The organism is Amycolatopsis halotolerans, assembly GCF_042647905.1.
In the GTDB taxonomy this organism is placed as follows: domain Bacteria; phylum Actinomycetota; class Actinomycetes; order Mycobacteriales; family Pseudonocardiaceae; genus Amycolatopsis; species Amycolatopsis halotolerans.
The window spans coordinates 1-112,306 of record NZ_JBHRWI010000020.1; the positions used below are offsets into that span (position 1 = coordinate 1).

The 112,306-nt window shown below is 68.5% G+C and carries 107 protein-coding genes and 3 pseudogenes (1 of these 110 cut by a window edge); 56 read left to right on the forward strand and 54 right to left on the reverse strand.

Annotated elements, in window-relative coordinates; translation table 11 throughout:
• Positions 1–625 precede the first annotated feature (625 nt).
• A complete protein-coding gene (locus ACFORO_RS14995) occupies positions 626–1,204 on the reverse strand; it encodes a TetR/AcrR family transcriptional regulator (protein ID WP_377868078.1) in 579 nt (192 codons plus the stop codon).
• An 89-nt stretch (positions 1,205–1,293) separates the two neighbouring features.
• Between ACFORO_RS14995 and ACFORO_RS15000 the strand changes: the two genes are divergently transcribed.
• The 3 genes from ACFORO_RS15000 (at position 1,294) to ACFORO_RS15010 (ending at position 4,292) form a co-directional block, all read left to right on the forward strand.
• A complete protein-coding gene (locus ACFORO_RS15000; RefSeq protein ID WP_377868077.1) occupies positions 1,294–2,175 on the forward strand; it encodes an SDR family oxidoreductase in 882 nt (293 codons plus the stop codon).
• 75 nt (positions 2,176–2,250) lie between these two features.
• Complete coding sequence (locus ACFORO_RS15005; RefSeq protein WP_377868076.1) at positions 2,251–2,847, forward strand: class I SAM-dependent methyltransferase; 597 nt, start codon at positions 2,251–2,253, stop codon at positions 2,845–2,847.
• Between the two features lie 50 nt (positions 2,848–2,897).
• Complete coding sequence (locus tag ACFORO_RS15010; protein WP_377868075.1) at positions 2,898–4,292, forward strand: FAD-binding oxidoreductase; 1,395 nt, start codon at positions 2,898–2,900, stop codon at positions 4,290–4,292.
• Between the two features lie 192 nt (positions 4,293–4,484).
• Here the strand turns inward: ACFORO_RS15010 and ACFORO_RS15015 are convergent, their stop codons facing one another.
• The 4 genes from ACFORO_RS15015 to ACFORO_RS15030 form a co-directional block, all read right to left on the reverse strand.
• Complete coding sequence (locus tag ACFORO_RS15015; RefSeq protein WP_354740791.1) at positions 4,485–5,189, reverse strand: DedA family protein; 705 nt, start codon at positions 5,187–5,189, stop codon at positions 4,485–4,487.
• A gap of 141 nt (positions 5,190–5,330) precedes the next feature.
• Entirely contained in the window at positions 5,331–5,909 is a 579-nt protein-coding gene (locus ACFORO_RS15020) for a hypothetical protein (protein ID WP_354740792.1), read from the reverse strand.
• Positions 5,910–5,941: 32 nt separating this feature from the next.
• Positions 5,942–7,132 (reverse strand): N-acetylglucosamine-6-phosphate deacetylase, encoded by a 1,191-nt coding sequence (gene nagA / locus ACFORO_RS15025; RefSeq protein ID WP_344266539.1) that lies wholly within the window; start codon positions 7,130–7,132, stop codon positions 5,942–5,944.
• Between the two features lie 52 nt (positions 7,133–7,184).
• Complete coding sequence (locus tag ACFORO_RS15030; RefSeq protein ID WP_051172562.1) at positions 7,185–7,760, reverse strand: SigE family RNA polymerase sigma factor; 576 nt, start codon at positions 7,758–7,760, stop codon at positions 7,185–7,187.
• Positions 7,761–7,955: 195 nt separating this feature from the next.
• On the opposite strand from ACFORO_RS15030, the gene ACFORO_RS15035 reads away from it, so the two are divergent.
• A complete protein-coding gene (locus ACFORO_RS15035; protein WP_344266529.1) occupies positions 7,956–8,240 on the forward strand; it encodes a YciI family protein in 285 nt (94 codons plus the stop codon).
• A gap of 178 nt (positions 8,241–8,418) precedes the next feature.
• Here ACFORO_RS15035 and ACFORO_RS15040 read toward each other — a convergent pair whose 3' ends face one another.
• From ACFORO_RS15040 to ACFORO_RS15055, 4 genes are all read right to left on the reverse strand, one after another.
• Positions 8,419–9,417 (reverse strand): PDR/VanB family oxidoreductase, encoded by a 999-nt coding sequence (locus ACFORO_RS15040; RefSeq protein WP_377896572.1) that lies wholly within the window; start codon positions 9,415–9,417, stop codon positions 8,419–8,421.
• Complete coding sequence (locus ACFORO_RS15045) at positions 9,414–10,274, reverse strand: metal-dependent hydrolase (RefSeq protein ID WP_354740796.1); 861 nt, start codon at positions 10,272–10,274, stop codon at positions 9,414–9,416. The genes ACFORO_RS15040 and ACFORO_RS15045 overlap by 4 nt, the downstream gene beginning before the upstream one ends.
• Positions 10,271–11,740, reverse strand: coding sequence for a flavin-containing monooxygenase (locus ACFORO_RS15050; protein ID WP_354740798.1), 1,470 nt, complete (start codon positions 11,738–11,740; stop codon positions 10,271–10,273). The genes ACFORO_RS15045 and ACFORO_RS15050 overlap by 4 nt, the downstream gene beginning before the upstream one ends.
• A 75-nt stretch (positions 11,741–11,815) precedes the next feature.
• A complete protein-coding gene (locus ACFORO_RS15055; RefSeq protein ID WP_377868073.1) occupies positions 11,816–12,583 on the reverse strand; it encodes a helix-turn-helix transcriptional regulator in 768 nt (255 codons plus the stop codon).
• A 68-nt stretch (positions 12,584–12,651) separates the two neighbouring features.
• Between ACFORO_RS15055 and ACFORO_RS15060 the strand changes: the two genes are divergently transcribed.
• Complete coding sequence (locus tag ACFORO_RS15060) at positions 12,652–13,701, forward strand: zinc-binding dehydrogenase (protein WP_377868072.1); 1,050 nt, start codon at positions 12,652–12,654, stop codon at positions 13,699–13,701.
• Here the strand turns inward: ACFORO_RS15060 and ACFORO_RS15065 are convergent.
• The 3 genes from ACFORO_RS15065 to ACFORO_RS15075 all read right to left on the reverse strand — a co-directional run bounded on the left by ACFORO_RS15065 (position 13,698) and on the right by ACFORO_RS15075 (position 16,065).
• Entirely contained in the window at positions 13,698–14,171 is a 474-nt protein-coding gene (locus tag ACFORO_RS15065) for a pyridoxamine 5'-phosphate oxidase family protein (RefSeq protein WP_354740804.1), read from the reverse strand. The genes ACFORO_RS15060 and ACFORO_RS15065 overlap by 4 nt on opposite strands.
• 7 nt (positions 14,172–14,178) lie before the next feature.
• The gene (locus ACFORO_RS15070; protein WP_377868071.1) at positions 14,179–15,069 is read right to left on the reverse strand and encodes an SDR family oxidoreductase; all 891 of its coding nucleotides are present in this window, start codon (positions 15,067–15,069) and stop codon (positions 14,179–14,181) included.
• Between the two features lie 81 nt (positions 15,070–15,150).
• On the reverse strand, positions 15,151–16,065 hold the full coding sequence (locus ACFORO_RS15075) for an aldo/keto reductase (RefSeq protein WP_377868070.1): 915 nt from the start codon (positions 16,063–16,065) through the stop codon (positions 15,151–15,153).
• A gap of 62 nt (positions 16,066–16,127) precedes the next feature.
• On the opposite strand from ACFORO_RS15075, the gene ACFORO_RS15080 reads away from it, so the two are divergent.
• The 6 genes from ACFORO_RS15080 (at position 16,128) to ACFORO_RS15105 (ending at position 21,644) form a co-directional block, all read left to right on the forward strand.
• Positions 16,128–16,949, forward strand: a complete 822-nt coding sequence (locus ACFORO_RS15080) for an LLM class F420-dependent oxidoreductase (RefSeq protein ID WP_377868069.1) — start codon at positions 16,128–16,130, stop codon at positions 16,947–16,949.
• Between the two features lie 104 nt (positions 16,950–17,053).
• Positions 17,054–18,085, forward strand: coding sequence for a class II fructose-bisphosphate aldolase (gene fbaA / locus ACFORO_RS15085; protein ID WP_354740812.1), 1,032 nt, complete (start codon positions 17,054–17,056; stop codon positions 18,083–18,085).
• Positions 18,086–18,274: 189 nt separating this feature from the next.
• Positions 18,275–18,592: a hypothetical protein gene (locus tag ACFORO_RS15090; RefSeq protein ID WP_377868068.1), complete on the forward strand. Its 318-nt coding sequence runs from the start codon at positions 18,275–18,277 to the stop codon at positions 18,590–18,592.
• Positions 18,592–20,229, forward strand: coding sequence for an alpha/beta hydrolase (locus ACFORO_RS15095; RefSeq protein WP_377868067.1), 1,638 nt, complete (start codon positions 18,592–18,594; stop codon positions 20,227–20,229). Before ACFORO_RS15090 ends, ACFORO_RS15095 begins: the two co-directional genes overlap by 1 nt.
• A 98-nt stretch (positions 20,230–20,327) precedes the next feature.
• Entirely contained in the window at positions 20,328–20,921 is a 594-nt protein-coding gene (locus ACFORO_RS15100) for a hypothetical protein (protein WP_377868066.1), read from the forward strand.
• Between the two features lie 66 nt (positions 20,922–20,987).
• Positions 20,988–21,644, forward strand: coding sequence for an MBL fold metallo-hydrolase (locus ACFORO_RS15105; protein ID WP_377868065.1), 657 nt, complete (start codon positions 20,988–20,990; stop codon positions 21,642–21,644).
• 278 nt (positions 21,645–21,922) lie between these two features.
• Here the strand turns inward: ACFORO_RS15105 and ACFORO_RS15110 are convergent, their stop codons facing one another.
• Both ACFORO_RS15110 and ACFORO_RS15115 read right to left on the reverse strand, forming a co-directional pair.
• Positions 21,923–23,152 carry an ATP-binding protein gene (locus ACFORO_RS15110; RefSeq protein WP_377868064.1) on the reverse strand — a complete coding sequence of 410 codons (1,230 nt, stop codon included), beginning with the start codon at positions 23,150–23,152 and terminating at the stop codon, positions 21,923–21,925.
• Between the two features lie 150 nt (positions 23,153–23,302).
• Positions 23,303–24,724, reverse strand: coding sequence for an alpha-L-fucosidase (locus tag ACFORO_RS15115; protein WP_377868063.1), 1,422 nt, complete (start codon positions 24,722–24,724; stop codon positions 23,303–23,305).
• A gap of 200 nt (positions 24,725–24,924) precedes the next feature.
• Between ACFORO_RS15115 and ACFORO_RS15120 the strand changes: the two genes are divergently transcribed.
• Positions 24,925–26,676, forward strand: coding sequence for a hypothetical protein (locus ACFORO_RS15120; protein WP_377868062.1), 1,752 nt, complete (start codon positions 24,925–24,927; stop codon positions 26,674–26,676).
• Here the strand turns inward: ACFORO_RS15120 and ACFORO_RS15125 are convergent.
• Together ACFORO_RS15125 and ACFORO_RS15130 are read right to left on the reverse strand one after the other, a co-directional pair.
• Positions 26,673–28,583: a UvrD-helicase domain-containing protein gene (locus ACFORO_RS15125; protein ID WP_377868061.1), complete on the reverse strand. Its 1,911-nt coding sequence runs from the start codon at positions 28,581–28,583 to the stop codon at positions 26,673–26,675. The two genes, ACFORO_RS15120 and ACFORO_RS15125, sit on opposite strands and share 4 nt — an antisense overlap.
• Positions 28,584–28,590: 7 nt before the next feature.
• Positions 28,591–29,760, reverse strand: coding sequence for a hypothetical protein (locus ACFORO_RS15130; RefSeq protein ID WP_377868060.1), 1,170 nt, complete (start codon positions 29,758–29,760; stop codon positions 28,591–28,593).
• A gap of 233 nt (positions 29,761–29,993) precedes the next feature.
• Here ACFORO_RS15130 and ACFORO_RS15135 point away from each other — a divergent pair, with 233 nt between their 5' ends.
• Together ACFORO_RS15135 and ACFORO_RS15140 are read left to right on the forward strand one after the other, a co-directional pair.
• On the forward strand, positions 29,994–30,404 hold the full coding sequence (locus tag ACFORO_RS15135; RefSeq protein WP_354740823.1) for a DUF3151 domain-containing protein: 411 nt from the start codon (positions 29,994–29,996) through the stop codon (positions 30,402–30,404).
• 108 nt (positions 30,405–30,512) lie between these two features.
• Positions 30,513–31,406: a helix-turn-helix domain-containing protein gene (locus tag ACFORO_RS15140; protein WP_354740825.1), complete on the forward strand. Its 894-nt coding sequence runs from the start codon at positions 30,513–30,515 to the stop codon at positions 31,404–31,406.
• Here ACFORO_RS15140 and ACFORO_RS15145 read toward each other — a convergent pair.
• From ACFORO_RS15145 to ACFORO_RS15155, 3 genes are all read right to left on the reverse strand, one after another.
• A complete protein-coding gene (locus ACFORO_RS15145) occupies positions 31,387–31,893 on the reverse strand; it encodes a GNAT family N-acetyltransferase (protein WP_377868059.1) in 507 nt (168 codons plus the stop codon). The genes ACFORO_RS15140 and ACFORO_RS15145 overlap by 20 nt on opposite strands.
• Positions 31,894–32,169: 276 nt before the next feature.
• A complete protein-coding gene (locus tag ACFORO_RS15150; RefSeq protein ID WP_377868058.1) occupies positions 32,170–33,354 on the reverse strand; it encodes a sensor domain-containing diguanylate cyclase in 1,185 nt (394 codons plus the stop codon).
• Positions 33,355–33,677: 323 nt separating this feature from the next.
• A complete protein-coding gene (locus tag ACFORO_RS15155; protein WP_377868057.1) occupies positions 33,678–34,937 on the reverse strand; it encodes an MFS transporter in 1,260 nt (419 codons plus the stop codon).
• A gap of 317 nt (positions 34,938–35,254) precedes the next feature.
• Between ACFORO_RS15155 and ACFORO_RS15160 the strand changes: the two genes are divergently transcribed.
• Positions 35,255–37,132, forward strand: coding sequence for an FAD/NAD(P)-binding protein (locus ACFORO_RS15160; RefSeq protein WP_377868056.1), 1,878 nt, complete (start codon positions 35,255–35,257; stop codon positions 37,130–37,132).
• Here the strand turns inward: ACFORO_RS15160 and ACFORO_RS15165 are convergent.
• The 3 genes from ACFORO_RS15165 to ACFORO_RS15175 form a co-directional block, all read right to left on the reverse strand.
• Entirely contained in the window at positions 37,122–38,021 is a 900-nt protein-coding gene (locus tag ACFORO_RS15165) for a glycosyl hydrolase family 18 protein (protein WP_377868055.1), read from the reverse strand. The genes ACFORO_RS15160 and ACFORO_RS15165 overlap by 11 nt on opposite strands.
• A gap of 48 nt (positions 38,022–38,069) precedes the next feature.
• On the reverse strand, positions 38,070–38,708 hold the full coding sequence (locus ACFORO_RS15170) for an HNH endonuclease family protein (protein WP_377868054.1): 639 nt from the start codon (positions 38,706–38,708) through the stop codon (positions 38,070–38,072).
• Positions 38,709–38,859: 151 nt separating this feature from the next.
• Positions 38,860–39,531 carry a hypothetical protein gene (locus ACFORO_RS15175; RefSeq protein WP_377868053.1) on the reverse strand — a complete coding sequence of 224 codons (672 nt, stop codon included), beginning with the start codon at positions 39,529–39,531 and terminating at the stop codon, positions 38,860–38,862.
• Positions 39,532–39,607: 76 nt separating this feature from the next.
• Between ACFORO_RS15175 and ACFORO_RS15180 the strand changes: the two genes are divergently transcribed.
• Both ACFORO_RS15180 and ACFORO_RS15185 read left to right on the forward strand, forming a co-directional pair.
• Entirely contained in the window at positions 39,608–40,894 is a 1,287-nt protein-coding gene (locus ACFORO_RS15180) for an adenylosuccinate synthase (protein WP_354740838.1), read from the forward strand.
• A 162-nt stretch (positions 40,895–41,056) separates the two neighbouring features.
• Entirely contained in the window at positions 41,057–42,157 is a 1,101-nt protein-coding gene (locus tag ACFORO_RS15185; protein WP_377868052.1) for a pentapeptide repeat-containing protein, read from the forward strand.
• Between the two features lie 9 nt (positions 42,158–42,166).
• On the opposite strand, the gene ACFORO_RS15190 is transcribed toward ACFORO_RS15185, so the two are convergent.
• Positions 42,167–42,664: an OsmC family protein gene (locus ACFORO_RS15190; protein ID WP_377868051.1), complete on the reverse strand. Its 498-nt coding sequence runs from the start codon at positions 42,662–42,664 to the stop codon at positions 42,167–42,169.
• Positions 42,665–42,814: 150 nt separating this feature from the next.
• Here ACFORO_RS15190 and ACFORO_RS15195 point away from each other — a divergent pair, with 150 nt between their 5' ends.
• Entirely contained in the window at positions 42,815–43,717 is a 903-nt protein-coding gene (locus ACFORO_RS15195; RefSeq protein WP_377868050.1) for a TIGR03564 family F420-dependent LLM class oxidoreductase, read from the forward strand.
• On the opposite strand, the gene ACFORO_RS15200 is transcribed toward ACFORO_RS15195, so the two are convergent.
• Positions 43,698–45,335, reverse strand: coding sequence for a Na+/H+ antiporter (locus tag ACFORO_RS15200; protein WP_354740847.1), 1,638 nt, complete (start codon positions 45,333–45,335; stop codon positions 43,698–43,700). The genes ACFORO_RS15195 and ACFORO_RS15200 overlap by 20 nt on opposite strands.
• A 559-nt stretch (positions 45,336–45,894) precedes the next feature.
• Positions 45,895–47,430, reverse strand: a complete 1,536-nt coding sequence (locus ACFORO_RS15205; RefSeq protein ID WP_370933129.1) for an amino acid permease — start codon at positions 47,428–47,430, stop codon at positions 45,895–45,897.
• Positions 47,431–47,731: 301 nt separating this feature from the next.
• Between ACFORO_RS15205 and ACFORO_RS15210 the strand changes: the two genes are divergently transcribed.
• Complete coding sequence (locus tag ACFORO_RS15210) at positions 47,732–49,021, forward strand: integrase core domain-containing protein (protein WP_446681575.1); 1,290 nt, start codon at positions 47,732–47,734, stop codon at positions 49,019–49,021.
• Between the two features lie 98 nt (positions 49,022–49,119).
• On the opposite strand, the gene ACFORO_RS15215 is transcribed toward ACFORO_RS15210, so the two are convergent.
• Positions 49,120–50,463 (reverse strand): FtsX-like permease family protein, encoded by a 1,344-nt coding sequence (locus ACFORO_RS15215; RefSeq protein WP_377868049.1) that lies wholly within the window; start codon positions 50,461–50,463, stop codon positions 49,120–49,122.
• Between the two features lie 284 nt (positions 50,464–50,747).
• On the opposite strand from ACFORO_RS15215, the pseudogene ACFORO_RS15220 reads away from it, so the two are divergent.
• Positions 50,748–50,968, forward strand: a pseudogene (locus ACFORO_RS15220) (nitroreductase/quinone reductase family protein).
• A gap of 51 nt (positions 50,969–51,019) precedes the next feature.
• Here the strand turns inward: ACFORO_RS15220 and ACFORO_RS15225 are convergent.
• A complete protein-coding gene (locus tag ACFORO_RS15225; protein WP_354740854.1) occupies positions 51,020–52,156 on the reverse strand; it encodes a glycerophosphodiester phosphodiesterase in 1,137 nt (378 codons plus the stop codon).
• Positions 52,157–52,397: 241 nt separating this feature from the next.
• On the opposite strand from ACFORO_RS15225, the gene purD reads away from it, so the two are divergent.
• The 9 genes and pseudogenes from purD (at position 52,398) to ACFORO_RS15270 (ending at position 61,102) form a co-directional block, all read left to right on the forward strand.
• Complete coding sequence (gene purD, locus ACFORO_RS15230; protein WP_377868048.1) at positions 52,398–53,657, forward strand: phosphoribosylamine--glycine ligase; 1,260 nt, start codon at positions 52,398–52,400, stop codon at positions 53,655–53,657.
• Between the two features lie 99 nt (positions 53,658–53,756).
• Positions 53,757–54,146 carry a PE domain-containing protein gene (locus ACFORO_RS15235; protein ID WP_037354127.1) on the forward strand — a complete coding sequence of 130 codons (390 nt, stop codon included), beginning with the start codon at positions 53,757–53,759 and terminating at the stop codon, positions 54,144–54,146.
• Positions 54,127–54,729: a DUF3558 domain-containing protein gene (locus ACFORO_RS15240; RefSeq protein WP_354740860.1), complete on the forward strand. Its 603-nt coding sequence runs from the start codon at positions 54,127–54,129 to the stop codon at positions 54,727–54,729. The genes ACFORO_RS15235 and ACFORO_RS15240 overlap by 20 nt, the downstream gene beginning before the upstream one ends.
• A 9-nt stretch (positions 54,730–54,738) precedes the next feature.
• Positions 54,739–56,364 carry a hypothetical protein gene (locus ACFORO_RS15245; RefSeq protein WP_377868047.1) on the forward strand — a complete coding sequence of 542 codons (1,626 nt, stop codon included), beginning with the start codon at positions 54,739–54,741 and terminating at the stop codon, positions 56,362–56,364.
• Complete coding sequence (locus ACFORO_RS15250; protein WP_377868046.1) at positions 56,361–57,119, forward strand: ESX secretion-associated protein EspG; 759 nt, start codon at positions 56,361–56,363, stop codon at positions 57,117–57,119. The genes ACFORO_RS15245 and ACFORO_RS15250 overlap by 4 nt, the downstream gene beginning before the upstream one ends.
• Before the next feature lie 188 nt (positions 57,120–57,307).
• Positions 57,308–57,619 (forward strand): hypothetical protein, encoded by a 312-nt coding sequence (locus tag ACFORO_RS15255; RefSeq protein WP_009084845.1) that lies wholly within the window; start codon positions 57,308–57,310, stop codon positions 57,617–57,619.
• A 22-nt stretch (positions 57,620–57,641) separates the two neighbouring features.
• Positions 57,642–57,878, forward strand: a pseudogene (locus ACFORO_RS15260) (WXG100 family type VII secretion target); the annotation flags it as partial.
• A gap of 1,800 nt (positions 57,879–59,678) precedes the next feature.
• Positions 59,679–59,894 (forward strand): annotated as a pseudogene (locus ACFORO_RS15265) (transglycosylase SLT domain-containing protein); the annotation flags it as partial.
• Between the two features lie 41 nt (positions 59,895–59,935).
• A complete protein-coding gene (locus tag ACFORO_RS15270; RefSeq protein ID WP_377868045.1) occupies positions 59,936–61,102 on the forward strand; it encodes a pyridoxal phosphate-dependent aminotransferase in 1,167 nt (388 codons plus the stop codon).
• Positions 61,103–61,200: 98 nt separating this feature from the next.
• Here ACFORO_RS15270 and ACFORO_RS15275 read toward each other — a convergent pair whose 3' ends face one another.
• Together ACFORO_RS15275 and ACFORO_RS15280 are read right to left on the reverse strand one after the other, a co-directional pair.
• A complete protein-coding gene (locus ACFORO_RS15275) occupies positions 61,201–62,178 on the reverse strand; it encodes a hypothetical protein (RefSeq protein ID WP_377868044.1) in 978 nt (325 codons plus the stop codon).
• Between the two features lie 165 nt (positions 62,179–62,343).
• Positions 62,344–63,519 carry a S53 family peptidase gene (locus tag ACFORO_RS15280; protein WP_377868043.1) on the reverse strand — a complete coding sequence of 392 codons (1,176 nt, stop codon included), beginning with the start codon at positions 63,517–63,519 and terminating at the stop codon, positions 62,344–62,346.
• Between the two features lie 418 nt (positions 63,520–63,937).
• Here ACFORO_RS15280 and ACFORO_RS15285 point away from each other — a divergent pair, with 418 nt between their 5' ends.
• Positions 63,938–64,123, forward strand: a complete 186-nt coding sequence (locus ACFORO_RS15285; RefSeq protein WP_344266394.1) for a hypothetical protein — start codon at positions 63,938–63,940, stop codon at positions 64,121–64,123.
• Between the two features lie 68 nt (positions 64,124–64,191).
• Here ACFORO_RS15285 and ACFORO_RS15290 read toward each other — a convergent pair whose 3' ends face one another.
• Together ACFORO_RS15290 and ACFORO_RS15295 are read right to left on the reverse strand one after the other, a co-directional pair.
• The gene (locus ACFORO_RS15290; RefSeq protein WP_377868042.1) at positions 64,192–64,773 is read right to left on the reverse strand and encodes an HAD family hydrolase; all 582 of its coding nucleotides are present in this window, start codon (positions 64,771–64,773) and stop codon (positions 64,192–64,194) included.
• 16 nt (positions 64,774–64,789) lie between these two features.
• A complete protein-coding gene (locus tag ACFORO_RS15295; RefSeq protein ID WP_377868041.1) occupies positions 64,790–65,806 on the reverse strand; it encodes a threonine aldolase family protein in 1,017 nt (338 codons plus the stop codon).
• Between the two features lie 141 nt (positions 65,807–65,947).
• Between ACFORO_RS15295 and ACFORO_RS15300 the strand changes: the two genes are divergently transcribed.
• From ACFORO_RS15300 to ACFORO_RS15310, 3 genes are read left to right on the forward strand one after another with little or no spacing between them, the layout of a single operon-like run.
• Positions 65,948–66,457, forward strand: a complete 510-nt coding sequence (locus ACFORO_RS15300) for a SigE family RNA polymerase sigma factor (protein WP_354740876.1) — start codon at positions 65,948–65,950, stop codon at positions 66,455–66,457.
• Positions 66,450–67,139, forward strand: a complete 690-nt coding sequence (locus ACFORO_RS15305; RefSeq protein WP_377868040.1) for a hypothetical protein — start codon at positions 66,450–66,452, stop codon at positions 67,137–67,139. The genes ACFORO_RS15300 and ACFORO_RS15305 overlap by 8 nt, the downstream gene beginning before the upstream one ends.
• 37 nt (positions 67,140–67,176) lie before the next feature.
• Positions 67,177–67,788 carry a TetR/AcrR family transcriptional regulator gene (locus ACFORO_RS15310; RefSeq protein ID WP_344266380.1) on the forward strand — a complete coding sequence of 204 codons (612 nt, stop codon included), beginning with the start codon at positions 67,177–67,179 and terminating at the stop codon, positions 67,786–67,788.
• A 6-nt stretch (positions 67,789–67,794) separates the two neighbouring features.
• On the opposite strand, the gene ACFORO_RS15315 is transcribed toward ACFORO_RS15310, so the two are convergent.
• Together ACFORO_RS15315 and ACFORO_RS15320 are read right to left on the reverse strand one after the other, a co-directional pair.
• Positions 67,795–68,208: a RidA family protein gene (locus tag ACFORO_RS15315; protein ID WP_377868039.1), complete on the reverse strand. Its 414-nt coding sequence runs from the start codon at positions 68,206–68,208 to the stop codon at positions 67,795–67,797.
• A gap of 14 nt (positions 68,209–68,222) precedes the next feature.
• The gene (locus ACFORO_RS15320; RefSeq protein ID WP_377868038.1) at positions 68,223–68,879 is read right to left on the reverse strand and encodes an HD domain-containing protein; all 657 of its coding nucleotides are present in this window, start codon (positions 68,877–68,879) and stop codon (positions 68,223–68,225) included.
• Between the two features lie 72 nt (positions 68,880–68,951).
• On the opposite strand from ACFORO_RS15320, the gene ACFORO_RS15325 reads away from it, so the two are divergent.
• A complete protein-coding gene (locus tag ACFORO_RS15325) occupies positions 68,952–69,884 on the forward strand; it encodes a GlxA family transcriptional regulator (protein WP_377868037.1) in 933 nt (310 codons plus the stop codon).
• Here ACFORO_RS15325 and ACFORO_RS15330 read toward each other — a convergent pair.
• From ACFORO_RS15330 to ACFORO_RS15340, 3 genes are read right to left on the reverse strand one after another with little or no spacing between them, the layout of a single operon-like run.
• The gene (locus ACFORO_RS15330) at positions 69,860–70,570 is read right to left on the reverse strand and encodes a FadR/GntR family transcriptional regulator (protein WP_377868036.1); all 711 of its coding nucleotides are present in this window, start codon (positions 70,568–70,570) and stop codon (positions 69,860–69,862) included. The two genes, ACFORO_RS15325 and ACFORO_RS15330, sit on opposite strands and share 25 nt — an antisense overlap.
• Positions 70,567–71,553, reverse strand: a complete 987-nt coding sequence (locus tag ACFORO_RS15335) for a lactonase family protein (protein WP_377868035.1) — start codon at positions 71,551–71,553, stop codon at positions 70,567–70,569. Before ACFORO_RS15335 ends, ACFORO_RS15330 begins: the two co-directional genes overlap by 4 nt.
• Complete coding sequence (locus ACFORO_RS15340) at positions 71,550–72,164, reverse strand: bifunctional 4-hydroxy-2-oxoglutarate aldolase/2-dehydro-3-deoxy-phosphogluconate aldolase (RefSeq protein WP_354740887.1); 615 nt, start codon at positions 72,162–72,164, stop codon at positions 71,550–71,552. The genes ACFORO_RS15335 and ACFORO_RS15340 overlap by 4 nt, the downstream gene beginning before the upstream one ends.
• A gap of 80 nt (positions 72,165–72,244) precedes the next feature.
• Here ACFORO_RS15340 and ACFORO_RS15345 point away from each other — a divergent pair, with 80 nt between their 5' ends.
• The 7 genes from ACFORO_RS15345 to ACFORO_RS15375 all read left to right on the forward strand — a co-directional run bounded on the left by ACFORO_RS15345 (position 72,245) and on the right by ACFORO_RS15375 (position 78,757).
• Positions 72,245–72,925, forward strand: coding sequence for an SDR family NAD(P)-dependent oxidoreductase (locus ACFORO_RS15345; protein WP_354740889.1), 681 nt, complete (start codon positions 72,245–72,247; stop codon positions 72,923–72,925).
• Positions 72,926–72,933: 8 nt separating this feature from the next.
• Positions 72,934–74,082 (forward strand): galactonate dehydratase, encoded by a 1,149-nt coding sequence (gene dgoD / locus ACFORO_RS15350; protein WP_377868034.1) that lies wholly within the window; start codon positions 72,934–72,936, stop codon positions 74,080–74,082.
• 34 nt (positions 74,083–74,116) lie between these two features.
• Positions 74,117–75,544: an adenylosuccinate lyase gene (gene purB, locus ACFORO_RS15355; RefSeq protein ID WP_377868033.1), complete on the forward strand. Its 1,428-nt coding sequence runs from the start codon at positions 74,117–74,119 to the stop codon at positions 75,542–75,544.
• Between the two features lie 145 nt (positions 75,545–75,689).
• Positions 75,690–76,493 carry an ABC transporter substrate-binding protein gene (locus ACFORO_RS15360; protein ID WP_354746064.1) on the forward strand — a complete coding sequence of 268 codons (804 nt, stop codon included), beginning with the start codon at positions 75,690–75,692 and terminating at the stop codon, positions 76,491–76,493.
• Positions 76,494–76,513: 20 nt separating this feature from the next.
• Complete coding sequence (locus tag ACFORO_RS15365) at positions 76,514–77,275, forward strand: ABC transporter substrate-binding protein (RefSeq protein ID WP_377868032.1); 762 nt, start codon at positions 76,514–76,516, stop codon at positions 77,273–77,275.
• Between the two features lie 4 nt (positions 77,276–77,279).
• The gene (locus ACFORO_RS15370) at positions 77,280–78,020 is read left to right on the forward strand and encodes an amino acid ABC transporter permease (protein ID WP_354746060.1); all 741 of its coding nucleotides are present in this window, start codon (positions 77,280–77,282) and stop codon (positions 78,018–78,020) included.
• Positions 78,017–78,757 (forward strand): amino acid ABC transporter ATP-binding protein, encoded by a 741-nt coding sequence (locus ACFORO_RS15375; protein WP_377868031.1) that lies wholly within the window; start codon positions 78,017–78,019, stop codon positions 78,755–78,757. The genes ACFORO_RS15370 and ACFORO_RS15375 overlap by 4 nt, the downstream gene beginning before the upstream one ends.
• Here the strand turns inward: ACFORO_RS15375 and ACFORO_RS15380 are convergent.
• Positions 78,717–79,199, reverse strand: a complete 483-nt coding sequence (locus ACFORO_RS15380; protein ID WP_377896588.1) for an NUDIX domain-containing protein — start codon at positions 79,197–79,199, stop codon at positions 78,717–78,719. The genes ACFORO_RS15375 and ACFORO_RS15380 overlap by 41 nt on opposite strands.
• 14 nt (positions 79,200–79,213) lie before the next feature.
• Between ACFORO_RS15380 and ACFORO_RS15385 the strand changes: the two genes are divergently transcribed.
• Positions 79,214–80,101, forward strand: coding sequence for an MOSC domain-containing protein (locus ACFORO_RS15385; protein ID WP_377868030.1), 888 nt, complete (start codon positions 79,214–79,216; stop codon positions 80,099–80,101).
• On the opposite strand, the gene ACFORO_RS15390 is transcribed toward ACFORO_RS15385, so the two are convergent.
• Positions 79,984–80,778 carry an SAM hydrolase/SAM-dependent halogenase family protein gene (locus tag ACFORO_RS15390; protein WP_377868029.1) on the reverse strand — a complete coding sequence of 265 codons (795 nt, stop codon included), beginning with the start codon at positions 80,776–80,778 and terminating at the stop codon, positions 79,984–79,986. The two genes, ACFORO_RS15385 and ACFORO_RS15390, sit on opposite strands and share 118 nt — an antisense overlap.
• Before the next feature lie 47 nt (positions 80,779–80,825).
• On the opposite strand from ACFORO_RS15390, the gene ACFORO_RS15395 reads away from it, so the two are divergent.
• The 6 genes from ACFORO_RS15395 to ACFORO_RS15420 all read left to right on the forward strand — a co-directional run bounded on the left by ACFORO_RS15395 (position 80,826) and on the right by ACFORO_RS15420 (position 86,682).
• Positions 80,826–81,707, forward strand: coding sequence for a phosphoribosylaminoimidazolesuccinocarboxamide synthase (locus ACFORO_RS15395; protein ID WP_354746050.1), 882 nt, complete (start codon positions 80,826–80,828; stop codon positions 81,705–81,707).
• Between the two features lie 75 nt (positions 81,708–81,782).
• A complete protein-coding gene (locus ACFORO_RS15400) occupies positions 81,783–82,604 on the forward strand; it encodes a helix-turn-helix domain-containing protein (RefSeq protein ID WP_377868028.1) in 822 nt (273 codons plus the stop codon).
• Between the two features lie 30 nt (positions 82,605–82,634).
• The gene (locus tag ACFORO_RS15405; protein ID WP_377868027.1) at positions 82,635–83,471 is read left to right on the forward strand and encodes a patatin-like phospholipase family protein; all 837 of its coding nucleotides are present in this window, start codon (positions 82,635–82,637) and stop codon (positions 83,469–83,471) included.
• 929 nt (positions 83,472–84,400) lie between these two features.
• The gene (locus tag ACFORO_RS15410; RefSeq protein WP_377868091.1) at positions 84,401–84,877 is read left to right on the forward strand and encodes an NADPH-dependent FMN reductase; all 477 of its coding nucleotides are present in this window, start codon (positions 84,401–84,403) and stop codon (positions 84,875–84,877) included.
• A 142-nt stretch (positions 84,878–85,019) separates the two neighbouring features.
• The gene (locus ACFORO_RS15415) at positions 85,020–85,883 is read left to right on the forward strand and encodes a class I SAM-dependent methyltransferase (RefSeq protein WP_377868026.1); all 864 of its coding nucleotides are present in this window, start codon (positions 85,020–85,022) and stop codon (positions 85,881–85,883) included.
• 100 nt (positions 85,884–85,983) lie between these two features.
• Positions 85,984–86,682: a DUF2334 domain-containing protein gene (locus ACFORO_RS15420; protein WP_354746041.1), complete on the forward strand. Its 699-nt coding sequence runs from the start codon at positions 85,984–85,986 to the stop codon at positions 86,680–86,682.
• A gap of 2 nt (positions 86,683–86,684) precedes the next feature.
• Here ACFORO_RS15420 and ACFORO_RS15425 read toward each other — a convergent pair whose 3' ends face one another.
• The gene (locus tag ACFORO_RS15425; protein WP_354746039.1) at positions 86,685–87,320 is read right to left on the reverse strand and encodes an MBL fold metallo-hydrolase; all 636 of its coding nucleotides are present in this window, start codon (positions 87,318–87,320) and stop codon (positions 86,685–86,687) included.
• Positions 87,321–87,519: 199 nt separating this feature from the next.
• On the opposite strand from ACFORO_RS15425, the gene ACFORO_RS15430 reads away from it, so the two are divergent.
• Entirely contained in the window at positions 87,520–89,016 is a 1,497-nt protein-coding gene (locus tag ACFORO_RS15430) for an aldehyde dehydrogenase family protein (RefSeq protein ID WP_377868025.1), read from the forward strand.
• 9 nt (positions 89,017–89,025) lie between these two features.
• Positions 89,026–90,195 (forward strand): lactate 2-monooxygenase, encoded by a 1,170-nt coding sequence (locus ACFORO_RS15435; protein WP_377868024.1) that lies wholly within the window; start codon positions 89,026–89,028, stop codon positions 90,193–90,195.
• A 21-nt stretch (positions 90,196–90,216) separates the two neighbouring features.
• On the opposite strand, the gene ACFORO_RS15440 is transcribed toward ACFORO_RS15435, so the two are convergent.
• Together ACFORO_RS15440 and ACFORO_RS15445 are read right to left on the reverse strand one after the other, a co-directional pair.
• Entirely contained in the window at positions 90,217–90,558 is a 342-nt protein-coding gene (locus tag ACFORO_RS15440) for a hypothetical protein (RefSeq protein ID WP_377868023.1), read from the reverse strand.
• A 53-nt stretch (positions 90,559–90,611) separates the two neighbouring features.
• Positions 90,612–92,729 (reverse strand): S9 family peptidase, encoded by a 2,118-nt coding sequence (locus ACFORO_RS15445; protein ID WP_377868022.1) that lies wholly within the window; start codon positions 92,727–92,729, stop codon positions 90,612–90,614.
• A gap of 207 nt (positions 92,730–92,936) precedes the next feature.
• Between ACFORO_RS15445 and ACFORO_RS15450 the strand changes: the two genes are divergently transcribed.
• The gene (locus ACFORO_RS15450) at positions 92,937–93,662 is read left to right on the forward strand and encodes a GbsR/MarR family transcriptional regulator (protein ID WP_377868021.1); all 726 of its coding nucleotides are present in this window, start codon (positions 92,937–92,939) and stop codon (positions 93,660–93,662) included.
• 58 nt (positions 93,663–93,720) lie between these two features.
• Positions 93,721–94,905: a glycosyltransferase 87 family protein gene (locus ACFORO_RS15455; protein ID WP_377868020.1), complete on the forward strand. Its 1,185-nt coding sequence runs from the start codon at positions 93,721–93,723 to the stop codon at positions 94,903–94,905.
• On the opposite strand, the gene ACFORO_RS15460 is transcribed toward ACFORO_RS15455, so the two are convergent.
• The 3 genes from ACFORO_RS15460 to ACFORO_RS15470 form a co-directional block, all read right to left on the reverse strand.
• A complete protein-coding gene (locus tag ACFORO_RS15460; protein ID WP_377868019.1) occupies positions 94,902–95,714 on the reverse strand; it encodes a class I SAM-dependent methyltransferase in 813 nt (270 codons plus the stop codon). The genes ACFORO_RS15455 and ACFORO_RS15460 overlap by 4 nt on opposite strands.
• Positions 95,711–97,291: a GMC family oxidoreductase gene (locus ACFORO_RS15465; protein WP_377868018.1), complete on the reverse strand. Its 1,581-nt coding sequence runs from the start codon at positions 97,289–97,291 to the stop codon at positions 95,711–95,713. Before ACFORO_RS15465 ends, ACFORO_RS15460 begins: the two co-directional genes overlap by 4 nt.
• 82 nt (positions 97,292–97,373) lie before the next feature.
• Complete coding sequence (locus tag ACFORO_RS15470; RefSeq protein WP_377868017.1) at positions 97,374–98,258, reverse strand: hypothetical protein; 885 nt, start codon at positions 98,256–98,258, stop codon at positions 97,374–97,376.
• Positions 98,259–98,351: 93 nt separating this feature from the next.
• Between ACFORO_RS15470 and purS the strand changes: the two genes are divergently transcribed.
• Together purS and purQ are read left to right on the forward strand one after the other, a co-directional pair.
• Positions 98,352–98,591, forward strand: a complete 240-nt coding sequence (gene purS / locus ACFORO_RS15475) for a phosphoribosylformylglycinamidine synthase subunit PurS (protein WP_037808692.1) — start codon at positions 98,352–98,354, stop codon at positions 98,589–98,591.
• Entirely contained in the window at positions 98,588–99,265 is a 678-nt protein-coding gene (gene purQ / locus ACFORO_RS15480) for a phosphoribosylformylglycinamidine synthase subunit PurQ (RefSeq protein WP_377868016.1), read from the forward strand. Before purS ends, purQ begins: the two co-directional genes overlap by 4 nt.
• Before the next feature lie 63 nt (positions 99,266–99,328).
• Here purQ and ACFORO_RS15485 read toward each other — a convergent pair whose 3' ends face one another.
• From ACFORO_RS15485 to ACFORO_RS15500, 4 genes are all read right to left on the reverse strand, one after another.
• A complete protein-coding gene (locus tag ACFORO_RS15485) occupies positions 99,329–99,748 on the reverse strand; it encodes a pyridoxamine 5'-phosphate oxidase family protein (protein WP_354746017.1) in 420 nt (139 codons plus the stop codon).
• 259 nt (positions 99,749–100,007) lie between these two features.
• The gene (locus ACFORO_RS15490) at positions 100,008–101,357 is read right to left on the reverse strand and encodes an outer membrane protein assembly factor BamB family protein (RefSeq protein WP_377868015.1); all 1,350 of its coding nucleotides are present in this window, start codon (positions 101,355–101,357) and stop codon (positions 100,008–100,010) included.
• 104 nt (positions 101,358–101,461) lie between these two features.
• Complete coding sequence (locus ACFORO_RS15495; RefSeq protein WP_377868014.1) at positions 101,462–103,204, reverse strand: ABC transporter ATP-binding protein; 1,743 nt, start codon at positions 103,202–103,204, stop codon at positions 101,462–101,464.
• Complete coding sequence (locus ACFORO_RS15500) at positions 103,201–104,835, reverse strand: ABC transporter ATP-binding protein (RefSeq protein ID WP_377868013.1); 1,635 nt, start codon at positions 104,833–104,835, stop codon at positions 103,201–103,203. Before ACFORO_RS15500 ends, ACFORO_RS15495 begins: the two co-directional genes overlap by 4 nt.
• A 200-nt stretch (positions 104,836–105,035) precedes the next feature.
• Between ACFORO_RS15500 and purL the strand changes: the two genes are divergently transcribed.
• Positions 105,036–107,318, forward strand: coding sequence for a phosphoribosylformylglycinamidine synthase subunit PurL (gene purL / locus ACFORO_RS15505; protein WP_377868012.1), 2,283 nt, complete (start codon positions 105,036–105,038; stop codon positions 107,316–107,318).
• Between the two features lie 36 nt (positions 107,319–107,354).
• Here purL and ACFORO_RS15510 read toward each other — a convergent pair whose 3' ends face one another.
• From ACFORO_RS15510 to ACFORO_RS15525, 4 genes are all read right to left on the reverse strand, one after another.
• The gene (locus tag ACFORO_RS15510) at positions 107,355–108,017 is read right to left on the reverse strand and encodes a nitroreductase (protein ID WP_354746007.1); all 663 of its coding nucleotides are present in this window, start codon (positions 108,015–108,017) and stop codon (positions 107,355–107,357) included.
• A gap of 16 nt (positions 108,018–108,033) precedes the next feature.
• Positions 108,034–108,975: a pentapeptide repeat-containing protein gene (locus ACFORO_RS15515; protein ID WP_377868011.1), complete on the reverse strand. Its 942-nt coding sequence runs from the start codon at positions 108,973–108,975 to the stop codon at positions 108,034–108,036.
• A gap of 4 nt (positions 108,976–108,979) precedes the next feature.
• On the reverse strand, positions 108,980–109,831 hold the full coding sequence (locus ACFORO_RS15520; protein ID WP_377868010.1) for a hypothetical protein: 852 nt from the start codon (positions 109,829–109,831) through the stop codon (positions 108,980–108,982).
• 189 nt (positions 109,832–110,020) lie between these two features.
• Entirely contained in the window at positions 110,021–110,911 is an 891-nt protein-coding gene (locus ACFORO_RS15525) for a lysozyme (protein ID WP_377868009.1), read from the reverse strand.
• Here ACFORO_RS15525 and ACFORO_RS15530 point away from each other — a divergent pair.
• Positions 110,904–111,038, forward strand: a complete 135-nt coding sequence (locus ACFORO_RS15530) for a hypothetical protein (RefSeq protein WP_344266254.1) — start codon at positions 110,904–110,906, stop codon at positions 111,036–111,038. The genes ACFORO_RS15525 and ACFORO_RS15530 overlap by 8 nt on opposite strands.
• Positions 111,039–111,084: 46 nt before the next feature.
• Here the strand turns inward: ACFORO_RS15530 and ACFORO_RS15535 are convergent, their stop codons facing one another.
• Together ACFORO_RS15535 and ACFORO_RS15540 are read right to left on the reverse strand one after the other, a co-directional pair.
• A complete protein-coding gene (locus tag ACFORO_RS15535) occupies positions 111,085–111,873 on the reverse strand; it encodes a lysozyme (protein ID WP_377868090.1) in 789 nt (262 codons plus the stop codon).
• 119 nt (positions 111,874–111,992) lie between these two features.
• Positions 111,993–112,306, reverse strand: the final stretch of a protein-coding gene (locus tag ACFORO_RS15540; RefSeq protein WP_354745999.1) for a type VII secretion system-associated protein. The gene runs 340 nt beyond the window's last position; the window shows 314 of its 654 coding nt (coding positions 341–654); the start codon falls outside the window, past its right edge; it ends in the stop codon at positions 111,993–111,995.

Genomic DNA, 112,306 nt, shown 5'->3' on the forward strand with positions numbered 1-112,306 from the left:
CAGGCTCCAGCGACAGCTCGACCAGCGAGCCCACCGGCCCGCCGGCGCACAGCGCCGCATCGGCCAGCTCGAACAACGCGTCCGCCCGCGCGGTCAGGCACCCGTAGAACTCCTGCCGGAACTCGGACAGATCCCCCAGCGCGGTGGCCGCGCCGGCATCGTGCACACTGTCCATCGAAGCCCTTGGTCGTGATCTTCCTTCTGTCGCAAGAAGAATGATCAACCAAGGGCTTCACCCATGACCAACCGGGCACCCACTCAGACACCCGGACCTTAAAACTCAAGCTAAGGCGCGCGGGAACGGCGGCCGGGGCGCGGTGGACCTCGGCACCGCGCCGGGCCGGTCGGCAGGGGCGAGAACTTCCGTGCGCTAGTGGGAAAACCTCTCGGTGGGGGCGCGAACTTCCGTGCGCTAGCGGAAAACCTCTCGGTGGGGGCGCGAACCCCCGTGCGCTAGTGGGAAACCCCTCGGTGGGGCCGAGAACCCCCGTGCGCTAGTGAGAAAAGCCCATTGAGGTGCTCGCTGCGCGAAGTTCCTCACTGGCGAGAGGGAGTCGCTTGTCTGGGAGCGGATGCTGTCCGGCCCAAGCCGCAGCACGCGGGCGGGCAGGATCGGCTCCGCCGGTCAGCCCAGCGAAGCGCTGGCCGCGCGAAGCTCCTCCAGCGCGGCCACCAAATACTCCGCCGGATCAGCGTCATCCCCGCGGTCGCTCTCCGACCACTCGAAATAACCTCGCTTGAAAGCCAGCACCCCCAACTCGCTGGCAAGCGCCGCGGTCGCGTCGGGCAGACCGCGGGCGGTCAGGGCGGCAGTCATCGCCGCGGCGAGGCCGACGCTCTTCAGCGCGTCCCGTTCCTGGAGTTCCGTACTGGCCGCGACGGCAGCCTTCAGCCGAGGGGCGAGCTCCCGGTTCATCGGGCCCATCGCGGTCGCGGCGCGGCGCAGACCTCCCGCGACGGCTTCCAGCGGGCTGGCGTCGGCGGGTGCGTCGGCGATGCCCTCAGCGAGCAGTCGGCTCAGCGTTTCCTGTCCGGCCACCAGCAGCTCTCGCTTGTCCGGGAAATGCCGGAAGAACGTGCTCTTGGTGACGCCGGCGCGCTCAGCGATCTGCGCGACCGTCGTGGCGTCGTAGCCCTGTTCGGCGAACAGGTCGACAGCCGCCACGACCAGCCGTTCGCGCGCTCCGGGTTCCCATCGGGCCATAAAAACCATCCTATGTGATGAGACCTTTGTCCCGTCACGCTGGTAGCGTGTGACGGGACAAGAGTCTCATCACTGTGAGGGAGAAATCCATGCGCGTGTTCGTCACCGGAGCGACCGGTTTGATCGGCTCCGCTGTCGTCGCCGAACTGCTGGGCAACGGTCACTCCGTCCTCGCGCTCGCCCGGTCGGAAGCCTCCGCCGCGGCGGCCGAAAAGGCTGGCGCTGAACCGGTGCGGGGTGCGCTGGCCGACTTGGACGTGATCCGCGAGGCCGCGGCCAAGGCCGACGGGGTGGTTCACCTCGCCTTCGCCAATGCGTTCAGCAGCGACGAAGCCCTCGCGAACGCGGTCGCCGAGGAGACGTCGGCGCTCAAGGTGCAGGCTGAGGCGCTCGTCGGAAGCGACCGGCCGTTGGTCACGGTTTCCGGAACGCCGTATGCGCCGGGTCGCGCGTCGACCGAGGCTGATCCGGTTTCGACTGACGGGCCCGTCGGCGGGAGGGGGCGCACGGTCGCCGAGGTGCTGGGGTTCGCGGATCGCGGGGTCCGGACCTCAGCGGTACGCCTGCCGCGCACGGTGCACAACAACGGCGAGGGTGGGTTCGCCGGTCTGTTGACCAATATCGCCCGGCAAACGGGAGTGTCCGGTTACCCGGGCGACGGCACGCAGCGGTGGCCGGCGGTGCACGCGCTCGACGCGGCGGTGCTCTTCCGGCTCGCTCTGGAGAAGGCCGAGTCCGGTACGTCCTGGCACGCGGTCGCCGACGAAGGCGTTCGGGTCGCTGACATCGCGGCGGTGATCGGACGGCGGTTGGGGCTCCCGGTCGAATCGGTGCCGGAGGAGACTTACGGGCCGCTCGGTCCCATTTTCGCGACCGATCAGCCCTCCTCCAGTGCGCACACCCAGCAAGCGCTCGGCTGGGCGCCGAAACACCCCGGCTTGTTGGCGGACCTGGAGAACCTTCAAGGCTGATTTTGCGGTTCCGGCAAAGAACCTTGTCGTTCGACGCGTTCAGCGGAATCGTGAACGGCGGAGGTGGTAGCGAAAATGGCTCCGTCCGGAAAACCCGAAGCACCACAGGACGCGCAGTTCTGGGAAGACCTCTACCGCAGTCGTGAGCAGGTCTTCAGCGGCGAGCCCAACGGCGTGCTCGTCACCGAGGTCGAGGGGCTGCCGCCGGGGCAGGCGTTGGACGTCGGGTGCGGCGAAGGCGGGGATGCGCGGTGGCTGGCCGCGCGCGGCTGGCAGGTGACGGCGCTCGACATCTCGCGCACCGCGTTGCAGCGGGCGGCCGCCGCGCACGCCGGGATCGCCTGGGTGTGTTCGGATCTGGCCGCGAGTCCGGTTCCGGCGAGGGCGTTCGACCTGGTCAGCGTCCAGTATTTCCCGCTCCGCCACGACGACGGGGTGGTGCGGAAGCTGCTCGACGCGGTCGCGCCCGGCGGGACCTTCCTTTTCGGCAGTCACGACCCGCGCGACCTGGGGCCGGAGCACTCCGGCTACTGCCAGCCCGACGACATCGCGCGGGTTCTCGGCGACGAGTGGACCGTCCTCGTCAACGAGAGTCGGCCGCGGGTGTCGCCTGCTCCGCCAGGGACGGGGCACACTCGCGACACCGTCCTGCGCGCCCATCGGACCAGCTAATATCGGAATTAATATTCCGCACTGCGAACATCCCGGTTTACCATGCGGGAATGAGCAACGACGCCCTCCTCCAGCGGCTTCGGGACGACCTCGGCCCGGCCGCGGTGCTCACCGACGCTGACGTCACCGACGCCTACGCGCGCGACATGATGCCGCTCGCTCCCTCGGGGAAACCGCTGGCGGTAGTGCTTCCGGCGGATACCGCGGGAGTGCAGGCGGCTGTCCGTGCCTGTGCCGAAGCGAGAGTCCCCATCGTGCCGCGCGGGGCGGGCAGCGGGCTTTCCGGCGCGGCCAATGCGATCGACGGCTGTGTCGTGCTTTCGCTGACGAAGCTGAACGAGATCGTCGAGGTCGACGCGGGCAACCGGCTCGCTGTCGTGCAGCCGGGCGTCGTCAACCTCGACTTCCGGACCGCCGTCGAGAAGCACGGCCTGTTCTATCCGCCCGACCCCTCCAGCTACGACTGGTGCACCATCGGCGGCAACCTCTCCACCAACGCCGGCGGCCTCTGCTGCGTGAAATACGGCGTGACCACCGATTCGGTGCTCGGCCTCGAAGTCGTGCTCGCCGACGGATCGCTGCTGAAAACCGGCCGCCGCACGGTGAAGGGCGTCGCGGGGTACGACCTCACCAAGCTGTTCATCGGCAGCGAGGGCACGCTCGGCGTCATCACCCAGGCGACCGTCTCGCTGCGGCCGCTGCCGCAGGCCCCGGCCACTTTTGTCGCCGGGTTCAACACCACCGAGGCGGCCGGCGAGGCGGTCGCGCGGGCGGTGCGCGAGGGGCTGGTGCCGTCGCTGCTGGAGATCATGGACGCGGCGTCGATCAAGGCGTCCGAGACCTATCTCAACACCGACCTCGGCGCGGGCTCGGACTGCCAGGCCCTGTTGCTCGGCCAGTCCGACGCGGGCGGCGAGGCGGCTCGGCGCGAACTGGCACTGCTCGAGCAGATCTGCACCGACTGCGGCGCGGACCTCGTCTACGCCACGGACGACCTCGAAGAGGGCAAGATGCTGCTGCAGGCCCGCCGCGTCGTGCTGACCGCGCTGGAGACCTACGGCGTCTGGCTCACCGACGACGTCAGCGTGCCCCGCACCCGGATCGCCGAACTGATCCGCGGCTGCGAACGGATCAGCGAGAAGGTCGGGCTCAAGATCGCCGTCGTCGGCCACGCCGGGGACGGGAACATGCACCCGACCATCGTGTACGCGCCCGATTCCGAGGACGAGTTCGCGCGCGCCCAGCAGGCGTTCGACGAGATCCTCGAGGTCGGCCTGTCGCTGGGCGGCACGGTGACCGGCGAGCACGGCGTCGGCAAGATCAAGCGCGAATGGCTCGCCCGCGAGATCGGCCCGGTCGGGATCCGCGTGCACCGGCAGATCAAAGCGGCCCTCGACCCGGAAAACCTCTTCAACCCGGGCTCGATGTTCTCGATGACCGACTGACCCCCAGCGCGGCCCCGGTGCGCGATGCGGAGGTCCGTGAGGGGAACCCTGAGGAACTCTGATTCCCTCAGGGTTCCCCTCACGGACCTCCGCGGGAGTGAACTCGCCCCATATCGCGCGCTACTGAGAAACCCGGCAACGACGAAGCGGCGTCCGGAAAGTCCGGACGCCGCTTCGGTCAGCCAAGAAAACTCAGTCGCGCACGCGCGGGATCTGCTGCGTGACGTCGGCGGAATCGTCGGCCGGACGAGCCTTCTTCTCGCGGCGGCTCTTCAGGTACTCGATGGCGATCGGCACCACCGACACCAGCACGATGAGGACGAAGATCGCGTCGACGTTGTCCCGGATGAAGCCGATGTTGCCCAGCAGCGACCCCAGCACGGTGATGCCCGCGGCCCAGAGGACGCCGCCGAGGACCGTGTACGTGAAGTAGCGCTTCGGGTCCATCCGGCCGATGCCCGCGATCCAGGTGATGAACGTCCGCACGAACGGCACGAACCGGGCCAGCACGACCGCCTTCGGACCGTGCTTCTCCAGGAAGCCGTGCGTCTTGTCGACGTACTCCTGCTTGAAGAACTTCGAGTCCGGCCTGCTGAACAGCTTCGGCCCGACGAAGTAGCCGAGGTAGTACCCCACGACGTTGCCCAGCAGCGCGGCGACCGTGACCAGCACGCACACCAGCCACAGCGGAGCCTTCAGCGTGCCGTTCGCGATGAACAGGCCCGCGGTGAAGAGCAGCGAGTCGCCGGGCAGCACCGGGAAGATGCTGCTCTCGATGAAGATGATCAAGCACAGCACGGCGATCACGGGCGCCGTCAGCCCGTTCAGCAGATGCTGCGGGTCCAGCCACGACGGCAGCAGGGACATGGTGGTCACTGTGTTCTGGGCGAGAATCACACCGAAAACGGTACAGGGTGACTCACGGTGGCCTCATCGGGCAAGGAATCGCAGGTCATCGGTGTGGGATCGGGGTTAAGAACTCGGCCCGGGAGTGCCCGCGGGAGTGGCCGTCCGGGCAACCGGGGCGGATCAAAGGCCTCAGATCAGCGTAAGCAGGCCGATGACGGACCCGGCGGCCAGTCCCAGCAGCACGGCCAGCAACAGGACCCAGTGCGCGGGCAGGGGGCCGCTCTGCGCCGCCTGGACGGGACGGCGGACGGTCGCGTCGCTGGCCCCGACCGGCGGGATCGAGCCGGTCGTGCCGGGCGAGGTGTAGTCGGCCGCGTCGAGGGCGGCGCGTTCGCGGGCGAGCGAGTCCGCACCCGCACCGGACAGCAGGCCGTAGTTGGGCGGCAGTTCGGTGGTCGGGCCGGTCTGCGACGGCGCGCCAGTCTGGGCCGAGGCGCCGAACGACCCGGTGCCGGACGCCGGAGCGGGACCAGCGGCCGGAGCGGCGTTGAAGGAGCCGGTTCCTACGGCACCAGGGCCGGAAATGCCGGGACCACCGGCCGCGCTGAACGAACCCGTGCCGGAAGCACCAGGCTGGACCGCGCCCTGCGCACCGGTCCCGGACCCAGCCTGCTCGTCGACCGGGTTCGCCACGACGTGCGGAGCGAAGACGGCTTGTGCACGCAGCGCGTCGGCCAGTAACCGTTCCGGGTCTTTCGGCTCGCTCATCCGCTCCGTCCGCCTGTCGAAGTGCTAGCTCGTCACGTACTCAAGGTAGCCCGGCCCGCCTCGGCCACCCATTCGCCCCGGTGCAGCACCCTGGACGGGCGAAGGTCGTCGTCCAGGATCACGGCGTCCGCGGCGAGGCCGGGACGCAGCGCACCGGTGCGGTCGGCGATGCCGAGCAGTTCGGCGGGTCGCGCCGACGTCGCCCGGACCGCGTCCAGTACGTCGAGTTTCGCACCCTTCACCAGGTTGCGGAAGGCGTTGTCCATGGTCAGCGTGCTTCCGGCGAGTGAACCGTTGTCCAAGGTGGCGACGCCGTCGTGGACGTCGACCGCCAGCCTGCCGAGGGTGTAGCGGCCGTCGGCGGCGTCGGTGGCCGACATGGCGTCGGTGATCAGCACCGTCCGGCCGCGGCCCGCGTGCTGCGCGGCCAGCCGCACGACGGTCGGGTGCAGGTGCACCAGGTCGCAGATCAATTCGACCGTCACGCGCTCGTCGTCGAGCAGCACGCCGACCGGGCCCGGCTCGCGGTGGTGCAGCGGGCGCATGCCGTTGAACAGGTGGGTGGCGACCGTCGCACCGGCGTCGATGGCCGGAACCAGCTGGTCGGCGACCCCGTCGGTGTGGCCGATCGCGGCGATCACGCCCGACTCCGCGAGCTGCCGGACCGCCTTGACGCCGCCGTTCAGCTCCGGTGCCAGCGTGACCATCCGGATGGAGCCGTGTCCGGCGCGCAGCAGCTTCTCGACAGTGCCGGTGTCCGGTTCACGCAGAGTGTCCGGATCGTGCGCGCCGCAGCGGGCGCGCGAGATGAACGGGCCCTCCAGGTGGATGCCCGCGAGGTCGCCCTCCTGCACGAGTTCGCGCAGCGCCGCGATCTGCTCGGTGAGCAGGTCGATCGGGTCGGAGACCAGGCTCGCGAGCATGGTCGTGGTGCCGTGGCGGCGGTGGGCGCGGACCGCGGTGCGGATCTCGTCCGGGTCGAGCGTCGAGAACGAGGCGCCGCCGCCGCCGTGGCAGTGGGTGTCCACGAAACCCGGCACGACCAGCGCCCCGGCGACGTCGACCGTCGCGGCGTCCGGGCTGCTCGGGGGCGTGCCGGTGCCTACCGCGGCGATCTGTCCGCCGGACACGGCGAGCCAGCCGTCGTCGAGTACGCGGTCCGGGGCCACGACGCGGCCGCCCGTGATGACGAAGTCTCCGGGGTGCTTCACGCGGTCCAGCATATATTGGTCTGGACCAGAGAGGGCCGACCAGCGCGAGATTGGTCCGCCCAGGTCACTGGGGCGGCTGCATCGCCTTCTGTAACGCCTCAAGCGCTCGGCTGGCGGTTGACTTCACGGTGCCCTTCGAAATGCCCGCGGCTTCCGAAATCTCCGCTTCGCTCAGCCCGCCGTAGTAGCGCAGCACGAGCACCTCGCGCTGGCGCGGCGGAAGCTTCGACAGCGCGTTGACCACGGCCTGGTGCTCGCTGGAAAGCATCGCGAGGCTTTCCGCGGACCGGGCGTTCACCGCGTGCGGGGGCACGTACTCGCGCGCGGTCTTGCGCCGCCGCAGCACGCTGCGCGATCCGTTGACCACCGCGGTGCGCAGGTAGCCGACCGCCGCCGCGGCGTCGCGCAGCCTGCCCCAGTTGCGGTGCAACCCGGTGAAGGCCTCCTGCACGACGTCCTCGGCCGTGGCCGGCTCGTCGACCAGCAGGATGGCGAGCCGCACGAGCCGCATCCGGTGCTGCCGGTAGAGGTCTTCCAGGTTCAACGGGGCGGTCGGCGGCTGCGCCGGGACCGGCCCGTCCATGGTCCGCAGGTGGCCGAGGGTCGCCTCGACGCTGCGTTCCGCGTTCCCCTCCAGCATGTATCCCCGCCTGTCCTCGACGTGTCCGCTCAGCAGGCCCGTTGGCGCGCGATGGGCTCAGCGTGCACACAGGTTCCGCCCGCGCCCAGCCTATCGGGTCGGCGTTGCGCTGCCACCGCTCGCATGGTGCGTCCGCCCGGCGGTCACCGGTAGCGTCTGCGGCGTCACCGTCGTGTTCACCCCGGGAGTAAGCGCATGGCCTGGTACCTCGTCGAAATCCGCTACGTCCAGGAGAAGCTGGCCGACGTCCGGCCGCGGCACCGGGACTACCTGAAAGAGCACGTCGAGGCAGGCCGGGTCGCCGTCGCGGGTCCGCTCGCCGACAACTCCGGCGGCCTGGTGCTCTGGCAGGCCGAGGACGAGGCGGCGCTGGCCGAGCTGATCGACAACGACCCGTACGCGCTCGAGGGCGTCGTGGCCGAGCGCACTGTTCGCGAGTTCAAGCCGGTGCTCGGCGATTGGGTTCCCCCGCAGAACTAAAGCTCCGGATGCCAGGGACTTAAGCCGCGCGGCCTCAGGCCCGGTTCCGCGAGTACGTGAGGGGAACCCTGAGGGAATCAGAGTCCCTCAGGGTTCCCCTCACGTACGACAACACCCCCGCTCCCGGAGCGAGCCGATCTTGCCCGCCGGTCGCGCGGCTTAAATCCTTGGCGTTGGGCTAGAGCTCCAGGACGGCGGGCCCGCGGTCGACGCAGATCCGCACCCGCCCGCCGTCTTCGGCCGTCACCTCGCAGGTGCCGCAGAAGCCCTGTCGGCACGAGTACGGCACGTCCGGCAGCACCTCGCGCACCACGTCGAGCGTGGAGCGGTCGGCGGGCACGTCGAGGGTGTGCCCGCTGCGGCGCAGGACCACGCGGAACGGCTCGCCGTCCACGATCGGCGGCGGCGAGAACCGTTCGAAGTAGACCGAGGCGTTGCCCGTGCGGGCCAGGTCGACGCGGACGCCGGTGATCATCGGCACCGGGCCGCAGCAGTACACCGAAGCGCCGGCGGGCATTTCCTCCAGCAGCTCCGCGCCGGACGCCGGGATGCCGAATTCTTTGTCCGGCCGGATCCGCACCCGCTCGGCCGGGAGCTCGTCGAGGAACGGCATCGACTCCCGGTCGCGGCCGGTGTAAACCAGCCGCCAATCCGCGCCGCTCGCCTCCGCGCGGTGCACCATCGGCAGGATCGGCGTGATCCCGATTCCGCCCGCGATGAAGTGGTACGCGGGCGCGGCGACGAACGGGAAAGCATTGCGCGGACCGCGCACCGTGACGCGAGTTCCGGCAGTGAGCGCGTGCACCTCGGCGGACGCGGAACCGAGGCGCCGCACGGCAATCCGGTAGTGCGACAGGTCCGAAGGCGAGCCGCACAGCGAGTACTGCCGCACTTCCCCTGAAGGCAGCATCAGGTCGATGTGCGCGCCTGGACGCCAAGCGGGTAGCGAAGTTCCGTCCGGACGCACGAGACGCAGGCTGACCACACCGTCGGCCTCGGCGCGCACGGCGTCGACGACCAGCGGCAGCCGCCGGTCGACATCCTGCACCGGCGGACGCCGTCGACCGGAAATCTCCGCCAGCCGCCGGTAAGTCGCGGTGACGGCGACCAAAGTGGACATCAGCCGGTCGCGTCTGCCGCTGCCGTCGAGCCGGGGCGGGAACTGCGGTGCGGTCATCGCGGAGCGTCGGCGGCCTTGGCCGCGGGCGAACTCGCCAGGTACGCCACCGCCTGGTCGGTGTTGCCGGTTTCGGTGGGGTGATAGGACTTCCGGAAGTACGGCCGGATCTCGTGCAGCAGTTCGCGCGGTCCCGGCAGCAGCCCCTGGCGGGCGGCGCGCCGGTAGGCCCGCCAGCTGGTGCGGCCAGGGCGAGTCGGGTCGTTCTTCATCAGAAATCGCGTCCCGCGAAGGAAAACCCACGCCAGCACCGGCGTCACCACGAGCATCGAACGCACTCGCCGACCGTAGCGGCCGTCGAGGTGGCAGAACAGGTCGTAGGCCACCGAGCGGTGCTCGACTTCCTCGGCGCCGTGCCAGCGAAGGAGATCCAGCATCGTCTCGTCCGCGCCTGCCGCGTCGAGTTCCTTCGCGTCGAGGATCCACTGGCCGAGAAACGCCGTGTAGTGCTCGATCGCCGCGACCAGCGCGAGCCGTTCGATCAGCCACTCCCGGCTCGATCCGGGCCGGTCGCCGAGCAGCCGCCGGAACATCCACTCCATCTGCGCGATGTACGGCCGCACGGAAACCCCGGCGGACTCCAGGTGTTCGGCCGCGCCGTCGTGCGCCTCGGCGTGCATCGCCTCCTGGCCGATGAACCCGAGCACGTCCTCCTTGAGCCGCTCGTCGCGGATCAGCGGGACGGCCTGCTTGAACACCTCGACGAACCAGCGTTCGCCTTCGGGCAGCGCGAGATGGAGCACGTTGATGCTGTGCGTGGCCTGCGGCTGCCCGGGAATCCAGTGCATCGGCAGCTTCGACCAATCGAACTCCACGTCACGGGCGTGGAGCACGATCTGTTCGTGGTCGGCACTCATGACCGGCCGCTCAGTTCGTAGTCGCTCGGCTCGACGCGGCGGGTCTCCAGCCAGTACCGCCAGGTGAAGCCCGGCCAGATCGTCCGGTTGACGCCCTTCGCGTCGAGGTACCAGCTCTTGCAGCCGCCCTGGGTCCACACGCCCTTGACGAGCTTGTCCTGGATCTGTTCCTGGAACTCGTCCTGCACCGACGGCCGGACGTCGAGCGCCGCGGCGCCGCGCGAGTCGGCCAGCCGGATCGCGTCGACCACGTAACGGGACTGCGATTCGATCATGAACACCACGGAGTTGTGGCCGAGCGCGGTGTTCGGGCCGAGCAGGAAGAAGAGGTTCGGGAAGCCGGACACGGTGATGCCCTTGTGCGTCTGGATTCCTTCGGTGGACCAGGTTTTCGCGAGATTGCGGCCGCCGACGCCGGTGATGTCGAGGTACTCCAGCGCGTCGGTCACCTTGAAGCCGGTGCCGTAGACGATCGCGTCGACCTCGTGCTCGACCCCGGCGGTGTCGACGATGCTGTGCGCGCGCACCTCGGCGATACCGTCGGTGACGACATCGACGTTCGGCCGGTCCAGTGCGGGGAAATAGTCGTTCGACAGCAGGACGCGTTTGCAGCCCATCGTGTAGTCGGGCGTGACTTTCCGGCGCAGCGCGGGGTCTTTGATGCCCTTCGCGATGTGCCTGCGCGCGAGAACCTCGGCGGCCTGCATGAGTTTCGGATGCCCGTTGAACCCGATCGCGCGGGATTCGAGCATCCAGTACAACGCGTTGCGGTACAGCCGCTGCGTGCCCGGAACGCGCTTGAACAACTGCCTGGCCCAGCCCGGCATCGCGTGGTCCGGCTTCGGCATGATCCACGGCGGCGTGCGCTGGAACAGCGTCAGTTCGCCGACCTCGGGCGCGATCTTCGGCACGAACTGCACCGCGCTCGCGCCGGTGCCGACCACCGCGACCCGCTTGCCCGCCAGGTCGAACTCGTGGTTCCACTGCGCCGAATGCCAGGTCTGGCCCTTGAACTTGGCGATCCCCGGCAGTTTCGGGATCTGCGGGATGTGCAGGCCGCCGACGCCGGCGACGAGGAACTGCGCGGAAAACTCGGCACCGCCCTTGGTCTCGATCGTCCAGCGGCGTTCGCCCTCGTCCCAGTGCGCGCCGGTGATTTCGACGCCGAAGCGAATCCGGTCGCGGAGTCGGTAGGAGTCGGCGACGCCCTTGAGGTAGTCGAAGATCTCCGGCTGCGGCGAGAACGACCGGCTCCAGTCCGGGTTCTGCGCGTAGGAGAACGAGTACATGTGCGACTGCACGTCGCACGCGCAGCCGGGGTACGAGTTGTCCCGCCAGGTGCCGCCGACCTCGTCGGCCTTCTCCAGGATCACGTAGTCCCGGATGCCCGCTTTTTCGAGCTGGATCGCCTGGCCGAGCCCGGAAAACCCGGTGCCCACGATCACGACCTTGAACCGCTCGGTCATCTTGTCGGCCTCCGCTGCGCTGGGGGTCTGGCAGCGTTGATGTTACCTCAGGTAACAGTTACTTGAAAGTACTTCCTACTCGTCAGTACCACTCGGCAGCCGGTAGACCACCAGTGTCTGCTCCGGTCGCTCGGCCACGTGGAACGCGGCGTGCGACGCGGTGACCACGCCGAGCCTGGGGTGTCGAAAGCGCTTGTGACCTGCGTGGCTGAACTGGATTTCGTAGTGCGGCCACCACTCGCGCACCTCGGGGCTGGCCTCGGTCAGCTCGGCCACGAGACGGGTCACGCGCGGGTGCTCGGGATGCCGTCCGGCGATCGCCCGCAGCCGGGCCAGGATGTTGCGCGCCTCCTGCTCCCAGTCGACCAGGACCTCGCGGGCCGCGGGCTCGGTGAACATCCAGCGGACGACGTTCGCCCCCGGGCCGATGTTCCGGAACAGCTCGGCGGCGGCATCGTTGTACGCGAGCAGGTCGTAGCAGATGCCGGTGACGTACGCGGGGTTGTCGCCCAGCATCGCCGGGACGCCCGCGACCTCGGGCGCAGCCTCTTCGGGAGCGTCCTCGGACGTCTTCCCGCCGTCGGCGAGGCGGCGCAGGTGCTCCTGTTCGGCGCTGGTCAGCCGCAGTGCGCGGGCCAGGGCGTCGAGCACCTGGTCGGACGGGCGGACGGCGCGGCCCTGCTCGAGATAGGTGAGCCAGGTGGCGCTGATTCCGGCGAGCAGGGCCAGCTCCTCGCGGCGCAGCCCGGGCGTGCGGCGGCGTCCGGTGATCGGCAGGCCCGCGTCGGCCGGGGCGATCCGCTCGCGGCGGCTGCGCAGGAAAGTGCCCAGTTCGACGCTCACCCTAGAACCTCCAGTACCAGAATAAAGCGATTCTGGATACCAGCTTAACGGCGCGCGAGGCTTGTCGTATGCGAGCTTGGACTGTTGCTTCACAAGACGACGACCTGCGCCTCTCCGAGGTCCCGGAGCCTTCTCTCCAAGGCGGCGGCGTGGTCGTGGAGGTACTCGCCGCGCACCTCCCGGCGTACACAAAGGCGGTGGTGACGGGTGGTCGCGGCGGCCTGCTGACCCCGCTGATCCTTGGCCCCTCGTGCATCGGACGCGTGACCGACGTCGCGCCGGACGTCTTCCATGTCGCGCCCGGCGACGTCGTCCTGGACACGGCGTTGCTCAACGCGGGCGATGGCGACGAGATCCTGGTCGGCTGGGTCGGCCTTGGCGGTTCCGGCGGCAGTGAACGCACGGACCGTATGCGCGAGGTGTGGCGTGACGGGGCCTTCGCGGAGAAAGCGTTGTGTGCCAAGGAAACGATGGTCAAACTGCCCGATGCCGAGAATTACCCGGACCCGGCGCGGCTGGCGTTTTTGCCGTGGCTCTGCGTTGCCGCCGCGGGACTGCGCACGGCAGGTCCGCTGGCCGGGCGGGATGTCGCGGTGATCGGCGCGACCGGTCAGATGGGCGGCGCTGCGGTGATGCTGGCGTTGGCGGAAGGCGCGGCGACGGTGACGGCGGTGGGCCGCAACAAGGTGGCGCTCGACCGGCTGGCCGAACTCGGCCCGCGCGTCCGCACCCACCAGCTGACCGGCGATCGCACGACGGACGCGACGGCGATCGGCCCGGTGGACATCGCCCTAGACACCCTCGGCGCCACGCCCACGGCGGACGCGACGATGGCCGCCTACGACAGCCTGCGCGTACGCGGCACGCTGGTGCTCGTCGGCGGCGTACGTCAGGACCTCACCATTCCGTACAGCGACTTCATGCACCGCAGGCTCACCTTGCGCGGCTCCTGGATGAGCGACGACGAGACGGTGACGAGGGTGTGGAACTTGGTCCGCTCAGGCGTGCTGGACCTGTCCGCAGTGGAGCTGCTGAAGGTGGGCTTTGACGACCCGGAAAGCGCGCTTGACCTGGCAGAACGTACTTCCGGGCTGAGCTTTGTCGCCCTGGTGCCTTAGTAGGTGCCGCCGAGTTTCGAGTGGTCCCAGCTCGCGATCTTCGTCGGACGCAGGATCAGCCCGAGCCGCTTCGGGGCCTGCCGTTCGATGAAGGTCCGCAGCTCGTCGGGCACCGGCGCGCCCGGTTCGGCCCCGGAGTAGCGCATCATCAGCGCGATCCCCATCGCCGTGACCTGGTCGGTGTCCTCGACGAACTCGACGTCCGCCTCGAAGGAAAGCCCGCGCAGCTGGTCGTACGCGTCGCCGCTTTCGATCAGCACCGTCGCCTCGGGCAGCCGGCGCAGGTTCTTCGCCTTCTGCGAGGTGCCATACGTCCACGTCGCGACCCCGCCCTCGTGCGGGTAGTACCAGAGGGCGGTGAGGTGCGGCCTGCCGTTCGGGCCGACCGAGGCCACGTTGATGACCTTCTGCTCGGCCAGGTAGGCCTGCACCTCGTCCGGAGTCATCCGGATCTGGTCGCGACGGGACATGGCGCTCCTAGCTGTGCTTCGTGGCCGCGCGCCCGCCGTGGCCGTTGACCGACGACTCGAACGCGCCGCGCTCCTCGACGTCCTTCAGCGCGGCCCGGTCCGCCGCCGGCACCCGGGTCCGCGCGCCCAGTTCGACGATCGGCGGCAGGAACGAGCGCAGCAGCTTCAGGCCGCCGACCCAGCGTGGCACGTGGATCGTCCTGGCGCGGCGCAGAATCCCGGCCTCCAGGTCGTCGAGCGCGACGTCCAGCGGGTAGGTCTTGCCGAGCAGGCCCGGCATGCCGGAACGCAGCTTGCCGAACACGGGGTGCGCGTCCGCGCTTTCGACCAGGTCGGTGCGGATCCAGGTCGGGTGCGCGACGCCGACCTTCACGCCGAGGTGCGCGACCTCCGCGCGGAGGCTGTTGCAGAACGCCTCGACGCCCGCCTTCGCCGCCGCGTAGTTCGCCATGCCGGGCGCGTGCGTGATCGCCGCGAGCGAGGAAATGCCGAGCAGGTAGCCGCGGCGTTCGATCACGTGCGGGAGCGTGACGCGGAACGTGCGCCACACGCCGAGCAGGTCGACCTCGATCACCCGCTCGAACGCGGCGCGGTCCACCGAGCGCACGAAACCGGCGGTCGCGATGCCCGCGTTGGCGATGACGATGTCGATGCCGCCGAAGTGCTCGACCACGCCCTCGGTGACGCGCTCGAGGTCGTCCCAGCTGGTCACGTCGGCTTCCCAGGACTTCGCGCTCGGCCCGATCCGCTTGGCGACCGCCTCCTGCTCGGCGGCTTCGAGCCCGACGAGCGCGACCTTGGCTCCGCGCGCGGCGAGCCGCTCGGCCAGGCCGGCTCCGATCCCGCGAGCGGCTCCGGTGATGAGCACGACCTTGCCGTCGACCTGCTTCTGAGCCACGGTGCCCTCCTGAGCCGGTTTTGCCTGTCCGGAGGGCACCGTACAACAACCTACCCGCAGTAAGCTACTGTTCGGTAAGTATCAGTTCGACGCTTCGCCCAAAGCGGTGAGTTCGGCGTCGGTCAGGGTCAGCTCGACCGAAGCGAGCAGGTCAACGAGCTGCTCCGGGGTCCGCGCGCTGGCGATCGGCGCGGCGACGGTCGGCTGCTGACGGAGCCAAGCGAGCGAGACGCTGGCGACCGAGGCGTTGTGCGCGGCAGCCACCTCGTCCAGTGCGGCGAGCACTCGTTCGCCGCGGGCGTCGAGGTAGGCCAGTGCCCGCGGAGCGCGCGGCGAGTCGCCCGGCTCGTCCTTCGAGCGGTACTTGCCGGTGAGGAATCCCTTGGCCAGCCCGAAATACGGCAGCGTCGCCAGTTTTTCGCGGGCGACGAGCGGGGCCAACTCTCGCTCGTAGTCGCGTTCGACCAGGTTGTAGTGCGGTTGCAGGGCCACGTATCGAGCGAGGCCATTCTGGTCCGAAATGGACAGTGCGGAGGCGAGGCGGTCCGGCTCGTAGTTGGACGCCGCGATGTGGCGGACCTTGCCGTCGCGCACGAGCTGGTCGAACGCGGCGAGGGTTTCTTCCTGCGGAGTGTCGAGATCGTCCACGTGTGCGTAGTACAGATCGATGTGGTCGGTTCGCAGGCGGCGCAACGATTCCTCGGCTGCCGCGGCGATGTTCTTAGCGGAGAGGCCGGGTCGCTGGTCTCCGCCGCCGACCTTGGTGGCGAGGACGATGTCGTCGCGGCGGCCGCGCTTGGCGAACCAGTTGCCGATGATCGTTTCGGAACCGCCACCGCCGCCATAGGTGTTGGCGGTGTCGAGGAAGTTCCCGCCGGCCGCGGTGTACGCGTCGAGAACAACGAATGACGCGGGTTCGTCCACGGTGTTGCCGAAGACGTTGCAGCCGAGGTTGAGGCCGTGGATGTCCAGTTCCGTAGTACCGAGCTTGGTCATGCTTTCGAACCTAATCCGGCCGGGACGGGAGGAAAACCGGGTTATCGCGCGTTGGGCGGGTTATGGCTATCGAACTGGGCAAGCTAGGCGTTTGGCGGATGTCGACCCAGCTGGACGGCGCGTTCGCCGCCGAGCTGGAGAAACTGGGTTACGGCACGGTCTGGCTCGGCGGTTCCCCCGGCGGCGACCTGGCGATCGTCGACGAACTGCTGGCCGCGACCGAGCGGATCAAGGTCGCCACCGGGATCGTCAACATCTGGGCCGACGAGCCCGAGAGCGCCGCGCGGGCGTTCCGCCGCATCGAGGACAAGTACCCGGGCCGGTTCCTGCTCGGCGTCGGCGCGGGCCACCGCGAGCACACACAGGAGTACAAGAAGCCGTACGCGGCGCTGGTCGAATACCTGGACGCGCTCGACGCGGCCGGGGTGCCCAAGGAGTCGCGGGCGCTGGCCGCGCTCGGCCCGAAGGTGCTCGAACTCGCCCGCGACCGCACCGCCGCCGCGCACCCGTACCTGACCACTCCGGAACACACCCAGGCCGCGCGGGAGATCCTCGGCTCCGGGGCGCTGCTCGCGCCCGAGCAGAAGGTCGTCTTCGACACCGATCCGGAGCGGGCGCGCGAGACCGGCCGCAAGACTGTGCAGTTCTATCTCGGGCTGTCCAACTACACCGCGAACCTGCGCAAGCACGGCTTCTCCGAGGAGGACATCGCCGGGAAGGGCAGCGACCGCCTGATCGACGCGCTCGCCGTCCACGGGGACGGAAAAGCGCTGGCCAAGGGCCTGCGGGCGCACCTCGACGCGGGGGCTGACCACGTCAGCGTGCAGTCGCTGGACGACGATCCGTTCCCTGCCTACCGGGCAATCGCGGCGGAGCTCCTCTGAATCGCTCCAGTCGGTTTCGTCTCGTGTGAGGTAGGACCGGTCGGCGCGACCGGTCCACCTCGTACGATGCCGCTGTAGAAGCCAGTCGTCTCGAGGAGGAACCGATGCCCATCGCCACCCCCGAGGTGTACGCGGAGATGCTCGACCGGGCGAAGGCGAACGAGTTCGCCTACCCGGCCATCAACGTGACCTCGTCGGAAACCGTGAACGCCGCGATCCGCGGGTTCGCCGAGGCGGAGAGCGACGGGATCATCCAGTTCTCCACCGGCGGCGCGGAGTTCGCGTCCGGGCAGAAGGTGAAGGACATGGTTGTCGGCGCGACCGCGCTGGCCGAGTTCGCTCAGGTGGTCGCGGCGAAGTACGACGTCAACGTCGCGCTGCACACCGACCACTGCCCGAAGGACAAGCTGGACGGTTTCGTCCGCCCGCTGATCGAGATCTCCGCCGAGCGCGTCCGGAACGGCGGGCTGCCGCTGTTCCAGTCCCACATGTGGGACGGTTCGGCCATCGACCTCGACGAGAACCTGGACATCGCGCAGGAACTGCTCGCCAAGGCCGCGGCGGCGAACATCATCCTCGAGGTCGAAATCGGCGTGGTCGGCGGCGAGGAAGACGGCGTCGAAGCGGAGATCAACGAGAAGCTGTACACCGCCGAGGGCGACTTCCTGAAGACGATCGACGCGCTGGGCGCCGGCGAAAAGGGCCGTTACCTGCTGGCCGCGACCTTCGGCAACGTGCACGGCGTGTACAAGCCGGGCAACGTGAAGCTCCGCCCGGACGTCCTCAAGGGCGGTCAGGAAGCGGCCGCGAAGAAGCTCGGCCTGGACGCCGGCTCGAAGCCCTTCGAGCTGGTCTTCCACGGCGGCTCGGGCTCCCTCCCGGAGGAAATCCGCGAGGCGGTTTCGTATGGCGTGGTGAAGATGAACGTGGACACCGACACGCAGTACGCGTTCACCCGCCCGATCGCGGACCACTTCTTCAAGAACTACGACGGAGTGCTGAAGATCGACGGCGAGGTCGGGAACAAGAAGGTCTACGACCCGCGCAGCTACCTGAAGGCCGCGGAAGCGGGCATGGCGACCCGGGTGGTCGAAGCTACGCAGGCGCTGGGCTCGGCTGGGCAGAAGCTGGGCTGACGGGGTTTTTCTGGTGGGGAGGCCGTCTCGATCTTTTGGTCGGGGCGGCCTTCTTGGGTTCGCCCGCGAGAAAGCTCTTCGCTGCATTTCTGAAACGGCCATAGGGGTGATTTTCGGGTACTCCGGCGGGCCTTTGCGCTGCACTCCGGTCATAGTGTGATCGGAGGGTCACGGTGTGCAGGGGGTGCGATGAGTGGGTTTGAGGTCGTGATCGATGCGATCGAGAAGTCCTCAGTAGCCGCGAAGCGGTCGGCAGACGGTGCGCAATCGGTTGATCTGGCGGGCACTCTGGTTGGCGTCGCACAGGGATTGCCTGGCGGGACGGCAATCGAGGCGGCGCGGATGCTCGGCGATATGTGGGGGCGCGAGCTGCTTGCCTGGACGAAAAACATGGACGAATACGCCGACCAGCTTATTGCCGCGGCTCGTCGGTACCGCACAGACGATCAGGCGGCAGCGCATGATCTGCGGGTAATCCCTGTACACGGTGGGCCGAGGCCGGTCTGATGGTCGCGTGGGCGGACGTACGGCGCTGGAACACCGCGGCGATCGGCGGAGTCTCCGACGCTCTTAACCAGCGCTGCAACCAGTTGCTCGCGTTAAACGACGATGTGGAGAACGCGGCGAAGTTCGACGGCTGGACAGGCGATGCCGCAGGTGCTGCCTCGGCCAGGGGCAACTCGCTGATCTCGACTCTGGAGCAGCGGGTAGCCGAAGTGTCCGCCGTCCGTCGAGGAGCTCACGAGGCGCAAATCGCGGTCGAGCGCATCGCGGCGGTGGTAGCCGAGACCGACGAGCTGGCCCGGACGAACTCGTGGGTGATCGGAGGCGACGGCGCGGTGGTCGCTCCACCGACATCCGGCCAGCCTCCACCCCCGGACGTTGCGGCGCAGCGAGAGAAGATCCGGGTCGAACTCGTGGACCGGGTCGAGCAGATCCTTCGCCGGGCGAACGACGTAGACGCCGACCTGGCCGCGATCATGACTCGGGCTCTGCGTGGCGAGATAACCGAGCGGGACGCGGGCACGCTTGCTCAGGCAGCCGCTGCGGGCACCGCGCAAAGCGGGCTCTCGATCATCGGCCCGCCCGCAGGCGGAACTCCGGGTGACAACAAAGCTTGGTGGTACAGCCTCTCTGACACCGCTAAGGCTGCCGTTCTGCGGGATTCGCCTGATCTGGTCCGCAACCTGGACGGCATCCCGATCGTGGATCGGGATACGGCCAACCGGGCGGTGCTTCATCGGGAGATCGACAAGCTCCAGGCAGAAGCGACCGAAGTCTCCAGAGCCAATCCGAACGACCCTCGTTCCCCACACCAGGCCGACTGGCCGGGCAAGGAAAAGTTCGACGAGATCGCGGGGAAACTCAATGGCCTTCGTGCGATCGAGGAGCGGCTCAATAACATCGGCCCGGGCGGGAAGCAGACTTTCTTGATCGGCTTGGACGCCAGCGGGGACGGCAAGGCGATCGTCTCGGTGGGCAACCCGGACGCGGCGAAGAACGTCGCCACCTACGTTCCCGGTACTGGCGCGGAACTCGGCAAGATCAAAGGCGAGATGGATCGGTCTGACCGCATGTTCGACTCGGCGGCGAAAGCTGGGTCGCCGTCTACGGCGGTGGTCTCCTGGGTCGGTTACGACGCACCGGACGATGTGGTGCCCAACGCGATGAGCGGTGACTACGCGGACAACGCGAAGAAGGACCTCGACCGCTTCCAGGACGGGCTCCGTGAGACCCATCAGGGTGCGCCGTCACACAACACGATGATCGGCCACAGTTACGGCACTACCGTTATCGGCCATGCCGCGCGCGACGAACACCTCAATGTCGACGACATCGTTTTCGTCGCCAGTCCCGGCGTCGGTGTGAACCAGGCCAGTGAACTCGGGATTCCGGCAGAGCACGTTCACTCCACCGTAGATCCGCACGATCCGATCCAGCTCGCGCCCGTGCACGGCATCGAGCCGCAGAACTTCAGCGATGCCAACACATTCAGCGCGGGACCAAGCAATCCGAAGCAGAGCACCGAAGGGCCGTGGTACGCATTCGGTTACAACGCAGCCGCTCACTCGATGTACTGGGATCCCGGCAACAAGGCGCTCAACAACATGGGACGCGTCATCGCCGGCCAACCGACCTTCTAACTGTGAAGAGCCGCCGGGAATCCACCACTGTGATCTATCTGGCGGCAGTCGCCGTCCTGACGTGGTCTCTGACCGCGTGCGGTACGGGAGGAGACGGAATGCAACCAACGATCACTATCGAGCAGGCCAACCAGCGGGTCGAGGAGTACTCGAAGAAGGCTCGCGAAGCGCTGCCCGCGGAGGCGCGGTACTCGCTGTTCGCATCGGAGCAGCGAGGCGATTGCAACGATCCCAGTGACAACGGTCCCAAGAACAGGGTTCTCGCCAGCCGCACCTACCGGGTCGAGGGGCTGGCAAAGGACAAGATCCCCACGTACTTCGATGCGCTTCGCACTTGGTGGCAGAACCACAACTTCCGCGTGCTCGACAACAATCCGCCGAACGAGTACCTCTGGGTCGAGAACAACGCGGACAGCTTTCGGATGGCGCTTGAAGCGAACCCGCAGGGCGGCTTGTTCCTCACTAGCACCTCGCCCTGCGTATGGCCGAACGGGACACCGATCCCCGAAGCACAGGGTCCCGCCGAACCAACGACCGAGGGCGGCGTAGCTCAGGTCGATTCACCTCCGGCGGGGCCCGCCGCTGGAGCGGAGCCCGGACAACCACGTAAGACCCGCCTACGGCCGCGACCAGTAGCCGATGATGAAGAAGACTTCTCCCAGACCGACTGGACTGACGACAGCGCGTACTGAGCCGCCTGCTCTGGTTGACGCTTCCGCACCTCATCGGTTGGGTGGACCGTGACGAGGGAGGAACCCATGACCTATACCGGAGTGGTGACCACCGGCGGCCCCGCTGATGCGCGGGAGACCAGCGGCCTGATCATCTCGAAAGTCTCAGTCGGCACGATCGACAACAACGCGTACCTGCTGCGCTGTCGTGCCACCGGTGAACAACTCCTCATCGACGCGGCCGCTGACCCGCAAACTCTGCTCGCCTTGGCTGGCGACGACGGTCTCACGTCGATCGTGACGACACACCAGCATTGGGACCACTGGATCGCGCTGGAGGAAGTCGCCGAGGCCACCGGCGCCCGAACCTACGCCGGCCGTGACGACATCGACGGGGTCAAGGCCCGCATTGACGTCCCGGTGGACGACGGCGACACCATCCGCGTCGGCGAGGTCTCGTTGACGGCTCGGCATCTCGTCGGGCATTCGCCTGGCAGCATTGCGCTCGTTTACCGGGATCCGGAAGGGATTCCGCATGTCTTTACCGGGGACTCGCTTTTCCCTGGCGGGATCGGGAACACGGAGAAGGACCCGGTCCGTTTCGCGTCGTTGCTTAAGGACGTGGAGGAGAAGATCTTCGGGGAACTGCCTGACGAGACCTGGTTCTACCCGGGGCATGGCGGCGATTCGACGTTGGGCGCCGAACGCCCGAAACTCTCCGAGTGGCGCGAACGCGGCTGGTGAACGTCGAGTGTCACACAGAACGAACAGGGGTGTTCGGGAGCCGGGTGCCTCCGTGCGGCGTTTCGGCTGGGCCTGAGGCGGTTCACTGTATGCGCAGGTGCCCAACACGCCCGCCTTAGGACGCTCAGCCCCTGCGCGAAAGCGGCCGCAGCTCTGCTTCCTCGACACCATTGCGGGGCGACGTGATCGGTCTCCCCCTCCTCGACTGTATCCACGACGGCGGCGGAGTTGTCGCGAAACTCGCGCTGGGTGATCACCTGCGCATGACTACGACGTTGTCAACTGTCCGATCGCCAGAGCGCGGAGACGGGGACCGCCCAGATACGGTCGCCCAACGGCAAGGTCTGGGAACCGCTGTGAACGACCAACCCGGTGGTGAAGCGGCCGCCCAGCTTGTCCCGCAGCATCATCAAGTGTTTGGCGTGCCGGGCGGTCGGCGTGCTGGTCAGCTTGATCTCCAGGCCTGCGAGTTCTCCGGTCCGCCGGTCTTCCACGATCAGGTCCACTTCGGCCCCGTCACGGTCGCGGAAGTAAGACAGGTCGACGCTTCGCTCGCTCCACGTCGCCTGCTTGAAGACCTCCGTGATGACGAAGGTTTCGAACAGCGAGCCTGCTGCGGTGCCGTCTGCTGTCGGACTGAAGGTTTGCTCGCCGAGCCCGCAGAGGTCAGCCGCGAGCCCGGTGTCCGCGACCACGACCTTGGGACGCCGCTTCGCCCTGTTGGTGATGTTCGTGGACCACGCGGGCAGCAAAGTCACCAAGTGAAGGGCTTCGAGCAGAGTGACGTAATTCGACGCTGTCTCTCGGCCGACTTCGGCGTCGCCCGCGATGCCCGAGACGACGAGTTCCTGGCCGGTCCGAGCGGCAAGAAGCCGCAACAGCCGGCGCAGTTCAGCCTCCAGCCGGACCTCGGCGACAGGGCGAAGCGCCTCCCGTGAAACGACGTCGTGAACGTAGGCTTCGAACCAGTTCCGACGCTGTCGTCCGGACAAACCTTCGGTGACGATCTCGGGATAGCCGCCTTCCAGCAGCGTCCGGATCAAGTCCGCGCGGGGCAGGGCTCCGGTCTTCCCCGGCCAACTGGCCGGCTCGAACAGCAAGTCCAGAAAGGTCTCTCGTACGCCGAGCCGTTCGCCCATCGACAGCGGCCACAGCACCAGCCGCCCGGCTCGGCCAGCAAGTGTCTCCGACAGGCCCCGATCGGCGAGGTAGTTGGTCGACCCGGTCAGCAGCAACTGCCCACGCGTGCGGTCTTGATCAGCTGCCTGCTTCACCGCGAGGAGGAACCCTCGTCCCGCTCTCTGGAACTCGTCGACTGCCGCCGGCCGCGGCAAGGCCTCGACGAACCCGACCGGGTCGTCCGCTGCCCGAGCCAGGACGGCCTCGTTGTCAAAGCTGAACCACGCATGGCCTGGCAGGTCGAGCAGGTCTCGTACCAACGTAGTCTTGCCCGTCTGCCGCGCCCCGCCGAGCAGCACGACACGGAACGACGAAAGCAGTTCGGTCACTCGGGGGGCTGCGTTGCGCTGTACGAGGCTCATCACGCAATCACTCTAGCCGACAAAACGCGAAATTTCTAACCAGCAAAACGCGGAGCTGGTAGCTCGCAGAACGCGGCACGTCTGGCGGAGCGACTGGACGCACCCGCGGTTGAGGGCCTACCGATCCGTCACCGAGAGCACCGCGGGGAACTCCTCCCCGAAGCCATCCGTCCGGTGCTTGGGCAGCTCGATCACGATCCCGTCCGCCGTGCGGGTCCACGACAACGGCTGGGAATGCCCTCTCCGCAAGCGGATTCGCGACCGATCGTTGATCGGGACATCCGCCGGCACGAGAAGCCGCACGCCGGGCCAATGCAGTGGGATCAGGTGGAACGCGCCGCGCGTGCGGGTGTAGCAGAGGTCGCCGTCCATTGCTCTAATCCACGGTGTCGAATCGTAGATCGCGCGGCCGTTGAGGCGTAGCCAGCGGCCCATGTCCAGCAGGCGCGAACTCATCCAGTCCGGGATCGTGCCGTCCTCGCGGGGGCCGATGTTGAGCAGCAGGTTTCCGTTCTTGCTCACCACTTCGGCGAGCAGGCGGATCAGCTGTACGGAGGATTTGATCTTCGCCGGATCCTCGTTTTCGTTGTAACCCCAGGACTTTCCGATGTTCAGGCAGGCTTCCCACGGATCCGGGCGCAGGACGTACTTCTTGTTATCCCCTTCCACAGTAGCGAAATCCGCGTGTGAAGCCTCGAAGCGGTCGTTCGCCAGGACGCTCTTCGGGTGCGGGCGGTCGGCGGCGTTCCGGTAGTAGTAGGACAGGATTTCGTCGCTGCGCCAATCCCACGTCTTCGGCCGGAAGATCGGGCCGCCGCCGAATTCGTGGTAGCCCTGGCCGTCTGCCCATAGTAGGTCGGGGTCGTAGTGGTCGATCAGGGTTTTCAGGTGGGCGTGTTCGTATTGGGTTACGTAGTCGGTGACTGGGCGGTAGCCGGTGTAGGCAATTTCCGTTCCGGTGTAGGGATTTTTCGGTGGGGTGCCGAGCGCGGGGTTGTAGAACTCGCCCAGGGAGTAGTAGAGACCGCGTTTGAGGTGGGAGCGGGCGGCTGCGGAGAAGAGTTCGCCGACTAGGTCGCGGCCTGGGCCTAGGCGGACGGAATTGCGGTCGGAAGCGGTGTTGCGGAACAGTTGGAAACCGTCGTGGTGTTTGGAAGTCAGGACGAAATACCGGGCTCCGGCTTGTTCGAACAGGCGCACCCAAGCGTGCGGGTTGTAGCGGCGGGCGGTGAAGCGCGGGATGAACTGGTCGTACGCGAAGTCCGCGCCGTGGGTTTTCAGGTGGTGGTCCCGGGTTCCGGTCCCGCGTGCGGGATCCGTGACGTTCATGGCGTACAGGTACCACTCCGCGGCGTGTTTGGCGTCGCCCCAAGCCGCGGCTGAGTAAGCGCCCCAGTGGATGAAGATGCCGAATTTGGCGGAGGGGTACCACGGGGTGGCAGTGGGGGTGGCGTGCGCCGGTGTCGCGGTGAGTCCGAGCAGTCCGGCGGCTCCGGCCGCGGCGAGCATGCTGCGGCGGCTGATTCCTGTCTGGTCCATGACGCATCCACTCCCGTTGCGTCGGCGGTCATCGGATGTATCGGTCTTTCAGGGGTACCAGCTCGTCGAGTGACCGGCAAGCATCCTGTCTGGTCGAGACAGTTGTTCACAAGCATGAACGCGACGGTTGGCTGATTGACTCGACGGAAAACCCTTCTTATGGTCGTATGAATACATCAGATCTATTGGGGGTGGCCGTGATGGGAGAAACCAGTCGGCGGACGGCGTTGCGCGGCGGGGTCGCCCTCGCGGCTCTCGCGGCCACCACCGGGACAGCCTTCGCGAAACCTGCCGGGCGACGGTTGCCGTTCCTGCTCGACATGGTCCAGAACAACCCCGGCGAACCGCTGTTTTCCAGTCGCTTCAACGATCCCGCGACGTTGAAGAGCTACGGCTACGACGGTCAGGTGATCAACGAATTCACCCCGCCGCAGACCGCGATCACCTTCGACACATTCGACGAGCGCATTTTCCCCGCGGACTCGCCGGGTCGCGCTTGGGTCGAAGATACGGCGAAAAAGATCGACGCACACATCGCGCGGGCGCACGCGGCGGGTATCGCGGCGTATTTCTTCACTGACATCATCGTACTGCCGAAACGGCTGGTCGAGCTGTACGGCGATCAAATCCTCGACAGTCAAGGCAGGATCAGCTTCGACCGTCCGCTCACCCAGCAAATCCACCGCCTGATGCTGCGTGAGATCTGCACCCGCTTCCCCGGGCTGGACGGAATTGTCGTGAGAACCGGCGAGACTTACGTGCAGAACGTGCCGTTCCACACCGGAAACAACCCGATCACCAACGGCGCCACAAGCCACCTGACGCTGCTCGGCATCCTGCGCGACGAGATGTGCCTGCGCGGCAAGCGAGTCTTCTACCGCACCTGGTCCACCGGCAGCGACAAGCTCACCAGCGACCCGGACTTCTACCGGCAGGTGACCGACCAGGTCGAAACGCACGAAAACCTGGTCTTCTCGATCAAGCACACTGCGAAAGACTTCTGGCGGACCATCCCGTTCAACCGTACCATCGGCGTCGGCAAACATCGGCAGATCATTGAAGTGGAATGCCAGCGCGAGTACGAGGGCAAGGGCGCGTTCCCGAATTACGTAATCGACGGCGTGGTCAACGGTTTCGAAGAATTCCGCGCCCAGCCGCGCACTGGCCCGATCGGGCTGGCCGAGGTAGCCGACAATCCGATCATCGCTGGAATTTGGACCTGGTCCCGCGGCGGCGGTTGGCGCGGGCCGTATCTCCACAACGAACTGTGGTCCGACCTCAACACCTGGGTGATCGCCCGCTGGACCCGCGACACCGGTCTCGGCGAGGAGGGCGCGTTCGATGAATACGCGAGGAGACGGCTCGGCTTGCGCGGCGATCAAGTCCGCCGTTTCCGCCGCCTCGCACTGCTCTCGGCCGCCGCCGTGCTGCGCGGGCATTACAGTGTGGTGCACCCGATGGGCAGGTTGATGTGGACCCGCGACCAGTTCCTCGGCGGCTCCGACAAGGACCTGACCAGCGATTATGACGCAATAATCGCAACGGGCCGGGTCGAGCCAGTGCTCGCCGAGAAGGCCGAAGCGGCCCGGATGTGGGACGAAATCGTCGCGCTGTCCGACACGATCCCGCTGCGCAACCACGCCGATCGGACGTACCTGCGAGTGTCCGCGCGCTACGGCCAATCCTGGCACCGTGTCGTGCACCATGGCTGGGAAGTGATGTTGCGCGGTTACGCCGGTGGGTACGACAAAGCCGTCCTGCGCTACCACCTGGCGCGCTACGACGCGGAATGGCAAGGCTGGCAACGACTTGCCAAGACCGAACCATCCTGCGCGACGCTGTATCAGCCGTACAGTTTCGGTCCGAAGGGGCCGGACGGGCTGTACAACGCCGACCCGAATCACGGCATCAAACCGGCCACCGACTATTACCGCCGCCTGCTGTCCAGTTAGGACGGTACGACGCCCCACCACAGAAAGTCCCGCGCCCGCGTAGCGGCCACGAGCCGTTGCCGGCTGAGCAACTCGCGCTGTTCCTCTTGCTCCGCAGGGTCTTCCGGCGAAGGATGCGGCAACTGGACAACCAGCACCGCCCGAAAGTCGAGCCCCTTCGCGCGGTGCACGGTCCCGACATGCAGCCGATCCTCAGCCTCCCCGACGTAACGTTCGAGCGCGCGTGTAGGGGTCCCGGCCGATTCGAGGAAACGCCGACACAGCTCGGCATCCGCATTGCTGAAGGTGATCAGCGCCGTCTCGCCGTGCGGAATGGTCAGTTCACGAACGGCGGCGGTCAACGCGCCCGGAAGCTCGGCTTGCGTACCGGTCCATGACTGCACAACACCGCCTTCGTTGACCGAATCCGCGTCGCGCAGCGCGACCCCCGCCGCTCCGTCCAAATCGTCCACCGCGTTGATCCGCCGGGCGAAGTCGAGAATGCCCGCGCGGTTGCGGTAGTTGACTCGGAGCACCTCGCCGCGGCCCTGGATCGGAATCCCCGCGTCGGACAGCCGCCAACCGCCCGGATAAACCTGCTGCTGTCCGTCGCCGACGAGCAGCAGCTGATTCGGCCCGTCGCCGGCGATCGTGCGCAACAGCCGCAGGCCGGTCAGCGTCATGTCCTGCGCTTCGTCAACCACGACGGACGCATACGGCTCTTCGAGCGGTCGCCGTTCGAGTTCGGCGCTCGCCCGATGCAACAGGTCGTGGAAGTCGGACAACCCGTTCGCGGCCAGATTTTCCGAGTACGTCTCGTACAGCTCCCAGACCTTCGAACGCTGCCCGCGATCGAGCCGGAGCCCCCGCCGGGCTCGGTGAATGGACTGGTACTTCTCCAGCGTCGCGATGCCCTGGCCCTTGATGATGCGCTGGACCTCGGTCTCCCAGTAGTCGTAGTTCGGCCCCAGCCGCTCAAGGGGTTCCCGGTGCTGCGTCCAAGCACGTGCGAAGGCGTCCTTGATGAGCCGCGGATTGGTGTTCAACTGGATACCGCGCCCGTCGAGGAACGCCCGCGCCCACGCGTGCAGGCTGACGAACTGCGCCCGGTCCGCCAGCTCCGGGGCCAGCCGCCGGAACGTGGTCTCGTTGACCGGCGGCAGGGTGCGCACGAACGTCGTGAACAGCAGCGGACCGGTGCTCCGGCGGCCGACGTGCCGCATCCGGTGCAGCGCGACCACCGTCTTCCCGGTCCCGGCTGGACCGCTGATCCGCGCCGGGCCGGAGTAATTGCGCGACGCCAGCGCGGCCTGGTCGGGATGCAGGAACGTCATCCACGTTTCGAAGGGTCGCTCTACCGCGGCGAGCAGCTGGTCGTCCGCGACGCTCTCCGCCGACAGCAGCTCGAACGACCCGGCCGCCTTCTCCGGAGCCGCGACCTTCAGCCACTCGTAGCCACGCAACCGCGCAGCGAGCCCGGAAGCGATCCTGGCAGCTTGCCGAGCGGTCAGATGCACCGTGTCGCGCCGGAAAAGCTGGTCCAGTTTGGGCGCGGGCAATGACCAGAACGGCCCGGCGGAACCCGCGCCGCCGATCGCGACCAGGGTCACCGCGCTCCGGGCGATGCGCTGCCCGCCCGGGCCGGGCAGTCCGGCGAACCGTTCTTCCGCGTCCCGGGCCACCGCCCGCATCGTCGCTTCGTCCGGCGGCGGATCGGTGACAACAACTGCGAACACCCCGGCGCGCCCGATCAAGAACGCATCGGCGGTCCCCGGCTCCCCGGTGCGCACCGCCAGGTGCCAGCCTTCGGCGGTCCGCTCCAGCAACCCGGCCAACGTGTTGCGCCGCAAGGGATCCCGGAACCGCTCCGCGATCAGCTTCGTGGCTTGCTGCTGGACGTGGCGCCGGGCGTGCGCGCTGAGTCCCACCTCCGCGCTACGCCGCGACCGAGCGTCGCGAAGCCCACCACTCCTTCGCCGGACCAGCCCCAGCCCACAGCGCGAACAACGCCGCCACCGCGACCAAAGCCGTCCAATACGCGACCGGCGGCGCCGACTCCGTCTGCGAGTCCCCGAGCAGCCAAGGTCGCAACTGCGACTGCACCCAGAACGCCCCGTACCCGAGCACGGTCACCAGAACCGCTCCTGCCAGCGCGGGTCGCGGCAACAGGAAGGCCAGATCCACCGCGAGCCCGACAGCCAGCAGATAGAACGGAACCGTCGACACCGGGAAGCCCAGCGCCAGCAGCAGCGGCCACATCACGCACCGGTACGCCACATACGCGCCGGCCACGGTCAGCCCGGCCCAGCGCTTTCCGACGGTCTTGCGCGCCAGCACCAGGATCAGCGCCGAAACCCCGATCCCCCACAGCGGATACACCCACTCCGGGATCGGCATCGTGAAGTGCAGCACCGCGGCCCGGTCGACCGGGTGGCCGATCTGGTTGGCGGCGAAGGAAAGCAGCGTCGGCTCCGCCTCGGGCGTGCCGCGTTCCCAGGCCCGCAGGCCGAGGATGCCGTACTCCTGCTGCCCGTTCGGGAAGAAGGTGTTCTCCAGGAAGAACGTCCACAGCGCGAGCAGCACCCCGGTGCGGAAGCGACCCGGCGGGGCCAGCCGCAGCCAGCCGAGCAGGACGCCCGCCTGCATGATGCCGGTGCCGAGGTACAGCATCAGGTGCGACGGGCTCCACGCGGTCAGGTCGAGGCCGTTCACGCGGTGGTTGATCACGTCGAGCGGCGCGGCGACCAGGAACACGATCAGCCCGGCTTGCATGAGCCGCAGCGAGCGCCGGTCGCAGCCGAGGCCGGTGTAGCTGTGGATCGCCACCAGCACGATGATGATCACCGTGCCGACGGTGTTGATCAGGTGCGGCGGGGCGAGGTCGTCGCGCAGCCACTTGAAGTGCCACGACATGTCCCACGACGACCCGACCAGCTTGAACGCGAACGCGGTCAGCCACATGCCGTAACAGAACCGCAGCACCCACGCCGGAGTCGGCTGTCCCGGTGCGCCGCGGTGCCAGTGCGTCGCGAAGAAAAGCCTGGTCTTGCCCACTGGTCCGCGCGGGACCGCGGGGCCGGCGACGTCTTCAACCGCCTTCGTCATAGGCGCCATCATTCCCTGCCGCAAGAGGACGCGACGGGAGAAGGGGCAAAAATCGGGGTTCACCCCTACGGGTGGCGGACTTGCCCCCGCCCGGCCCGGCACGGCAGGGTGTCGGCCCATGATGCCGAAACGAGCCGTCGCCGCCGTGCTGATCGCAGCCCTCGTGCTGGCCGGCGGAGGCGTGCTGACCAGCCTGTTCCTCTGACCGAGGGCATCGTGGGCACAATGGCGGCATGACGCACAACCTGCTGGGCCCCGAGCCCACGCTGCTGCCCGAGCACACCGACGCGCAGGCCGCGCTCGACTCCGGGACGGACCCGTCCGCCGTGGCCGCCGAACACCCCGACTACAGCGAGGCCTGGGCCACGCTCGCCGAGCGCGCGCTCGCCGACGGCGAGACCGTCGCCGCGTACGCCTACGCCCGCACCGGCTACCACCGCGGCCTCGACCAGTTGCGCCGCGCCGGCTGGAAGGGCTTCGGCCCGGTGCCGTGGGCGCACCGGCCGAACCAGGGTTTCCTGCGCGCGCTCGCCGTGCTCGGCCTGGCCGCGGAGCGCATCGGCGAGTCCGAGGAGTACGAGCGCTGCAAGACGTTCCTCGCCGACTCCGACCCGGCCGCGGCCGAGGCGACCGGTCTGAAGTGACGCGGGCCGCCGGTCGCGCCCCGGGAAACCCGGGCGTGACCGGCCCGTTGCCCACCTTCGGGTGACAGCTAGAGGTGTTCGCATTTGGTGACACCTACAAAGACGGCCATGCGAGGCACGGCCATGCTCACCCCCCGGATCCGCACCCTCGGCACCGCACTGCGCGAGGCCAGGGTCGACGCCCGTTTCGGACTGCGCGAACTCGCCCGGCGAGTCGGCACCAACCCCGCGCTGGTGTCGAACTGGGAGCTGGGACAACGGGTTCCCGCGCTCGAGGACGTCGCGGGCATCCTCGGCGCGCTCGGCGTCGTGGGTGCGGAGAAACAGCGGATCCTGCAACTGGCGCGCGGCACCGCCGAACCGGGCTGGGTCGCCCGAGGCAAACAGTCCGACCCGGACCACCTCGGCGGGCTGCTCGCCTGCGAACGCGCCGCGACGTCGGTCGTCGAATGGCAGCCGCTGCTCCTGCCGGGGCTGCTGCAGATCCCGGATTACGCGCGGGCGTTGTTCCTCGCCGACGGATTGCCGGTGAAGGACGCGGAACGCCAGGCGGAGATCCGGATGATGCGCAGGCCGCTGGTGGTCGGCCCCGGCGCGATCCCGTGCGAGGTGCTGCTGGGCGAGGCGGCGTTGCGCAATCCGATCGGCGGGCCTGCGACGATGGCCCGGCAGCTGCGTTTTCTCGCCGACCTGATGGCGACGTCGGCGAAGCTGTCGGTCCGCGTCGTGCCCGCCAGCAGCGGCGGGCATTCGGGACTGGCCGGTCGGTTTTGCGTGTACCACGTGGAGGTCGGCGATCCGATCGTCTACTTCGAGCACCAGCACTCGGGGGCCTTCCTCCTCGACGAGGGGAACGACACCTACTGCGAGGTCGCGGACCGGATCCGCGATTTCTCCCTGGACTCCCGCCAATCAGCGGCGTTCGTGCAGCGCACCGCACAGCAGTTCCGGGAGCTCGCGAAGGGGAAAACCGCGGAGGGGCCTAGGAATACGTTCGGTTAGCCGGGACGTCGGTCGCGATCCGCAGTTCGCTTTGGAGCAGGTTCTTCGCCACCGAGAATCCGTGCCGCACATAGGCCGGTATCGCGCGATCCGAGGAGTGCACGGTCACCCGCTCCAGCCCGAGTTCCGCGGCCAGCCGCAGGGTCGCCTCGATCAGCAGCCCGCCGACGCCGCTGTCGCGTGCTTCCGGCACGACGTACACGCATTGCACGTCGCCGCAGATCCGCGAAAAGTCGTGCGGCGTCGGCACTCTGGGGGTGAGGGCGAGGAACGCCATCCCGAGCACTTGCTCGTCCCGGACTGCGACGAGGCAGCGATGGGTGTCGGCGTGCGCTTGGGTCCAGGCGGAGAACTCGCGGATGAATTCGGCTCGGTCCTGGTGCGGCAGGCCGTCTTGGTCCGCGACCCACCGCCAGCGCAACGCGGCGACGACGGGGAGTTCGTCGGCGCGGGCTGGGCGGATCCCGGTGACCGGCACAGGAGTCACTTCCGAATTTCCGGACTTCGTGGATGGCTCTCTTGGCATAGTTGCTTGGAGAACTCGCGCACAGCGGGACATCTGGGAGCAGCGGACGGAGTCACGATGGAGCCGTGTGCGATGCCTTGGTCGCCAAAGCGATGGAACGCGAGGTGATCACCTCGAGCCAGGCAGCAGCCAGGAAGCTCCTCTGCGGCGAGCTGGACTGAGCCGTCCTGTGCTGCTGGCGTCGCGAAGGAATGGACCCGGCCAGCCGGGGGAGGGTGCCGGCCGGGTCCGAGGTCTTTAGGCGACCGCCGCGAGTTCCCGGGCTGGGTTGACCGAGCCGACGACCCGGTTGCGGCCGCTGTTCTTCGCCGCATACACCGCGGCGTCGGCCGCGGCCATCACTTCCTCCATGCTTGTCCCGTCCAGCGGGAACGCCGCCACTCCGATCGACGCGGTCCGGTTCTCGATCGAGACCGCCACGCCCTCGTTGGTCTGCGTGGGAATCACCAGCTCGCTGATGCGCTGCCGGATCCGTTCCGCCGTCACGATCGCGTCCTCTTTCGACGTCGACGGCAGCAGCGCGACGAACTCCTCACCACCGAACCGGCCGACGAGGTCGTGCGCTCGGGTCTCCTGTTTCACCACTGCGGCAACGGCTTTGAGCACGTCATCGCCCGCGAGGTGGCCATAAGTGTCGTTGATCCGTTTGAAGTGGTCGAGGTCGATCATCAGCGCACCGAAGCTGCCGTTCTCGCGCTCGGCACGGGAAATCTCGCGCTGCGCACCGTCCTGCCAGGTGGTGGCGTTGAGCAGCTGCGTCTTCTGGTCCGTGGTCGCGAGTTCCTCGAGCCGCTTGATCAGCATCGAGCGCTGCAGCACGTACAGCGGCAGGATCACCAGCACCGACAGCAGCGGTTCGTGACTCAGCACCATCACGAGCAGACCGCCGACGCACAGGGTCGCCAGCTCGATCAGGTTGTCGTCCATCGTGCCGAGGCAGGACTCGGCGGTCGCCTTCGCCGGGTCGGTCAGGTACAGACCAAGGCCGGTCAGGGCGGTGTTGACCAGGAAATAGCCGAGCGCGCCCGCCACCACGGTGGTGACGCTGTGGCCGTCCGCGAGGTGTCCGGCCAGCGCGGCGCCGAAGCCGGACAGGATCATCGTGGTCGCGTTGGCCGCGACGCGGTGCGCCTCACCGGGGCGCGTGCCGTTCCAGCTGCGGAACGCCAGGTAGACGTAGATGATCACGCCCAGCGCGGCCACCAGCTGCGGCGGCACCAGCAGCGCCGCCGGAAGCAGCCACACCGAGGTCACGGTGATGTGCGGGCCCTGGCTCAACATCCGGCGCTGCCGCTCGATCTGCCGCGTGACCTCGGTCTGCGCGATCGCCAGGCCGGCGAGCATGCCGAGAATCCCGATCTGACCGAGGCTGACCGGGAACACCAGCGTGCTCACCACGGTGAGCACCACCGTGACGGCCATGCTCGTCAGCGTGACCGCGACCCACTGCCGCGGTCGGGACCAGAGCGACCACCGGGAAACCGCATCGCGCAGCCCCAGACCAGAAAATTCCCCCAATGTGACCATTCTTCCCCCCGGGTCTTGCGCGGATCTCCAGTGACACTCGCCTTACTCACAGTTTCAGACCGTTTGCCGCCTGTCCACAAGGGCCTTAGGTGTGTACATTTTTCCCGAACACGCCGGATGAAGGGTGACCAGCGATGCGCAGCAAGGAACAGTGACCGCGTAGCAGCACCGCAAGGTCGCGCAGGTCAGAGCCTCACGCGCGGGGCATGTCGGGGTAATCAGGCATGTTCGGCGCGTGTGGCTTCCTTCGCAGACCCCTCTTCGGCCTGCCCGGAAACGGTCCGCTGCCACGCGATCGCGATGGGAATCGTGATGAGCAGCCCGGCCAATCCGAAGATCCCGACTGTCGTCTGCGCGCTCACGTGGTCCGCGATGACCCCGCCGATCAACGGCGTCACGCCCATGGTCGTGGTCAATCCGGTGTTCGACAGCCCCATCGTCTGCGCCCGGCTCTCGTCCGGAACCGCGACCGTCAGCGACGCCGTCGCCTGCAGCAGCGCGATCGTGCCGAAGCCGCCGGAGATCACGAACAGGATCACCGAGACGATCGGACCCGGCTGCAGGAAGCACAGCAGCAGCGGAATCGCGGCGAGCGCGGTCATCGGGCCGATCAGCTTCGGCCGGATCCCGGCGGGCACCCAGCGGGTGTAGATGAACGTGAAGATCACGCTGCCCACCGGGTCCGCGGCCAGCAGGAAGCCGATCATTTCGGACCCGCCGCCCGAGGAAGCGACGTACGGCGCGGCGATGCCCTCGTACACCGGCATCAGGCCGGCGAGCCACGTGAAGACCATCAAGGACCGCAACGCGCTGGTCGCGAAGGCGACCTTGCCGCCCGCGCTCAGCGAGGAGAGGAACGGCTTGCGCTTTTCCCCGCTGGCCGCCGCGGGGCGGGACTTCAGTCCGAAGCGGAGGAAGAGCGCGGAGAGCACGAAGGTGCCCGCGTCGAGCACCAGAGCGAGGCGGGCGTCCATCGCGAGCAGGAGCGCGCCACCGCCGGCGAAACCGAGCAGCTGCGCGGACTGCACCGTCATGCTCCGGATGCCCATGCCGACCACGAATCGGTCGCCTTCGAGCACCTGCGGCAGCAACGCCAGCTGAGACGCCTTGAACGGCGGATTCAGCAGTGAAACACAGCCGACCAGTACGCATAGCGCCCAGAACGGCAATCCGGGAATGGCAACGCACAGAATCAGCGCCGCACGCGTGGCGTCGACGGTGACCATGACTGCCCGGCGAGGGAAGCGGTCGGCGAATCCGGTGAGGAAGATGCCGCCCAGCAGCGACGGGAAGAACGTGAGCGCGTAGGTGAGGCCGGTCAGGGTCGCGGAACCGGTGTTGGCGTAGACGAGAACGGACAACGCGACGCGGGCAAGCTGGTCACCGGCGATCGACAGCAGTTCGCCGAACCACATCGCGCGGAACTCGGCGACTCCGAACACCTCGCGGAACGTGACCCGGTGCGGTGCTGTCGTCATGCGTGTTCTCCCCGCTGCTGTGTGCGGACTGTGCCGCACTAGTGACCAACGGGTGACCCTAGATCCTCCTGGTCACGGGCCGGTCACACGAAGTGAGTTGCCAAGCTCAGTGTCTCGTGACTGTTGGTGATTCTCTAGGTTCTTTCGCCGGTATCCGACAGGTCACGGTCAGTTCGCCACGTGTCCAGACGATAGCGCTCCGCACTCTCTTCCGGGACCGGTTCGCTCTTTGTGGTTTGTGCCACATCCGTTCGGGTCGACCGTCCGCAGAGTGGAACGGCCGCCGCCCGGTCATCCAGCCGCGTAGCTTCGCCCGGGTGACCGCTCTCCCGACGTTCACGCTCGCCATCGTGGGCGCCGGACCTCGCGGGGTCGGCGTCCTCGAACGGCTGTCCGCGAACGCCGCCGAACTGCTCGGCGACCGGCAAGCCGAAGTCCACCTCATCGACCCGTTCCCGCCCGGCCCCGGCCGCGTGTGGCGGTACGAGCAGTCGCCGCTGCTGCGGATGAACTCGATGCCCGAGGACGTCACCGTCTTCACCGACGACACCGTCCGGATCGACGGCCCGGTGCGGCCGGGTCCGTCGCTGATCGAGTGGGTGCGGCAGGTGCGCGCGGGCGCCCTCGCGTATCCGGTGCCGGACGACGTCCGAGCCGAGTTCGATTCGCTTGCCTCCACGGACTTCCCGACCAGGCGGCTGCAGAGCCGGTACCTGGAGTGGTTCTACCGCAAGGTCGTGGCCGAATTGCCGCCCGGGATCACCGTGATCGAGCACCTCGCCACGGCGGAGAGCATCGACGACGACGAGACCGTGCGGCTTTCCGACGGCACGGCCGTGACCGCCGATGCCGTGGTGCTGACGGTCGGCCATCTCGACGCGGTCCCCGATTCCCGGGAACGCGAACTGGAGGCGTTCGCCGAGCACCACGGGCTGGCCTACTATCCCGCTGGCTACACCGCGGACGTCGACTATTCCGCGGTGCCCGCCGGGGAACCGGTGCTAGTGCGCGGTTTCGGGCTCGCGTTCGTGGACCTGATGCTGTTGCTGACGGAAGGTCGCGGCGGCCGGTTCGAGGAGCTGACGTGCGGCGGTCTGCGTTACCACCCGAGCGGTGCCGAGCCGGTGCTGCACGTCGGTTCTCGGCGCGGAGTGCCGTATCACGCGAAAACTGGCTACCGGCTGCGCGGGAAACCGTTGCAGCTGCCCAGATTCTTTGACAAGCGCGCCATTGCCGGCCTGCCCGGCCCGCTCGACTTCCGCGCGGACGTATGGCCGCTCATCGCGAAGGAACTCGCCTGGGCGTATTACGTCGAACTGTTCACCGGGCACCCGGACCGAGTGCGCACGGATTTCGCGGTCTTCGCGGACAAATTCGCCGATCTGCCGTGGGGAACGTCCGAAATGGACGCTCTGATCACGGCTGCGGTGCCGGCGCTGGAAGATCGGCTCGACCTGGAGCGGTTGGACCGCCCGTTCGCTGGCCGTCGCTTCGATTCCGGCGAAGAATTCGGGAAGGCGGTGCGGAAATACGTCGAGTCCGACCTTGCCCGACGGGCGGACGTGCACCACAGTGCGGACCTCGGCGCGTTCATGGCGCTGCTGTCGGTGATCGGTCAACTGCCCGCGCTGCTCGCGACCGGACGGCTGACCGCCGCGTCCCAAGTGTCCGATATGGACGGCTGGTTCCACGGGTTTTTCTCTTACTACGCAAGCGGTCCGCCGCCGCGTCGGCTCGACGAGCTGCTCGCGCTGGAGGATGCTGGCGTCGTGTCGTTCCTTGGCGCGGACATCTCGATCGCCGCTGACGAGACGGCCGGTGCGTTCGTCGCGTCGAGCACCAGTCACCCGGATACCGTCGCTGCGCGCACGTTGATCGAGGCGCGATTGCCGAACGCCAGCGTCCCGCGAGTGTCCGACCCGCTGCTGCGCAGCCTGCGAGAGACTGGTGCGCTGGCCGAGGAAACCGTGCCGGATGTCGACGGCGCGACGTTGCCTTCTGGCCGGATTGCCACGACGCTCAACGACTTCCGACTGGTCACTGTGGACGGTGCGGCGCATCCTCGGCGGTTTGCGGTGGGTCCGCACACGAGCGTCCGATCGGCGGGCGCTTTCACTCGGCCACGCACGAATGCGATTTCGTTCCGGCAGAACGACGCACTGGCAAGGGAAATCCTGCGGCTGGCTAACCCTTGACCGTCGGCGCGATCTGCTGCGCCCACTCCCACGGCGCGGCGGTGTCGCCGGGCAGCGAGTTGAAGTACTCCCAGCCGTCGATGCCGCCGAAGTCGGAGTACTTCCGGACGAGGCTGCCGACGGTGTTCTTCAGCGTCGGCATGTCGACGTAACCGTTGCAGTTGGCCGGATTCGTGACCGTTCCCGCGACGACTTTGCTCGCCGGCACGACGCCGTGGCCGATGATCTGGTCGTAGCCCGAGGTGTCCGCCAGCGAGCCCCAGCCGCAGTAGAACTGGGCGTTGAACCAGGAAATCTGGTCGCCGCGCTCGCGATAGAGCCGGTCGTAGTCGAGGCCGGAAAGGCCGCCACCGCCGCTGAGTTCGGTCGCGACCGGCGCGAGAGTGATCAGGAAGTCCGGGCCGAAGTCGCCCCGCAGCGCGTCGATCACCCGGTTCAGCGCGTCGTTCGACATCTGCTCCTCGACGTCGAGGTCGATGCCGGACAGCGAATGGTCGCGGATCAGGTTGCGCAGCAACGGATAGTAAGTGTCGAAGTCCTGTTCCAGGCGTTGGAAGCTGCCCTTCGCCGCGCCGCCGACGAAAGCGAGTGTGTGCACGCCTTTGCTTTGCATCGTGGCGAGATCGGCCCACATCTGCGTGAACTTGCCGTCTGAGGGCGGATCGTCGTTGAGCGTCATCGTTCCGCCGTCGTTGAGGTGCACGGCTCCGACGATCACGTCGGTGACGCCGGCGTCGTGGTCGGTGAGCCCCAACGGGGAGATGTACGAGCCGTTTTGGTGCGTGGTTTGGTAGTAGACAACGACTCTGCGTCCGGTCGCCGCCGTCGCCGGGACCGCTCCGCAGAGCACCAGGAACACCGCCAGCACCGCCGCCGTGATCTTCCTCATGGTTCGGACCATAGGACGGCGGCGGCGCCCGCGGTAGGGCTGATCGGGTCAGCAGCGTCCCAGCATGTCCGTCAGCGCAGACTTCTCCGCCGAATTCACGGTGAGCTTGAACTTGGCCTTGACCGTCACCCACATTTTGGCGTAGGTGCACCAGTATCCGGTGGACGGCGGTTTCCACTGGTCCGGCGACTTGTCGCCCTTTTCCTGGTTGACGTTGTCGGTCACCGCGATCAGCTGCGGGTCGGTCAGGTCGTTGGCGTAGGCCTGACGCTGCGCGGTGGTCCACGACGACGCTCCGGTGCGCCACGCGTCGGCGAGCGGCACCACGTGGTCGATGTCCACATCGGACGGAGAGCTCCAGGTCGCCCCGTCGTACGGCGAGGTCCAGGTGCCCGAGGTCGGGGCGCAGTTGGAGCCGACCTTGACGTTGGTGCCGTCGCGCTTGAGCACCAGCTCGCGCGTGTTGCAGCTATTGCCCTGGTCGATCCAGTGCGGGAACTTGTCGCGGCTGTAGCCGGTCTGCGAGCCGTCCGGCTTCACCGTGAGACCGGCGAGCTGGCTCTTCGCGGTGTCCGCCGACGGGATGCCGGGCGGGGTGGCGCCGGCGACGCCCACGGTGACCGAGCCGAGCAGCGCGACGCCGGCCAGGACGGTAAAGGAGTTGCGAACTGTACGTGTGGTCGGCATATTGCTGCCTTCCTGGTCAGATGCGGGACTGATTCACCTTTGACCACGAAAGTGGCGTGCGCAACACCGTCAGGTGACAGGAAACCGACCTTCAGTAAACGGTAAGTCACCGAGAGTCCAAGTCGGCTTGACCTCGTCCGGCGCCGACGGGTCAGCCGCGGACTGCGCGAAGATCGGCGGTGTGCCGGTACCAGGTCCGCCGGGTGATCTCGCGCTCCTGCGGGACACCGTCGATGACCAGCGAAGACGTCGGAACGCAGCCGAGCTGGAAGGCACGCCCGCGATACGTCGCGGACCGTTTGAGGAGCTTGCCGCGGGTGATTCGGGCAGTGACTCCGGACTCGTCCGGTGCGACCTCGATGCCGGAAACCACTCCGTCGAAAGCCACCTGTTCGTCGCAATACGCCTGGCCCTTGACATCGCGCAGGGTCGCGTGCCCGAGGAGCACGCCGCCGGTGTCGTCGCGCACGAGCGAGCTCTCGGTGTCCTCGCCCTTCCAAGCGAGCGCGAACGCCTCGTCCGGGTCCGAAGGCAGCCGCCAGTGCGCGGCGACGCGAGAGCCGGTCTCAGTGGCCACGAAACCGACTGACACGCCCGGGAGGAGTTCGCGGCGCATGAGACGCACCACCACGGCGGCGAGGTCGGCGTCGGAGCCCAGCACGACGAGCCGGTCGTGTTCCCCCAGCAAGGGGTCGATTTCCGCCTTGCCGGGACGGGGCCCGGCGTGCACCAGCGGGACGTCGCCGAGCCGCGCGGGCAGATCCGCCGCGGCCCCGCAGGCCACCACTATTCCGCGCACTCCGGCGTCCTCCGTTAAAGTCATGCACCGGCATTTACCAGCGCCACCCGTGCCCCCGTCCGGGAGCACTATTCCTATTGCCGAACACCTGGAGTGTCACATGCCGGCCATCGTGCTGATCGGTGCCCAGTGGGGGGACGAGGGCAAGGGCAAGGCCACCGACCTGCTCGGCGACCGCGTCCAGTGGGTCGTCCGCTACCAGGGCGGCAACAACGCGGGCCACACGGTCGTCTTGCCGAACGGCGAGAACTTCGCGCTGCACCTCATCCCGTCGGGGATCCTGACGCCGGGCGTGACGAACGTCATCGGCAACGGCGTGGTCATCGACCCGGGCGTGCTGCTGGACGAACTGGCCGGTCTCGAGGAGCGCGACGTCGACACCAGCAAGCTGCTGATCTCGGCCGACGCGCACTTGATCATGCCGTACCACGTGGCGATCGACAAAGTCACCGAGCGCTATCTCGGCAGCCGCAAGATCGGCACCACCGGCCGCGGCATCGGCCCGTGCTACCAGGACAAGATCGCCCGCGTCGGCGTCCGCGTGCAGGACCTGCTCGACGAGAAGATCTTCCGCCAGAAGGTCGAGGCGGCACTGGAGTTCAAGAACCAGGTGCTGGTCAAGGTCTACAACCGCAAGGCGCTCGACGCCGACCAGGTCGCCGACGAGGTGCTCGCGGCGGGCGAGAAGTTCGCGCACCGCATCGCCGACACCCGGTTGCAGCTGAACGAGGCGCTGGAGCGCGGCGAGACGGTGCTGCTCGAGGGTTCGCAGGGCACGCTGCTCGACGTGGACCACGGCACGTACCCGTTCGTCACGTCGTCGAACCCGACCTCCGGCGGCGCGAGCGCGGGCTCGGGCATCGGCCCTGGCCGCATCACGACCGTGCTGGGCATCCTGAAGGCCTACACGACCCGCGTCGGCTCCGGCCCGTTCCCGACCGAGCTCGACGACGAGTCCGGCGAGTACCTGCGCAAGCAGGGCGGCGAGTTCGGCGTCACCACCGGCCGCTCGCGGCGCACCGGCTGGTTCGACGCGGTGATCGCCCGCTACGCGGTGCGGGTCAACGGAATCACCGACTACTTCCTGACCAAGCTGGACGTGCTCTCCGGCCTGGAGAAGGTCCCGGTGTGCGTCGGCTACGAGGTGGACGGCTTCCGGACCTCGGACATGCCGATGACCCAGACCGACGTGCACCACGCGGTCCCGATCTACGAAGAGCTCCCGGGCTGGTTCGAGGACATCTCGAACTGCCGCACGTACGACGAGCTGCCTGCCAACGCGCGGGCTTACGTCGAGCGGATCGAGGAGCTGTCGGGCGCGCGGGTTTCGGCGATCGGCGTCGGTCCCGGCCGGGAGCAGACGATCGTGCGGCACGAGTTCGCCTGAGTTTGTTGCGTCTGTCGGCCGCTGTTCGATGAGAGCGGCATGACAGACGGTGCTGCCGGGCGCTCTGGCTCGGCGCGGAAACTGCCGGAGCTGCGGTGGTGGTGGGTTGCCGCTGCCGCCGCAGCGACCGCGGTTCTGATCGCAGCGGCTACTTGGCTGTTGGTGAGCCAGGTAGCGACCGCCCCGACGTCGGACACGGCCCGGGCTGAGCTGGACGCCATCCGCACGGCACTGAGCCTCGCGGTCGGCACGGGCGGTGCTTTCGCGCTGTGGCTGGCGGCGCGGCGGCAGCGGTCGACGGAAATACAGATCAGAGAAACGATCGCCGCCACTGCCGAGGACCAGCGGCACCGGGAGAAGGTCCAGCTCGCAACCGAGTTCGACCTGACCGAGCGGCGGATCACCGAGCTGTACGGCAAAGCTGTCGAACAGATCGGTTCGGACAAGGCACCCGTCCGGCTCGGCGGGTTGTATGCGCTGGAACGGCTGGCGAATGCGAATCCGACGCTTCGGCAGGCGGTGGTCAATGTCGTCTGCGCTTATCTGCGGATGCCGTTTCCGGAACCTTCGTGGGAGTACGAAAGGTCGAGAGCGGCCGACCTGAAAAGCGGTATGCCGGAGGCTGAGCGGCAGGAACGAGAGGAACTTCAGGTAAGGCTTGCCGCGCAGCAGATGCTGGCGGATCACCTCCTGGAGGCGGACGGCTCCCCGGAGAAGTGGGGCGCTCTCGACATAGATCTGAGCCGCGCGGTCTTGATCGACTTCAGGCTTGAGCGGTGCTTCGTCGGCAAAGCCGAGTTCAGCAGAACTCAGTTTCTGGTGGTGGCCAGGTTCGACCAGACCGTCTTTCATGGAGAGGCGTGGTTCTACGACGCTGACTTCGACCGGCTGGCGAGCTTCTCCGAGGCGAAGTTTCTCGATCGGGCCGTCTTCACGCTGACGCGGTTCGGCTGGCATCTTTCGGCGAGGAGCGTTCGGTTCCTCGGCGGAGCCGGGTTTTATCGCTCGAAATTCTGCGGAACGGGCGATTTTCGGGACGGGGAATTCGCTCAATTCATCGACTTCGACAAGCCTCTGAAGCTGGGCGAACCGAACCACGAATATGGTGGCGATTCGTTGTCGTGGGACGATTTTCCCGGTACCCGCTTCAACTTCCAGGGTGCGAAGATCGGGCAGTTGGCCGAAGAGCCGACACTGCCCGACCGCTGGAGTGTTTCCGCTGACGGGACTCTGGTCTATCGCCGCGAACTGGATCCGTCGTGATCGGCGTTCTCAGCGAACCGTTGTGGTGACTGGGGTTTGGTTGCGGAACAGGTCGAGCACCGGGCAGTGTTCGTCCACCGCGCGGCGGAGTTGTTCGTAGACCTCGGGCGCGGCCGGGCCGTCGAGTTCCACGGAGACTCGCACGTCGCTGAAGCCGGGCCGGGTCGATTCGTCGAAGCCGAAGAAACCGTGCAGGTCGAGGTCTCCGTCCACCTTCACCCGCACTGCGTTCAGCGGAATGCCGAGGCGGGCCGCCCAGAACTGGTACGTGATCACCTGGCAGGAGCCGAGCGAGGCCAGCGCGTACTCGACCGGGTTCGCCGCCTGGTCGGTGCCGCCGAGGGCGGGCGGTTCGTCGACGGTGAACGCGTGGTCGCGCACCCGGACGTCCACCACCGTCGCGGTGTTCGCGGCCAGCGCGTGGTCGACGCTGAACGACACCGCCGCGTTGTGCCGGTCCGTCCGCGCGGCTTGACGGGTGCCGTCGATGACGTCGGTCAGAGACATCGGTCCTCCTGGGGTCGTCGGGCGTCCAGGGTGCGGGTCAGCCGGGCGGCCGGGCAGGGGCTCTCGTCGGCTGGGAATCCGGCTGACACAAAGCCGCACGCTGGTTCCGGATGGTGAGAAACCGGTGGTGTACCTGAATAGCTTGAAGAGATGAGCGTCGGACTGACCTTGCCCGCCCTTCCGCGGGAGCAGATCACGGTGACCGAATTGCTGAACCAGGCACGCGAGGCCGAGGAGGCAGGCGCGGCGTCGATCTGGTTCGCCCAGCTGCCCGAGGGCTATGACGCGCTGGTGGCGGCCGCGCTGGCCGGACAGGTGACCTCTCGGGTGGAGATCGGCACGTCCGTCGTGCCGATCTACCCGCGGCATCCGCTGGTGCTGGCCTCGGCCGCGCGCACGGCGAGCCAGGCGTCCGGCGGGCGGTTCACTCTCGGTATTGGCCTGGGGGCGAAGAACTTTCTCGAACCCGTCTACGGCACGCCGTATCCGCCGCCGGTGCGGCACCTGCGGGAGTACCTGACCGTCTTGCGCGCGTTGTTCGCGGGGGAACAAGTCGACTTCACCGGTTCGACGGTGGAAGTGCATCTGTCCGAGCCCTCACCGGCGGCTGCGATTTCGGTGATCGTCGCCGCGATGGGTCCGCAAGCGTTGCGGGTCACCGGAGAACTGGCCGACGGCACGCTGCCGTATCTGGCCAGCCCGCGTGCGCTTTCGGACCTGATCGTGCCCGGGATCGGTCCTGGCAAGCGAGTGATCGCCGCCGTTCCGGCCGTGGTGACCAGCGACGTCGACGCGGTGCGCGAGATCGCGGCGCGGGAACTCGGCTTCTACGGCTCGATCCCGTCGTATCAGCGCATTCTGGAGGCAGGCGGCGTCGAAAACGCGGCGGAGTTGGTGCTGATCGGCGACGAGGAGACGGTCGTCGCCGGCGTGCAGCGCTACTTCGACGCCGGCGCGACCGACGTGCTGCTCACCCAGACCGCCCTGCACACCGACGAGGACCGGCGGCGCACCTGGCGGCTGACGGGCGAGCTCAACTCATCCGGTTCGTAAGGGTTGTCGTCACTGACATTTCCTCCAGATCGAGTTCGCGCAGCACCTTCTGCAGGACGTCGTCGTCAAGGCGCCCGGCGCGGTTCTCCTCGATCATCGCCGCACGCTGGGTGATGAGGAGTTCCCGCCGTGCCTTGGCGAACTGCGCCTGCGGACTGTCGCGGCGCTCCTCGCCGGACAGGGTGATCGCGGCCTGCGCGAACCGGTAACGGGTGTCCACCACGCGTTCCAGCCGTTGCTCGAGCCGCTTCATCTTCTCCGGCTCGATGTCCAATGTGGACAGCTGGTCGCGGGCGAGTTCGCGCAGCCGTTCGTGCGCGGCCTTTTGCGCGACCTTGCGCGCGGCCAGCTCCTCGGCCTGGTCTCGCGCGTCCTCGTCCGGGTCCTGGACTTTGAGCAGCCGGATCAACGGCGGCAGCGTGAGCCCTTGGATCAGCACGGTCCCGACCGCGACGGCGAACGCGAACAGCTGGATCTCCGCGCGACCAGGCGTATCCGCGGGAACACCCGACGCGGCGGCGATGGTGACGACGCCGCGCATACCGGTCCAGGAGATCACCGCCAGCGAACGCCAGGCAGGCGGATCGTGCTTGGTGCGTCTGAGAAGTTGCAGCGACCGAGGAAGATAGCTGGACAGGAACACGGCGGGAATCCGCACGAACATCGTCGCGAGCAGCACGACGACCGCGGACAGCGCGAGCGTCCCGTTGTCCCGCGCCGCATGCTGCGCCCCGTCGAGCACGAACGGCAGCTGCAACGCCATCAACGCGAACACCAGCGCCTCGAGCAGGACGTCGATCGACGCCCAGACAGACCGGTCCTGCACCCGCGTCGCCGGGGACGCCCGCAACGACCGGTGCCCGAGGAACAGCCCCGCCGTGACGACCGCCAGCACCCCGGACCCGCTGAACTCCGCCCCGAACGGATGCAGATGCTCCGCGGTGACGTACGCCGCGAACGGCACCACGATCCCGAACGCCGATTCCAGCAGCGGATCGTCCAACCTCGTGCGGATCAGCTCGACGACCCCGCCCGCGACCAGCCCGACAAGAATGCCGACCACCGTCGCGACGGCGAAGACCGCGAACCCGTGCCCGAGCGACCCCGCCGTCCCGACCACCGCGGCGAGCGCGACCTTGTACAAGGTGAGCGCGGCCGCGTCGTTGACCAGGCTCTCGCCGGTGAGCACCGTCATCACGCCCCGCGGCAGCCCCAGCCGCCGCCCGATCGCGACAGCCGTCACGGCATCCGGCGGCGACACGACCGCTCCGAGCACCAGCGCCGACGCCCACGGGAGGTCGGGCAGCAGCAGATGCACGACGAAGGCGATCACGAACGCGGTGGCCACCACGAGCAGCACGCCGAGCGTGATGATCGGCCGCAGATTCGCACGAAAGTGGGAGATCGAACTCTCCAGCGACGTCGAGTACAGCAGCGGCGGCAGCACGACGGTCAGGATCAGCTCAGGCTCCAGCTCGACCCGCGGAACGCCGGGAATCAGCGCGATCCCCAGCGCGACCACCACGATGAGCAGCGGCGCGGAAAGGTTGAACCGCCGGGCGACCGCGGTCAGCCCGAGCGACCCGGCGAGCACGCCGACCAGCGTCAAGGTCTCCATGCTTCGCATCTTGACTCATGGGTCAGGCGAGGCGCGGATGGTGTGGGTTCGTGTCGGGCTCCCTTCGGGGTGAGGTGGACGGGCCGGGTCGAGGGTGGGCAGGGGTTCGCGGGTGGGCGGTCCGTGCTTCAGCGTGATGCGGACGCGGCGGAGTTGGCGGCGGTCGGCGCGACGGCGGACATCGGAGTGGTTGGTGGACGGGCGGATATGAGGGCGGTCGGGGGACGGCGCGGGCGTGGGGTGGTTGGTGGTGATGGGCGGGGCCGCCCGCCGGTGCTGCGGGAGTCGTCGGCGCGCGGCGGTTCGGCGAATGGGTTTGGTCAGGCCCCGCTCGCAGGCCCGAGTCCGATGCTCGTCGGCGGAGCAACGCCGGGCAGGGCGATACCAGGTGGAGCAACGCAGGGTAGGGCGATGCCGAGCGGAGTAACGCAGGGTAGGGCGATGCCGGGTGGAGCGACGCTGGGTAGGGCGATGCCAGGTAGAGCAACACCGGGCGGAGCAACAGCGAGTAGGGCGACGCCGGGTGGGGAACGGCCAGCCGTCTCCAGAATCCGCCGGACTAACCGAGTTCCTTCAGTTCCTTTTCCACCGCGGCCAATTCCTCCGCCGAACCCTGCACCTTCGGGCCGGTGAACCACTTCCTCGCCGACAAAACCCACCACAGGGCGGCCCCGCCCAGGACGACCAGGAAGGCGATGGGGGTGTAGTTGAACGTGTCGACCGTGATGGGGCTTGCCTGGGGAAGCATGAAGAGCACGAAGATCACCACGACCCACCCCGTCGCGACGATGCCGATCGGTTTGCCCCAGCGGCCCAGATTCCACGGGCCCTTCTCGAAGCTGTCGCCACGGCGGACGCGGAGGAAGACCGGGATCACGTACGCGACGTACAGGCCCACTGTTGCGATCGAAGTGACTGCTGCGTAAGCAGTCGCGCTCCACAGGTACGGCAGCGCGAGCACCAGCGCGCCGCCGGCCGCCAGCCATACTGCGTTGGTCGGGGTTTGGGTTCGTTTGTTGATGTTGTGCCAGATCTTCGATCCCGGGATCGCGCCGTCGCGGGCGAAGGCGTAGATCATGCGGGAGTTCGCGGTCACTGAGGCCATGCCGCAGAACAGCTGTGCGCCGATGCAGATCAGGAGCAGGAATTTTCCGGTCACCGCACCGGTCGCGTCGATGAAGATCTGCGCGGGCGGGACGCCGGTGGCCGAGTTGACGGCTCCGTCGTAGTCCTGGATCGCGAACGTCAGGCCGATCAACAGGATCCAGCCCGCGACCAGTGACACGAGGATCGAGTTGATGATTCCGCGCGGGCCCGCTTTCGCGGCGTTCTTGGTTTCCTCCGTCATGTGCGCCGAGGCGTCGTAGCCGGTGAGGGTGTACTGCGCCAGCAGCAATCCCAGCAGGAACACGTACGGCGCGGAACCCCAGCCGGTCTGGTTCACGAAGCTGCCGAACACGAACGACGCTTCCTGATGCTTCGCCGGCACGAACACGAGCACGCCCACGATCACCAGCACGCCCACCAGGTGCCACCACACGCTGACGCTGTTCAGCACCGCCACCACACGCACACCGAAGGTGTTCAGCACTCCGTGCACCACGAGAATGATGGCCAGCAACAGAATCGTGTGCCCTGGGGTCGCGCTGAAGCCCCATTGCAGATCGAGGAACGCGTTGAGGAACAGGGCAGCGCCGAAGTCGATGCCAGCCGTCACCGCGATCTGCCCGATCAGGTTGAACCAGCCGGTGAACCACGACCACGCGGGACCGTTGCGGGTCGCCAGCTTCGCCGCCCAGTAGTAGAGACCGCCCGCCGTCGGGTAGCTCGAACACACCTCCGCCATGCCCAGCCCGACCAGCACCACGAACAGTCCGACCAGCGGCCAGCCCCAGATCATCGCCGCCGGGCCGCCGGTTTTCATGCCGAAGCCGTACAGCGTGAGGCAGCCGGACAGGATCGAGATGATCGTGAACGACACGGCGAAGTTCGAGAACGCCGACATCGTGCGTTTGAGTTCCTGCGCGTAGCCGAGCGCGTGCAGGCGCGCGCTGTCTTCGTCGGGTTGGCCGGTCTGCTGGTCGGAGACATCCATCGGGCACCCACCTGAAAGGTATGCGGACAGACCATTGAGAGTGCGCAGAAGTTAGCCCTCTCCGTTCTCGGGTGTCAAGGTTTCGCAGGTGGCTGGGCGGAAGCTCCTCCGAACGGCGCAGGGCGGTCCGGGTCTCGGTGATCGACATGAGTCCAGTATCTCGAACAATTGTTCGAGAGCGCATCACTCGAAACGGTCGTCTCTTGTCATCTCGCAGGACATGGGTGACGGTTCTGCATCAGGAGATCGGTGACAGTTCGGGCGGGGTTGGTGGTGACACTTTTGCCGTGAGGTTAGAGCGGTGGCTGTCAGTGAACCCATCGATGCTCGTGTCCGCCTCGCGATCTCGCAGTGGCCTGAGGACGCGCCCCGCGGGGCGGTCTCGACGTTCTGCGCCGAGCACGGCATCTCCCGCAAGTCGTTCTACGAGCTGCGCAAGCGCGCGAAGGCCGACGGGCCCGCCGCGGTGCTCGAGCCGCGGACCCGGCGCCCGAGGACGAGTCCCTCGAAGCTGAGCGACGAGATCAAGCAGCAGGCCGTGGCGGTGCGCGCCGCGCTGGAGGCTTCCGGCCTGGACCACGGACCCATCAGCGTGCACGAGAAGATGCGCGCGATGGGCCTGGACCGGGTCCCCTCCACGGCGTCGCTGGCGCGCGTCTTCCGCGAGGCCGGCGTCGCTCGCCGCGAGCCGAAGAAGAAACCGCGCTCGGCATGGCGGCGGTTCGTCTACCCCGCCCCGAACGCGTGCTGGCAACTGGACGCCGCCGAGTACGTCCTGACCGGCGGGCGCAAGTGCGTGATCTTCCAGCTCATCGACGACCACTCCCGCTACGCGGTCGCCTCCCACGTCGCGTCCGGCGAGACCGCCCGGGACGCGATCACCGTGGTGGACAAGGCCATCGCCGCGCACGGGGTGCCCCAGCGGCTGCTGAGCGACAACGGGCTCGCGCTGAACCCGTCGCGGCGCGGGCGCGTCGGCCGGCTCGTCGCGCACGTCGCAGCCCTGGGCGTGGAGGCGATCACGGGCAAGCCCTACAAGCCGACCACCCAGGGAAAGAACGAACGCTTCCACCAGACCCTGTTCCGCTACCTCGACAAGCAGCCACTGGCCGACACGCTGGCCGACCTGCAGGCCCAGGTCGACGCCTTCGACCACATCTACAACACCCAGCGGCCCCACCAGGCCCTGCCCGGGCGCGTCACGCCCCTGGCCGCCTGGGAAGCGACCCCCAAAGCCGATCCGCCCCGCCCGAAACCGCACCGGCCCGCCTGCGAGCCGCCCGCCCCGGCCCGTCGTCCCCGGGCGAAGCCGCCTGCCGGCCTGCCCGCCGACACCCGCATCAGGACAGTCGCGACCGCAGGCACCATCGTGCTGGACAAAGTGGTCTACATGGTCGACGTCGACCACGCCTTCGAACAGGTCCTCGTCATCGCCAACGGCACCGAACCCGGCGACAAGATCACCATCACCGACATGCACGGCGAAATCCTCGCCGAGCGCACACGACCCGCCCCCGGCATCAAATACGTCGGCAACGGCCGACGCCCCGGCACCCGCCCCAAGAACCCACAACCGTCACCGAAGCCCTGACACACCAACCGTCACCCAAGTCCTGATGCAGAACCGTCACCCATGTCCCGAGACATCACAAAACGGTCGTCTCTTGCCAGCCGCGCGAGGCGGGCCGGTCAGCGGCAGGCCTGGATGGCCGGGACGCGGATCGCCTGCCGGGCGGTGCCGACGCTGGAGGCCAGGGTCAGCGCGCACGCGATGAGCACGACGCCGAGGTAGATCGTGATAGTGGCGTCCGGAAGGACCGAACCGGTCTTCACCAGGCTGTACGGGACCACGGTCGCGATCGAGGCGATCGAGCCGAACAGCACCCCGGTCGACGCGAGCACGGCCCCCTCCAGCCCGACCATCCCGAGCACCTGCGGCGGCGTTGACCCCACGAGACGCTGCTGGCCGAACTCCCGCCTGCGATGAACGGTGGTGGCGATGAGCGTGTTCACCAGCATGATCGCGGCGAACAACGCGACCATGCCGACCACCACGTAGTTCAGCGTTTCGATGCTCCGCGCAATCTCGGTTCGCGCCCCGGTCGCCGCGGAGTTCTCGATGCTCTGCATGTAGAGGGTTCCGGTGGCCATTCCGGTGAACAAGATGTTCGGCACGAGAGCCCCGGCCAGTTGCTGAGTCTGTCCGTGCAGATTGAGCACGGCCAGGTGACCGCTGGCTCCCGTTCGCCTCAGCGGCTTGGCCACCGCCCTCGTGATCGCCGCCAGCAGCGAGGGTGCGAGCAGCGCGAACCCGACTGCGGAGAGGATCGCGCCCTGGCCGCCAATCGCCATCAACGCGGGTTCCCGGCCGGTGAACACGGTCGCGGTCAGCACTCCCGCGGAAATGCCCGTGGCGAGCACGAGTACCCCGGCAACCAGGCGGACCCGTCCTGGCCGAGCTTCGCCGATCGACGCGGTGAGCAACCCTTCCCGCACCCCGATCCTGGCTCTGCGCCACGCCGTCGCCGCGGCTGCGATCGCGGCCGCGAGCAGAGTGATCCCGAGGCCGATGCCGATCGCGAACGGACCGAATTCGGCGGGCACGCGTTTCGGCAGGCGTTGGGCGTTCTTGAGCAGCCCGACGACCAGTCTGCCGGTGAACACGGCTGGCGTAATCGCCGCGAGAAACGCGATGAGGGCGATGGCCACAGCCTCGCCGACGATCAGCCGACCAATCTGAGCAGGCGTCGCGCCGATGCTTTTCAGCAACGCGAGTTCGGTGTCCCGCTGCCGTACCAGCAAGCCGAGCGTGGACATCACCGCGACCACGACGAGCACCAGGCCCCAGCCGCCGACCGCGCTCGCCATGATGGTCAGGATGGTCCCGGTCGATTCGTCAACGTTGGCGCGGGTGTCCAGCAATGAAGCGAAAGTCATCAGGATCGTGGCTCCGAGGAACAGCGAGACAAAGCTCGCCACGAAACTGGCGGGGCGATGCCGCAGCGAGCGCAGTGCGAGATGAAGGATGATCATCTGCCTGCCGCCGTTCGCTCTTGATGACCAACTCCCACTGCCGCAATTCCAGCCACCTGTCTTCTCCCCTCGACAGCCTGCGAGACAAACGCTAGGGCTCGCGATGGCACGACGGCGATGGCCTGCACCCCCCGTTACGGGGTGGGGGCAGCCTTACCTCCGCCCGGCTGAACAGGCACTTCGGGCGAGGATGTCGAGAACGGCGCGGAAGGCCGCGAATCCAACGGCCGCTACCCGCTCCTGCTCGTCACGACTGGACGCAAGACCGGTATTCCCCGGCGCACTTGTCCGATCTGCGGCACCTACGGCGAGGAGTCGTCGTCGCTTTCAAAGGCGGTGCCGACGAGGATCCGGAGTGGTTCAAGAACCTGGAGGCGGAACCGAGCGTGGGGACGAGCGCGAAACTCTCTGGCCCCAGATGGCGCGCATGTTCCCGCTGTACGACGAGTACGCGCAGAAAACCGACCGCGTGATCCCGATTGTTGTGCTCACTCCGCGAAACTAAAGGCCCGCCGGCGACGCGAACGTCACCGGCGGGCCGGGAAGAAACAAAAACTCAGCGACCGGTGAAGTCCCGCACCGATTCCAGTGCGGTGTCCGGCTGGTCGGCGAAGAATCCGTCGACCCCGGCCTTCAGGAACGCCGCTTCCTCCGCGAACACGTTGCCGAACGCGCTCGGGCTGGCCGAGGAGCGCAGGTTCGCCGGCAGGAACGGGTTTTCGTTGCGGAAGGTGTAGGGCTGCACCTCGAGCCCGGCGCGGTGCGCGTCGGCGATCAGCGTGGTCGGCTTGCCGAGGTTGTCCTGTGCGTCGCGCGGGATGATCTGGCCCTTCTCCGGGCCGAGGTACTTCGCGTATTTCGCGATCTCGCGCAGGCCGGCGGGCGTGACCAGGTCGGCGTACGTGCGCTTGTCGCCCTTGGCGACGAAGTCCGCCGGAGCGCCCTTCGCCTCGGTCAGCTGCAGCAGCGGGACGCGCACCTGCTTGTGCAGTTCCTGCAGGTTCGTCACCTCGAACGACTGGATGATCACCGGCGCGTTCGGCCGGTTCAGGCCGTTGCGGTTGAGGATCGAGACCAGCTTCGGTTCGGTCGGGTTGCCGATCGAGGAGAAGTACGTCGAGTGCTTGACCTCCGGGTAGGTGCCCAGCGTCCGGTGCAGTTCGTGGCCGAGCCGCCGGGTCAGGTCGAGCACCTCCTGGTACGTCGCGATCCGGTAGCGGCCGTCGTAGAGCTGGTTGTTCGGCCGGTTCTGCGGGATCCGCTCCTTCGCGTAGAGCGTCTTCAGCTCGGCGAGGGTGAAGTCCTCGGTGAACCAGCCGGTCATCTTGGTTCCGTCGATGACCTTCGTGGTCTTGCGCGAGGCGAACTCCGGATGGGCCGCGACGTCGGTGGTGCCGCCGATCTCCGGCTCGTGCCGGGCGACGAGCTGGCCGTCCTTGGTCGGCACCAGGTCGACGTCGACGTAGTCCACGCCCATCCGCCAGGCGAGTTCGTACGACGCGAGCGTGTGCTCCGGGCGGTAGCCGGGCGCGCCCCGGTGTCCGACGATCACCGGGCCATCGTGCCGGGCGCCGCTCGCGGCCGCACCCGCGGCCGTGTCCTCGCTCGCGGCGGCCGGGCCGATCGCGAGGCCGGCGACGCCGAGCAGGGCCAGGCCGGACAGGGCGAGCACGCCGAGGCGTTTGCGCTTCATGGGGGGACCTTTCTCTACCGGGCGATCCGCAGCTCGCCACGACTACCGCGTCACCCTCACCGCCGCAAGCGTCGGGCGCGCGGCACCAGCCGGACGGGCGGTTGACAACCGGGTAAACGGTGGATGGCGGCCGAATCCGGACACCGTTGTCCCAGGACCGGACCAGTCGCGCACCTGGTCCGGACCGGGGTCGCGGACGGCGCGCTGCCGGGGCGCGACACCCACCGTTACGCTGTCCGGCGTGCGCGTACTGGTAATCGGCTCCGGCGCTCGGGAGCATGCACTCGTCCTCGCGGTGGCAGGCGACCCCGCGGTCACGGCGCTTGCTTGCGCCCCCGGCAACGCCGGCACGACGGCGGTCGCTGAGCAGCTCGGGGTCGAGCTCGCCGAGCCGGAGGCCGTCGCGGCCCTGGCCAAGGAGTGGAAGGCCGACCTCGTCGTGATCGGGCCGGAGGTGCCGCTCGTCGCGGGCGTCGCCGACGCGGTGCGCGAAGCCGGCATCGCCTGCTTCGGACCGTCTGCCGCGGCTGCGCGCATCGAGGGGTCGAAGGCGTTCGCGAAGGACGTCATGGCGGCCGCGAAGGTGCCGACGGCTCGCAGTGAGGTCGTTGACACTCCCGCGCGTCTCGACGCCGCGCTTCAGCGCTTCGGGCCCACCTGGGTCGTGAAGGACGACGGTCTTGCCGCGGGCAAGGGCGTCGTCGTCACCCAGGACGTCGAGGTCGCGCGCAAGCACGCGCTGATGCTGCTCGACGGCGGTCACCCGGTCCTCCTGGAGTCCTTTTTGGACGGCCCGGAGGCTTCGCTGTTCTGCTTCGTCGACGGCCGCACTGTGGTGCCGATGCTGCCCGCGCAGGACTTCAAGCGCGTCGGCGACGGCGACACCGGCCCGAACACCGGCGGCATGGGCGCGTACGCACCGCTGCCGTGGGCCCCTGAGGACCTGGTGGACGACGTCGTCGCGCGGGTCGTGCAGCCGGTGGTCGACGAGCTCGCCGACCGGGGCAGCCCGTTCTCCGGCCTGCTCTACGCCGGTCTCGCGCTCACCTCGGAAGGCCCGCAGGTGATCGAGTTCAACTGCCGCTTCGGCGACCCCGAGACGCAGGTTGTGCTCGCGCTGCTGCGTACGTCGCTCGCGACCATCCTGAACGCGACGGCCACCGGGAAGCTGGCTGAGCTGCCGCCGCTGGAGTGGTCGGGCGGGGCCGCGGTCACCGTCGTGATCGCTGCGGACGGGTACCCGGGCAAGCCGCGTACTGGGGACATCATCACCGGCGGAGAGATCGAAGGCGTGCTTCACGCGGGTACGCGGCGTCGCGACGACGGTGCGGTGATCTCGGCCGGCGGACGCGTGCTGTCGGTTGTCGGCACTGGTAAGTCGCTTAAGGCGGCGCGTAAGCACGCGTACGAGACTGTCGAGCGCGTACACCTCGCTGGCTCGCACCATCGCACCGATATCGCACTGCGCGCGGCCAACGGGGAAGTAAGCGCTCCCGCCTGAGCAGCTTCTCCACGAAGTTCGCCTCGGGTTCACGCGGCGGTTGGTAGCCTCGAAACGGGTCCGTACGGTCACTGTCCGTATCACGGGAGGGGTTAGCGCATGCCGGGAAGCACACCGCTCACCGACCTGGCTTCGTCGGTACCGGCAGCGCCGGGCGTGGCGGACATCGTGGTCGAGCCGGCGAAGCTGCTCGAGGTCGCGCGGGTGGTCGACGAGCAGGTCAGCGCGCTCGAAGACAAGCTCCTCACGCGGCTCGGCGAGCTTCGCGTCGACACTCCTTCGTCGGACACGGTGAGCGTGAACGCGATGGCTGCGTGGAACACCGTTGTCGCGGAAGGTGATCAGTCGTACGCCGCGCAGGTGCGCGCGTACGTCGCCAATCTGCACAAGCTCGTCGGACAGTTGCGCGAAGCAGCGAAGACGTACGAAGCCAGCGACGCGGACAAGGCCGCGGCTTTCGGGGACCGCGGTGCGCACGGCATCCACTAAGCCGATCCTCGCGGTTGTCGCGGTACTCGGCGTCGCGGGCTGCTCGTCGGGCGAGCAAGGCACCGCGTACCCCGTAGAGCCCGCGATGAGTTCCCTGGCGCAGCAGACGAAGGCGGCCGCATTGCCGCAGCGGCCGTCCGATCTGCCGATCGCCGGGACCGACCCGTGCGACCTGCTCGGCCAGGCACAGCTCGACCTGCTGAAGGTCACCAGCGTGCCGCGCAAGGCCGCGGAAGCGAAGGACGGGCCCACCTGCGTGTTCGATTCGGACAAGACCGAGCCGTTCCACGCGTTGCACCTGCGGATCGTCGGCGCGGATGTGCAGGAATGGCTCACCGGCTCGCGGCGAAAGAACAGCATGACCACCGCGGCCACCAGCGTCGAGGGCTATCCGGCGATCACGAACTACCGCGCGGCGGGGACGCCCTCCGACTGCGAGGTGCTCGTCGGCGTCGCGCAGGGACAAACCATGGCGGCACAGGAGTTCGCGGTCACCGCGGGCGCGTTCAGCCAGCCGCAGTTGTGCGAAATCGCCACCCAGGCCGCCGGCCTGGCCGTGCAGGGCCTGAAGAACCGGACCTAGGGAGGGCGCGTGGAGATCTCCGAACTCGCGGGCAGGATCCGCGACCACCGTTTCGACGGGTGGACCGACACCGCCATCGCCGACGAGATCGAGAAGTTCGGCTCCGGCGACGGAATCGCCAGCATCGCCACCGCGGTCGAGGCGCTGCGGGAGGTCGCGACCGCGCTCGCGGGCACCGACCGCACGCTGCGCGACCAGCTGGCGAAGCTCGGCGTCGAATGGCAGAGCCAGGCGGGCGGACAGGCCGGGCAGGTGCTGTCGGATCAGGCGGGCTTCTCGCAGGACGCGATGCAGAAGGTCACGCACACCGCGGAAATGCTTTTCGCGCAAGGGGAAGCCTTCAACCGCACCAAGTACAAGCTGCCCGATCCGGCTGCGGTGCGCAAAGGCGCGGAGAGTCTCACGCTCGTCGATTCGGTGGCGAGCTTCCTCGGCTTCGAGACCGATCACACGGCGCAGGTGCAGGCTGCGGACAACGCGCGCGGCCAAGCGGTCGAGGCGTTGAACTCTTATGCCCAGCAGAGCGGGGAAAACCTGCTGTCGACCGAACCGTTGAGTCAGCCGCAATCGCTCGCGATGGTCCAGCCCGGCAGCGGACCGAGTCCGGTCGACCGTGCGGCCGCCGCGGTCGAGGTGACGCCGGATGGCCAGGTGCGGCCCGCTGCGGCGTCGGTGAAGTCGCAGTACGTTCCCCCGCCGCCGCCTCCGGCCGCTCCGGTGGTGGATCCGCCGACGCCTGCGTACGGCACGGCTTCGCAGGCACCGGCTGCTCGGCCAGCTGCGCCGGTGGTCGCGGCCAGCTACGTGCCGCCGTCTGCTCCTCCGCCGTCGGGTTGGGAGAAAGCACCGGCACCTCGGGGCAGCGAGCCGGGGTTGCCTGGCGCGCCTCGGTCGGGCGGCTCCGCCAACGTGCCGGGAACACCCAGTGTGCCAAGCACTTCCGGCGGGTCGCGGGTTCCCGGCGCGATGCGTCCCGGGGAGTCCGGCACGTTCCTGCCGACCAGCCCGCGCGGGACGAGCAGCGGATCCGACAGCGGGTCCAGTGGCCCGGCTAACCGCGGAACTGTCGGCAGTTCCGAAAGCTTCGGTGGCACAACCGGTCGCGGCGGCCCGGGAGGAAACCCCGGCGGCGGCGCGGGTGGCAGCTACCCCGGGGGCGGGCACGAAAACCAAGCGCTGCAACGAGGTCGCCTGGTCGGCAGCGTCCAGCAGCCGCCGCCTGCTCCTGTTGCCGAAACCCCCGGCAACGCTCCGGTCCCGCGCGGCGGAGGAGCGTCGGCTGGCGAAATCGGGGCAGGCGCCGCGGCTTTGGGCGCGGGAGTGGCCGGTGGTGCGCTTTCCGGCGACCGCGAACGGCAAGGCCGCGCACAAGACGGTCAGCAGAAGGGCTTGGTCCGGCCGTTGCCGGTGGACGAGCTTCCCGAGGAAGAAGCCGTCGCACTGCGGAAAGCCGAGCAGATCGCGCCGAAATCAGGCGGTGGCGACGCCAAATACCTCTCCGAAGCCGCTCCGCAGGAAACCGACGACGAGCACGTGCGCCGCTTCGGCGTCGACGACAAAGACCTGTTCGCAGACGGCCGGATGGTGGCGCGCGACGTCCTCGGCGACGGCACGGGAGACGTGCGCCGGCCGTGAACCTGGTACTGACCGCCCTCGAATTCGACGTGCTGTGGGAATCGCTGGACCTGGGCGGCCGCCCGGCCGCGCTCGCGGTTCCGTCGCCCGGGCGCACGCACACCGAACGGGCCGGACTGATCGAGTCCGTCTGGGATTCGCTGGCGCGGCGCAGGCTCGCGCGCGGCCGTCGTCCATCCGGGACAGTGCTGGATCAGCTGCATTTGCTGGCGCGCCCTCGAGAGGCCCTGGACGTTTGGGTGTGGGCGGACCGCGAGATCCGCGGGCGCGCGGTGAGCCGGGGCCGCCAGGCCGTGCTCGCGGTGGTCGACCGGGACGAGGTGTGGCTGATCGACACCGAACCGGACACCCTCGCCGACGCCGCGGTGCGGGTCGCCGGGGACTTCGACGCCGGGGTCGGCCAGTCGATCTCGGTACCGCACAGCACGCTCGTCGCCGCCGATATGGCTGCCGCTGGCGACCCGAAAGCGCTGGTCACGGCGTTGGAGGACCGGGGCGTGGCGTTGTGGGAGGCGCAGGAACTGGCGGGCATGCTGATGGGACAGGCGGCCCGCGGCCAGTTCTGTGCGGAGCGGGTGCTGCGGGACGGGACGGTGCGCCGGTCGCCGCACGTGGCGGCGTTCTACGACACTGATTCCGGGCGGTATCTGTTCCAGCTCACTGATGATTCGGACGGGCATACGTGGGCGACGGTTAGTCCGGCGGACAACGCGGTGTTGGTGGAGCGGGTGCGGGAGTTGCAAGCCGCGATTTGACGCCTTCGGGCTGACCGTTTTCTCCCTTTTCGATCGCGCTATAACCCGGTCCGGGGGTTCGCGGCCCGAAGTCGCGGAGAACTGCACACGGCACGCGCTCGAAGTCTTAGAGTAAGCAGGGAACCGACTCGGTGAGCGGAGCGTCCGAACTGGTCGGGAAGCGAGTGTCGCGAAGGGGATGACGAACGGTGCCTGTCTACGACCCGGATTCCATGGCCATTGCCGCCAGGAACGTGGAGAAGCTGAAGGACGAGTTCGAGAAGTCCAAGAAGCACCTCACCGGTGTTGACGAGGAGCACGAGAGCCCGTTCGGCACGATGGGTGGCTCCAAGGACGTGCACGGTGCGGTCGGCACGTTCAAACAGGGCGTGCACAGCGAGTTCGACGCGGCCGGGAAGCTGATGGAGGCGACCAGCTTCATCCTCAAGAAGGCGGCGGGGCTGATCCAGGAGACCGATCAGGTCCACAAGACCGACCTGACCGTCCACGAAGACCGCTGAGCAGGCACGAGGGGGCACGAGCATGGCGCTGATCGACTATCCGCCGAACTGGAACGGCATTGTCGAGAAAGCTAAGAAGGTCGACAAGATCAACCCGGGCGTGATCAGCGACGCCGGGAAGCAGTTCACCGACGCCGCGAAGCAGGCGGGCGACCACAGTGCCGCGCTGAACAATTCCACGAAGTCGTTGGCAGGCGGAGTGTGGGAAGGTCCGGCGGCGGACTCCTTCGTCGAGTACGTCACGCAGATCACCAAGGCGGGCGACAAGGTGCAGGGGCATCTTGACGACGTCGGCAAGGACCTGACGCAGCTGTCGTCTGACCTCGGCGGGATCAAAAGCAAGGTCACCGAGGCCTTCAACACCGCCAAGACGAATATCGACAAGCGGATCAAGGAAGAGTCGGACAAAGCGCAGAAGACGCAGGCGGCCGAGGCGGCGTACGCCAACGACAAGTCGGACAAGAAGGGCCCGCCGCCCAGCCCGACCTCGCAGTCGATCATCGACGCCGCGAACAAGGCCAACCAAACGGACGCCACGACTGCCGAGCAGACCATCGACCCGCTGCTGAAGCAGGCCGACGACATGGTCAAGAAGTCGCAGGATCTGATGAAGACGCAGATCGAGGGCGGCTACTCGAAGGTTCCGCTCCCCAACTCGGACGGCACCGTCCCGCAGAGCACCGGCGGTCTGCACCACGGCGGCGGCGGTGGCGGCGGTCATCACGGCGGTGGCGGCGGCGCCAGCGGTGGCGGGGGCGGTGCGTCCGGTGGCGGCGGCGGTCTCGGCTCGAGCGGCGGTCCGCCCTCTTCGCCTCCGCCCGGCAACGTTCAGCAGTGGATCCAGGAAGCGATCAAGGCGCTGCAGGCCGCGGGCGTGAACGTGACCGACGCGGACATCAAGAACATCTGGGCGATCATCCAGCACGAGTCCGGCGGCAACCCGAACGCGATCAACAACTGGGATTGCGTGCCGCTCGACACGATGGTGCTGACTCGGCGGGGCATGCTGAAGCATCGCGACGTCAAGGTCGGGGACGAGACCATCGGGTTCAATCCGGTCACCCGGCGCAGCGAGTGGACCAAGATCACCCGGGTGGTGCACCACGAGAACGCACCGCTTGTGCGACTGGTCAACACTCGCTGGCAGGCCACGACGACGCCGAACCACCGGTGGCTCACTTTCCCGCGGGTCACCGAGGCAAAACCGGCGGGTCCGCTGGTGTGCCCGGAATGCGGATGGGTGCCGCGGGCTTCGGTTCAACCGGCTAACGGCGTTGCTGTTCACCGCCGCAAGCGCCATGGCGTGCGGTCGGCTCCGGCCCGCTCCGAGTACGCCACTGACGGCAGGTTCGTCACGACCAGCGAGGTCGGCAGCCGGGATCGGTTGCTCCTGTCGGCGGTTGCCGACACGGGGGCCGGGCTTGAGGTGACTGTGCGCGAGGCTGCGATCCTTGGATGGATTGCCGGAGACGGGCATCTCGAGTCTCGCCAGCACCGGCCGACTGCCTCGATCGCTCAGTCGAAGCCAGAGATGGTCGCGAAGATTCGCGAACTTCTGACGGATGTACCGCACGCGGAGTACGTAGACGATCGAGGTGGTTGCGGGCCGCGGCACCAGTTCCGCCTTGACCACGATTACGCTCGCGATCTGCTGCGCCGGGCTGGGAATCCGAAGTCAGAGGCTTTCAGCCAGGTGCTGGCGATGTCGGCTGATCAGCGTGCCGCGTGGCTGGAAGCGGTCACGGACGCGGAGGGGACCCGGCATTTCCGTCCGGGCTACACCCAGCCCAAGGTCACGATCTACCAAGCGCCGGGTGACGTCCTCGACGCGATCACGCTGGCGGTCTACCTGTCCGGTGCCCGGCCTAGGGTCTCCTACATCGATCGAACAAAGGAGCACCGCACCTGGCAGGTCGAGGGCGCCGTCCGAGCAAACAACCCGGTCGTCACGGGCGCATTCCTCCGGGAAGAGAATGCCGGGAGGGGTGACGTCTGGTGCGTTACGACTGAACTGGGCACCTGGACGGCGAGGGAGGGCGATCATTTGTTCCTCACCGGCAATTCCAACGCCGCGGCGGGCCATCCGTCCAAGGGCCTGATGCAGTGCATCGACTCGACGTTCAACGCGCACAAGTTGCCGGGGCACGACAACATCTACAACCCGGTCGACAACATCATCGCCGGAGTCCGGTACTCGCTCGACCGGTACGGCTCGATGTCCAACGTCCCGGGCATCGCGGCGATGGCGCACGGCGGCGCGTACCGCGGTTACTGACGGCACACCCCGCACGCGGTTCCGCCGGTTAGCCTGGCCGCATGGTCGACATCGGTGCTTTCGGCGGGCCCGCGTTGCGGGCAGGCGTGCCTCCCTTTCACGTGATGGACGTGCTGTCCGCGGCGCAGGCCCGGCAGCGCAGCCACGGCGACCTCATTTCGCTGGCCGCCGGGCAGCCGTCCGTGCCCGCCCCGGCGGCGGTGCTTGAGGCCGCTCAGGAAGCCCTCAAAAAGCACACCCTCGGCTACACCGAGCAGCTCGGCATTCCTGAGCTGCGCGAAGCCGTCGCCGGGCATTACCGGCGCACCTACGACATCGACGTGGCCGCGTCCGACGTCGTCATGACCACCGGCTCGTCCGGCGGCTTCCTGCTGTCGTTCCTCAGCGCGTTCGACCCGGGCGCGCGGGTCGCGATGGCCCGTCCGGGCTATCCGGCGTACCGGAATCTGCTGAACGTCCTCGGCTGCGAGGTCGTCGAGTTCGCCACGACCGCCGAGACGAATTTCCAGCCGACCGTCGAGCAGCTCGACCGGCTCGGGCCGATCGACGGGCTCATCGTCGCGAGTCCCGGCAACCCCACCGGGACCGTGTTGCCGCCGGGTGAGCTGGCCGCGATTTCCGGCTGGTGCGCTTCGCACGGAGTGCAGTTGATCAGCGACGAGATCTACCACGGCATCTCGTATGGCAAGCAGCTCGATTGCGCCTGGCAGTACGGCCGGGAAGCGCTGGTGCTCGGGTCGTTCTCGAAGTACTTCGCGATGACCGGCTGGCGGCTCGGCTGGATGCTGGTGCCGCAGCGGCTGCATCGCGCGGTCGACGTCCTGACCGGCAACTTCACCATCTGCCCGCCCGCGGTTTCGCAGTACGCGGCGGTCGCGGCGTTCACACCGGAGTCGTACGCCGAAGCGGACGCGCACGTCGAGCATTACCGGCGCAACCGCGACCTGCTTTTCGCCGGTCTCCGCGAGATCGGCCTCGACAAGCTCGCCCCCGCCGACGGCGCGTTCTACGCCTACGCCGACGTCTCCGACCACACCACCGACAGCCTCAGCTGGTGCCAGCGGCTGCTCGCCGACACCGGTCTCGCGATCACCCCGGGAATCGACTTCGACCCGGTCGACGGCGGCCGCTACGTGCGGTTTTCCTTCGCGGGCGCGACCGAGGACGTGACCGAGGGGCTGCGCCGGCTCGGCGGCTGGCTGGGGTGAAACCGGTCAGGGGAACTCGGAGATCTCTGGCCATCGGCCGCTGACCTGCTGGTGCGTCGAGGCAGCGTGGTTCCGCCGCGCGGGCTTGAGCGGTCCGGTCAGTCGTGCTGCTCGGGCCAGTCCCATTCGAGCCCGTACCTCCCGGCGCGCAGTCCGAGCATGACGGCGTGCGTGTTGGCCGATTCGCTGATGCGCACCGGTCGTTCGGTCGGGGTCGGATCGCTGAACGGGCGGCGGACCTCCCGGCAGCGGACTGGGACGGCGCCGGGACCGAACTGGGCCTCGATCAGGAATTCCTGGATGGGCAGCCGGAAACTGGCGGTCCAGCTGTTGTCGGACGGCTGTCCCGGCTCGGGGTACAGCTCGATCTCGTACTCGAGGACCACGGTTTCGCCGCGGCGGAGCGCACTGTCGAAGAGCAGTTCGTTGATCATCAGGTGCTTCTCTTCGCTCACCGACTGGCGGCCCAGCCTGCAGTTGTGCGTCGAGGTGAGCGTGGGCCGCCTGCGGGTGCCAGGGGAGAGTTCCAGCAGGTTGAGGTCGTGGCTGAGGCCGTCCCGTTCGGCCCGCAGGACGTGCCGGTAGCTGATCCGGTGCACCGCCCGGCCGGAGTCGAGGTGACAGCGCAGGTGCAAGCTGATCCGGCGCAGTCCGCTCTGCGGTGCGATGTCGGCGTCGGTCATCAGCGCCGACAGTCCACTGGAGTCCAGCCACTGCTCGTCGGGTGCGGCGGACTCCTCGGCGGCGACTTGCCTGCCCCTCGGCCGGGGCGGTCCCAGCCTGCCGGACAGCCTGCCCATCGGCAGTTCGAGGACGTTCTCGAGCTGGCGCACCGCTTCTATCGACCGGCGTTGTTCGGGCTGGCGGCTGCCGGACTGCCAGTTGCTCAGCGTCGCCAGGCTGACCCGGCTTCCGCGCTCGGTCAGCCTGGCCCGGATGCGTTCCAGGGTGAGGCCGCTGGCATCGATCGCGCCGCGCAGTGTTTCGGCGAAGGAGAGTTCGCCCGGATCGAGGGAGTCAAGGTTATTCCGCTGATCGAGACTGTGCGGCGCAATCGAATACTCGTGGAGCGTCAATGCGCGTCACCTCCGCTGCGGCCTTCCCTCGTTCGGAACCCTATCGAGTGAAGGGGGCTAGACAAAGGTAACGACAAGCGATCGGGAGGAACGTCGTATTTGTTCCGCCCGACCGCTGGTCGCTATTATGCCCGATTAAGGTGAACTATCTGAAATTGTCGATTCTTACTTGGTGAAGGCGGCGGTGCCCTTCGGGGTGCCCAGCCCGGTCGGGCCGTCCCAGCCGGTGCCCGCGTTGCACCACTGCTTGGTGTCGCAGCTGCCGTTGCTGCCCGAGGTGACGTCGGTCAGCTGGTCGGTGTGCGACCACGGGTACTGGGCGGGCCAGTCCTGCGCACCGGGGGTGCCGGCGTCGGCGTAGACGCTCGCGATGATCGGGGACGAAGCGCTGGTGCCGCCGACGACCTGCCAACCGCTCTGCTGGAAGGTGTCATACACCGCGACACCAGTGGCCGGGTCGGCGACCGCGGAGACGTCCGCGATGGCCTTCTTGTCGCAGCCGGTCGCGTCGGTCTGGTAACTGGGCTTCGCCGCGTAGCTGGAGCAACCCGAGCCCGCGCCCTTCCACGCCGTCTCGGTGTACGAGCCGCCGCTGCTCTTCAGGGTCGTGCCGCCGACGCCGACGGCGTACGGGGAGGACGCCGGCCAGCTCGCGCCGTAGCCGCTGTCACCGCTGGACGCGGTGATCGCCACGCCGGGGTGCTTGAAGTGCGCGTCGCCCGCGCCCCCCTCGGACTCGTCGCCGCCCCAGCTGTTGGAGACGAACTTCGCGCCGAGCTTTACCGCGGTGTCCACCGCCTTGCCCAGGTCGTCGGTGGAGGCCTGATTGGCCTCGACCACGAGGATCTTGGCGTTCGGCGCGGTCGCCGCGATCATGTCGACGTCCAGCGCGGTCTCGACGGCCCAGTCCGGGTCGGCGGCCGGCAGCGGGCTCTCCTGGCCGTCTTCATTCACGATCTGCACGTCGCCCGCGGGTAATCCGAACTGCTTGCGGTAGGCGGCCAAATCTGCTTTGAGAGAGGGGTAATCGCCGGACTCGGTGACGGCGATCGTCTGGCCCGCACCGCCGTCGGCCTTCAGCTGATAGGCGGCTTGCAGCTCTGCGGGGCCGTAGCCGGAGGGGGCGGCGCCGGGGGCGCGCCGGGCCTGCTTGATGTCGGTGCGCACCTGTGCGAAGCAGGACATGCGGCCTGCCGCGCGCACCTGCGCACAGGCGTTTTTCACCGTCGGACCACCGGTGGCCGCGGGGGCGGCGGAGAACTGCTGCGCGGTGGCAGTTCCACCGGTGGTGAGGGCGAGCGCGACGGCGAAGACACCGCCTGCGATCAATTTCTTGCGCATTGATTTTGCTCCCGACTCAGTGGTGAATAATTCACCATTAATAATTGGTCCGGGGTGCCGAATGAACAACGGGCCGATAGTAGGTGCCTTTCAACGGACAGTCGTAAAGCCGTAAAAACCGCATTCCGTGATGTCTCGGCCGGTGTCCGGCCGGTCCGGTGACCAAGGGGGTCAGGTTGCTCCGCGGGCCGCATCGCCGGGTTCGTCGGCTGGGGCGCGTCGCCGCGAGATCGGCCTGCCAGCCAGCCGCTCCGGCGGAGCCCGAGCCGGACCCGCTGGACGAGACGACTAGGAAAGCGGCTCAGGGGAACCCTGGGATCCCCCTGAACGTTGGGCTGGCGTAGAGAGTTTTCGTCGCACGGATGGCACGCTGGAGGGCACCGGGCCGACGTGGCGCGGAAACGGCATCGGAGGAGCCATGTTCTGGAAGATCGTCGGAGCGCTCGTCGTGGCCTGGATCGCCTTCATGGTGCTCGGGTCAGTGATCGGCTTCGTGTTCAAGGCCGTGCTGTGGATCGGCATCATCGGCGGGGTGCTGTTCCTGGGCACCGCGGCCTACGGGGCGATCACCGGGAAGAAGCAGTCGAAGCGCATCAGCCGCTGACCGGCGCCGAACCATCCTGAGGCAGACGACGGCTCCCGCACCGGGAAGGTGCGGGAGCCGTTCGCAGCTCAGGCCAGTGCCGCGCGGGCGGCTTCGGCGCCGTCCCACAGGTGTGCGCGGAGTCCGACCGCGCGGGCGCCGTCGATGTTGATCTGACGGTCGTCGAAGAACAGGCACTCGTCCGGCTTCGCACCCAGTTTGTCCAGCAGCAGCTGGAAAATCTCGGCGTCCGGCTTCGCGACCTTCACGTCGCCGGAGAACAGTGTGTGCTTGAACAGCTTCGCCCACTCCTGCTCGCGCACCCAGACGCCGAACGCCGACGGCGCGTTCGACAGCAACGCGAGCGAGGCTCCGGCGTCGGACAGCGACTGCAGCAGGTCCAGCGATCCCGGCGCGAGCTGTCCCCAGCCAGCGACGTCGAGCGCGGTCAGTTCGGCCGACAGCGCGTCGTCCACCTTCGCGCCCACCTGGTCGCCGATCGACGTCCAGTACTCCAGGTCAGGACAGCCGCGGTCGTACGGGTCGCGCACGCTCCAGTACACCGGCTCGAACGTCTCGAGCGAGACGCCCATGGCGGCGGCCAGCTTCGGCACCGCGGCGGTGCGGACGCTGAGCACCTCGCCGTAGTCGAACACGATCCAGTTGGTCACCCGAGTCCCCCAGGGTTCAGGCACCGGCCTTGATCCGGCGCAGTGCTTCGGCGATGTCAGCGGACGACAGGTCCCGGTGCGTCACGAACCGGACCTTGCCCGCCATGGGCAGAGCCTGGATGCCGAGCGAGCCGAGCCAGTTCAGCGCGGTCGGCACGTCCGGCACCCCGGCCAGAACGATATTGGTATCCGGCGTCCGCACGTCCCAGCCGTGCTCGGAAAGGCCGTCGGCCAGGCGCTTCGCGAACTCGTGTGTCTCGGCCAGCTCGTCGACGCGGTCGAGCGCGACCAGGCAGGCCGCGGCGAGCACGCCACCCTGACGTACGCCGCCGCCGAGCATCTGCCGCATCCGGCGGGCCTGCTCGACGAACTCGACACTGCCCGCGACGACCGAGCCGACCGGCGCGCCGAGGCCCTTGCTGAAGCACGCCGACACCGAGTCCACGCCCACGGTCAGCGCGGCGGGCGGCACCTGCAGCGCGACGGCCGCGTGCCAAATCCGCGCGCCGTCGAGGTGCACGGTGAGCCCGGCCTGCTTCGCGACGGACAGCAGCTGCGCGTGCTCGTCGGGCGGAGTGACCGCGCCGCCGGCCGCGTTGTGGGTGTTCTCCAGGCACAGCAGCGTGGTGCGGAGCGCGAAGTACGGGCCGGGGTTGCCGATCGCGGCTTCGAGCGTCTCCGGCAGGCACCGGCCGGGGCCCGCGTCGTGTTCGAGGATGTCCGGCATGCCGCCGGCGAGCCAGGCGGCCGAGCCGAGTTCGTTGGTGAGCACGTGCGCGCCGCGGGTGGCGAGGAACCGGTCGCCGCGCCGCAGGTGGACGCTCAGCGCGATCAGGTTCGCCATCGTCCCGCTCGGCGTCCACAGCGCCGCGGGCATGCCGAGCGTCCGCGCGGCCCGGCGCTCCAGTTCGGCGATGGTCGGGTCGGTGCCGATGACGTTGTCGTCGACCTCGGCCTCGGCCATGGCCGCGCGCATGATCGCGTCCGGGCGGGTGACGGTGTCGGAACGGAAGTCGATCAGCTGCCCAGTCATGGTCACAGTCCGATCACATCACACAGGTGGGGGCGGCATCAATGCGGCGGGGGGTGGAACGTCTCCGGCCGGACGTGCAACCGTGGACGCCCCCGGATCCGTCCCTTCACCGGACATGGCCAGAGCGGAGCTGCAAAGCGCGTGGACCAGCGCGACGAACAGGAGTTCGCGGAGTACTTCGCCGCGAGGAGGGACGCCGTGCGCCGGACGGCCTATCTGATGTGCGGGGATTGGCACAAAGCCGACGACCTCGCGCAGACGGCGTTCGTCGCGTTGCACCGGAGGTGGAAGAAGATCAGAGACCGCGCGGCGACCGACGCGTACGTGCGCAAGACGCTCGTGCGCGCGGTCATCGACGAGTCCCGGCGGCCGTGGCGGCGGGAGCGGCAGACCGAAGTGCTGCCGGAACCCGTGGACGACGGCCCTGGCCTCGCCGAACGCGTCGCGACGCGCGAGGACCTGCTCGCCGCGCTGAAGGAAGTGCCGCCGAAGCAGCGGGCCGTGCTGGTGCTGCGGTTCTTCGACGGACTCGACGTCGGAGCCGCGGCGACCGCGCTGGGCTGCAGCGAAGGCAACGTCAAGAGCCAGACGGCGCGCGGGCTGGCGAACTTGCGTCAGGTGCTGGAACGGGAGGTGGAGACCAATGGATGAGCGGGAAGCCGAGACGTTGTTCTCCGCCGCTTCCGGCGAGGTGCCGCCCCCGACGTTCTCGGTCGACGACGTGGTGCGCCGCTCGAAGCGCGAGACGGTGCGCCGCCGCAACCGGATCACCGCGGGCGCGGCGGCCGTGGCGGTGGTCGCCGGGTTCGGCACGTGGGGAATTGTCGGAATTTCGAGCGAGAAGTCTGATTCGATGGCGAATTCCGCGGCCGCGCCGGTGCAACCCGGCGGGTCGGCGGCGCGTCCTTTCAGCAATGGGGATGACTTCCCGGGTCAGCCGTCTCGGCAGGGAGCCGGCGAAACCGGGAGGACCGGCCCTCGGGTCGAAGGCACCTCCGGGTGCGGACGGGTGGACTGGGAGCTCGCCACTGCCCTCGCTGGCGAGCTCCCAGGCCACTTGACCGCCGCGCAGGCTTCCCCAGGCAGCGTCTGTACGACGTCGTCGCGCGGCGCGGGGTTCCCGCTTCCGGACGGGACGATCGGCGCGGCGGTGTTCGCCCGCGGTGCCGCGGTGAATGTGCCCACGCAACCGGCCGGAGCCGTCACCGTGCGTCAGCAAACCGGCAGCGGTGGGACTCTCGTGCTGGTCAGCGTGCCGGGGACGTCCGGGCATCCGGCACCGTACGCAACCGACCTGGCGCGCTTCGCCGCTTCGCTGGCCACCCGGTTCTGATCGGCGGCCTCCGGGGCGGCTGGCAGAATGACCGGACATGACGGCAGCAGCCACCACCCCCAAGGGCGAGCGACGACGGGCAGCGCTCGTCGAAGCCGCCGCTGAGCTGCTGGCCGAGGGCGGCTTCGACGCGGTCCGGCACCGGGCCGTCGCCGAGCGGGCCGGCCTGCCGCTGGCGTCCACGACGTACTACTTCGACTCGCTGGAAGAGCTCGTCACCGCCGCGGTGGAACACCACGGGCAGACCGAACTGGCCAACGGGCGACGGCAGCTCGACGACCTGACGACCCGGAACCGGGGCGTGCAGGCGACCGTGGAACTCGTGCTGGACATGCTGCTCGGCCCGCAGAGCGGCGACCCGGAAGCCGACGCCGAGGCGGTCCTGCTGCGCTACGAACGCCTGGTCGCCACGGGCCGGCGGCCGTACCTGCGGCCGTTGATGCGGACGTTGTCCCAGCAGCTCAACGAACTGCTGACGGAGATCTTCGCCCGCTCCGGGACGCCGGTGGCCAAGGACGAGCTGGACCGGCTGGTCGCGCTGGTGGACGGGGCTGTGGTCAACGCGCTGATCGCGGTCGACCCGGCCCCGCGCGCCGCGGCCGGGCGGATGCTGCGGACCGCGCTCGCGGAGTCCGCTGGCGTCCATTGAGGACAGTCAGTCCGGGTACGCCGCGGTGGCGCGGATCTCGATCAGCAGCCCCGGGCTGGCGAGCCCGCTGACGCCGATCATCGACCACGCCGGGTAAGGCTCGGCGGTCACGAGGCGCTGCTTGGCCTCCAGGAAACCGGGCAGGTGCTGGTGGATGTCGACGTGATAGCTCGTGATGTCGACCAGCGCGGAGAGGTCGAGGCCCTCCAGGCGAAGGATTTCCTCGATCCGGCGGAGCGCGATCTCGGTCTGTTCCTCGATGGTTTCCGCGATGGCCCCGTCCGGGCGGCGGCCGATCGTCCCCGCGATGAACAGGAGGTTTCCCGCGCGGACCGCGGCCGAGTAGCCGAAGCGGGAGAAGGCGGACGCCCCGGACGGTCCGAAAACCTCGGAGTCCTCGGGGATTGTGACGGAGTGCATGGGGGATTCCTTTCTCAGTTGCCCCAGCGCGAGGTGCGGGCAGCACGCTCCAGCCGGGTTTCGCCGTCGGCCGCACGCTCGCGCAAGAAATCAGCGGGAGTGGACGGCACGGGCGCGTTCTTCGGGTTTTTCGCCGCCTGCGCGACGATCGCGTCGGTGAGCGAGCGGACCATCTCCAGCCGGGGGTAAGCGGCGTGGATCGTCGCGGCCTGCTCGTCGGTGACGGCTTCGACGTATTCGGAGCCGATCGGGCCGCCGAAGTCGACGGCGACCCCGGCGTGGACGAGCACGCACAGCTGGCCCCGGTGCTCCACGATGCCCGGGGAGGTGTGCAGGGCGATGGCCTGCCAGACCTCGTCGGCGTCCGCGACCGGAATCCCTTGTTTGACAAGGAATCCGGCCGCGCGTTCAGCGCCTTCGACCTCGAAGCGTTCCACGTGCGGGCCGTCCGGTGCCACGCCGATGTCGTGCATCACGCACGCGGCGAAGAGCAGGTCGTCGTCGTAGCCGGACAGGGCGAGCCGGTCGGCGACCAGCCGGGCGAACAGGTAAGTGCGGACGCTGTGGTTGAAGACCGACAGCGATTCCAGCGGTCGGACGACCTCGATGACGGCGTCCGCGAGCGGAGTCGGCGGCAGGGTGGCAACCGCGTCCGGTAGGAGTTCGGTCATGCCTTCAACCCTGGCCCGCAACGCCCTGACCTGGCGAGTGGCAAGTTTGCCGTACTTCGATAGAATCTTGCCATGACGGTGCATCGAGTCGCGGTGCTGGCGCTCGACGGGGTTCTCCCGCTCGACCTGGCGATCCCGGCGCAGGTGTTTCACGCCCGGCCGCAAACGCATTACGAGATGACGTTGTGCGCGCTCGGTCCGAAGGTCGCGACCAACGCCGGATTTGACCTGGCGGCCGAAGGCGGCATCGAGGAGCTGCGCGCGGCGGACACAGTGATCGTGCCGGGCTACGACCCGATCCGGGAGACTCCGGAAGCGGCCGTCGAGCTGCTGGCCGAGGCGCGCGACCGGGGACGGCGAGTGGTGTCTATCTGCACCGGCGCGTTCGCGCTGGCCGCGGCCGGAATTCTCGACGGCCTGCGCGCCACGACGCATTGGGAATATATCGACGAATTCGAGCGGGGGTACCCGTCGGTCCAGGTCGATCGGGATGTCCTCTACGTCGATGAAGGCGACGTGCTCACCTCGGCTGGCGTGTGCTGCGGCATCGACCTGTGCCTGCACATCGTGCGCCGCGACCTGGGTGCCGCGGTCGCGAACCGGATCGCACGCGGACTGGTCGCCGCTCCGCATCGGGAAGGCAGCCAGGCGCAGTACGTCCCCGCTCCGCTCGCGGACGCTGGCGACGCTTCGCTGTCCGCCACGCGGGAATGGGCGTTGCAGCGACTGGACGAATCGCTCAGCATCCGCCTGCTCGCCCGGCACGCGGAGATGTCGCAGCGGACTTTCCTGCGCCGCTTCGCCGAGGAAACCGGGACGACGCCGTTGCAGTGGCTGCTCAACGCGCGGCTCGGCAAGGCGCGGGAACTGCTGGAGTCCACGGATCATTCAGTGGACCGGGTGGCGCGCGACTGCGGTCTCGGCACCCCGGCCAACCTGCGGCTGCACTTTCGGCGGGTACTCGGGACCACGCCGACGGCTTACCGGCGGGCTTTCACTTCCTGACCCGTCCGCTTCGCGTCGGCGGCCGATTTCACCAGCAGTTCCAGCATCGCGGTCTCCGCGCCGACCGGGTCGTGCGCGGCGATAGCGTCCAGTACCCGGCGGTGACTCGGCACCGGGTCGTCGGTGGGACCGGCGCTGTGGACGAGTTTGTCCCGCTCCGCCAGGCCGATCGCGATGACGCGTTCGATCTGGAGCAGGAAGTTGTTGTGCGCGGCGGTCAGCAGACCGCGGTGGAATGCCAGATCGGCCTCGACACTCGCCTCCAGATCCGGTGCCGCCACCATCGCGTCGAGCGCGGACATCAGCGCAGCAAGGTCTTCGGCAGTCGCGCGTTCCGCGGCCATTCGTGCCGCGGCGGGTTCGACCACGGCGCGCACTTCGGCCAATTCGTCCAGCAAGCCAGCGTTTCCGCGTGCGGTGGTTTGCCAGCGCATGACGTCGGCGTCGAGAAGCTGCCAGCTCTCGCGCGGTTGCACGAACGTGCCGTGCTTCTGTCGCGCGCCGATCATTCCCTTTGCTGCCAACACTTTCAACGCTTCGCGCAGCGCGGTGAGGCTGATGTCCAGCTCCTCGCGCAGTGCGGGAAGGTCCAGCACCATGCCCTCGCGCCATTCGCCGGACAGAATGCGTGCGGCGAGCGTTTCCACGGTCTGTCCGTGCAGGCCGCGAGGGCGATGGTCGGTCACCGGAGCGGGAGCACGCACGTCGGGGAGCCGGTCGGATACTTGCGGACCTCCGCGTTTCCCAAGTCCTTCAACGGAAAGACGGAAATGACGTCGTCCCGGAACGCGGCGGTGTAGCACGTTCCGTCCGCCACCGCGAAGTTCCACGGGTACGCGCCGCACGGCTGATCGGCGGTCGCGCGCAGCGGATCTCCGGCGAAAGACGTGATGCATTCCGGGCCGCGGTTCGACAGGTAGATCCCGGAATCGAGCACTTCCAGGTGCGCCACCAGGGATTCACCGCCGGCCGCCGTCGCCGGAGTCGCCGCGACGAACTCGAACGCTCCCGGAGAAGTCTCCCGCATCGTGATCAGCTCGCCGGACAGTTCTCCTGCCACGTAAGCGATTCCGTCCTGGCCGCGCACGAGCTGCCGCGGACCCGTTCCCGGCGGCAGCGACGAAACGGCCAGCGGAGTCAGCTTTCCTTCCGGGGACAGCGTGTAGCTGCGAATCTCGTCGGTGCCGAGGTCGACGGCGCTCACCACGGAACTGTCCGCTGACGACACCGCCATGTGGACGTGCGGGCCTTCCTGCCGGTCGGCGCGCGGCCCGCTGCCGGTGTGCTGCACCAGGTCGGTGCGGCCGTCGATCCGGCCGTCCGCGCGCAGGGCGAACACGGCCAGGCTGCCGCCGCCGTAGTTGGCGCACAACAGGAATCGGCCGTTCGGCGTCACCGCGAGGTGGCACGGGCTGGCTCCACCGGATTCGACCACGTCGAGCGCGACCAGGCCGTCGGCGACCGAAACGGAGGTGACCTCGCCGTAGCTCGTCTCGTTGACCGCGTACACCATCGGCAGCGCGGGATGCTGGGCCAGCCAGGTCGGCGACACCATCGGCAACGTCGATTCCGCCGTCAGCTCGCTGCCGGAGCGCCGGAAAACCGCGATTCCCGTGCCGTTTCCGCCGGTTTCGGCGGTACGGCAGCCGACGAGTACGACGTCGCTCACGAGCTCTCCCTCACCAATGCGGCCACTCTGGCCCGGATGTCCTCAGTCGAACCACGGGTCAGCGCCGACCCGATCCCGCAGGCGACCGCGCCCGCGTCGAGCCAGCGTGGCACGTCCTCGGGAGCGATTCCACCCGTCGGCACCAGCGGGGCCTGCGGAAGTGCGGCGCGTACGTCCTTAATCCACTGCGGACCGAGCGCGGAAGCTGGGAAAACCTTTACGGCGTCGGCACCTTCCTCCATCGCGCGCACGATTTCGGTGACCGAACCGGTGCCCGGCAGCGCCGCGACGCCGTACCGATGAGCGGTACGCAACACCTCGGTGTGCAGCGACGGCGACACGAGAAACTGGGCCCCTGCCCGGATCGCGGCCGTCGCGGACGATTCGTCGAGCACTGTGCCCGCTCCGATCGTGGCGTCCGGATACGCGGCAGTCAGTTCCTCGATCGCGACGAGCGCACCCGCGTTCGTGAGCGGGACTTCGACCGACTTCAACCCGGCGTCGAGCACTGCCCGTGCGGCGGCGACGGCCGAGGCGGCGTCCGCTGTCCGCACGATCCCGACGACGCCCTGGCGAACCGCTTCGCGCGTGATCTCCCACCGGTATCCCATGCCGGCCAGCCTAGCAGGCAAATTATAAATTACTAATTATTCTTGACGGGGTCGCGGGCATCCCGGCATGCTTGCCAACCATGCGCACTGCCGTGGTGACCGGTGCGGCGTCCGGGATCGGAGCCGCGACCGCCCGCCGTCTCGAGGCCGACGGCTATCGGGTGATCGGCGTCGACCTCGCCCCGGTGCCCGGCGGCGTGCAAGGCGACGTGACCGAAGACGAGACGTGGCAACGTGTTCTCGATCTTGCGGGCGAAGTCGACGCCGTGGTCAGCAACGCGTACCTGCCGACTTTGGGCCCACTGCACGAAACCGATCGCGCGCAATGGCAACGACAGCTGGACGTGAACCTCACCGCGTCGTACCTGGCCGTCCGGACCTGCCTGCCTTCGCTGCGCTCTCGGCGCGGCTCCGTGGTGCTCGTTTCCTCCGTACACGCGCGATTCGGCTTGCCCGGCCACCCGGCTTACGCGGCCAGCAAAGGCGCTTTGGTGTCTCTGGCCCGGCAATTGGCCGTGGAGTACGCGCCGGAGGTGCGGGTGAATTCGGTGCTTCCCGGTCCGGTCGAAACCGAGGCGTGGGGCCGGATCAGCGCGGAAGACCGCGCACGCAGCATCCGCGCGACACCCGCCGGACGGCTCGGCGATCCGGCCGAAATCGCCGCGGTGATCGCGTTCCTGCTCTCGCCCGCGGCGTCGTTCGTCACGGGTGCCGAGCTGACCGTCGATGGCGGCTGGTCGGCCGCGAAAGATTCTGCTTAGGAGACAAGGTGCAGATCACCGGGATCGAGACGTTCCTCGTCGCGCCGCGCTGGTTGTTCCTGAAAGTCAGCACCGACGAGGGCATCGCGGGCTGGGGCGAACCGGTCGTGGAAGGCCGCGCCGGGACCGTCCGCGCCGCCGTGCACGAGCTGGCCGAGCTGGTCATCGGGAAGGATCCGCTGCGCATCGAGGACCACTGGCAGGTCCTGCGCCGCGGCGGTTTCTACCGCGGCGGACCGGTGCTGTCCAGCGCGCTCGCCGGGTTCGACCAGGCGCTGTGGGACATCGCGGGCAAGGCACGGAACGCCCCGGTGCACGAGCTGCTCGGCGGCCCGGTACGCGATCGCGTGCGGGTGTATTCGTGGGTCGGCGGAGACCGTCCGTCAGGGATCTTCAACGCGGTGTCCGCACAGGTCGAGCGTGGTTTTACCGCGGTGAAGATGAACGTCGCCGGTCCTCTCGGGCCGATCGCCACGCCCGCCGAGGCTCAGGCGGCACTGGCCCGCGCCAGGGAGGCCAGGGAAGCGCTCGGCCCCGACCGGGACCTGGCGATCGACTTCCACGGCCGCGTCTCGCCCGCGATGGCGCGACGGCTGGTGAAGATGCTCGAAGAAGTACAGCCGATGTTCGTCGAGGAGCCAGTCCTGCCGGAACTGTCCGCCGACGTGGTGAAATCGGTGGTCGAAGCCTCGACGGTCCCGATCGCGCTCGGGGAACGGCTGTTCTCGCGCTGGGAATTCAAACCGGTGCTGGACGCGGGCGTCGCCGTGGTGCAGCCGGACCCGTCGCACGCGGGCGGCATCTCGGAACTGCGCCGGATCGCCGCGCTGGCCGAGGTGTACGGCGCGAACCTCGCCCCGCACTGTCCGCTGGGCCCGATCTCGCTGGCCGCCGCGCTGCAGGTGGCGTTCGCGACGCCGAACTTCCTGATCCAGGAACAAAGCCTGGGCATGCACTACCACGACGGCCGCGAGCCGGTCGCGTATCTCGCCGACGACGCGCTGTTCCGCTTCGTCGACGGGTATGCCGCGCGGCCGACCGCGCCTGGCCTCGGTATCGAGGTGGACGAGGAGGCCGTGCGTCGCGCTGATGAAACCGGCCACGCCTGGCGGTCCCCGGTGTGGCGGCTTCCCGACGGCAGCCTCACGGAGTGGTGACCGCCCCGCTGACCTGCGCAGGTATCGTGGCCCCGTGACGCTCAAGCCCAGCATTCCGAACGTGCTCGCCGCCCGCTACGCCTCGCCTGAGCTGGTGGCGCTCTGGTCGCCCGAACGCAAGGTCGTGCTCGAGCGGCGGCTGTGGCTCGCCGTGCTGCGGGCACAGGCCGAGCTGGGCGTCGAGGTGCCCGAAGGCGTGGTCGAAGACTACGAGCGCGTGGTCGAGCAGGTCGACCTCGAATCGATCGCCGCCCGCGAGCGCGTCACCCGGCACGACGTGAAGGCCCGGATCGAGGAGTTCAACGCACTCGCCGGGCACGAGCACGTGCACAAGGGCATGACCTCGCGCGACCTCACCGAGAACGTCGAGCAGCTGCAGCAGCTGCGCTCGCTGGAACTGGTCCGCGCCCGCGTCGCGGCGGTGCTGTCGCGGCTGGCCGTGCTGGCCGTCGAGCACTCCGACCTGGTGATGGCCGGCCGCTCGCACAACGTCGCCGCGCAGGCGACCACGCTCGGCAAGCGCTTCGCGACCGCCGCCGACGAGTTGCTCGTGGCGTTCTCCCGGCTGGACAACCTGATCGAGCGCTACCCGCTGCGCGGCATCAAGGGGCCGGTCGGCACCGCGCAGGACATGCTCGACCTGCTCGGCGACGAGTCCACTTTGGACCAGCTGGAATCGCGGATCGCCGAGTTCCTCGGCTTCGGCAACCGGTTCGTCAGCGTCGGCCAGGTGTACCCGCGTTCGCTCGACTTCGACGTGCTGTCCACTGTGGTCCAGCTCGCCGCCGCGCCGTCCAGCCTCGCCAAGACGATCCGGCTGATGGCCGGGCACGAGCTGGTCACCGAGGGCTTCAAGCCGGGCCAGGTCGGGTCGTCGGCCATGCCGCACAAGATGAACACCCGCTCCTGCGAGCGCGTCAACGGTCTCGCGGTCGTGCTGCGCGGTTACCTGTCGATGATCGGCGAGCTGGCCGGCGACCAGTGGAACGAGGGTGACGTCTCCGATTCCGTGGTGCGCCGCGTCGCGCTGCCGGACGCCTTCTTCGCGCTCGACGGCCTGCTCGAAACCTTCCTCACCGTGCTCGGCGAATTCGGCGCGTTCCCGGCCGTGGTCGAGCGTGAGCTTGATCGCTATCTCCCGTTCCTCGCGACCACGAAGGTGCTCATGGCGTCGGTGCGCCGGGGCGTCGGGCGTGAGACGGCTCACGAGGCCATCAAGGAGAACGCCGTCGGGGTCGCCCTCGCGATGCGCGAACGCGGCGCGGAGAACGACCTCCTCGACCGGCTCGCGGCCGACGAACGCCTCCCGCTCGACCGCGCTGACCTGGACGAACTTCTCGCCGACCGGATCTCGTTCACCGGCGTCGCCCCGCGTCAGGTCGAAGAAGTCGCCGCGCGTGTCGAGGACGTGCTGAAGCGATTCCCGGACGCCGCGGCGTACGCGCCGCAGCCGATTCTGTGAGTGCGCGCACGCCGTCCACGTGCTGAGACGGCATTACTCGATCGGGCGAAGCTTTTAGTCTTCGTGCCGAACCCGGAAGCGCCAGGCCGCCACCCCGCGGCCTGGCGCTTCTTGTCTGCGCACCCCGGATATTCAGGAAGAAGTCATGAGAAAGATCCTCAGCACGCTCGCCGTCGTTGTCGCCGCCACCGCGGGCCTTACGGCGTGCGGATCCTCGGACGCTTCCGGGGAAACCCTGCGCGTCGGCACCCTCACCGACGCCCCGCCCAGCATCTACCTCGAAAACGGCCAGTTCACCGGCTACGACAACGAACTCCTGCGGGACATCGCCAAGCGCGAGGGCTTCAAGGTCGATTTCGTCGGCACCGAGTTCTCCGGCCTGCTCGCCAAGGTCGCGGGCGGCCAGCTCGACATCGGCAGCTCGACGATCTCCGCGACCGCCGCGCGCAAGAAGACCGTGGCGTTCAGCAACGGCTACGACTCCAGCTTCACCACCGTCGTCAGCAAGAAGGGCGCCGCGCTGCCCGCCGCGAACTCGTTCGCGGGCAAGCGGGTCGGCGTCGTGCAGGGTTCGGTGCAGGACGAGTTCGCCGGCAAGCTCGCCGGCGCGCAGGTGGTCCGGTTCCCGGATTACAACGCCGGTTTCGCGCAGCTGAAGACCGGCGGTCTCGACGGCTGGGTCGTGCCGAAGGACATCGGGCAGAAGTACATCGACCAGAACCCGACTCTCCCGCTCGAGTTCGGCTACACCGTCGCGGACAAGGACACCCCGTCCGCCTTCGCGGTCGCCAAGTCGAACCCCGAGCTGCTGAAGAAGATCAACGACGGCCTGGCCAAGGCGATCGCCGACGGCACCGCGGCCCGGCTGCACGCGCAGTTCTTCAAGGAGGCTCCGGTCGCGAAGGAGCTGGAGAAGGGCGGCCCGGGCCTCCCGGTGGCGAACTCCTGATGCCGGGGCACACTGGTGGGATGAAAAAACTGATCGTCACCGCCGTCACCGCGGCACTGGTCGCCGGTCTCACCGCGTGCGGTGGCGACGGCGACCAGACCCTGCGGGTCGGCACGCTGAGCGATTCCCGGCCCAACGCGTACCAGGAGAACGGTGAATTCACCGGCTTCGACAACGCGTTGCTGAAGGATATCGCCGCGAAAGAGGGCTTGAAGCTGGAATTCGTGGCGACCGATTTCTCGGCACTGCTCGGCAGCGTCGCGAACGGCCGGTTCGACATCGGCAGTTCGGCGATCGCGCAGACCGACGCGCGCAAGAAGACGGTGGCGTTCAGCGATCCGTACAACTACCAGTCGCTCGGCATCGAGGCGAAACCGGCCGCGGGCATCACGGACGAGAACTCGTTGTCCGGCAAGCGGATCGGCGTGGTGCAGGGCACGGTGTCGGACACCTGGCTCGCCTCGAACGCGCCGAAGGCGCAGGCGGTCCGGTTCCCGAACGACGCGGCGGCGCTGAGCGCGCTGAAGTCGTCGGCGATCGACGGCGCGGTATTCGACCAGGTGTCCGCGGAGGATTACGCGACGAAGAACCCCGAGCTGAAGGTCACCAAGGCGATCACCACCAACATTCCGCACGGGTACGCGGTGCGCAAGGGCAACACCGACCTGCTGGCCAAGCTGAACGACGGCATCAAGAAGGCCGTCGCGGACGGCACCTGGGCGAAGGTGCACCAGCAGTTCGAGCCGAGCATTCCGGTTCCCGCGGACTTCAAGACGAAGTAGCCTGATGGATCAGTTTTTCGACACTTTCCTGAACTGGCAGTACATCTGGGAAGTTTTCCCGGACCTGCTCAAGACCGGCCTGCTGAACACCCTGATTCTGTCGGTGGCGGCGGCTGTCATCGGAACCCTGCTCGGCATGGTGCTCGCGGTGATGGGTCTCTCCACCAAACGCTGGCTGCGCTGGCCCGCGCGGGTGTACACGGACATTTTCCGTGGCCTGCCCGCGATCCTGACGATCCTCGTGATCGGACAGGGCGTCGGTCTGCTCGCCCGCGGTTTGGTGGGCAACAACCCGTACCCGCTGGGCATCGCCGCGCTGAGCCTGATCGCCGCCGCCTACATCGGCGAGATCTTCCGCGCCGGTATCCAGAGCGTCGACAAGGGACAGCTGGAGGCGAGCCGCGCGCTCGGCATGAGCTATTCCAAGGCGATGCTGCTGGTGGTGATCCCGCAGGGTGTGCGGCGGGTGCTGCCCGCGCTGGTGAACCAGTTCATCGCGCTGGTGAAGGACTCGACCCTAGTGTACTTCCTCGGTTTCCTTACCTCGCAACGGGAACTGTTCCGCATCGGCCAGGACCTCGCGGCGAACACGGGCAACTTGTCGCCGCTGGTGGCCGCCGGGGTGGTCTACCTGGTGATCACGGTTCCGCTGACGCACCTGGTGAACTACATCGACAAGCGGCTGCAGACCGGTCGCAAGGTGACCGCGGAGAGCAACGAAATGCTCGCGGGTGGGACGGTATGAGTACAGCGATTCGTTCGTCTTCGGTGGAACTGAAGGACATCCACGTCCGATTCGGGACGCTGGAGGTCTTGCGCGGGGTGAACCTGAAGGTGCCGAGCGGGAGCACCACGTGCGTGATCGGCCCGTCCGGTTCCGGCAAATCGACCTTGCTGCGCTGCGTGAACCGCCTGCAGGAACCCGATAGCGGCGACCTGCTGCTGGACGGGGAGAGCGTCATCGCCTCGGATCCGGACGCACTGCGCCAGCGCGTCGGGATGGTGTTCCAGCACTTCAACCTTTTCGGGCATCGAAGCGTGCTGGACAACATCGTGCTGCCGCTGCGCAGCGTGCGCGGTCTGTCCAAAGAGGACGCGATTGAGGTCGCCCGGGCGCGGCTGGCGGAAGTCGGGCTTGCGGATAAGGCCCCGTACCGCCCAGCCGCGCTTTCCGGCGGCCAGCAACAGCGGGTGGCGATCGCCCGAGCGCTGGCGATGGAACCGGAGGTGATGCTCTTCGACGAGGCGACGAGCGCGCTGGACCCGGAGCTGGTGAAGGGCGTCCTGGACCTGATGGCTGGGCTGGCTTCGCGGGGTCTCACTCTGATCGTGGTCACCCACGAGATGGGTTTCGCCCGGAGTGTGGCCGACGAGGTCGCGTTCATGGACGCGGGACGGATCGTGGAGCAGGGGACGCCGCAGCAGGTGTTCGAGGCACCGGCTAGTCCTCGGTTGCAGCAGTTCTTGTCGCAGGTGCTGTGAGCGGCTGACCGTCCTCGCAGAGAACGAACCGCTCGCCGGCCCGCGCGGCTTCCCAGGCAACTCGGAGCCGCCGGGCCAGCGACGGTGCTACTCGTTGAGCTGCCTCGTCGATCGGCAGCAAATGGACGGCCAGGATCTCCGGATCGGTGAGGGTGAGGCGGCCGGTCTCCTCGGCGGAGGTTCGCCCGCCGTCGAAGATGAACGCGAGTCCTTCCGGCATCCGGCCGTCGTCCGGCGCGTAGTCGATGACCAGCAGCGGGCCGAGCGGGCGATCGATCCCGATTTCCTCGGCTTGTTCCCGGCGCGCCGTGCGCCACGGCGGCTCGCCCGCGTCGCACACCCCGCCGGGTATGTCCCAACTGTCCTTATAGGACGGCGCAGGATACCGGCGTCGCGCGGTCCCGTGCGGGATCGTGCGCCCCAGTCCCCTTCGGACGAACAGGTACCGTGAACCTCATGGGGACGATCTCGCAGCTCACGTATTACCCGGTCAAAGGCTGCGCGGGCACGACAGTCCAGTCCGCCGACGTCACCCCGGCAGGTCTCGCGCACGACCGCGAATTCATCGTCACCGCCCCCGACGGCGACTTCCGCAGCCAGCGCCGCTCCCCGATCATGGCCGCCATCCGACCTCGTATCTTGGACGGCGGCACCCGCCTCACTCTGTCCGCGCCGGGGATCGAAGACCTGACCATCGAGGTCCAAAAGGACGGCCAACGGCACCCCGCGGCCACCTTCAACTGGACCGGCGAGGGCGTCCACCAGGGTGCCGACGCCGCCGAGTGGTTCTCCACCGTCGTCGGCCAGCCCTCGGTGCTCCTCGGCGTCACACCCGAACACGACCGGGTGACGAGCGGCGAAACCCCCGGCACCGCGAGGTTCGCCGACGGGCACGCGATCCTCGTGATCTCCGAGTCCTCTTTGGACCACCTGAACGAACGAATCGCCGAACGCGGAGCCGAACCCGTGCCGATGGACCGCTTCCGGCCGAACCTCGTGATCCGCGGCTGGGCGGAACCGCACGCCGAGGACTCCGTCCGGCGGATGGAAGCCGGCGGGGCCGAGTTCGCCTACGCGAAGCTGTGCGTCCGTTGCGCGGTGCCGATGGTCGACCAGGAAACCGGCAAGCGCTCCGGCCCGGAGCCGATTCGCTCGCTCGCCGCGTACCACCGCGACCCCGACGGCGGCGTCCTCTTCGGCATGAAGGCGGCGGTGACCCGGCCCGGTCAGCTGGCGGTCGGCGACGCAGTGATGGTGCATTCCTCAGCCGGCCCGATCCGCAGCACCGAAGCCGCCGAGCCGCCGTTGACCGCGACGGCCAGCTTGCCCGCCGAGTCGGTGTAGACGAGGTTCGCGCCGCGGGGCACGTCGGCGAAGGTCCGACCGAGCGCGGCGGACACCGCGACGTGCTCGCTGTGCACCGTGACCTCACCGGTCAACCCGGTTAGATCGAGGTCGGCGGGGGTGGCGGCGAGCTGGACGTTGCCGAAATGGTCGACAGTCAGCACGTCCGAGACCAGCTTGCCCGGGAACGCTGCGATCAGCGGTTCCGGCAGTCGCACCAGGTCGCGAATGGCGAGGCCGAAGGAGCCGGGGTGTGCGCCGAGGGCAAGCTTCGCAGCAACAGGGGCGAAGATGTCTCGGCCGTGAAAGGTCGCGGACGTCGGCGTGCGCACATCGATCACGTACGCCGCGTACACGCCGCCTAGCGCCTCTGCGGCGGGTAACAGCAGACCGTTGTCCGGGCCGACCAAGATGCCGTGCGTCGCGACCACCACGATGCCGCGACGCTCTGTACCGACGCCTGGGTCGACGACAGCGAGGTGTACGGCCTTAGGCAGCGACGGCACGGTCTGCGCGAGTACCGCCGCGCCTGAGCGCACCTGCTGCGGCGGTACGAGGTGAGTCACGTCGAGAACGCGTACGTCGGGCGCGATGCCGGCGATGACCCCGTGGCAGGCGGCCACGAAGCCGTCGTGCAGCCCGTAGTCGGAAGTGAACGAGATCCAGCGGTAGGCCATGACCTGCATCATCCTCGTAGTGACGGCCGTCGGGTTAGGGTGCAGCAGTGACGACGCTCGCCGATTACCCGAAGATCGCCGCTGGAAAAGTCCGGGACCTGTATGCGGTCGGAGACGACCACCTGCTGCTGGTCACCTCGGACCGCATCTCCGCCTACGACTTCATCCTGGACACGCCTATCCCCGACAAGGGCCGCGTGCTCACGGCGATGAGCGTGTTCTGGTTCGAGCAGCTGTCGGACCTGATCCCGAACCACCTTGTCGCGTACGACGACCCGCGCATCCCTGCCGAGGTACGCGGACGCGCGCTGCTCGTACGCCGTCTCGACATGCTTCCCGTGGAGGCCGTCGCGCGCGGGTACCTCACGGGTTCCGGATACTCGGACTACCAGCGTACGGGCGCAGTGTGCGGCGTAGAGCTGCCTGAAGGTCTCGTCGAGGCCTCGAAACTGCCGTCGCCGATCTTCACGCCCGCGACGAAGGCGGCGTTCGGCGAGCACGACGAGAACGTTTCGTTCGACGCAGTGGTCGCGACTATCGGTGCGAAGCGCGCGGAGGAGCTACGCGAGGCGACGCTCGCGGTGTACCGCCGTGGCGCGGAAGTGGCGGCGAAGCGCGGAATCCTGCTGGCGGACACGAAGTTCGAGTTCGGCGTGGACGAGACGGGCGCGCTGGTGCTGGCGGACGAAGTGCTGACGCCGGATTCGTCGCGGTACTGGCCGGCGGAGGGGTACGAGCCGGGAAGGGTGCAGCCGTCGTTCGACAAGCAGTACGTGCGCAATTGGCTGACGGGGCCGGAGTCGGGCTGGGACAGGGCGTCGAACGTGCAGCCGCCGCCGTTGCCGGAAGAAGTGGTGGAGGCGACGAGGGGAAGGTACGTGGAGGCGTACGAGAGGATGACGGGGTTGTCGCTGGAGGAGTGGCTGTAGGACAGGGGAAAGAGCGAAGGTGCCAGGGGGGAGAGAACCCCGAAAACTGTCGGCACCCCCTGACACACTGCAACCATGACCACACCGTACGCAACACCGCGCGCGAGGGCATTGGGCCTGGAGCTACGCGCGGCGCGGGAGAGAAGAAGACTGGGCGTAAGAGAGTTGGCCCGGTTGCTGGGGATGACGCCTGGTTTCGTGACGAATTGGGAACGAGGACTGCGGCTGCCGAAGCCGGAGGACATCGGAGCGGTACTGGCGCACTGCAGGGTGATCGGGCCGGACCGCAGGCGAATAGTGGAGATGGCGCGAGGAGCGCGAGAGCAGGACTGGATAGACAGCGGCGGAGAAGAGCCGTACCTGGAGTGGGAGCGCACGGCGGACGCGGTGTTCGGCTGGGAGCCGGAGGTGGTGCCGCCGTTGTTGCAGACGAGCGGGTACGCGCGAGCGCTGCTGTCGGGTGCTTCGGGCGCTGTCGCGGACGAAGTGGACGCGTGCGTAGCTGAGAGGTTGTCGCGGCGAGCGGTGCTCGATTCGGGCGCACGGTGTGTGCTGGTGCTGGGGGAAACGGCGCTGCACAAGAGGATCGGCGGCGCGGACGCGATGGCGGAGCAGTTGTGGCACCTGCGCGAGCGGTTGGCGGAAGGCAAGGCCGAGGTGCGAGTGGTCCCGGCGGACCGGCACCCCGATCTGGGCAGGGGGTTCACGATTTTCGATTTCGCGGACCTGCCGTCGATCGTCCACGAGCGGTTGCTGCGGGAGAGCGCGAGCAGCTCGAGTCCCGCGCGGGTGGCGAAATACCGCGAGGTGGCGGAAACGTTGCTGGAGCTGGCCCTGCCGATTCCCGAGACGGACGCCCTGCTTGAGTCGGCGCTCCGGAAATTGTCGGTGCCCTAGGGCAGAGTGGGCACCGGTGAAAGGAGCGGCATGAGCCGAGCTTTGGTGTTGGGCGGCGGTGGCGTCGCCGGGATCGCGTGGACGACCGGATTGCTGGCCGGGCTGGCGGAAGCGGGCCAGGACGTAACCGGAGCCGACGTGCTGATCGGCACGTCGGCGGGCGCGGCCGTGGCGGCGCAGCTGGGCAGCGGATTGCCGTTGCCGCAGTTGTACGCGCGGCAGACCGACCCGTCCTTGCAAGCGGCGGAGATCGCGGCCGAGTTCGACCCGGAAAAGTTCGGCGAGGAGTTCGCCGCGGTGCTGGCCGAGGGCAGCACCGCGGCGGAAATCCGCCGGGAGATGGGAAAATACGCCCTGGCCGCGAAAACCGTCCCGGAACCGCGGCGGCGCGCGGTGATCGAATCCCGCCTGCCGTCCCACGATTGGCCCGAACGTGCGATGAAGATCGTTGCGGTGGAAGCGGAAACCGGTGAACCGGCGGTTTTCGACCGCGCGTCCGGCGTCCCGCTGGTCGCTGCGGTAGCGGCAAGCTGCGCGGTGCCCGGCATCTGGCCGGTGGTGCCGATCAACGGCAAGCGGTATGTCGACGGTGGCGTCCGTTCCTCCGCGAATGCCGACTACGCAACGGGTTTCACCCAGGTGACGGTGGTGGTTCCGATGGGCGCGGCGGAAGCCTTCCCGACGGAACGTCCGTTAGAACAGGTGTTGGCAGACCTCCGCGAGGCAGGCTCGAAGGTCGCGGTCCTGGAACCGGACGAGGCTTCGGTCGCGGCGATCGGCCCGAACCCACTGGACCCAGGAACCCGCGCTGCGGCAGCGGCGGCCGGGTTGGCGCAGGGACAACAGGGAGGGGTGGTGTGGGAGTGAGGTTGGCACGCTGCGCGGCGGCGCACTGCTGATCTCTGGCTCGGCGAGCCATCCACCTGTTCGGGAGCGGGCTTGGAGCCGGTGATTCCCAGGTTGCTGTGGCACCTGTGTTCGGCTGGCGATGGGCAGCGGGTGCCCGTTTCAACGCGGGGCGGCCGCGGCCTTGGCGGGTTGCGCGCTTGCTCTTTGCGAGTCTGCCGATTCCCGGGGTCGCTGGGGGGCTTGCGTTTGGTTGGCCGTGGCCTTGGCGAGCGGTCCGGCTGCTTTGGCGTGGATCTCGTCGCGGCGAGTTCCGCTGTTGCGAAACCCGTGTCGCAAAGGCGGCGGAGCCGGATGTCGCTGGAGTGAGGGATGGTGCGGGAGTGAGGGATGCCGCGGAAGTGAGGTTGGTGCGCCTGGCGGCTCGCGGCTGATCGTCGCCTCGGCTGGCTGTGCGCGAGTTCCGGCGCGGGATGACCGTGGTCTTGGTAGGTCGTGCGGCTGCTGTGGTGCGGGATGACCGTGGTCTTGGTAGGTCGTGCGGCTGCTGTGGTGCGGGATGACCGTGGTCTTGGTAGGTCGTGCGGCTGCTGTGGTGCGGGATGACCGTGGTCTTGGCAGGTCGTGCGGCTGCTCTGGCTCTGGCGCGGGTCCGGTCGCGGTTGCGCTCCGGTCGCTCCAGGATGTGCGCTCGGCTGGAATCCGATCCGTCACCAACCGCCCATCGCCAAGCCTCTGCGCAGTTTGGCGCGCCCCGAAGCGGGTCCGGTCTGAGGCGGCTGCTGCCGAGGCTTGTCGTGCGGCGATTGCGTTCGTGCGGTCGCAGCGGGTGAACGTTCGGCGTCTGCCGAAAAAGGCGACCCCGCGGCAACGTCCGCGCTGGCACACTGGGCTTCGTGATTCTGCTCATCAGCGGCAGTCTGCGGGCCGGTTCGGTCAACGCGGCTGTCATCGCGACCGCGGCCGGGTTTGCTCCGTCCACTGTGTACGGTGGGCTCGACGGGCTGCCGCACTTCAATCCTGATCGCGATCGGGATCCGTTGCCTGAAGAGGTCGCGGCGTTGCGGGAGGCGATCGGGGCGGCGGACGGCGTCCTGTTCTGCACCCCGGAGTACGCCGGCGGCCTGCCGGGGTCGTTCAAGAATCTGCTCGACTGGACCATCGGCGGCGGTGAGATGTACGGCAAACCTGTCGCGTGGATCAACGCGTCTTCGGTCGCCGCGCCGACTGGCGGTGCGGACGCGCACGAGTCCCTCCGCAAGACGCTCACCTACGCGGGCACCCGCATCGTCGACGACGCTTGTGCGCGGATTCCCATTCCTCGCCAGGCGGTCGAGAACGGTGCCCTCATTGATCCCGACCTGCGCGGGCGGGTCGCGGTTGCGGTGCGGCGGCTCGTGGAGGCGGCTAAACCGGGTAATCCGTGAGTTGCTGAGCCCTGCCGCGAAGCTGCCCCGGTCACTACGGCGGCGGGCCGGGCTTTCCCCTAAGGGAACAGAGGGCCACGGCGGCTAGGCGAGCGCGAAAATCGGTGGCCCTGCGGCATTTGCCCGGTTAGCGTCCGTAAGGGTGAGCTACGAACATCCTCTCGCCTACCTCATCGGCATCGAAGGAGCCGCGTTGCTCCGCGCGTTCACCGGCGAGCACGATCGCGAGTTCGTCGAAGCGCGCCTAACCGAGATCCGCGCATTGTTGGCCGACGGAGAGCTGGCTGAAGGCGTCGAGGTAACTCAGCTCGCCCCGCGAGACGGTTACGCTCGTTGGGCCGCCGCGTATGACTCCGGCGAGAACGCTGCCTTCGCCGACGAACCCCATCTCACCAAGATCCTCGACACCATCCCGCCCGGCCGCGCGCTCGACGCCGCTTGCGGCACCGGGCGTCTCACTCGTCTCCTGGTTGAACGCGGTCATCACGTCATAGCCGTCGATGGTTCGGCCGAGATGCTCAGCCACGCCAAGGCCGACTCGACGCTTGTCGCCGATCTGCACGAACTGCCGGTCGCCGACGGTTCGCAGGATCTGGTGCTCTGCGGGCTCGCGTTGTCGCACGTGCCGGACCTGGTGCCGGTGATCGCCGAGTTCGCGCGTGTTCTCGCGCCGGGCGGGCACCTCGTGCTCTCCGACGTGCATCCCGAGCAGGTCCAGCGTGGGTCGATTCCGTCCGTCCGCACGATCGACGGTGCTCCGGCTCGGGTGCGCACATATCACCATCGCGTCGGTGACTATCTGCGCGCGTTTTTCGCCGCGGGTCTCGCGCCGGTGAGTTGTCAGGAGCCGAAGCCTGCGCACACCGAGCCGCGGCAGGTTCCGGGTGGTGGGCCGTGGGATCTTTGGCCGTGGTCGCTCAACGGGCTGGTCCCGGAAGTCCTGGCCGCGGCGGCGAAGGACGTGCCCTCGATGCTCATCTGGCACTGCCGCAAGACCGCTGCATAAACAGCACGCATACCGGGCGGTGACTGTCCGCCGTGTAAGTCTCACTCGTAGTTCACGGTGCGGTCAGGCGGTCGCCACACGGCTGCGGCGCAATGGTGGTGTGGATGCTCGCCTGCTGGTCTCGCTGTCCGGGGTCACCACGCGCACGCTGCACCGTTGTGCGCATCTGGCGGCCGAACTCGAACGTCGGCACGTCCCGTTGTCGATTCTGCACGTCGCGCGCACGGAGGACGGGCCCGTTACGGCCTGGGTCCGTACGCGCGCGGCGGCAGGAGACTCGGTGCTGCTCAACGGCTACGACCACCGCATTCCGCCGACGCATCGCGCTGTGCACCTGGGTCGCAAGGCTGAGTTCGCTGTGCTGCCTGCGCACGAAGCGCGGCTGAGGCTCATCGCTGCGAAGGCGGCTCTCGACACGACTGGCGTCACTGTCGACGGCTTCGCGCCGCCGCGCTGGCTCGCGTCGCCTGGCACTGTGCAAGCGCTGCGGGAACACGGCTTCGCGCTGTGTGCCGACCAGAACGCCGTCCGGGACCTGGTGACCGGCGAGATTCGGCGCGCGCGGGTACAGGACTTCACGAGTCAGTCGCACCGTACGGAGACTGTCCGCTGCTTCGCGCTCGTACTGGCCTCCGCCCGCGCCGCGCGCCGAGGCGGGCTGGTGCGGCTTGGCATTGACGCCGCTGACCTCAGCCGCCCCGGCTTGCGGCAGGCGTTGCTGGACGCGGTGGACGTCGCCCTCGAAAATCGGGCGTTCGGGAGCACCTACGGCTCCCTGCGCCACACCGCTCCTGCCTAGACCTAGACCTCCGTCGCGACGCCTCGCTCCAGCACCTTTACGTCGGTGCCTTCCGGGGCGAGGTTCTGGAACAGCCCGTAGTGCATTGCCGGGTTGGCCAGCACCGCCTCGTGAATCGGCACCGAACGGCGCGGCGCGACCGCGCGCAGGAAGTCCACCGCTTCGCCTGCCTTCAGCCACGGCGCTCCAGTGGGCAGGCCGAGCACGTCGACCTTCTGCTCGGGCACGAAGAACGAGTCGCCCGGGTGGTAGAACGCGCCGTGGTCGACGAGGTAGCCGATGTTCGGGATCACCGGGATGTCGGTGTGGATCACCGCGTGCTCGCCGCCGACGACCGACACCGAGGTGCCGCCGAACTCGAACGCGTCGCCGGGGCGGGCGACCTCGAACTCCAGGTGCAGCTTCTCGATCGCCTCGGCCGAACCGGGGTCGACGATCAGCTTCGCGTCCGGGTTGGCCTTGAGCAGGCCGGGCAGCCGTTCGACGTCGAGGTGGTCGAAGTGCTGGTGGGTGATCAGCACCGCGGACAGTTCGCGTTCGGCCTCGAAGCCGGTGGAGAACGTGCCCGGGTCGAGCAGAATCCGCTCCGCGGCGGTCTCGAGCAGTACGCAGGAATGTCCGAAATGGACGATCCGCATCAGGTTTTCTCCTTATCAAGATCGGTCGGTTCAACCCTACGCCGCGCGCCTGGTCACGAGGGCGTCCAGCGAGGACTCCCGGTCGGAGGACTTTCCGCGCCTGCCCCCGGATGACATGCTGGCGGGAAGCCCGGGCAACTGTTGGCAGAGTGTCAGCAACCTCGTAGCCTGGGGGTTCACCGAGACGGGGAGAACGCCGATGACCGCGGTCCAGCCGAAGCCGACGCCCGTCGGCGAGACGTTCGATTCGCTCAGCCCGGCCACCGACGAGGTCGTCGGGACCTACCCGGTGCACACGGCCGACGAGGTCAGCGCCGCCGTCGAGCGGGCGAGGGCGGCCGCGCGCTGGTGGGACGGCCTCGGCTTCGCCGGTCGCGCGGAGCGGCTGCAGCGCTGGAAGGGCGTGCTCACCCGGCGGCTCCCGCAGCTGTGCCAGGTCGTGCGCGACGAAACCGGCAAGCCGGTCGCGGACGCCCAGCTCGAGAGCGTGCTGGCGATCGAGCACATCGCGTGGGCGGCGAAGAACGCCCGCAAGGTGCTCGGCAAGCACCGCCGCTCGTCCGGCCTCCTGATGGCCAACCAGGCCGCGACCGTCGAGTACCTCCCGCTCGGCGTCGTCGGCGTGATCGGGCCCTGGAACTATCCGGTGTTCACCCCGCTCGGCTCCATCGCGTACGCGCTGGCCGCGGGCAACGCCGTCGTCTTCAAACCAAGCGAGTACACGCCCGGCGTCGGGAAATGGCTGGTCGACGCGTTCGCCGAGATCGTGCCCGAGCAGCCGGTGCTGCAGCTGATCACCGGTTTCGGCGAGACCGGCGCCGCGCTGGTCGGCTCCGGCGTGGACAAGATCGCGTTCACCGGCTCCGCGGCCACCGGCAAGAAGATCATGGCCGCCGCCGCGAACACGCTCACCCCGGTGGTGATCGAGGCGGGCGGCAAGGACGCGCTGCTGGTCGACACCGACGCGGACCTCGAAGCGGCGGCCGACGCCACCGTCTGGGGCGCGTTCTCCAACTCCGGCCAGACCTGCATCGGCGTCGAGCGCGTCTACGTGCACGAACGCGTGGCCGACGAGTTCGTGGCGCGGGTGGTCGAGAAGGCGAAGAACGTGCGCGCGGGTTCGGACGAGGACGCGCAGTACGGCCCGATCACCATGCCCTCGCAGCTCTCGGTGATCCGCAGTCACATCGAGGACGCGCTGAAGCGCGGCGGAAAGGCGCTGGTCGGCGGCGTGGAGAGCGTCGGCGACCGCTACGTCCAGCCGACCGTGCTGGTCGACGTCCCGGAAGACTCCGAGGCAGTGCGCGAGGAGACGTTCGGCCCGACCGTCACCATCGCCAGGGTCCACGACATGGACGAAGCGATCGAGAAGGCCAACGCGACCAAGTACGGCCTCGGCTCCACGGTGTTCTCGCGGGCGCGCGGTGCCGAGTTGGCGTCGCGGCTGCGCGCGGGCATGACTTCGGTGAACGCGCCGCTGTCGTTCGCCGGCATCGCGTCGCTGCCCTTCGGCGGCGTCGGCGATTCCGGGTTCGGCCGGATCCACGGCCCGGAGGGGCTGCGCGAGTTCGCCCGCCCGAAGGCAGTGGCCCGGCAGCGGTTCACCGCGCCGCTCACGCTCACTTCCTTCTCCCGCAAGGAATCCACGGACGCGCTGGTCGCCAAGCTGGTCACCGTCCTGCACGGCAAGCGCTGAGGAGAACTGTTGCCCGGCTTCGGCGATTTCCAGCACGAGATCTACTTCGCCGGGCTGTCCGGCCGCGTCCCGGACCTGCCGATGGCGTACGCGGAACTGGAAGCGCGTGCGGCACAAGCGCTTCCGCCGTCCGTACTGTCCTATGTGGCCGGCGGGGCGGGCGACGAGCGGACCCAGCGCGGGAATGTCGAGGCATTCGAGCGCTGGGGCCTCGTCCCGCGGATGTTCGTCGGCGCGAACGAACGCGACCTGTCGGTGGATCTGTTCGGGCTGAAGCTGCCGTCGCCGCTGTTCATGGCGCCGGTCGGGGTGATCGGCCTGTGCGCGCAGGACGGCCACGGCGATCTCGCGACCGCGCGAGCCAGCGCGCGAACGGGTGTGCCGATGGTCGCTTCGACGCTGAGCGTCGACCCGATGGAAACGCTCGTCCCGGAACTGGGCGACACCCCGGGCTTCTTCCAGCTCTACACGCCGACCGACCGCGACCTCGCCGCCTCGCTCGTGCAACGCGCCGAGGCGGCGGGTTTCCGCGGCATCGTCGTCACGCTCGACACCTGGGTCACCGGATGGCGTCCGCGTGACCTGTCGACGGCGAACTTCCCGCAGCTGCGCGGGCATTGCCTGGCCAACTACGTCACCGACCCGGTCTTCCGGAAGCGGCTCGGCAAGGCCCCGGAGGACGACCCGGCGGCCGCCGTCGGGCTCTGGGCGCAGCTTTTCGGCAACCCGCTCACCTGGGAAGACCTGCCCTGGCTGCGGTCGCTGACGAAGCTTCCCCTGCTGGTCAAAGGCATTCAGCATCCCGACGACGCCCGCCGCGCCATTGACGGCGGCGTCGACGGGATCTACTGCTCGAACCACGGCGGACGGCAGGCCAACGGCGGTCTCCCCGCGCTGGACTGCCTGGCCGAGGTGGTCGATGCCGCCGGCGGCACGCCGGTCCTGTTCGACTCCGGCGTGCGCTCCGGAGCCGACGTGGTGAAGGCGCTGGCCTTGGGCGCGACCGCGGTAGGCGTCGGCCGCCCGTACGCGTGGGGCTTGTCGTTGGCTGGTGAGGACGGCGTTGTCCATGTTCTGCGTACCTTGCTCGCTGAAGCTGACTTGATCATGGCTGTCGACGGTTATCCGACGCTTAAGGACCTCACTCGCGAGGCGCTGCGGCGGGTCGGCCAGGCCTGAGACAGCGCCTGGCCGCCCGCGTCACGAGGGCAGGAAGTACCCCTCGCTCTCGTCCCACGGCAGATCGAAATCGTCGAGGTGCACGCGCCATTCCGCGTCGGGAACAGCGCGGCGCAACTCGGTCACCGAGCCCAGCACGTGTTCGAGCACCGCCATCATCCGGTCGGGATCGAACGGGATTTTGGTTGACCCGGCCACGATCTCGTCCGGCTCGCTGCCGCCTTCCTCGTACAGGTAGAGGGATTCCTCGTCCGGGTAAGGGAAAGACGACTGGCGGGCGGTGACGATGCTCTCGATAGCCGCTGTCTCGGTCGGGGTGAGCGCGGTCGCCCGGCTCGCGTCGTAGTAGAGGGAAGTGCTCATGGCTGGAACCGTAGCGACAGGGTCCGACAAAAACGGGCAATGTCGACAAACCGTCAGGCGAACAGCTCGCTGAGCAGCTCCGGGTCGAGGACGATCGGGGCGGGCCGGTACGCGGGAGGCTGCTCGCCCATCAGCTCGCGCACCAGGAAATCCCAGCCACGGGCGCGAACATAGGACAGGCAGTCGATGAACACGTGCTCGGCGCCGGGAACGATGAGCATCTCGAAGTCCTTGTTCGCCGCGATCAGCCGATCCGCGAGCCGCAGCGTGTTGTCCGGATGCACCCGGTCGTCCATCTCGCCGTGCGCGAGCAACAGCTTGCCCGCCAACCGATCCGCGATCTCCACATTGGACGATGCCGCCCACGCGCGGGGGTTGTCCGCACCGTCGTAGGCCTCCACGAAGTCCAGGCTGAAATGCTGCGGGTCGTGCGAACCGGACAACGCGACGCCGGCCCGGTAGACTTCGGGGTAGTCCAACATCGCCCGCACAGTCGCGAATCCGCCGCCGGAATGCCCGAACGCGCCAACCCGGTCCAGGTCCATCCACGGCCGCGTCTCGGCGAGCTGCCGCATGGCCGCGAGGTGGTCGTCGAGGCTGCCCGCGTCGGCGAGCTTGCCGTAAGACGCGTCGTGGAAGGCCTTGTCCCGGCCCGGCGTACCGCGTCCGTCCACGGCGAGCACCACAAAGCCAAGCGCGGCAAGGGGTTCCGCGTCCATGCCCATGCCGCCCGGGTCGAAGGACGGCGAGGTCCGGGTGACCTGCGGGCCGGGATAGATGTTGTCCACGACCGGGTACTTCTTCGCCGGGTCGAAGCCGTGCGGCCGGTACAGTACGCCGTAGATGTCGGTGATCCCGTCCGCCGCCTTGACGCGGAACGGTTCCGGCGGCGTCCAGCCGGTCGCGGCGAGCTTCGTGATGTCCGCCCGCTCCAGCTCGACCAGCACGCGGCCGGACCAATCGCGGACCGTCGCCACCGGCGGAGTGTCCACAGTAGACGCAGAATCGACGAAGTACGCCCTGCTGTCCGGCATCGTGACGACGTGGTCCAGCGAATCGTCGGTCACCTTGGCGAATCCGGTGCCGTCCAAGCCGATCCGGCACACCGTGCGCCGGTACGGATCCTCCGCGACCAGCCCGGAGGCGACGAAGTACACCGTCTCCCCGTCGACGTGCAGGATCTGCCGCACCGCCCAATCCCCGGACGTGACCTGGTTCAGCAGCTCGCCGGTGCGCAGGTCGTAGCGATACAGGTGCCCCCATCCGTCGCGCTGCGAGTACCACAGCACCTCGTTCTCCAGCACGCGCACGATCGGCGGCTCGTACAGCCACTGGTTGGGCTCGACGCGGGTCGGCCCGGTTTCGCTGAGCACTGTGGTGACCTCGCCGGTCGACGGGTCCATCCGGTACAGGGCAAGGGTGTGCCGATCGCGCGGCTGGCTGAGGAAGTAGACCGCCGAACCGTCCGCCGCCCACCACGCCCACTTGGCCGTCACCGGCGACATCATCGGCGCGAGCAGCGGTTCTGTCTGCGCGCGGACCATCGTGCCGGCGGCGACGTCCAGCACCACCAGTTCGGCCAGTGCCATGTGCTCGTCGCCGGTGTACGGGTAGCGCTGGGTGTGCAGCGCCGGTGCGCTGCCGTCCGCAGGCCGGGCTTCGAGCAGATGCGTCTCGCGGACCTCGCGCTCGTCCGTCCGGTGGGTCAGCACCTTCGTCGAATCCGGTGACCACGCCACCGCGGGCGGCAGATGCGGCAGCCCGAACTTCCGCAGGAGAGTGCCGTTGCCGAGGCTTTCCGGGCTGGTGCCGTACTGGTAGCCGGGCGCGCCGTCACTGGTCAGCGGCCATTCGCGGGCACCGGACACCGCCCAGAGGTCCGCGCCGCGCTGGGACACCGCGACCTTGCCGTCCGGCGAGGCCACGTCCAGCGGGCCGCCCGGGGGCGTCACGGCGGGCAGCCGCGTCGGGTCGAAGTCCGGGGTGCGGGTGCCCGCGGCCGGGTCGACGAGGAAGAACTGCTTGCTGTCGCCCTGGTTCACGGCGTACCAGAACCGCGCGCCGCCGTCGATCCACTGTGGACGGACGCGGTCGCCGACGATCAGTTCGCCAGGGCGGGCGAGGCGGCGCAGGAGCAGCTCGGCGGTTTGGTAGTTCTCGGTGGTGGTCACGCTCGGGTTCCTTCCCCCAGTTGTTTCTGACCTGCGAAACGCTACGTTGCGTTTCCAAATTTTGCCAACATGCTTGTTGCGTTCACGGAGTATATGCGCAGGTAAAAGACGGTAGATCGTTGCAACGAGCGCTAAGTTCAACGCAACGAACGTGTTGCAATGAGAGGAACGTCAAGGCTATCCTCGCCGGGAACGAAGGAGATCCCGATGCCCGGCGGTAGGCTCACTCGGCAGGAACGGCACCAGATCGCGCTCGGGCTGGCCGACGGTCTCGCGTACGCGGAGATCGCGCGCGGGCTCGACCGGCCCACCTCGACGGTCACGCGCGAGGTGCTGCGCAACGGCGGTCCCGCCGGCTACCGCGCCGACCTCGCCCAGCACGCCACCGAACACCGCGCCCACCGGAGCAGGCAGTCGACCGCCCGTCGCGCTCGCCCAGTCCCGTCCGAGAACGGACGCGACGCCGATGCGGTGCGCGAGTACGAGGAGTCGTTCGCCGCCGTCTTCACCGACGCCGGGCTGCCGAAGATGACCGCGCGGCTGTTGGTCGCGCTCTACACCACCGATTCCGGCGGTCTCACCGCCGCCGAACTCGTCCGGCGGCTGCGGGTCAGCCCCGCGTCGGTGTCGAAAGCGATCGCGTTCCTCGAACACCAGGGCCTGGTCCGCAGGCAACGTGACGAGGGTCGCCGAGAGCGTTACCTGGTCGACGACGACGTCTTCTACGCATCGATGATGGCCACCGTCAGCGCCAACCTCCGCCTCGCCGAAACCGCACGGCGCGGCGTCGAGGTGCTGGGTCCCGACACGCAGGCGGCCGTCCGGTTGGAGGGCATCGCACGGTTCGTCGACGTCGTCGCGGACAGCATCCGCCGTTCCGCGGACGAGGCGCGCGACATCCTGCACGCCTACCGGGAAGAACGCTCGCGATAGCCGCCAGGTTCGATTCCGGGTCAAGATCGTCGGACCGCGTGGTTACAATGGCGGCCGTATGTGGTGGCACGGAAAAGCTGGGCGGATCTCCGCCTTGCTGCTCGCTCTCGGCGCGATCGCGCTCGTCGCCGGTGTAGCGGCGGTCATCAGCAGCGTCAGTCCGGTTGATCTGCAGGTTTACCGTTTCGGCGCGGACGCCGTCCTTCGCGGCGGCGACCTGTACGGTGCTCTCCCCACCACCACGGCGGGGTCCATGCTGCCCTTCATTTACCCGCCGTTCGCCGCGATTCTCTTCTCTGCCTTGGCGTTCCCGCCGTTGTCCGTCGCGTCCGTTCTGCTCGACGTCGTCTCCGCCGCGTCGCTCTGGGCCGTCCTGTACGCCGTGGTCCGCCGTCTGCGGCAGGGCTGGAGCCGCCGCACCTCGGCCGCGACCGCGTCCGCGCTGGCCGTCGCGGCGCTCGCCTTCGAACCGGTGCGCTCAACGCTCTCTTTCGGACAGATCAACCTCGTCCTGATGGCGCTGGTCGCGGTCGACTGCCTCGCACCCAACTCTCGCTGGCCACGCGGCGTGCTGGTCGGCCTGGCCGCCGCGATCAAGGTCACGCCCGCCGGTATCCTCCTGTTCTTCTTGCTCGCCAAGGACTTCCGCGCCGTCCGAAACGCCTTTTTCGCCGGTGCCGCGGCCACCCTCCTCGGTCTTTTGGTCGCCCCGCGCGCGTCCGCCGAGTACTTCTTCGGCGGCGGCCTCACCAACGCCGACGGCTTCAGCGGTTCTCCCTACGCGACCAACCAGACCATCGAAGGCGCCCTCAACCGGCTTGCCCTGCTGCCGCACGCTCACGACCTGCTGTGGCTGACGTTGTCCGCGTTCGTCCTGGTCGCCGCCGTGCTCATCATGCGGCGCGTCGACGGACCGCTCGCCTTCGTCGTCAACGCGGCGGCCGTGCTCGTCCTGTCGCCGATTTCCTGGTCGCACCACTGGGTTTGGATCGTGCCCGCGGTGCTCATCCTCGCCGCCCGGGTTCGCACGCCCCAAGCCGTCGTCGCGTTGAGCGCGGGAGTCGCGGTGTTCATCGCCGCGCCGCACACTCTCGTGCCGTCCAGCGGAATGAAAGAACTCGCGTGGACCCCGTGGCAGCACCTCGTCGGCGACTCCTATCTCATTCTCGCCTTGGTTTTCCTTGCCGGACAGCTATTAGCGCTGCAACCTGCCCGCGCTCCGGCCCTCGAAAGCGTCCGTTAAGCGGATCCGGGCCATACCAGCGTAACCAGATCCCGGCCGGAAGACCCGAGATCTGGCGGCATTTCCGGGTCCACGCCCAGGTCCAGCAAGGCTCGCTCGACCTCTCCGGCCGCGTCCGCGGGCAAGCACAACCGCCGCCGGACGACGTCCACCGTCGTCGAGAACTCCGCGTACTCCGGCTCCGGCGGCCGTTGCCACGCCACGACTTCCGGCTCGATCCCCACTTCCGCGAGCCCCGCGACACAGTCCTCGGCAGTCGGTCCGGTTGGTCGCTCGATGCCGTGAAACCGTTGCCACAGCGGGTTAAGCTCGGTCAACGGATGCCGTGCGGCCGTCTCGACCACTACCCGCCGCCGCGCCGCCGCAGTGAGCGCCGCGGCGAACTGAGCCAGGTCGGGGGCGTTGTAAACCACGTTCCCGCACACGACGACATCCGCCACCCCAGCGTCCGCAGCAAGCTCAGGCCATCTGCCGGATAACAGCCGATGCTCGACGCCCGCGGCCCGCTCGGCGAACGCGGCGAGCAACTCGTCGTCGGTGTCCAAGGCAGTCACCGCGGTGACGTTCGACCGGCCGACCAGGGGCAGGCTCGCCGCCCCGGCCGCCGCGCCGATGTCGAGCACCGTGCCCGGCTCCCGCAACGCCTCGGCGGCCAACCGGTGCGTCGCCCCGATCGGCTCGGCGATCTGCCGGTCTGCCCGCCGAAGAAACACCTCCCGCGGAAGGACCCACGGCGATTCCGGAGGGTGCACGGTGTCCGGAATCGCCCAGGCGGCAAGGAGATCTCGCCAGTTCGACAGAGCGGTCATCGAGCCCGGATCAGGTCCGCCGCCTTCTCCGCCACCATGATCGTCGGCGCGTTGGTGTTCCCGCGCGGCACCACCGGCATCACCGAAGCGTCCACCACCCGCAGCCCCGAAACCCCGCGCACCTTCAGGTCCGGATCCACCACCGAGTGCTCGCCGTCGCCCATCGCGCACGTGCCGACCGGGTGGTACAGCGTCTGCGTGTTCTCCCGGACATGCTCGGTCAGAGCCTCATCCGACAGCTCGTGCGTCGCCGGCAGGAACGGCCGGTCCAGGAATTTCGCCAACGGGCCCGACCGGCCGATCTCGATCAGCGACCGCAGGGCCGACTTGATCGACTCCAGGTCGATCGACTCCGCGTAGTAAGCCGGGTCGATTTCCGGCTTCCACAACGGGTTCGCCGACTTCAACCGGAGCCGGCCGCGGCTCGCGACGTCGACCAGCGTCGCCGCGGACGTGAAGCCAGGGCAGGTCGGTTCGCGCATTCCGTTGTCGTAGAACAACGTCGGGGCCACGTGGATCTGCATGTCCGGCGCGTCGAGCCCGTCGCGAGTCGAGTAGAACGCGCCTGCCTCGCCGATGTTCGACGCGAGCGGACCGCGTTTGGTCAGCTGGTAGCGCACCAGCCCGGCGGGCGTCGCGGAGTCCGCGATGTCGGTGGTGCCCTTCGTCGACCAGATCACGCCGACCGCCGGGTGGTCGTGCAGGTTGTCGCCGACGCCGGGCAGCGCGGCGACCACGTCGATGCCCAGTTCGCGCAGATGCTCAGCCGGTCCGACCCCGGACAGCATCAGCAGTTGCGGCGAGTTGATCGCGCCGCCCGACAGCAGCACCTCGGCGTCCGCGCGGACGGTCGTCGGGACGCCTTTGTCCGAATAGGACACACCAACGGCGCGAGTGCCCTCGAAGACCACGTTGGTGACCTGCGCGTTCGTCCGGACCGTGAGATTCGGCCGCTCCAGGGCGGGCCGCAGGTAAGCGTCCGCCGTGGACCAGCGGCGGCCGCGTTTGCAGGTAACCTGGTAGAGCCCGGCCCCCTCCTGCGATTCGCCGTTGAAGTCGTCGGTGTGCTTGAGCCCCCACGAAACGGCGCTGTCCACCCACGCGTGCGACAGCTCGTGCGTGAACCGCCGGTCCTCGACGTTCAGCGGGCCGTCCGTGCCGTGCAGCGGGCCGCCGAGGCGCTGGTTGCCCTCGGCGCGCTTGAAGTAGGGCAGCACGTCGTCCCAGCCCCAGCCGGTGGCTCCGTGCGCATCGCGCCAGCCGTCGTAGTCGGCGCGGTTGCCGCGGATGTAGATCATCGCGTTGATCGAGGAGCACCCGCCGAGCAGCCGGCCGCGCGGCCAGTACGCCGTCTTGCCGGTGTGCTTCTGCTCGACGGTCTCGTAGTTCCAGTCCCACTTCGTCTTGAACAGCGACGCGAACGCCGCCGGGATCCGGACCTCGTCCGCGGTGTCCTCGCCGCCCGCCTCCAGCAGGAGCACCCGCGCGGACGGGTCCTCGCTCAGCCGGTTCGCCAGCACACAGCCCGCGCTGCCCGCGCCGACGATCACGTAGTCGAAGGAGTCCTGCTCTGGCACGCTGCCTCCCGGTGGTGTTGACACACTGTCAACGACACATCATGGCGCAGGTCACGCTACGCGCAAGTCCCCGGAAAACCGATCAGTCGGAAGTGGGGTCGAAGGAGGTGACGCACGCGCCGTCCACCGCGTGGTCGTCGGTCTCCACCCGGCCCTCCTTGGCGGTGCCGTCGAGTTTGGCGTCGACGTGCACGATGGTCCGGCCCGCCGTCTTCAGCACGTCCGTTTTGCGCACGGTCAGCTTCGTTTCGCCGTAGATCCACTGCTGGGTGCCGTCGCGGGTGGTGTCCGGCGCGTCCCGGCACATCACCGACAGCGCCGCCGGGATGTCGCGCGCGTTGACCGCGTCGATGAACTTCATCGCGGCGTCCGTGCCGTCCTTCACCTGGGGACGCGGCTTCGGGTCGGTCGACAGGCTGGCCAGCGGGGCCGGCTCGCCGTCGGACTTGGCGTCGCGCACGCACCAGCCGTTGCCGTCCGGGACGATCGCGATGCCGTAGCTGAGGTCGCCCGCGGTGATCGTGGCCGCGCGTTCCTGCTGGCCGGTCGGATGCACCGGATTGCTGATCTTCGCGCCGCCCTTCGCGTTCCGGAAGAACTCGTCGGCGGTGTAGGACCGCTTCGACCGGATCTTGCACCACAGCTGATCCAACCCGGTCTGCTCGGTGATCGAGTTTGCGACCGACTGGGCCAGTTGCTCCGGCGTCCCGCGCGACGTCGTGTCCAGCTTTTCCTTGAAGAAGCCCGGCGTCACCCAGCCGGTGAACGCGACCGCGCCGCCGAGCACCACGACCACCGCGCCGAGCGAGATCCACAGCCCGGCCTTCGACTTCTTCTTCGGCGGCGGGACCTGGCCGAACTGCGCCTGGCCCGGCGGCGGATACGGCTGCTGGAACTGCCCTTGCTGCGGCCCGTGCGGCGGATAAGGACCCTGCTGCGGGTACGGGCCTTGCGGCGGGTGGTTCATGTCTCCCCCTCGATACCGGTCTGTCTGCCGGTCAGGCTAGTGAAGTACGCTTCAACCGCACCCACGACCTGCAGAAATAAGGAGCAGCCAGCCGTGGCTCGAGTCGTTGTCGACGTCATGCCCAAACCCGAGATCCTCGACCCGCAGGGCCAGGCGGTGGCACGCGCGCTGCCGCGGCTGGGCTTCTCCGGGGTCGCCGACGTGCGCCAGGGGCGGCACTTCGAACTCGAGGTCGACGACGACGTCGATGACGAGACGCTGGCCAAGATGGCCGAGGGCTTCCTCGCCAACCCGGTGATCGAGCAGTGGACGATCCGGCGGGTCGAGGCGTGAGCGCCCGCATCGGCGTCATCACCTTCCCCGGCACGCTCGACGACGGCGACGCCGCCCGCGCGGTCCGCTACGCCGACGCTGAAGCCGTCTCGCTCTGGCACGCCGACGACGACCTGAAGGGCGTCGACGCGGTCGTCGTCCCCGGCGGCTTCTCCTACGGCGACTACCTGCGCGCCGGCGTGATCGCCCGCTACGCGCCGGTGATGACCTCGGTCATCGACGCCGCGCACAAGGGCATGCCGGTGCTCGGCATCTGCAACGGCTTCCAGATCCTGTGCGAGGCCGGTCTGCTGCCCGGCGCGATGATCCGCAACGTCGGCCTGCACTTCGTGTGCCGCGACCAGTGGCTGCGCGTGGACAACAACGCCACCGCGTGGACCTCGCGCTACGAGGCGGGCGCGGAAATCCTGATTCCGCTCAAGAACAACGACGGCTGCTACGTCGCCGACCAGTCCACTGTGGACATGCTGGAGGCGGAGGACCGGGTGGCGTTCCGCTACGTCGGCGGCAACCCGAACGGCTCCCGCAACGACATCGCGGGCGTCACCAGCGAGAACGGCCGCGTGGTCGGTCTCATGCCGCACCCGGAGCACGCGATCGACGCGCTCACCGGCCCGTCCGACGACGGTCTCGGCATGTTCTACAGCGCGGTCGACGCGCTCGTGAAGGCCTAAGGCAAAGGTCCGTGAAGGACTCCTTGAGGGAATCTGATTCCCTCAAGGAGTCCTTCACGGCTTTTACTTGCTGTGGTCGCTGGAGAGCCAGCGTTCGGTGCGCACCCGCACCAGCACCGAGGTCTCCTTGAGCGAGCCCTCGACGAACCGCCGCGCCTCAGCCTCGGGCGCGTACCGCGAGGCGATCGCGAGCGCCTGCTCCTCGGTCGGCGCCGAGGACCGGTCCACGACCGGACCGGACACCGTGACGTACTTGTACGGCTGGGTTTCCTGCTGCACCGTGAGGCTCAGCTTGCCCGAGGCCTCGATCGCCCGGTCCTTCGCCGACCCGCGGTCCATCCAGATCAGCAATTCGCCGCCGGGCTCGTAGTCGTACCAAACCGGCACGGCGAGCGGAGCCGCGCCTTCCCGGCCGATCGACAGCACGCCCACCCGCTTCTCCGCGAGGAATTTCTCTCGTTCGTCCACCGTCATGACCGCCATCCGGCGTCACTCCCTGTGTTGTCTGCCTCGGCTTCGCCGAGGCGTGCGGGATCGCCTTCAAGCCGGTGTCTGGCTGAGCGACGCACTCGGCCCCGGGGGCCGAGCACGTCGCTCAGCCAGACACCGGCGCGATCCCGCCGGCATGGTTCCGTCTGGAGCCAACGCCGAATCCCCAGCAGGCATTCCGCTTAGCTCGCCGCCGCGGCCGTGTGGAGCCGGTGCGCGATCGCGATCACCGTGCGGCTTTCGAGCACGGCGCTCAACCGAGCCGGAAGACCAGTGCCGTGGACTGCCCGGTGTAGATCCCACGGACTCCGAAAACGGCCCCGTCTGCCCAGAACAAGCGGCAGAACCACGGTGCCAAGCGGCGATTGCCGGAACCCGTGAGCGAGACCGTGCGCACGGGTGTCACCGCTCCGGTGTCCAGTGCGAACTTGACGATGTGCTGATCAGGACCGTCCTGGCCAGCGGAGACCACGGCGATCACCTGCCCGTTGTCCACCGCGAGCGGTGCCGCGACAATGCCGCCGCCTGGTGCCGGGGCTTCCCAGCGTTTGGCGCCGGTGCGGAGGTCGAACGCGGCGAGGCGGTTGGGCTTCTGCGGGCTTGTCAGCGCGATCATCGTGGTGCCCGTGACGAGTGCTCGCGAACGTCGATGTGACGTGCCGTTGGAGATCCCGCTCAGGCTGTAGCCGAATCCGTCGTCCCCCATGAAGCCGTTCACCGCGTCTCCGGCCTCGATGGTGGAAACCGGTTCGAGCGAGTCGTCGAGAGTTTCGTACAACCCTTTCGACGCGTCGCTGAGGTAGGCGACCAGCGGCGACGCGCTCACCCACGCCATCGTGAGGTAGGACTTGCTCTTCACGAACTCGTTGTGCTGCTTGGTTTTTCCGGTCGCGGGATCGACGGCAACGGCGACGTACAAGTCGTCGCCGGAGTCCTTGGCGCTGCAGTGGGACAGCAGTACGAAGTCCGCGCTCCGCGGCATCCCGTCCGACGGGATGCAGTTCGAGTACACCTTCTCGTCGGTCGGTGGCGTGACCTCGGACCAGCGGACGGCGCCGGTGGCCGCGTCCAGCCCGAGCAGTTGCTGGTAGTGCACGACCACGACCGAACCGCCGACGATCTCCAGCACTGCGTGCTCGTCGAGTTTCGCCTCGGACGGGCTTCCCGACGAGGTGATGGGCATCGCCCGCTGCCACAGCAGCTTTCCCGCGTTGACATCCAGCACGGCCGCGCTCGAGCAGAGATCCCCATAGCCGACGGCGACGCGGTTATCGACGACAGAGGTGCTCGCCCCGCAGAAATGGCCGGAGGGGGAGGGGATCCTCCAGCGTTCCCTGCCGTCGCTCCGTGCGTACGCGACCGCATAGGTGTCGTTCACCAGCACCAGATCGTCGCCCACGACCCAGGAATCGATGCCCTTGTCGTACGGCGGGATCCGGTCCGATCCCAGCTGCCACGGACCTGTCCGGGACACCGCGATCGCGTGGCCGGGCACCGTGCCGCTGTTGAGCGCAAGCGGTACCACGATCGCCGCGATCACCACGGCTGCCAGAAATGCCGAGCTTACGAGGAGGGCCCGCCGGCCACCCAATTTGTCAGTCACTACCCGCTCCCCCTTTCGACGCGGGTAGTGTTGGGGAAATCTGATTCTTCCAAAGTTCCGCCACGGCTTTCACCGCGCCGGATTTGTCGTCCGGGAATCGCGCTTCAGCTCGCCGCTTCAACCAGCCGCGAGTACGGACCGCCTGCCGCGATCAGCTCCTGGTGCGGCCCAAGCTCGGTGATCTGCCCGCCCTCGACCACCGCGACCCGGTCCGCCGCCGCGGCCGTGTGCAGCCGGTGCGCGATCGCGATCACCGTGCGGCCTTCGAGCACCGCGTTCAGCGACCGTTCCAGCTCCCGCGCCGAACCGGTGTCCAGCAGTGACGTCGCCTCGTCCAGCACCAGCGTGTGCGGGTCGGCCAGGACGACCCGGGCCAGCGCCAGCTGCTGCGCGAGACCGGCCGGGACCGAGTACGCGCCGGAGCCGAGTTTGGTGTCCAGACCGTCCGGCAGCCCGGCCGCCCACTCCGCCGCGCCGGCGGACGCGAGCGAGGCCAGCAGTTCCTCGTCGGTCCAGTCCCCGCCGTCGCGCCGGGCGGGCAGCGCCAGGTTTTCCCGCAGTGTCCCGGAAAACGTGTGGTGCTCCTGCGTCAGCAGCAGAACCTCGCCGCGCAGCACGTCGTCCGCGAGCGTCGACACCTCGGTGCCGCCGACCTGGATCGACCCCGCCGTCGGCGCCGAAATCCCGGCCAGCAGCCTGCCCAGCGTCGACTTGCCCGCACCCGACGGTCCGACGATCGCCAGCCGCTCGCCTCGCGGCACGCTCAGGCTGATGCCGTGGAGCACCTCGCGATCCGCGGTGTAGCCGAACCGGACGTCGCGCACCTCGATGTCGCGCCCACGCGGCACGTCGGTGACCTTCGCGGCCGTTTCGGTCGGGTGCACGCCGAGGATCCGGCGTGCGGCGGCCATCGCGACCTGCAGGTCTTCCAGCCAGAACAGCGCCTCGTTGAGCGGTGTGGTCATCGCCTGCGCGTACGCCAGCATCGTGGTGATCGTGCCGAGCCCGGCCCAGCCCTGCTGGTAGGCGAACAGCCCGAGCAGCAGCAGCGCCGCGATCGGCAGTACGTAGCTGAACTCCAGCGACGGCAGCCAGCGCAGCTGATACGCCCGCATCCGCCGCTCGCCGAGCACGGCCTGGTCGAGCGCGCGATGTCCGGTGCTCAGCCGCCGCTCGGTGAGGCTCAGCGCCTCCGCGGTCCGCGCGCCCTCCACCGTCTCGTGGGTGACCGACTGCAGGTCGCCCCACCGGTCGAGCATCCACGCGAACGCCTTCGGAATCACCCGCTGGTACCAGATGTTCACCGGGACCAGCAGCGGCAGCGCCACGAGCAGGGTGAGCGCGAGCAGCGGCGACGTCACGATCATCGCGACGGTCGTCAGCAGCACGGTGGCGGTGGCGATCAGGATTTCCGGCGCGGCGAAGCGCACCGCGTGGTCCAGCCTGCTGATGTCGCTGGTCGCGCGGCTGAGCAGATCGCCGGTCCCGGCCGCCTCGACGGTGCCCAGCGGCAGGTCGAGCGCGTTCTTGACGAACCGTTCGCGGTTCTCCGCCAGCACGCGTTCGCCGAAGACCCGCCCGCGCAGCCGGGCTGCCTTCTTCGCCCACGCCTGCAGCACGAGCACCACCACGAACGCCGCCGCCAGCAGGTCGACCCGCAGCGTCGCGCCGTGGCTGACCACGCCGTCCACCAGCAGGCCGAGCAACTGCGGCCCGGCCAGCCCGATCAGCGTGGCGAGGAAGAACAGGCCGAGCATCACCGAGAACTCGCGCCGGTGCTCGGCAGCCGTGCGCCGCACCCATTGCCGGACCTCGCGCCTCGACGCGAGCGGGAGCCGCGTCGTCATACCGTCACTGCCTTTCCGTGCACGACCTCGTCGGCCACGTTCCTCCACAATGGACTCTGGCTGAACACCACCGTGGTCCTTCCGTTCCGCAATTCCTTGGCGCGCTGGGTGATCCGGGCCTCGGTGTGCGCGTCGACGGCCGAGGTCGGCTCGTCCAGCAGCAGCACGTCGGCGTCGGTCGCCAGCGCACGGGCCAGGCTCAGCCGCTGCCGCTGGCCGCCGGACACCTCACGCCCGCGTTCGCCGATCAGCTCGTCGACCCCGCGCGGCAGCGCCTCGACGATGTCGTCGGCGTCCGCCGCGTGCAGCGCCGCGAAGATGTCGACGTTGCCCGGACGCGCGGGCTCCAGCTGTTCGCGCAGCACACCGGAGAACCAGATGTCCTGGTTGTGCGCGTACACCACGCGGGTCCGCAGCTCGGCGAGCGCGACGCGATCCGCGGGGACCCCGCCTACCAGCACCTTTTCGTCCTCGCCCGGATCCGCGAACCGGGCCATCCGCTCGGCGATCGCCTCCGCTTCGGCGCCGAGGTCGACCACCGTCAGCTTGCCCGGCGCGACGCGGATGCCGCTGGTGGTGTCCACCAGCTCCAGCGGCCCGTCCGGCAGCGGCTGCGGCGACGCCGGGTCGGCCAGCTTCGGCCGCAGGGCGAGCAGTCCGCACACCTTGCGCGCCGCGACCAGGCCCGAGGTGAGCGCGCTGACCTGCTCGGTCGCCGTCGCCACCGGCACCACCAGGAACGCCGAAACCCCGTAGAACGCGACGAGTTCGCCGACGCCGATCGTGCCGTCGAGCGCGAGCCGGGCGCCCAGCCAGGTGATCGTCACCGTGACCAGTCCGGGCAGCAGCACTTCCGCCGCGGCGAGCCACGATTCGCTGCGCCCGACCTCGACGCCGGAGCGGCGCACCAGCTGGCTGGCGTCGTGGAACCGGCGCAGGAACCGCCGTTCGCCGCCGACGCCGCGCAGGATCCGGAGCCCGGACACGATGTCCGCGCCGAGCGCGTTCACGTCGCTCAGATTCTCCCGCTGCGCGGTCTTGCGCTTCTGCAGCGGCGCGAGCAGCGGCCCGATGCCGAGCACCGCGAGCGGGACGCCGACGAGCGCGACCGTGCCCAGCAACGGCGACGTGCTGAGCATCGCGATCCCGATGACCACGAAGGCCACGATCGACCCGATCGTGCGGCCGATGACCTCGAACGCGTTGCCGATCCAGTTCATGTCCGACGAGGTGACCGCGACGACGTTGCCGGTGCTGGCCGCCTCGCGCAGGGTCGCGCCGAGCCGGGCCGTGTGGCCGGTGACCAGGCGTTGCGTGCTGCCCGCGCCGTGCAGCCACATGCCGTACGCCGCGAAGTGCAGCCCGGTCCCGAGCAGCGCCTGCACCACACCGAGCACGCCCGCGACTGCCGCCCAGCGCCAGAGCGCGGAGGTGTCGCCGTCCGCGATCGCGCCGACGCCGCGGCCGATCACCAGCGGCAGCAAGGCGCTCGGCAGCGACCAGCCCGCCCCGGTCACCGCCGCGCCGAGGACGAGCCACGGCCGCGCGCGAAGGACCGCCAGCAGGTACCGGACCGGCGTCGGACGTTGTGGGAGTCGGATGTCGGGAAAGCGGTACGTGGCGGAAAGCACGATCACTGACGCTAAGCCGCCGGGAGTGTCCAGCGCGACTGATTTATCCCCGGCCGAACGTTCCGTGAAGGACTCCTTGAGGGAATCAGATTCCCTCAAGGAGTCCTTCACGGACCTTCCCGGGACCAGCCTGGGCGGCTGCGGGTGTGACCCGGCCGACACGTAGTCTTAAGGCTGTGGCGAACCCTGACACGGATACCGTGACCAGCACAGTTGACACCACCGCAGTGGCCGCGGCGACCCCGGAAACGAGCCAGCCGTACGTCGAACTCGGCCTCGCCGAAGACGAGTACGCGCGGATCCGGGAAATCCTCGGCCGCCGGCCCACCGACGCCGAACTCGCGATGTACTCGGTGATGTGGAGCGAGCACTGCTCCTACAAGTCCTCGAAGAAGCACCTTGGCTACTTCGGCGAGACCGCCACCGACGAGATGAAGGCCAAGATGCTGGCCGGCATCGGCGAGAACGCGGGCGTCGTCGACATCGGCGACGGCTGGGCGGTCACCTTCAAGGTGGAAAGCCACAACCATCCGTCCTATGTGGAGCCGTACCAGGGCGCGGCCACCGGCGTCGGCGGCATCGTGCGCGACATCATGGCGATGGGCGCGCGGCCGCTCGCGGTGCAGGACGCGCTGCGCTTCGGCCCGGCCGACGCGCCGGACACCAAGCGCGTGCTGCCCGGCGTGGTCGCGGGCGTCGGCGGCTACGGCAACTGCCTCGGCCTGCCGAACATCGGCGGCGAGCTGGTCTTCGACCCCTCCTACGCGGGCAACCCGCTGGTCAACGCGCTGTGCGTGGGCGCGATGCGCGCCGAGGACCTGCACCTGGCGTTCGCGTCCGGCGCCGGCAACAAGATCATCCTGTTCGGCGCGCGCACCGGCCTCGACGGCATCGGCGGCGTGTCCGTGCTCGCCAGCGACACCTTCTCCGGCGACGAATCCGCGGCGGGCCGGCGCAAGCTGCCCAGCGTGCAGGTCGGCGACCCGTTCACCGAGAAGGTGCTCATCGAGTGCTGTCTCGACCTGTTCCGGGAGAAGCTGGTCGTCGGCATCCAGGACCTCGGCGGCGCCGGGCTGTCCTGCGCGACGTCCGAGCTGGCCGCGGCCGGTGACGGCGGCATGCACATCTACCTCGACCGGGTTCCGTTGCGCGCCACCGGGATGACGCCCGCCGAGGTGCTCTCCAGCGAATCGCAGGAGCGCATGTGCGCGGTCGTCTCGCCGGAGAACGTCGAGGCGTTCATGGCTGTCTGCGCCAAGTGGGACGTCATCGCCACCGACATCGGCGAGGTCACCGACGGCGAGCACCTCGTGATCACCTGGAACGACGAGATCGTGGTCGACGTGCCCGCGCACACCGTCGCGCACCAGGGCCCGGTGTACGACCGCCCGATCGAGCGCCCCGCGTTCCAGGACGGCCTCATCGCCGACACCTCCGCGAAGCTGCCGCGTCCGTCGACGCCCGAGGAGCTGCGCGCGGACTTCCTGAAGCTCATCGCGTCGCCGAACCAGGCGTCGAAGGAATGGGTGACCGCGCAGTACGACCGCTACGTGCGCGGCAACTCGGTGCTGTCCCAGCCGTCCGACTCGGGCATGATCCGGATCGACGAGGACAGCAACCGCGGCGTCTCGGTGGCCACCGACTGCAACGCGAAGTTCGTCTACCTCGACCCGTACCGCGGCGCGCAGCTCGCGCTGGCCGAGGCGTACCGGAACGTCGCCACCGGCGGCGCGACCCCGGTCGCGGTGTCCGACTGCCTCAACTTCGGCGCCCCGACCGACCCGGGCGTGATGTGGCAGTTCGAGCAGGCCGTGCACGGTCTCGCCGACGCGTGCGTCGAGCTGGGCATCCCGGTCACCGGCGGCAACGTCAGCTTCTTCAACCAGACCGGCGACACGGCGATCCTGCCGACCCCGGTGATCGCGGTGCTCGGCGTGATCGACGACGTCATCCGCCGCATCCCGACCGGGATCGGCGCGGAAGCGGGCGAGACGCTGCTGCTGCTCGGCGACACCCACGACGAGCTGGACGGTTCGGCCTGGGCCCGCGAGCTGCACGGCCACCTCGGCGGCGTTCCGCCCCGCGTCGACCTGGCCCGCGAGAAGCTGCTGGCCGACGTCCTGGTGGCCGGTTCGCGCGACGGCATGATCTCCGCCGCGCACGACCTCGCCGACGGCGGTCTCGCCCAGGCCCTCACCGAAACTGTCCTCATTGGACAGTGCGGGGCCCGGGTGTTCCTCGACCGCGACCAGGACCCGTTCGTGCAGCTGTTCTCCGAGTCGTCCGGACGCGTGCTGGTGGCGGTCCCGCGCACGGAGGAGCTGCGGTTCACCGAGATGTGCACCGCGCGCGGCCTGCCGTGGCGCAAGACCGGTGTCGTCGACCCGGATTCCGGCACGCTGGAGATCCAGGGCGTCACGGAGTTCAGCCTCGAAGAGCTGCGCGAGACCTGGGAGAAGACCCTTCCGGCCCTGTTCGACTGAGGCCTCGTGAGTGCCGGCGCCGACCGGCGCCGGCACTCACGACCGGAAGGTGACCACCTCCGCCAGCGACGCCCGCGGGATCGCCGGCCGAGGCTCGTCCGGATCGGCGTACCCGATCGACATGCCGCATCCGAGGACATGACCGGCGGGTGGCTCCGCGATTTCCGTGACGCTCCGGTGGTAGCGGCCCCACGCGATTTGCGCGCAGCTGTCGAGCCCTTCGGCACGCAGCAGCACCATCACGGTCTGCAAGAACATCCCCGCGTCCAGCCATTGCGGGGGAAGCATCTGCTCGCTCAGATAGCAGAACAGCCCGACCGGAGCACCGAAGAAGTCCCAATTCCGGACGCGGACCCGCTCCCGGCCCGCGCGGTCTTCCCGCGCGATGCCGACCGCGCCGTAGCGCAGCGCTCCCAGCTCCTCGATCCGCCGCGCGTACTGCTCGGGCAGCGTTTCCGGATAGGGCAGCACCTGCGGCGGATCACCGGTGTCGCCGTCGGTGATGCGCTCTCGGACCAGGTATTTCAGCTCTGCCAGCTTCGCGCCGGACAGGACGTACACCCGCCACGGCTGCAGATTTCCCCCGGAGGGCGCGCGCAAGGCCGTGGTGAGGACTCGGGTCAGGACTTCGTCGGGCACCGGCTTGTCGAGAAAGCCGCGGACCGACCGCCGGGAGCGCACCGCTTCGTAGACGTCCACGGTTTTTTGATGCTACTCAGATCGGCACCGCGACATATCCGCCATTCCGAGGTTCCAGCTTCCAGCCGTCCGGCAGCTGGAGTTCCGCCGAATCCGCGAAAGTCGCCCCGTCGAACAGGACTTCCTTCGCGAAAGTCGCCCCCTTGAAGGTGGTCGGGCCCTTGAACGCGGTGTCGGAGAAATTGGCCCGCTCCGAGAACGCGGTGCCGGAGAACCAAGCCCGATCGAGGAAAGTCGCGTTGCGGCAACGGAAAACCCCGATCAACCGACCGCGTCCGGTGCCTGCGGTGGTGAAGTAGACCTGCCCGGTGAAGACGGAGTTGCTGAGATTCGTGCTGCTGTACAGCGAGGCGTGCCGCAGCAGCAGGCCGCCGATCCGACGGCGGGAAATGTCGAAATACTCCAGCACCGCGCCGGTCAGATCGAGGTCCGGACCCGGTCCGTCCACATCGGACGGTGGCAGCAGATCGCGGACCAGCCGTTGCGCGGTGAGCCGCACCTGCAGCTCGCGTTCCTCTTCCGGCGTGCCGCTCTTTTCCGGGTTTTCGTATCGGCTGTGGGTGAACGGCCGCCGCAGATAAGAACACAGCACGTCCAGCACAGTCTGCCGATACTCCGGCCGCGTCCGCGCCAGCCCGGCCAGCGCGTGCAACGCCCCCACGCGCACCTGATCGGCCTCGTGTCCCAGCAGTTCGACCGACTTCGCGAACCGCTCGTCGGAGATCCGCTCGCGGTCGACGTCGTGCCGCTGCTGCTCGATCACCTGCCGCGCCTCCTCGACCCGGCGACGGCGATCGTTGAGCCACAACGCGTACAACGCCACGACCGCGCCGCCGGCGAGACCGGCCGTTTTCAGCGCGTCACTGCGGCTCGTCGCGGGGTCGGTGAGCAACCAGCCACCGACCCCGCACAGCAGTGCCACGGACGCGATCAACGTCCACAGCAGCGGCGAGCGCACCGGGTCAGAACGCCAGGATCAGGTACAGCCCCACGCAGTAACCGCCGCCGCGGTTCATGATCACCATCGTGCCGCTGGCGTCCTTGCCCGACAGCGTGCCGGTGATCCGGGCGCTCGTCGTGGCGCTGCCCGCGGTGACCTTGCCCAGCGTGAGCTGCGGGTCGCCACTGGTGGTCTCGTCGATGCTGCGCTTCGACATGCTCTCGGTGCCCTGGCAGGCCAGCGCGGTGGCACCGGCGGCGTCCTTGGCGTTGAGCTTGGCGAGGAAGTTGTCGATGACCTGCTTCGCCTCGCCCGAGGCACCGCTCGAGCCGGGGTCCTCGCTCGAATCCGTCGACGGCGACGACGAGTCGCTCGGCAGCGGGGTCTCCGAGGACTGGGACGGAGCCGGGGCCGGCGGCTGCGCCTGCGAGCTGCCCTTGTCGTCCTTGCTCAGGAAGAACCCCGGCGCGACGAACCCGGTGATGCCCAGCGCGACCACCACGACGACCGCGACGGCGATGCCGATCCACAGCCCGGTCTTGTTGTTCTTCGGCGGCTCGCCGCCCGGTCCGCCAGGGTATTGCTGCTGGTCCCAGCCCTGCTGCGGGAACTGCTGGGTGCCCGGGTATTGCTGCTGCTGGTACCCCGGGTACTGCTGCTGGGCGTTCGGGTCCCAGCCCTGCTGCGGCTGCTGCTGGGCGTTCGGATCCCAGGCGGGCTGCTGCTGGTGCTGGGCATTCGGGTCCCAGCCCGGCTGCTGCTGGGCCTGGTTGGGGTCCCACCCCGGCTGCTGCGGCACCCCGCCCGAGCCGGGCTGCTGCCAGCCCTGGCCGTAGGGGTCCCCGCCCTGTCCGGGCTGCGGTGGGTAAGTCATCTCCGGTTCCGCCTTCCTGCTGCACCGACTCGCGCCGCGGTCTGACGCCCCGCCGGCTCAGGCGGTTCCGTCTCCGCCCCAGGTCTGCATTGTGCAAGGCGGGTAAAGCTCGCACAAAAGCGGCTCCCGGCCGCCCCGCCCGGCAGGAGGCGGGGAGAACCGGGAGCCGCGTCGGCGCGCGCCCTCGGGTCAGCCGTTGGACAGTGCCTGCAGCCGGTCGTAGGCGCCGTTGAACGTGTCCTGGTCCAGCGGGCTCGAGGTGTACTGCCACACGGTGTAGTAGCCCCAGTTGTACGGGAGCGTTCCGGCCGAGGACGCGTACCGCGCGATCCACAGCGGCGCGGTGCTGGAGAAATCGCCGCCGGCGCACTGGTTCCACCAGTTCGTCGACGTGTAGATCACCGGCCAGCGGCCCGTCCTGGCGTGATAGGTGTCGTGGAAGTCCTTGATCCACGCGGTCATCGACGCCTTGCTCAGGCCGTAACAGGTCGCGCCGTACGGGTTGTACTCGATGTCGAGCACGCCGGGCAGCGTCTTGCCGTCGCGCGACCAGCCGCCGCCGTGCGAGACGAAGTAGTTCGCCTGCGTCGCGCCGCTGGAGGTGTTCGGGGTGGCGAAGTGGTAGGCGCCCCGGATGAATCCCTGGTTGTAGGAACCGTTGTACTGCTGGGCGAAGTACGGGTTCGTGTAAGTCGTGCTTTCAGTGGCCTTGGTCCACACGAACCGCTTGCCCTGGCCCCACCAGTTGCCCCAGTCGACATTGCCCTGGTAGCCGGACACGTCGATGCCCGCGACGGTGGCCGCTACCTGGTTCGGCAGCGCGGCCGCCGGTTGCGGCTGCTGCGCGGCGGCTTTCGTGTCGGGGGTGGACTGATCCCCCTCGACCCGCCGGATCTGCGAACCCATGGTGTGGTTGTTCGCCTGGATGTCGGCGTTGACGTCGTTGATCTCCCGCGCCGAAAGCGGGGATTCGGCCGGGGCGGCCGTCGCCTCCGTCGAAGCGCCGAGCAGGAGCGCGACAACGGGGACGGTCAGAGCGGACAGCAGCGCGGTGCGCCGCCCTCTTCGGGAAGTGGACATCGTCGATCCCTTCACAGATACCCTCGCGGAGGGCGGCTATGTGCAGGTAGCCGCCACGGGGGAGATTCTTGAGGACGAATCGTCGTTTGTCATCAAGTTCCGTGAAGATGAATGGTCGAGTGGGTGATTTTCATCGGGCGGTGATGACTAATTCGTGACAACGTCACGAATGTTCACCCGAATGCCAGATTGCGCAGCGCTGTTTGGGTTCCGTTGAGCCAGTTCTGGTCTCCTGGCAGGGTCCCGCTGTTCGAGAACTGCCAGATGGAGTGCTGTCCCCAGCCCGCGGGGAGCTCGCCGATGAAGGAGTTGTAGCGCGCGATCCAGAGTGGATTCCCTCCGAAAGAAGGGTTGTTTCCGGTGCAGCGTTTCCACCAGCTTGTCGAGGTATAGATCGTCGGCAGCCGTCCGGTGCGGGCGCGATAGGTGTCGGAGAACGCGCGAACCCACGCGACCATCCCGTTCGAGTCCTTGCCGTAACACGTTTCGCCGTAGGGGTTGTATTCCATGTCGAGTGCGCCGGGAAGCGTCTTGCCGTCGGCCGACCACCCGCCGCCGTGCGCGAGGAAGTAGTTGGCCTGCGCCGCGCCGTCGGACACGTCCGGCCGCGCGAAGTGGTAGGCGCCGCGCACGATCCCGACTTGGTAGGAACCGTTGTACTGCTGGGCAAACTGCCCGCTCACGAACCCGGTGCCCTCGGTCGCTTTCACGTACACGAACTTCGCGCCCGCCCCGGCCGCGGCGGGCCAGTCGACCGGACCCTGGTGTCCGCTGACGTCGTGCCCGAGGTACTGATCCGCCGTCGTGTAGGAGATGTTCGGCGCTCCCAGCACGCCTTCGTGCTTCGCGATTTGCGAACCGGCGTAGTTGTCCGCGGCCCCGGCGTAGCTCGGCGCGGCCTCCGCCGTTTCGCACAGGGACGTGCCGGTGATCCCGGCGAAGAGAACCGCGCTCCAGCGCAGCAGCAGATGACGCTTCACCCAGGGCTCCTCACCGGACGCGTGTACTCCTACTGCGTCACGATGCCCGGGTGCGCGGATTTCGGCGAATCATGATCACTCGGCAGAGTGGTCCGCCCAGGTCAGCGCCGTTCTTCGGCCAGTGCCTTCATCAGGTGCTCGGCCGGCACGACCGCGGTGATCAGGTCGTGCGGGTTGACCGCGAGCGGATGTCCGGCGAGCAGCCCGACGATGTCGCGGCCGAGCACCGCGCGGGCGTGCGGCCATTCGCGCGGCACCAGCGACTTCGCCGTGTACGCCGGGACCATGACCCGGCCGTCGGCGTTGTGGAAGCCGATCACCGTGCGCTGCACCGGGGACAGGGCGTAGACGAGCAGCGTCGAATCGAGGATGACGCGCGGCAGGTCTTCGGCGGGCCGGTGCTCGGTGCGGACCA

Bases quoted from the DNA above. Each gene is read 5' to 3' on its own strand.
- ACFORO_RS15050 (WP_354740798.1), bottom strand. From the start codon at position 11,740: ATGACCGAGCGGTTCAAGGTCGTGATCGTGGGCACCGGGTTTTCCGGG.
- ACFORO_RS15165 (WP_377868055.1), bottom strand. From the start codon at position 38,021: ATGAGGAAGATCACGGCGGCGGTGCTGGCGGTGTTCCTGGTGCTCTGC.
- ACFORO_RS15370 (WP_354746060.1), top strand. From the start codon at position 77,280: ATGGATCAGTTTTTCGACACTTTCCTGAACTGGCAGTACATCTGGGAA.
- ACFORO_RS15080 (WP_377868069.1), top strand. From the start codon at position 16,128: ATGGCTATCGAACTGGGCAAGCTAGGCGTTTGGCGGATGTCGACCCAG.
- ACFORO_RS15365 (WP_377868032.1), top strand. From the start codon at position 76,514: ATGAAAAAACTGATCGTCACCGCCGTCACCGCGGCACTGGTCGCCGGT.
- ACFORO_RS15325 (WP_377868037.1), top strand. From the start codon at position 68,952: ATGACGGTGCATCGAGTCGCGGTGCTGGCGCTCGACGGGGTTCTCCCG.
- ACFORO_RS15360 (WP_354746064.1), top strand. From the start codon at position 75,690: ATGAGAAAGATCCTCAGCACGCTCGCCGTCGTTGTCGCCGCCACCGCG.
- ACFORO_RS15020 (WP_354740792.1), bottom strand. From the start codon at position 5,909: ATGAGCGAGCCGAAAGACCCGGAACGGTTACTGGCCGACGCGCTGCGT.
- ACFORO_RS15205 (WP_370933129.1), bottom strand. From the start codon at position 47,430: ATGGATGTCTCCGACCAGCAGACCGGCCAACCCGACGAAGACAGCGCG.
- ACFORO_RS15100 (WP_377868066.1), top strand. From the start codon at position 20,328: ATGCAACCAACGATCACTATCGAGCAGGCCAACCAGCGGGTCGAGGAG.
- ACFORO_RS15455 (WP_377868020.1), top strand. From the start codon at position 93,721: ATGTGGTGGCACGGAAAAGCTGGGCGGATCTCCGCCTTGCTGCTCGCT.
- ACFORO_RS15460 (WP_377868019.1), bottom strand. From the start codon at position 95,714: ATGACCGCTCTGTCGAACTGGCGAGATCTCCTTGCCGCCTGGGCGATT.
- ACFORO_RS15150 (WP_377868058.1), bottom strand. From the start codon at position 33,354: ATGGCCGTCACGGTGGTGCTCACCGTGGTGAGCACGCTGGTGTTCCCG.
- ACFORO_RS15075 (WP_377868070.1), bottom strand. From the start codon at position 16,065: ATGACCAAGCTCGGTACTACGGAACTGGACATCCACGGCCTCAACCTC.
- ACFORO_RS15225 (WP_354740854.1), bottom strand. From the start codon at position 52,156: ATGAAGCGCAAACGCCTCGGCGTGCTCGCCCTGTCCGGCCTGGCCCTG.
- ACFORO_RS15105 (WP_377868065.1), top strand. From the start codon at position 20,988: ATGACCTATACCGGAGTGGTGACCACCGGCGGCCCCGCTGATGCGCGG.
- ACFORO_RS15060 (WP_377868072.1), top strand. From the start codon at position 12,652: ATGCGAGCTTGGACTGTTGCTTCACAAGACGACGACCTGCGCCTCTCC.
- ACFORO_RS15065 (WP_354740804.1), bottom strand. From the start codon at position 14,171: ATGTCCCGTCGCGACCAGATCCGGATGACTCCGGACGAGGTGCAGGCC.
- ACFORO_RS15155 (WP_377868057.1), bottom strand. From the start codon at position 34,937: ATGACGACAGCACCGCACCGGGTCACGTTCCGCGAGGTGTTCGGAGTC.
- ACFORO_RS15440 (WP_377868023.1), bottom strand. From the start codon at position 90,558: ATGAGCACTTCCCTCTACTACGACGCGAGCCGGGCGACCGCGCTCACC.
- ACFORO_RS15345 (WP_354740889.1), top strand. From the start codon at position 72,245: ATGCGCACTGCCGTGGTGACCGGTGCGGCGTCCGGGATCGGAGCCGCG.
- ACFORO_RS15130 (WP_377868060.1), bottom strand. From the start codon at position 29,760: ATGACGAAGGCGGTTGAAGACGTCGCCGGCCCCGCGGTCCCGCGCGGA.
- ACFORO_RS15115 (WP_377868063.1), bottom strand. From the start codon at position 24,724: ATGGACCAGACAGGAATCAGCCGCCGCAGCATGCTCGCCGCGGCCGGA.
- ACFORO_RS15175 (WP_377868053.1), bottom strand. From the start codon at position 39,531: ATGACTTTAACGGAGGACGCCGGAGTGCGCGGAATAGTGGTGGCCTGC.
- ACFORO_RS15180 (WP_354740838.1), top strand. From the start codon at position 39,608: ATGCCGGCCATCGTGCTGATCGGTGCCCAGTGGGGGGACGAGGGCAAG.
- nagA (WP_344266539.1), bottom strand. From the start codon at position 7,132: ATGCTGGACCGCGTGAAGCACCCCGGAGACTTCGTCATCACGGGCGGC.
- ACFORO_RS15470 (WP_377868017.1), bottom strand. From the start codon at position 98,258: ATGAACCACCCGCCGCAAGGCCCGTACCCGCAGCAGGGTCCTTATCCG.
- ACFORO_RS15095 (WP_377868067.1), top strand. From the start codon at position 18,592: ATGGTCGCGTGGGCGGACGTACGGCGCTGGAACACCGCGGCGATCGGC.
- ACFORO_RS15320 (WP_377868038.1), bottom strand. From the start codon at position 68,879: ATGACCGAACTCCTACCGGACGCGGTTGCCACCCTGCCGCCGACTCCG.
- ACFORO_RS14995 (WP_377868078.1), bottom strand. From the start codon at position 1,204: ATGGCCCGATGGGAACCCGGAGCGCGCGAACGGCTGGTCGTGGCGGCT.
- ACFORO_RS15390 (WP_377868029.1), bottom strand. From the start codon at position 80,778: ATGGCCTACCGCTGGATCTCGTTCACTTCCGACTACGGGCTGCACGAC.
- ACFORO_RS15170 (WP_377868054.1), bottom strand. From the start codon at position 38,708: ATGCCGACCACACGTACAGTTCGCAACTCCTTTACCGTCCTGGCCGGC.
- ACFORO_RS15375 (WP_377868031.1), top strand. From the start codon at position 78,017: ATGAGTACAGCGATTCGTTCGTCTTCGGTGGAACTGAAGGACATCCAC.
- ACFORO_RS15385 (WP_377868030.1), top strand. From the start codon at position 79,214: ATGGGGACGATCTCGCAGCTCACGTATTACCCGGTCAAAGGCTGCGCG.
- ACFORO_RS15135 (WP_354740823.1), top strand. From the start codon at position 29,994: ATGACGCACAACCTGCTGGGCCCCGAGCCCACGCTGCTGCCCGAGCAC.
- ACFORO_RS15010 (WP_377868075.1), top strand. From the start codon at position 2,898: ATGAGCAACGACGCCCTCCTCCAGCGGCTTCGGGACGACCTCGGCCCG.
- ACFORO_RS15190 (WP_377868051.1), bottom strand. From the start codon at position 42,664: ATGTCTCTGACCGACGTCATCGACGGCACCCGTCAAGCCGCGCGGACG.
- ACFORO_RS15140 (WP_354740825.1), top strand. From the start codon at position 30,513: ATGCGAGGCACGGCCATGCTCACCCCCCGGATCCGCACCCTCGGCACC.
- ACFORO_RS15485 (WP_354746017.1), bottom strand. From the start codon at position 99,748: ATGGCGGTCATGACGGTGGACGAACGAGAGAAATTCCTCGCGGAGAAG.
- ACFORO_RS15200 (WP_354740847.1), bottom strand. From the start codon at position 45,335: ATGGAGACCTTGACGCTGGTCGGCGTGCTCGCCGGGTCGCTCGGGCTG.
- ACFORO_RS15295 (WP_377868041.1), bottom strand. From the start codon at position 65,806: ATGACTGGGCAGCTGATCGACTTCCGTTCCGACACCGTCACCCGCCCG.
- ACFORO_RS15120 (WP_377868062.1), top strand. From the start codon at position 24,925: ATGGGAGAAACCAGTCGGCGGACGGCGTTGCGCGGCGGGGTCGCCCTC.
- ACFORO_RS15525 (WP_377868009.1), bottom strand. From the start codon at position 110,911: ATGTCCACTTCCCGAAGAGGGCGGCGCACCGCGCTGCTGTCCGCTCTG.
- ACFORO_RS15195 (WP_377868050.1), top strand. From the start codon at position 42,815: ATGAGCGTCGGACTGACCTTGCCCGCCCTTCCGCGGGAGCAGATCACG.
- ACFORO_RS15270 (WP_377868045.1), top strand. From the start codon at position 59,936: ATGGTCGACATCGGTGCTTTCGGCGGGCCCGCGTTGCGGGCAGGCGTG.
- ACFORO_RS15285 (WP_344266394.1), top strand. From the start codon at position 63,938: ATGTTCTGGAAGATCGTCGGAGCGCTCGTCGTGGCCTGGATCGCCTTC.
- ACFORO_RS15090 (WP_377868068.1), top strand. From the start codon at position 18,275: ATGAGTGGGTTTGAGGTCGTGATCGATGCGATCGAGAAGTCCTCAGTA.
- ACFORO_RS15315 (WP_377868039.1), bottom strand. From the start codon at position 68,208: ATGCACTCCGTCACAATCCCCGAGGACTCCGAGGTTTTCGGACCGTCC.
- ACFORO_RS15000 (WP_377868077.1), top strand. From the start codon at position 1,294: ATGCGCGTGTTCGTCACCGGAGCGACCGGTTTGATCGGCTCCGCTGTC.
- ACFORO_RS15450 (WP_377868021.1), top strand. From the start codon at position 92,937: ATGCCCGGCGGTAGGCTCACTCGGCAGGAACGGCACCAGATCGCGCTC.
- ACFORO_RS15005 (WP_377868076.1), top strand. From the start codon at position 2,251: ATGGCTCCGTCCGGAAAACCCGAAGCACCACAGGACGCGCAGTTCTGG.
- ACFORO_RS15340 (WP_354740887.1), bottom strand. From the start codon at position 72,164: ATGGGATACCGGTGGGAGATCACGCGCGAAGCGGTTCGCCAGGGCGTC.
- ACFORO_RS15040 (WP_377896572.1), bottom strand. From the start codon at position 9,417: ATGACCGCACCGCAGTTCCCGCCCCGGCTCGACGGCAGCGGCAGACGC.
- ACFORO_RS15495 (WP_377868014.1), bottom strand. From the start codon at position 103,204: ATGACGACGCGGCTCCCGCTCGCGTCGAGGCGCGAGGTCCGGCAATGG.
- ACFORO_RS15215 (WP_377868049.1), bottom strand. From the start codon at position 50,463: ATGATCATCCTTCATCTCGCACTGCGCTCGCTGCGGCATCGCCCCGCC.
- ACFORO_RS15430 (WP_377868025.1), top strand. From the start codon at position 87,520: ATGACCGCGGTCCAGCCGAAGCCGACGCCCGTCGGCGAGACGTTCGAT.
- ACFORO_RS15035 (WP_344266529.1), top strand. From the start codon at position 7,956: ATGGCCTGGTACCTCGTCGAAATCCGCTACGTCCAGGAGAAGCTGGCC.
- ACFORO_RS15045 (WP_354740796.1), bottom strand. From the start codon at position 10,274: ATGAGTGCCGACCACGAACAGATCGTGCTCCACGCCCGTGACGTGGAG.
- ACFORO_RS15280 (WP_377868043.1), bottom strand. From the start codon at position 63,519: ATGCGCAAGAAATTGATCGCAGGCGGTGTCTTCGCCGTCGCGCTCGCC.
- ACFORO_RS15310 (WP_344266380.1), top strand. From the start codon at position 67,177: ATGACGGCAGCAGCCACCACCCCCAAGGGCGAGCGACGACGGGCAGCG.
- fbaA (WP_354740812.1), top strand. From the start codon at position 17,054: ATGCCCATCGCCACCCCCGAGGTGTACGCGGAGATGCTCGACCGGGCG.
- ACFORO_RS15520 (WP_377868010.1), bottom strand. From the start codon at position 109,831: ATGACTTACCCACCGCAGCCCGGACAGGGCGGGGACCCCTACGGCCAG.
- ACFORO_RS15235 (WP_037354127.1), top strand. From the start codon at position 53,757: ATGCCGGGAAGCACACCGCTCACCGACCTGGCTTCGTCGGTACCGGCA.
- ACFORO_RS15305 (WP_377868040.1), top strand. From the start codon at position 66,450: ATGGATGAGCGGGAAGCCGAGACGTTGTTCTCCGCCGCTTCCGGCGAG.
- ACFORO_RS15030 (WP_051172562.1), bottom strand. From the start codon at position 7,760: ATGCTGGAGGGGAACGCGGAACGCAGCGTCGAGGCGACCCTCGGCCAC.
- ACFORO_RS15405 (WP_377868027.1), top strand. From the start codon at position 82,635: ATGAGCCGAGCTTTGGTGTTGGGCGGCGGTGGCGTCGCCGGGATCGCG.
- ACFORO_RS15425 (WP_354746039.1), bottom strand. From the start codon at position 87,320: ATGCGGATCGTCCATTTCGGACATTCCTGCGTACTGCTCGAGACCGCC.
- ACFORO_RS15400 (WP_377868028.1), top strand. From the start codon at position 81,783: ATGACCACACCGTACGCAACACCGCGCGCGAGGGCATTGGGCCTGGAG.